Genomic DNA, 113,765 nt, shown 5'->3' on the forward strand with positions numbered 1-113,765 from the left:
CCGGTCGACGTGCGCACCGCAGTCACCGCGCAGAACGTGCAGGTTTCCAGCGGTCAGCTGGGCGGCCTGCCAGCACTGCCGGGCACTCAGCTCAACGCCACCATCATCGGCAAGACCCGCCTGCAGACTGCCGAGCAGTTCGAGAAGATCCTGCTCAAGGTCAACAAGGACGGCTCCCAGGTGCGCCTGGGCGATGTCGCCAAGGTCGGTCTGGGCGGCGAGAACTATTCGGTAAGCGCCCAGTTCAACGGCAAGCCGGCTTCGGGCCTGGCGGTCAAACTGGCCACCGGCGCCAACGCCCTGGATACCGCCAAGGCGCTGCGCAAGACCATCAGCGACCTCGAGCCGTTCTTCCCGCCAGGGATGAAAGCGGTGTTCCCGTATGACACCACGCCGGTGGTGACCGAGTCGATCAGCGGGGTTATCCACACCCTGATCGAAGCGGTGGTGCTGGTGTTCCTGGTGATGTACCTGTTCCTGCAGAACTTCCGCGCCACAGTGATCACCACCATGACGGTGCCGGTGGTATTGCTCGGCACCTTCGGCATCCTTGCCGCAGCCGGCTTCAGCATCAACACCCTGACCATGTTCGCCATGGTTCTGGCCATCGGCTTGCTGGTGGACGACGCCATCGTTGTGGTGGAGAACGTCGAGCGGGTGATGTCCGAAGAGGGACTACCGCCTAAAGAGGCGACCAAACGCTCGATGGAGCAGATCCAGGGCGCGCTGGTCGGTATTGCCCTGGTGCTGTCGGCGGTACTGCTGCCAATGGCCTTCTTCGGCGGTTCGACCGGTGTGATCTACCGGCAGTTCTCGATCACCATCGTCTCGGCCATGGGCCTGTCGGTACTGGTCGCGTTGATCTTCACCCCGGCCCTGTGCGCCACCATGCTCAAGCCGGTGAAAAAGGGCGAACACCATGTCGCCAAGCGTGGCTTCTTCGGCTGGTTCAACCGCAACTTCGACCGCAGTGTGCAGGGCTACGAGCGTAGCGTCGGCACCATTCTGCGCAACAAGGCGCCATTCCTGCTCGCTTACGCCCTGATCATCGTCGGCATGATCTACCTGTTCATGCGCATCCCGACGGCGTTCCTGCCTGAAGAAGACCAGGGCGTATTGTTTGCCCAGGTACAAACCCCGGCCGGTTCCAGTGCCGAGCGCACCCAGGCCGTCGTCGACCAGATGCGTGAGTACCTGCTCAAGGACGAGGCCGACACCGTGTCGTCGGTGTTCACCGTTACCGGCTTCAACTTCGCCGGCCGTGGGCAGAGCTCGGGTATGGCCTTCATCATGCTCAAACCATGGGGTGAGCGTACGGCCGAAAACAGCGTGTTCGGCCTCGCCGAGCGGGCGCAGCAGCACTTCTTCAGCTTCCGCGATGCGATGGTGTTTGCCTTTGCCCCGCCTGCGGTACTGGAGCTGGGCAACGCCACCGGCTTTGACGTGTTCCTGCAGGACCGTGCCGGTCTTGGCCACGAAAAACTCATGGAAGCGCGCAACCAGTTCCTGGCCAAGGCGTCGCAAAGCAAGATCCTCACCCAGGTACGCCCTAACGGCCTGAACGATGAGCCGCAGTATCAGCTGATTATCGATGACGAGCGCGCCAGCGCGTTGGGCGTGACCATCTCTGATATCAACAGCACCTTGTCGATCGCTCTGGGCGGCAGCTACGTCAACGACTTCATCGACCGCGGTCGGGTCAAGAAGGTCTATATCCAGGGCGACGCGAGTGCGCGGATGAACCCTGAGGACCTGAAGAAGTGGTACGTACGCAACAGCCAGGGTGAGATGGTACCGTTCTCCTCCTTCGCCTCCGGCGAATGGTCGTTCGGCTCGCCAAAACTGTCGCGTTACAACGGCGTGGAAGCGGTCGAAGTTCTGGGGGCACCGGCACCTGGCTACAGTACCGGTGAAGCCATGGCTGAGGTCGAGCGCATTGCCGGCGAACTGCCTACCGGCATTGGCTACTCGTGGACGGGCATGTCCTACGAGGAGAAACTCTCCGGTTCGCAGATGCCAGCCTTGTTCGCCCTGTCGCTGCTGTTCGTGTTCCTCTGCCTGGCAGCGTTGTACGAAAGCTGGTCGATCCCAATCGCGGTCGTGCTGGTAGTACCGCTGGGTATCATCGGTGCACTGGTTGCCACCAGCCTGCGCGGGTTGTCCAACGATGTGTACTTCCTGGTTGGCCTGTTGACCACCATTGGCCTGGCGGCGAAGAACGCGATCCTCATCGTCGAATTCGCCAAAGAGCTACATGAACAAGGCAAAAGCCTGTACGACGCGACCATCGAAGCGTGCCGCATGCGTCTGCGCCCGATCATCATGACCTCGCTGGCGTTCATCCTCGGCGTGGTACCGTTGACCATCGCCAGCGGCGCAGGCTCGGGTAGCCAGCACGCCATTGGTACCGGTGTGATCGGCGGCATGATCAGTGCGACCGTGCTGGCCATCTTCTGGGTACCGTTGTTCTTCGTCGCCGTGTCGTCGCTGTTCGGCAGCAAAAAGCCGGAAGCCGATGCCACCCCTGAAACTCCACGTATCGAGGCTGGGCAATGACCAAGTCTTTGCTGTCCCTGGCGGTCACCGCGCTGATTCTCAGCGGCTGCTCGCTGATTCCTGATTACGAAACCCCGGATGCTCCGGTGGCAGCGCAGTGGCCGCAAGGCCCTGCCTACTCGCCGACCGAGTCGGCAGAAGTGGCAGCAGCCGAGCAAGGCTGGCGCCAGTTCTACACCGATCCGGCGCTGCAACAGCTGATCCAGACTTCGCTGGTGAACAACCGTGACCTGCGCGTTGCTGCGTTGAATATCGACGCCTACCGCGCCCAGTACCGCATCCAGCGGGCTGACCTGTTCCCGGCAGTTTCGGCAACCGGCAGCGGCAGCCGTCAGCGCGTCCCTGCCGACATGTCGCAAACCGGCCAGGCCGGCATTACCAGCCAGTACTCGGCCACCGTCGGCGTCAGCGCCTACGAGCTGGACTTGTTTGGCCGCGTGCGCAGTCTCAGCGAGCAGGCCTTGGAGACTTACCTCTCCAGCGAGCAGGCGCGGCGCTCGACGCAAATCGCGCTGGTCGCCAGCGTGGCCAATGCCTATTACACCTGGCAGGCCGATCAGGCGCTGCTGAAGCTGACCGAAGAAACCCTCAAGACCTACGACCAGAGCTTCAACCTGACCCGTCGCAGCAATGAGGTTGGCGTGGCTTCGGCGCTCGATCTGAGCCAGGCGCGCACTGCTGTAGAAGGCGCCCGGGTCAAGCTTGCGCAGTACCAACGCCTGGTCGCCCAGGACCTCAACAGCCTGACCGTGCTGCTCGGTACCGGCATCCCGGCCAACCTGCCGACACCGCTCAAGCTCGACGCCGACCAGTTGGCCGAAGTGCCAGCGGGCCTGCCGTCCGACTTGCTGCAGCGCCGGCCGGACATCCAGGAAGCCGAGCACCTGCTCAAGGCGGCCAACGCCAATATCGGCGCCGCCCGTGCAGCGTTCTTCCCGAGCATCAGCCTGACCGCCAATGCCGGCACCCTCAGCCCGGACATGAGCGGGCTGTTCAGCGGTGGTTCGGGTACCTGGCTGTTCCAGCCGCAGATCAACCTGCCGATCTTCAACGCCGGCAGCCTGCGCGCCAGCCTGGATTACTCGAAAATCCAGAAGGACATCAACATCGCGCGTTACGAAAAGACCATCCAGACCGCCTTCCAGGAAGTCTCCGATGGCCTGGCCGCACGCAAGACGTTTGAAGAGCAGTTGCAGGCGCAGCGCGATCTGGTTGCAGCCAACCAGGATTACTACCGCCTGGCCGAACGCCGCTACCGCATCGGGATCGACAGCAACCTGACCTTCCTCGATGCCCAACGCAACCTGTTCAGCGCCCAGCAGGCGTTGATCAGCGATCGGCTGTCGCAGCTGACCAGTGAGGTCAACCTGTACAAGGCACTGGGAGGCGGCTGGTACGAGCGCACCGGCGAGGCCAACCAGCAGGCGTCGCTGCAATCGCCTAAAGGCTGATCGCCAAGGCACTGCAACAAGCCCACCCTCGCGGTGGGCTTTTTTGTGCGCGCACGCCACTGCGACGCGGCCCCCGTAGGAGCGGCCTTGTGTCGCGAAAGGCGCGCGTAGCGGGCCCGGCGATCTGTGGTGGTTGCACGATCTCTGGGGCCGCTGCGCGACCCTTTCGCGACACAAGGCCGCTCCTACGGGGACCGCGTCGCTATGGGAAAATTAACTAGCTGGAACATTCCGTTCGATAACCGCCCAATACCGCCTGCGACGAATTGCCCCGGCCCTGACATGCGCCGCAACATCTTCCCCGTACCCGGACACGATGTTTCCAAGCACCGGCTCAACCATAAAAACAAGAGATCTCCAACAGATGAGCACTTCGCACTCCGCACGCCAGCTGCTGCCCGGCCTGTTGGCCATGACCTGCGCCCTGCCCGCCTTCGCCGCCGAAAGCGGTTTTCTGGAAGACGCCAAGGCCAGCCTCAACCTGCGCAACTTCTACATCAACCGCAATTTCGTCGACCCTGCCAACCCGCAAGGCAAGGCCGAGGAGTGGACGCAGAGCTTCATCCTCGATGCGCGCTCCGGCTTCACCCAAGGCACGATCGGCTTCGGCGTCGACGTCCTCGGTCTGTATTCGGTCAAACTCGACGGCGGCAAGGGCACCGGCAACACTGCCCTGCTGCCGATCCACGACGATGGCCGCCCAGCAGATGACTTCGGCCGCCTCGGGGTTGCCTTCAAGGCGCGCCTGTCGCAAACCGAGCTGAAAGTCGGCGAGTGGATGCCGGTACTGCCGATCCTGCGTTCGGACGATGGCCGCTCACTGCCGCAAACCTTCCGCGGTGGCCAGATCACCTCCAAGGAAATCGACGGCCTGACCCTGTACGGCGGCCAGTTCCGCGGCAACAGCCCGCGTAACGACGCCAGCATGGAAGACATGTCGCTGAACGGCCGCGGGGCGTTTGTCTCCGACCGCTTCAACTTCGCTGGCGGTGAGTACACCTTCAACGACAAACGCACGATGATCGGCCTGTGGGATGCCCAGCTAAAGGACATCTACCGCCAGCAATACCTGAACCTGAGCCACAGCCAGCCCATCGGCGAATGGACCCTCGGTGCCAACCTGGGTTACTTCATCGGCAAGGAAGATGGCGCCGAACGTGCCGGCGAACTGGACAACCGCACCGCCTCGGCCATGCTCTCGGCGCGTTACAAAGGCAACACCTTCTACGTCGGCCTGCAGAAGGTCAGCGGTGATGATGGCTGGATGCGGGTCAACGGCACCAGCGGCGGCACCCTCGCCAACGACAGCTACAACTCAAGCTTTGACCAGGCCAAGGAGCGCTCCTGGCAGGTGCGTCATGACTTCAACTTCACCAGCGTCGGCGTGCCTGGCCTGACCTTGATGAACCGCTATATCAAGGGTGACAACGTGCACACCGCAACCGTCGATGACGGCAAGGAATGGGCCCGTGAGAGCGAACTGGCCTATGTAGTCCAATCGGGCACCTTCAAGGACCTGACCATGAAGTGGCGCAACTCGACCATGCGCCGCGACTACAGCACCAATACCTTTGACGAGAACCGGGTGATCGTCAGCTATCCGCTGAACCTGCTGTAAAGCCGCACGCGGCCTCTGCGTGATCACAGCATCGCGCAGAGGCCGTAGCGCTTATCTATAGAACGCAAAGATCTATACATCGGCGCCGACCATCATTGACGGAATATGTATCAAAAGCTAAAAAGATCCATCCCGCCCGCCGCAGAGCTCGACATGGATCTTCGCCAACTGCGCTACTTCATTGCCCTCAACGAATACCGCAGTTTCGTCCGTGCCGCCGAAGCCATGGGCATTACCCAACCTGCATTCAGCCGGGCCATTCAAGGCCTTGAGCAAACCCTCGGTTGCCCATTGGTTGACCGCGCCAGCAAGGCGCTGCAGCCAACCCCGCAAGGCCTGGTAGTACTGCAACATGCCCGCCGGCTGGTCCAGGGCGCTGCCCAACTGAGCATCGATGTCTCACAGATGACCAAGCTCGACGCGGGTGAGCTGCAGTTTGGCTGTGGCTCGGCACTGGCTGTGCAACTGGTGCCCGACGCCTTGCAGCAGTTCATCAAGTTGCATCCCGGTATTCGCACCGCGCTGCAGGTCGACAACGGCGAGCGCCTGGGGCAGGCCTTGCGCCGCGAGCAGATCGAGTTTTTTATCGATGATGTACGCCCATTCGAGGCCGATCCGTACTTTCATACCGAACCTCTCAAACCACGCCCGGGGCTGTTCTTCTGCCGTGCCGGCCACCCCTTGCTAAGCAAGGACAGCTTGTCTACCAACGACCTGTTCGCCTACCCGCTGGCCAGCGCCCTGCTCGCTCCCGGTGTGCGCAAGCGTCTGGCCAACCTCAGCGGGCGCAGTGACTTCAGCGCGCATTTGCAGACCGAGCATCTACCGGTGCTGCGCAGCGTAGTGCTGGGCAGCGACACGATTGGCGCGGCCAGCGAGGAGGCAGTGGCTGAAGACCTCAGTGCGGGGCGCCTGGTGCGGCTGCACTGGCGCAACCTGCCACCGGGTCTGGAGGTGCTCAGCGTGCGTTGCGGTATCGTCAGCCGCAGTGGCTACCGGCTGTCAGCAGCAGCCAGGGCGATGATCGATATGCTGATCAGTCTGGATCAACCCGAGCTGCCTGCCCAGCGGGCACCTGACGTCGGTCTGCGCGCCACTCATTCGCCGCACTGATAGCAGCGCATCACCCATACTCGGTTCCGGCGTTCGGCTTCAGGGGCTATGCTGGCAGACACTGATTGACCATCAGCAAGGCGCCGCCACGGAGCGATAACAATGAAAAGCCTCGTCGAACACCTCAGCCAGTACGCCAACTACCATCGCGACCCGCGCAACATCGCTACCCATTTCGTCGGTATCCCGCTGATCGTGCTGGCGGTGACCGTGCTGCTGTCGCGGCCCGGTTGGGAGCTGGCGGGCGTGTGGCTGTCACCGGCTTTGCTGGCAGCGGCGGCGTCGGTGTGGTTCTACCTGCGTCTGGACCTGCGCTTCGGCCTGGTGATGGGGCTGCTGCTGGGCTTGTGCCTGTGGATCGGTCAGGCACTGGCGGTGCAGAGCACCGGCGTGTGGCTGAGCGCCGGGCTGGGCACGTTCGTGCTGGGCTGGATCATCCAGTTCGTCGGGCATTACTACGAGGGGCGCAAGCCGGCGTTTGTCGATGACCTCAGCGGCTTGATCATCGGGCCATTGTTCGTGGTAGCGGAAGCGGCGTTCATGCTCGGGCTGTGCCCGCAATTGAAACAGGCCGTGGAGGCGAATGCCGGGCCAGTCGCCATCCGCCAGAAAAAGGCGGCGGCGTAACAGCCGGTGCAGCTTGCCTCAGGGTGAGGCAAGCCAGCTCAGGTCAGGCGTTTACTGACGCGACTCGACGCCCAGCTCATCCCACACCGACTCGGCCAGGTGGAAAGTGGCATTGGCCGCCGGAATCCCGCAATAGATCGCGCTCTGCATCAGCACTTCCTTGATTTCTTCACGGGTCACACCGTTGCTCGCAGCGGCACGCAGGTGCAGCTTGAGCTCGTCGGTGCGGTTCATGCCGATCAGCATGGCGATGGTGATCAGGCTGCGGGTGTGCCGTGGCAAGCCAGGACGGGTCCAGATATCACCCCAGGCGTGGCGGGTGATCATCTCCTGGAACTCGCCGTTGAAGTCGTTGAGTTTCTCCAGGCTCCGGTCCACATGGGCATCGCCGAGCACGGCGCGCCGCACCTGCATGCCAGCGTCGTAACGTTGTTTTTCGTCCATGGTGCGCTCCTCAGCGGGCCAGCAGAAAGTCGAGTACACGGGCCGTGAACGGCGCGCCAATTTCGACGTTGGAAAGGTGTGCAGCGGGGAATTCGACGTACTCCGCGCCGGCGATGGCGTTCTGCATGAAGCGGCCGTGCTCAGGCGTGGTGACCACATCGGCAGTGCCGGCAACGATCAGGGTCGGCACCTTCACCGCCGTCAGTTGCTCGCGGTAATCGGCATCGCGCACAGCGGCGCAGTTGGCGGCGTAGCCTTGCGGCGAGGTCTGCGCGAGCATCTCGGTGATGCGCTGAGCCTGCGCTGGCTGGGTCTGGGCGAAATCTGCAGTGAACCAGCGGGCGATCGACGCATCACGCAGGTCGAGCATGGCCTGACGGCCCTGCTTGAGGACCATTTCGATACGGGGATTCCACACTTCATCGCTGCCGATCTTGGCCGCAGTGTTGCACAGGGTCAGGCTGAGCAGACGCTCGCCGGCATTGATCCCCAACCACTGGCCGATCAGCCCGCCCATCGACAGGCCGACAAAGTGCGCCTGACGGATGTCCAGCGCATCCAGCAGCGCCAGTACATCGGCGCCCAGTTGCTCGATGCGGTACGGGCCGTCTGTCACCAGCGAGCCACCGTGGCCGCGAGTGTCGTAGCGCAGCACCCGGAAATGCTCGCTCCAGGCCGGGATCTGCGTGTCCCACATGCCCAGGTCGGTGCCCAGCGAATTGGACAGCACCAGCACCGGAGCGCCTTCGGGGCCATCGAGTTGGTAGTTCAGTACGCCATCAGCCAATTGCAAATGCGCCACAGCGGTCTCCTCAGGCAATGAATTGTTGGTGTTCAGCCACGGCACGCGCCACCCAGACGCGGGCCTGACCAAGGTAATGAGCGGGGTCGAGCAGGCGGTCGAGCTCTTCGCCGGACAACTCGGCGCTGATCTGCGCTTCGTCGCCGAGCACGGCGCGCAAGTGGCGCTGTTCGGCAACCGCACGCTGGCAGCACTGTTCGAGCAGATGATGCGCGCGGTCACGGCCCAGGCGCTGCGCCAACACAATGCTCACTGCCTCGGCCAGCACCAGGCCTTGAGTCAGGTCGAGGTTGCGGCGCATGCGCTCGGCATCGACCTGCATGCCGTCGGCAATCACTTGGGCCTGGCGCAAGGCGCCAGACACCAGGCAGCAGATATCCGGCAAGGTCTCCCATTCGGCGTGCCACAAGCCGAGGCTGCGCTCGTGCTCTTGCGGCATGGCGGCAAACAGCGTGCTGAGCAGGCCCGGCACGCGTGTGGCCGCGCCGATCAGCACCGCGGCGCCGACCGGATTACGCTTGTGCGGCATGGTCGACGAGCCGCCTTTGCCAGGCGCCGAGGGTTCGAACACCTCGCCGGCCTCGGTCTGCATCAGCAGGCTGATATCACGGCCAAACTTGCCCAGGCTGCCAGCCACCAGGCCTAGCACCGAGGCGAACTCGACCAGCCGATCACGCTGGGTATGCCATGGCTGCTCAGGCAGGTTCAGCTTGAGCTGCTCGGCCAGCGCTTCGGCCACCGGCAGCGCTTTGCTGCCCAATGCCGCAAGGCTGCCCGAGGCGCCGCCGAACTGCAGGCACAGCAAGCGCGGACGCAGCTCCTTGAGCCGTTGCCGATGGCGGGTCAGTGCGCCGAGCACCCCGGCCAGCTTCATGCCCAGAGTGACCGGCGTGGCGTGCTGCAGCCAGGTTCGGCCAACCAGCGGCGTGTCGGCATGCTGCAGCGCCTGGCGAGCGAGGCTGTCGGCCAGGCGGGCCAGATCGGCCTCGATCAACGTCAATGCATCGCGCAGTTGCAGGACCAGACCGGTGTCCATGGCGTCCTGGCTGGTGGCGCCAAGGTGCACATAACGCTCGGCCTCGGGTACGCCGCTCGCGACCACCTTGCCCAATGCCTTGACCAGCGGAATCGCCGAATTGCCCGCAGTGGCGATGGCATCGGCCAGCGCATGGGCATCGTAGCGTTCCGCCTTGCACGCCGCCTCGATCGCCGGCACCGCCGTGTGCGGCACCAGCCCGGCGCTGGCCTCGGCGCGCGCCAGGGCTGCTTCGAAGTCGAGCATGCCCTGCAGACGGCCACGGTCAGAGAAGATCTCGCGCATGGCCGGCGCGGTGAAGTAGGCGTCGAACAGCTGGTTGTCCGCTCGGTGGGTCATTATCGATCCTTAGTCATCGTGGTGCAGGTACGCCGCTTGCTTGGGCAGGCGCAGGCTGAACAGGAAGGCAATCGCCATCATTGCCGTGACGTACCAGTAGAAGGTGTTTTCCATGCCCAGAGTCTTCAAGCCCAGGGCAACGTACTCGGCCGAGCCGCCAAACAGCGCGTTGGCCACCGCATACGCCAGGCCGACGCCAAGGGCGCGTACCTGCGGCGGGAACATCTCGGCCTTCACCAGGCCACTGATGGAGGTGTAGAAGCTGACGATACACAACGCCAGGGTAATCAGCACGAAGGCCATGAACGGGCTGGTGACGGTTTTCAGCGCCATCAACAACGGCACGGTGAATACAGTGCCCAGGGCGCCGAACAGCAGCATCGAGTTGCGCCGGCCGATCCGGTCGGAGAGCATGCCGAACACCGGCTGCAGGATCATGAACAGGAACAGCGCCCCGGTCATGACGAAGCTTGCGCTCTTGGCGTTCATCCCGGCGGTGTTGACCAGGTACTTTTGCATGTAAGTGGTGAAGGTGTAGAAGATCAGCGAGCCACCGGCGGTGTAACCGAGCACGGTGATGAACGCCGCAGCGTGGTTGCGGAACAGGCCTTTGACGCTACCTGCATCCTTGTCCTGACGCGCCTCGGCAGTGCTGGTTTCGTGCAGCGAGCGGCGCAGCATGAGCGAGATCAACGCCGCAACGGCACCGACCACGAACGGGATGCGCCAGCCCCAGGCACGCAGCTCATCTTCGCTGAGCAACTGCTGCAGGATTACCACCACCAGCACTGCCAGCAACTGGCCGCCGATCAGGGTCACGTACTGGAACGAGGCAAAGAAGCCGCGCTGGCCGCGCAATGCCACTTCGCTCATGTAGGTAGCCGTAGTGCCGTATTCACCGCCTACCGACAGGCCCTGGATCAAGCGCGCCAGCAACAGCAGCGCCGGCGCCCAGGCGCCGATACTGGCGTAGGTAGGCAGGCAGGCAATGATCAACGAGCCGAAGCACATCATCAGCACAGAGATCATCAATGAATGCTTGCGGCCTTTGCGGTCGGCCAGCCGACCGAAGATCCAGCCACCGATTGGCCGCATCAAGAAGCCCGCAGCGAATACCCCGGCCGTGTTCAGCAGCTGCACCGTGGGGTCATCGGACGGGAAGAAGGCTGGCGCAAAATAGATTGCGCAGAAGGCGTAGACGTAGAAGTCGAACCACTCCACCAGGTTGCCTGATGATGCACCGACAATGGCAAAAATGCGCTTGCTGCGCTCTTCACCGGTGTAATGAATTGAGGTCATGGTGGGATTACTCCTGAGGGTTACCGTTGAATCTAGACATACTCAGTAACACTCATGTTCCGCCAGCCCGGCTTTGGTCGGGGTTGAAAGGCAGTCTGGCCGCGTTGCGAACCCAGACCAGCAGTGCTCAGGTTGCGTGGACCTGAGCACTGCTGGCACGCTGGCACAAAACGGCCAGGCTGCATGTTGCGCTTGCTCAGACCCGCTCGATAGCCAACGCCAGGCCTTGGCCGACGCCTACACACATGGTCGCCAGGCCTTTGCGCCCGCCGGTTTTTTCCAGCTGATGCAGCGCTGTCAGCACCAGGCGTGCGCCGCTCATGCCCAGTGGGTGGCCAAGGGCGATAGCACCACCGTTCGGGTTGACCTGTGGCGCGTCATCCGCCACACCCAGCTCACGCAGGACCGCCAGGCCCTGGCTGGCAAAGGCTTCGTTCAGCTCGATGACATCAAAATCTGCCACGGCGATGCCCAAGCGCTCGGTCAGCTTGCGTACCGCAGGCACCGGGCCGATGCCCATTACCCGCGGGGCAACGCCAGCGCTGGCCATGCCGAGCACGCGCGCGCGTGGGGTCAGGCCGTGCTTCTTGACCGCTTCGGCCGAGGCCAGAATCAGCGCCGCAGCACCGTCGTTGACGCCCGAGGCGTTGCCGGCGGTGACGGTCTTGTCCGGGCCGTTGACCGGTTTCAGCCGGGTCAGCGCTTCAAGGGTGGTGTCGGGGCGCAGGTGTTCATCCTGCTCGACCACGGTCTCGCCCTTCTTGTGGGCGATGCGCACCGGCACGATCTCTTCAGCGAAGAAACCCGCCGCCTGCGCGGCACCGGCCTTCTGCTGGCTGCGCACGGCGAAGGCGTCCTGATCGGCACGCGATACCTGATAATCGTCGGCAACGTTGTCGGCTGTCTCGGGCATCGAATCGACGCCGTACTGGCTCTTCATCAGTGGATTGATGAAGCGCCAGCCGATGGTGGTGTCTTCCAGCTTCATGTTGCGCGAGTAACCGCTCTCGGCCTTGCCCATGACGAACGGCGCACGCGACATCGACTCGACGCCGCCGGCAATCGCCAGCTCCATTTCGCCGCTGGCGATGGCGCGGAAGGCAGTGCCGATGGCGTCCATGCCCGACGCGCACAGGCGGTTCAAGGTTACCCCGGGAATGCTCGCCGGCAAGCCGGCCAGCAGCAGCGCCATGCGCGCAACGTTGCGGTTGTCTTCACCGGCCTGGTTGGCGCAGCCGAAGAACACCTCGTCGACCTGATCCCATTGCACCGACGGGTTGCGCTCGATCAGCGCCTTGAGCGGCACTGCCGCGAGGTCGTCGGCACGCACGCTGGCCAGGGCGCCGCCGAAGCGGCCGATGGGGGTGCGGATGGCGTCGCAGATGAATACTTCACGCATCACGCTTCTCCTGGCTTCTGGCCGTGGGCGGCAGCGGTGCGCTCTTCCAGATCACGCAGCGCGGTCAGTTCCAGCTCGGTCGGCGCAGCGGTAGTCTGCGCGTCGTCGGCAAAACGAATGGCCCAGCCGGTGGCGGCGATGATCTGCTCGCGGGTCACGCCTGGGTGAATCGAGGTGACCACGAATTCGTTACTGCCAGCTTCCGGCTCCATGATGCACAGGTCGGTGATGATCCCGACCGGGCCTTCACCGGGCAGGCCGAGACGCTTGCGCGAGTCGCCGCCTTCACCGTGGCCGACCGAGGTGATGAAGTCGAGCTTGTCGACGAATGCACGCGGCGACTGCTTGAGGATGATCAGCACCTGTTTGGCGGAACCGGCGATTTCCGGTGCGCCGCCGGCACCTGGCAAGCGCGTGCGCGGGGCGTGGTAGTCACCGACGACGGTGGTGTTGATGTTGCCGAAGCGGTCGACCTGAGCAGCGCCAAGGAAGCCTACGTCAATGCGCCCGCCCTGCAGCCAGTAGCGGAAGATCTCGCCAGTCGGCACCACGGTGTCGGCCGTTTCGGCCAGCTCGCCATCACCAATCGACAGCGGCAGTACGGTTGGCTTGGCGCCAATCGGGCCAGATTCGTAGATCAGCACCACGTCAGGCGACGAGGTCAGGCGCGCCAGGTTGGCGGCCTTGGACGGCAGGCCGATACCGACGAAGCATACCGCGCCATTGCGCAGCCGGCGGGCGGCGGCGACGGTCATCATTTCGGAAGTGGAGTAGCTCATTGTGCGGCCTCCGTGGTGCTGGCCAGCTTGGCCTTGAATTCGCTGAAGTCGGCGGTGCCGCGGATGTATTGGTCGATCCAGGCGGTAAATGTCGCGCGGTCACGGGCGATCGGGTCCCAGGCCTGGTAGAAGCGGTTGTCGCGCTCGTAGTAACCGTGGGCGTAGGACGGATGCGCGCCACCTGGCACCAGGCACACGGCAGACAGCGCCCAGGTCGGCAGCACGCAGGCGTTCATCGGCGCCTGCAGGTCGTCGACGATTTCTTCGACGGTGACGATGCAACGCTTGGCGGCGAGGGCTGCTTCTTTCTGTACGCCGAGGATACCCCACAGCAGGACGTTGCCCTTGCGGTCGGCCTTCTGCGCGTGAATCACGGTCACGTCAGGGCGCACCGAAGGCACCGCTGCCAGGACTTCGCCGGTGAACGGGCAGGTAACGCTCTGGATCAGCGGGTTGACCTTGGGCAGGTCAGAACCGGCATAAGCACGCAGTACAGCAAAGGGCAGGCCCGAAGCGCCGGCGACGTAGGCGTTGGCCAGGTCGGCGTGGCTGTGCTCTTCGATCTCGATCGCGTGCGGCCATTGTTTTTCCACGGCGTCACGCAGGCGGTGCAGCGAACCGACACCTGGATTACCGCCCCAGGAGAAGATCAGCTTGCTGGCGCAACCGGCGCCGATCAACTGATCGTAGATCAGGTCCGGGGTCATCCGCACCAGGGTCAGGTCACGTTTGCCCTGGCGAATGATCTCGTGGCCCGCGGCGGTCGGGATCAGGTGGGTGAAGCCTTCGAGAGCGACGGTGTCGCCGTCCTGGATGAACTGCTTCACGGCCTCGTGAAGCGAGAGGATTGCTGCCATTGGAGACTCCTGGTCAGGATGCTGCGTTGAGCTCAGATTAAGCAAGCTGGACACGTCGCACAATCCGATAATCGATTACTCGTTCGATTATCGAACATTTTGTTGCTGTGCTATCCATTGCTGTTCAATGCCGCAAAGCCGCTGTACGAGCGGCCTGCGGTCGTTGCCCAAGCTGCATCAGGTTGCGTCGGCGTGGCTTACCAAGCCTTTGATGATCACAGCGACCGTGGCCAGCGCCGCAGGCACCAGCAGCGCAGTCAGCACCTGCTCGAAGTTCCAGCCCAAGCCGAGCAAGGTCGCCCCGCTCCATGCCCCGAGAATCGCCCCGAAGCGGCCGATGCCGAGCATCCACGATACCCCGGTAGCCCGCGCCTGGGTCGGATAGAAGCGCGCGGCGAGGGACGGCATGGCCGATTGCGCGCCGTTGACACACATACCCGCGACCAGCACCAGGGTTGCCAGAATGGTGATGTTGCCCAGGCTCTGGCCAACCGCGTAGGCAAACACCCCGGCCAGCAGGTAGAACACGCCGATGACCTTGTGCGGGTTGTAACGGTCCATCGCCCAACCGACACCGACCGCACTGAGCACACCGCCAAACTGGAACAGCGCGCCGATGAACGCCGCCTGCTCCAAGCTCGCGCCACTGTCGCGCATCAGCGTCGGCAGCCAGCTGGTCAGCAGGTAGACGATGACCAGACCCATGAAGTAGGTCATCCACAACAGCATGGTGCCCACCCCATAGGTGCCGGAGAAGATCACCGCAAACACGCTGCGCGCGGCGACCACTTTCTGTTCCGGCACACTGAAGCTGGCAGCCTTGGCCACGATTGCCGGCGCAATCGGCGCCAGGGTCTTGCGGATCTTGTCGATACTGCGGTTGCGCACAACCAGAAAACGCGCCGACTCCGGCAGCCAGAACAGCAACACCACTGCCAGAATCAGCGGCAGCACGCCGCCAACAACCAGCAGGCTGTGCCAGCCATAGGCCGGGATCAGTTTCGCCGACATGAAGCCGCCCCCGGCCATGCCGAGGTTGAAACCGCAGAACATGCTGGTCACCAGCAGCGACTTGAGCCGTTCCGGGGTGTATTCAGACAGCAGCGTGGTCGCGTTGGGCATGCCAGCGCCGAGGCCGATGCCGGTCAGAAAGCGCAGGATCAGCAACTGGTCGACATTGGTCGCGTAGGCCGAAGCCAGACTGAAGCCGCCGAACACCAACACGGCAGCGACCAGCACACCCTTGCGGCCGAAGCGGTCAGCCAACGGGCCTGAGCCCAGCGCGCCGAATACCATGCCGATCAGCGCGGCGCTCATGACCGGCCCCAGGCTGGCCCGGTCGATACCCCACTCTTGTGACAGCGCCGGAGCGATAAAGCCCATGGCGGCAGTATCAAGGCCATCGAGGAAGACAATCAGGAAGCACAGGATCACTACCCGCCATTGATAGCGCGACAGCGGCTGCTGATTGATAAAGGACTGAACGTCGAGGCAGCTGCCGACGTTGGTTTGCGGTTTGTTCATTGTTGTTATCCAGAAAATCGGCGCAAGCAAAACCCTGGCGCACTGTTGCCGCGGGTTGCGAAGAGACGGTTACGGCCTGGCGTCAGCCTGGATACAACGACACTGGATGCGGGTACGCCCGCAGCTCAGAAAAGACAGTGATCATGGTGTTGCCTCGCATGTTGTTCTTGTTCGGTCGGCACAGCCGACCGTTGCGAGAAACATTAATCAGCACGCGATGGCTGCGCAATTCGTTGGCCGCAAGTATGGGCGTTTATCGAACAGTAGATTGCGCAGCTCCCGCGGTTCAGCCAAACAGTTGGGTGCACAGATCCCGACTCGAGGCGAGCAGGATCGGCAAGAACCGCTGCTCAAGCTCGCTGCGGGTGACCCGGCCGACATGCGTACTGACGTTGAGCGCCGCGAGTACCTGCCCCGAGGCATCGTAGATAGGCACGGCAATCGAACGCAGGCCCTGCTCCAGCTCCTGATCAACCACACACCAGCCCTGCGCGCGAACCTGCTGGATGCAGGCGAGCAGCGACTCCTTGTCATGCAACGTGCGGCTGGTACGGGCCTTTAGATCGGCGCGATCGAAGTATTCGTGCAGGCTGGCGTCGTCCAGCGCGGCCAGCAGAATCCGCCCCATCGAGGTGCAATAGGCGGGCAGCCGGCCACCCACCGAGAGGTCTACCGAGATCAACCGCTCGACCGTGGCCGAGCGGGCGATATAGAGGATGTCATCGCCTTCGAGGGTGGCCATGTTGGCGGCTTCGTGCAGTTGGTCGCTGATGCGGTCCAGATAAGGCTGGGCCGACATCGCCAGCGGCGTCGAAGACAAATAGGCATGGCCAAGCGTGAGCACCTTGGGCAGCAAGGAATAGGTCCGCCCATTGGTGGTGGCGTAACCCAGCTTCATCAGCGTGTGCAGGCAGCGCCGCACCGCTGCACGGGGGATCTCGGTACGGTGGCTGATCTGCGCGATGGTCAGGTGCCGCTTGCGCTCCTGGAACGCCTGAATCACCGCCAGGCCGCGCGCCAGTGAGGTCATGAAGTCCGGATCACCGGTGAAGGCCTGAATGCGTTTGGCCGGTGAGGCAACGATGGGCGGCGCCATCGCTGCAGAGCCAGTGCGCTCGGGCATCGGGGAAACGGTGGGCAAGCTTTCGTCGCTCATGGCTGACCTCGAAAAATAATGGGCGCTTCGTGCGATTATCGAACGAACGGCCGATAATCGCAATTGACCGCTGACACTTTTGCTTATACCTTTCCCCTGCCACATGTGGCTTCTTTGGAGAGACTGGTCAGGTACCCACCGTAGAAGTCCCCAGGCACGGCCTCGCTGACGCGGGGCCGTTTATTATTCCTTCTGTGCTGCCATACGAACTTAATCGTTTCTCTCCACTCCAAGTTCTTGCAGTACAAATGATGAAATCACCTGCTACTTGCTCATCGTCAAAGTCTTGCTTCACTATCAGTGAAGACCGATGATCAAACTTCAGCCGGTTGCTACAATTGAATCATTTGAATCACTGCTCGAGCATGCCAGATCGGCGATAGCCGGCTCCCCGCCTCCCTATATAGCCTTGATCCTAACATCGCATGCTCTGATGCCCTTGCTTGCTTGAACCCTGTCGCTGCGACAGCACACTCGCTCTGGTTGCGTGGCCGCATGCCCGATACTGCATGTCGAAGCCGGAGTCTTTACTCTAACTAGTCAGGTATTTACTGTGACGAAAGATGAACTGCGCGCCGAGCTCGAGCGCCAGGCCGAACGCTTCAAGGATGTGTACGGTGGTGAAGTCACCACCTACGCCGCTCAATCCGAACCCGAGCGCAAACCATGGCGCAAACGCGCGACTGTCCAGGACCAGGTATTCGCCCAGGAGCTGGAAAAGATGGAAAAGGACCTGCGCGGCGACGAGGCCTGAGCATTCAGGCCAGGTATTGACTGTGTCGAGTAGCGCCAAGGCAGCGTCCTAGTTGCCCATGAAATGGAATTACACAAATTTCATACAGACGTTTGAATGAGTGTGACGGTACGCGCTTTGCGTAAATTCGCCGGCGTTTAGGGCACTTGGCGGAATTTACGCCAAAAAATATCGCTCCTTGTGCAGCGCACTGGTAACCGTACCGGGCTTTTTTTGCTGCCATCGGTCTGCCGGGGGTGCATCGGCTGCCATGGTTTTCTGGCATAATCCGGCCCCCCTACGACCGCCAGAAAACCTTCATGATCGATTTATTCAGCGGATTGGATGCCTGGGTAGTAGTGAGCCTGGTGCTCGCGCTCACCTTTGTACTCGCATTCGAGTTCATCAATGGCTTTCATGACACCGCCAACGCGGTAGCTACTGTCATCTATACCAAAGCCATGCCCCCGCACCTCGCCGTGTTCTTCTCCGGCGTGTTCAACTTCCTCGGCGTGCTGCTTGGCGGCGTTGGCGTGGCCTATGCCATCGTCCACCTGTTGCCGGTGGAACTGCTGATCAATGTGAACACCGGTCACGGCCTGGCCATGGTCTTCTCGTTGCTGGCCGCGGCCATCGCCTGGAACCTGGGCACCTGGTACTTCGGTATCCCGGCCTCAAGTTCGCACACCCTGATCGGCTCGATCCTCGGTGTCGGCCTGGCCAACGCGCTGATCAGCGACATCCCGCTGGGTGATGGCGTCAACTGGCAGAAGGCAATCGACATCGGTATGTCGCTGGTGCTCTCGCCACTGGCCGGCTTTGCCGTGGCGGCGCTGGTTCTGCTGGGGCTGAAGTGGTGGCGCCCGCTGTCGAAGATGCACAAGACACCGGAGCAGCGCCGCAAGCTCGACGACAAGAAGCATCCACCGTTCTGGAACCGCCTGGTACTGGTGATCTCGGCCATGGGCGTGAGCTTTGTGCACGGCTCCAACGACGGCCAGAAAGGCATCGGCCTGATCATGCTGGTGCTGATCGGCATCGTCCCGGACAAGTTCGTACTCGACCTGAACAGCACCACCTACCAGATCGAACGCACCCGTGATGCAACGCTGCACCTGAGCCAGTTCTACCAGCGCAATGAAGCGATGCTGGGCGAGTTCCTGGCCTTGGGCAAAGCCCAGGCGGGCGATCTGCCGGAGAAGTTCAGCTGCAACCCGCAGCAAACCGAACCGACGATTGCCGCGCTGCAATCGTCGCTGCAAGGCGTGACCGACTACCGCGCGCTGGGCGCCGAGCAGCGCGTCGAAGTGCGCCGCTACCTGCTGTGCCTGGACGACACCGCGAAAAAGGTCGGCAAGCTGCCGGGCCTTGAGCCGCGTGAGAAGTCCGACCTGGAAAAACTGCGCAAAGACCTCACCGCCACCACTGAATATGCACCGTTCTGGGTGATCGTCGCGGTTGCCCTGGCCTTGGGCCTGGGCACCATGGTCGGCTGGAAACGCGTGGTACTGACTGTCGGCGAGAAGATCGGCAAGCAGGGCATGACCTATGCCCAAGGCATGTCGGCGCAGATCACCGCGGCCTGTGCGATCGGCATGGCCAACGTGTTCAGCCTGCCGGTATCGACCACCCATGTATTGTCTTCGGGCGTAGCCGGGACCATGGTCGCCAACAAGAGCGGCCTGCAAGGCGGCACCGTCAAGACCATCCTGCTGGCGTGGGTACTGACCTTGCCGGCAACGGTCGGTCTGGCTGCCGGGCTGTTCTGGCTGGCCACCAAGGCGATCAGCTGAAGCACATTGTGATGATCTGAAAAAGGCGCCTGCGGGCGCCTTTTTCGTTGTTGCCGACCGCAAGCGAGGATCAACGCCGCTTGTTGCCCAGCAACGAGCCCATCAGCCCACGCATCAGCTGCCTGCCTAGTTGGTTGGCCGCCTGACGCACTGCCGACTTGATCGCCTGCCCCGCCGCACCTTGCAAAAACTCCCCTGCCTTATCGGCGAAGCTGTCCTGCTCAGGCTTGGCCTGCGGCACCGGCTCGGCAGGCTCACCTTTACGCTGGGTGAGCATTTCATAGGCAGACTCACGGTCAATCGGCTGGTCGTAACGGCCCCGCAGGCTGGAGGCTGCGAGCAATGCATCGCGCTCGGCACTGCTCAACGGCCCGATCCGCGACTGTGGTGGGGCGACCAGCACGCGCTGGACCATCGCCGGCGTGCCCTTGTCCTCCAAGGTGCCGACCAGCGCCTCGCCTATGCCCAACTCGGTGAGCACGCCAAGGGTGGAAAAAGCGGGATTCGCTCGAAAGCCATCGGCAACCGCCTTCAACGACTTCTGCTCCTTGGCGGTGAATGCTCGCAGGCCATGCTGAATACGCAAGCCGAGCTGGGCCAGCACTGCATCAGGCAGGTCCGCGGGCGACTGGGTGACAAAGTACACCCCAACGCCCTTCGAGCGAATCAGCCTCACCACCTGCTCCAAGCGATCCTGCAGCGCCTTGGGTGTGCCATTGAACAGCAAGTGCGCCTCGTCGAAGAACAGCGCCAGCAGTGGTTTTTCCGCATCCCCGCGCTCGGGCAACTGCTCGAACAGCTCAGCCAGCAGCCACAGCAGGAAGGTCGCGTAGACCTTGGGCGCTTCATGCACCAAGCGGCTGGCGTCAAGTAGATGAATGCGCCCACGGCCATCAGCCGTCGGCTGCAGCAGGTCTTCAAGCTGCAAGGCCGGCTCGCCGAACAATGCCTCGGCGCCCTGCTGCTCAAGGGTCGCCAGGCGCCGTAACAACGCCTGGGTAGAGCTGCTGGTCATCAGCGCACTGTCGTCACCAAGCACCTGCGGATTGTCCTTGAGGTGATTGAGCAGGGCTTTGAGGTCTTTCAGATCGAGCAACAGCAAACCATCCCGATCTGCCACCTTGAACGCTGCGTACAAGGCAGCCTGTTGGCTGTCGCTCAGCTCCAGCAGGTTGCCCAGCAGCAGGGGGCCCATTTCACTGAGCGTGGTACGCAACGGATGGCCAGACTTGCCGGCAATATCCCACAGGGTCACCGGATACGCCTTCGGGCTGTGCCCCAGCCATGGCATCCCGGCAATGCGTTCGGCAACCTTGCCCTGCGGCGTCGCGGCGGCACCGAGGCCGCACAGGTCACCCTTTACGTCGGCAGCGAATACGGCCACGCCCGCGTCACTGAAGACTTCTGCCAGGCGCTGCAGGGTTACGGTCTTGCCTGTGCCGGTGGCACCGGCCACCAGACCGTGGCGGTTGGCCAGGCGCATGGCCTGGCTGACTGGCTGGCCGTCAGCTCCCGCCCCTACAACGATTTGCGAAGAATCTGACATGTTGTTTCATCCTCTCCTCAAGCTTTGCCGAATAACGGCCGATATGTCTTGGTGATAATTGCCTTAAAGACAGGAACATCCCAAAAGTGACTTGCGGGACTAGTTGCACTGTTTTCAGCGCTTTGTGCGAACGACCCGATATCACCTTAGCGGAACCGATCACGCCATGAACAAAAGCCTTCGTTTCAGCCACAAGATCCTTATTGCCGCATCGCTTATCGTGATACTCGCGTTCAGCTTGTTCACCCTTTACAACGATTACCTGCAGCGTAATGCGATTCGTCAGGATCTGGAAAACTATCTGACAGAGATGGGCGCATCGACCTCGACCAACGTGCGCAATCTATTCGATGGCCGGATCAAGCTGGTAGAAAACCTGGCGCAGAACATCGCCCAGGCGCCCGCCGACGCAGAGACCTTGCTCGGCCAGAATGCCCTGATCTCAAGCTTCCTCACAGTCTATGTGGGCAAGGTCGATGGCGGTTTCAGCGTGCGCCCCGACTCGCCGATGCCGGCTGGGTACGATCCGCGTGTGCGGCCCTGGTACAAGGATGGCATGGCTGCTAACGGCGCGATCCTGACCGAGCCGTATATCGACATGGCCACCCAGAAGATGGTCATCGGCATCATCAGCAAGGTTTCGACCAGCGTCGGCGTGGTTGGCGGCGACCTGGCGCTCGACGGCCTGGTCGAGATCATCAACTCGCTGAACTTCGGCGGCATGGGTTACGCCTTCCTGGTCAACGACCAAGGCAAGATTCTGGTTCATCCGGACAAAGACCTGGTCATGAAGCCGCTGTCGGATCTGTTCCCGCAGAACACACCACGGCTTTCCGCTGAACTGACCGAAGTCAGCGCTGACGGCAAGGACCGCCTGGTCACCTTCACCCCAATCAAAGGCCTGCCTGCGGCCAACTGGTACATCGGCTTGTCGGTCGACAAAGACAAAGCCTTCGCCATGCTCAGCACCTTCCGCACCTCGGCGGTGATCGCCACGGTCGTCGCGGTTGTGATCATCATTGCCCTGCTCGGCCTGCTGATTCGGGTGCTGCTGCAGCCACTGCACACCATGACCCGCGCCATGGAAGACATTGCCCAGGGCGAAGGTGACCTGACCAAGCGCCTGACCATTCACAGCCAGGATGAATTCGGCGTACTCGGCAGCGCCTTTAACCGCTTTGTCGAACGTATTCACAGCTCGATCCGCGAGGTGTCCTCGGCGACGGAACAGGTCAACGAAGTGGCATTGCGGGTGATCAGCGCCTCCAACTCGTCGATGACCAACTCCGACGAGCAGTCCAACCGCACCAACAGCGTTGCCGCTGCCATCAACGAGCTGGGCGCTGCCGCCCAGGAAATCGCCGGCAATGCTGCCCAGGCCTCGCAGCACGCGACCTCGGCGCGGCATCTTGCCGAAGAAGGTCAGCAGGTGGTCGACCGCAACATTGCCGCGATGAACCGCCTGTCGGAGTTGATCGTTGGCTCCAGCGCGCAGATCGAAACGCTGAACAGCAAGACCGTCAACATCGGCCAGATCCTCGAAGTGATCACCAGCATTTCGCAGCAGACCAACCTGCTCGCGCTCAACGCCGCCATCGAGGCTGCCCGCGCGGGCGAAGCCGGCCGCGGCTTTGCCGTCGTCGCCGATGAGGTGCGCAACCTCGCCCACCGCACCCAGGAGTCGGCCCAGCAAGTTCAAGGCATGATCGAAGAGCTGCAGGTCGGCGCCCGGGAGTCGGTCGAGACCATGGGCCAGAGCCAGCGTCACAGCCAGGACAGTGTGCAGATTGCCAACCAGGCCGGGGAGCGCCTGGAAAGCGTGACTGTGCGCATCGGCGAGATCGACGGCATGAACCAGTCGGTGGCCACGGCAACCGAGGAGCAGACGGCGGTGGTCGATTCGATCAACATGGACATCAGCGAAATCAACATGCTTAACCAGGAAGGTGTGGAAAACCTGCAGGCTACTCTGCGCGCCTGCTCGGATCTGGAGCAGCAAGCCAGCCGCTTGAAACAGTTGGTGGGCAGCTTCCGCATCTGACCTCCGGGTGCAACCCTCCCCGCCGCCATTTCGATACTGGCGGCGGGGCCTTGGCCACGGGCTTGCCGGCAATAATGCCGATGCGCGCCCGGGCCAACCTCGATCGAACAAACTATTCTTCCTGAAGGTCAACCTCTAGGCATGTCATCGCCGCTTTGTTACCGCGCATGACAGACCTGAAGTCGATCCCCGGAGGGATGCTGATCGTGCACATTGCCGACATCACCATGTTCTACGCACCCGCCAGCGGTGGCGTGCGTACCTATCTTGATGCCAAACACCGCCGTCTCGACGCCATGACTGGCGTTCACCACAGCCTGCTGATCCCTGGCGCCAGTGCCAGCCACGCCGATGGCGTCTACCGGGTGCCGTCCCCGCCACTGCCGTTCGGCAAGGGCTATCGCTTCCCGGTCCGCCTGGCGCCGTGGTGCAAGGTGTTGCGTGAGCTGCAGCCTGATCTGATCGAAGTCGGCGACCCGTATCTGACTGCCTGGGCAGCGCTGGAAGCGCGGCGCAAGCTGGATGTGCCGGTAATCGGCTTCTATCACTCCGACCTGCCGCTGCTGGTGGGCAATCGCATGGGCAACTGGTTCACGCCCAACGTCGAGGCCTACGTCAGCAAGCTCTATGGCAACTTCGACCGGGTCCTGGCGCCAAGCCAAGTGATGGCCGACAAACTGCGTCGGCTGGGCGTGCGCGACGTGCATGTGCAGCGGCTGGGCGTAGATTTGAGCACGTTCAACCCAGAGCAGCGCGACAACCGCCTGCGGGCTGAACTGGGGATCCCCGACACCACCCGCCTGCTAGTGTTTGCCGGGCGCGGCTCGCGCGAGAAGAACCTGCCGGTATTGCTCGACTGCATGCGTCACCTCGGCCCTCACTATCACCTGCTGCTGGTGGGTTCGGCCATGCCCAGCAACGTGCCTGCCAACGTCAGCGTGATCAATCACTTCTGCCCCTTGCCGGAAGTCGCGCGGCTGATGGCCAGTGCCGACCTGCTGGTGCATGCCGGTGATCAGGAAACCTTTGGCCTGGTCATTCTCGAAGCCATGGCCTGTGCCACCCCGGTTGTCGCAGTGCGCGCCGGCGCGTTCAGCGAAATAGTCACCGAGCAATGTGGCCGCCTGTGCCCGCCAAACGACGGCCAGGCCATGGCCGCCACCGTACGCGAGGTATTCGAGGACGGCGTGCGCCGGCTTGGCCAGCAGGCACGCCGGCATGCCGAGCAGCATTACTCTTGGGACAACGTGGTCAACGGCCTGCTGCAGCACTACCAAGCCGTGCTTGGCCATCAGCCACTGGTGCGTGCACATGCTTGAAGAGACTACCGGGCAGCGCAGCGTGATGCTGGTGCTGCACGACGTGGCGCCGGAGACCTGGCCCGACTACCAGCCGTTTGTCGAGGCGGTCGACCAGCTGGGCAACGTGCCGATGACCTGGCTAGTGGTGCCCGACTTTCATCAGCGCAATGCCCTAGAGCGCTCACCGACCTTCTGCCGTCTGCTAGATTGGCGCCTGCAGCAGGGCGACGAGCTGGCGCTACATGGCTATTACCACGCCGACCTCGGGCCGACGCCACGCACGCCGCGGGACTTCTTCATGCGCCGGATATATACGCATGAAGGTGAATTTTATGCGCTGGAACAAGCTCAGGCGTTGCAGCGCCTGCAAGCGGGCCTGCAGCTGTTCAATAGCCAGGGCTGGCCGGTGGCGGGCTTCGTCGCCCCGGCCTGGCTGATGAGCGAGGGCACCCGCCAGGCCCTGCGCCAGTTGCCATTGCGCTACACCAGCACGCCTCAGCACCTCTATCGGCTACCAGAATTCACCGCGATAGACGCGCCTGGCCTGGTCTGGAGCGCCCGTAGTGCCTGGCGTCGGGGCTTGTCGCGGGCACTGTGCAATTCGCAGCTGCAACGCTGGCAAAGTGCGCCAACCTTGCGCCTGGGCCTGCACCCAGTCGACATGCGCCATCGCAGCTCTCGCGATTACTGGCTGCAAACGTTGAAAACGCTCATCGAACAAGGCCGCGAGCCTCTGACCAAGTCAGCCTGGCTGGACCGCCAGGTCGCGGCATGAAGCGCTATGCCTGGCTTGGGCTGGCCCTGGTGCTGGCCCTGCTGGTGCCGGCATTGCTCGGCGGCGCCGAGCTACTGCCCAGACTGCAGAGCTTCTCCCCGAGCCTGATGGCGACCCTGCTGGGGATGATCCTGCTGTGCTGGATCATCAATGCGGCACGTCTGCGCCTGCTGCTGGGTGAGCAAGGTGCGCAATTGGGGCGTTGGCGCAGTCTTGGGGTGATCATGGCCACCGAGTTTGCCATCTGCACCACCCCAGGCGGTAGCGGTGGGCCATTGGCGCTGATGGCGCTGTTGGCGCGCGAGCGCATCGGTGCGGCCCGCAGCGGCGCGGTGTTCGCTATCGATCAATTGAACGATCTGCTGTTTTTCTTCTGCGCCATGCTCGCCGTTGCCGGCTACGCGCTCAGCCACAGCCTGGGCCGCAGCCAACAAGGCATGCTCATGGGCAGCGCAATGATGCTGTGTGCAGCCTTGGTGCTGATCGTACTGTTGCTGCGCTATCGGCGGCAGATCATGCGGCTCAATGGCCGCCTGCTGCGCAGGGTCGGCATGGGCGAAAAACGTCGGCGCCGCTGGGCGCGCAAGCTGCTGAGCTTCATCAAGGCTTTGGCGCAGACCTGGCGGCTGCCAAAACGTACGTTAGCGCTGGTGTTCAGCCTGACGTGCCTGCACTGGAGCCTGCGCTTCAGCGTGCTGTATCTGGTGATTCGCGGGCTTGGCGTGGAGCTGGCGTGGATACCCAGCTTTCTGGTGCAGATGCTGGCGCTGAGTGCTGGTCAGTTCAGCCTGTTGCCGGGCGGGGCCGGCGCTGCCGAACTGACATCGGCGAGCTTGTTGACACCACTGGTGGGCAGCTCGACGGCGGCAGCGGCGATCTTGCTCTGGCGCGCTGTTACTTATTACTTTTACCTACTGGCCGGGGGGCCGGTGTTTGTCTGCCTGCTGGGGCGACCGCTACTCCAGCGCTGGCGCCGTCAGCAAATGGATTGAGCAGCTGCCGCCAGAGTTCGGCGGCACCGACAAACTCGGTGCCATGCTCGTCGCTCATGGCGTCAGGATCGAAGCGAGCCAGGCAGCCCTCACCCAGCGTCGGCAGCGCACTGGCCGCGGCCTTGTCGAGTGGATCCGCCATTGGCCTGCCCTCCTCTCAGTCGAACACCACGGTCTTGTTGCCGTGCACCAGCACGCGGTCTTCGAGGTGATGACGCAGGCCACGGGCAAGCACCATCTTCTCCACGTCGCGACCGAAACGCACCATGTCTTCGATGCTGTCGGCATGACTAACGCGGACCACGTCCTGTTCGATGATCGGGCCGGCATCCAGCTCTTCGGTGACGTAGTGACAGGTCGCACCGATCAGCTTGACGCCACGCAGGGCGGCCTGATGGTAAGGCTTGGCACCGACGAACGAAGGCAGGAAGCTGTGATGAATGTTGATCACTTTTTCGGCATAGGCCTGGCACAGCTGTGGCGGCAGGATCTGCATGTAGCGCGCCAGCACCACGACATCGGCACCATGGCTTTCGACCAGACGCGAGACTTCGGCAAACGCCGGCTGCTTGTCTTTCGGGTCGACCGGCACATGGTAGAACGGGATGCCATGCCATTCGACCATGCTGCGCAGGTCATCATGGTTGGAAATCACGCAAGGGATATCACAGTCCAGCTCATCGGTATGCCAGCGATGCAGCAGATCCGCCAGGCAGTGCGATTCGCGGCTGGCCATCAGCACCACGCGCTTCTTTTGCGCCGAGTCGGTAACCCGCCAGATCATCGAGAACTCTTCGGCAATCGGCGTGAACGCTTCACGGAAGGCCTCGATCCCAAACGGCAATGACTCGGCGCGGATCTCATGGCGCATGAAGAACCAACCGCTCTGCTCGTCCGAGTGGTGGCTGGCTTCGTTAATCCAGCCGTTGTACAGAGCCAGGAAATTACTGACTTTCGCCACGATGCCGACACGGTCGGGGCAGGCAATCACCAGTCGATAGGTGCGCATGAATGAGACTCCAGGAACTTCGCAAAGGCGCATATTCTAGCGAGCTGGCAGAAAAAACACAGTAATCATCAGCAGCTGCCGCACGGGCCGCGCCGCGCGGCAATTGTTCAGCCATCGCTGCGGCGCCGAGCATGACAGCGGCGGACGCCGCCAGTGATATGTAAATTTTTCTTAACCTGAATACATTGTTAACACTCGCCTATTTAAGCGAGCGTGCCTTGATTATTGTTTACTTGAGACTAGCGGCTGTCTATTATTAGCCCACTGACTCCCTGTACATGCACTATTAAGGAACACTTCATGTCTCTGATCAACGAATACCGCGCCACAGAAGAAGCCATCAAAGAACTTCAAGCTCGTCTGGCCAACCTGTCGCAAGACGACAAGCTGAAGAAAGAGCTGGAATTCGAAGGCAAGCTGCGCACCCTGATGGGCGAATATTCCAAATCGCTGCGTGATGTGATCGCCCTGCTCGACCCGGAATCGAAACTGAGCAAGGCCCCACGTGGCGGCGTCAAGACCACCACTACCAAGCGTGCGCGCAAGGTCAAGCAATACAAGAACCCGCACAATGGTGAAGTTATCGAAACCAAAGGCGGCAACCACAAGACCCTGAAAGAATGGAAAGCCAAATGGGGTGGCGATGTGGTTGAAGGCTGGGCAACCCTGCTGGACTGATAAGTCCGCTTTGCTGCCTTGAATAAAACGCCGGCTATTGCCGGCGTTTTTTATTGTCTGGACACATTACAGTACAAATGACTGCTGCAGTTTCTCGGCATGCTGCTGCCAGGCAAGCAGTACCTGCCGCCCGCCTTCGTCAGCTGTTGCCCATGCGCTTTGCAGGGCCTTTTCGAAACCCTCCAGGGTAATCGGCGCGCCCGCCGCAGGGTCGCCAAGACGTTGCTGGCAGAACTGCAGCCAGCGCTGTCGCTCTGGCTCATCCAGGGTCTCGGGGAAGTTTCGCGCCCGGTAGCGGAATAACAGTTCAGGCAGCCGTGGATCATCGAACATCCATTGTGATCGGCCAAGTTGCGCCGGGTCGACCACGCGCACCTGTTCGCACAGACGGCGGTCACGGTCGCCAATAAAGCCTGCATATAACTGCTGCTCGGGGTCGTCGCTTGCGCCAAATTCTTCGGCGCTGTAAATCGCGGCGAGTTTGTCTTGCCAGACGTTTTGTTGCTGTGCCAGTTGCTCGCCGCGTGCTTGCAGCAGGGACAGATCAATCCCCAATCGTTGTTGGTCAACCGGGCGCAATACCGACAGCGGTGCCAGTACCGGGCAGCGGTTGACTTGCACCAACTTGAGCGGCACCGGTAATTGCATGTCGGACAATTCGTCACGCCGAGTGTACAAACGCTTGCGTAATGTTTCGGCGCTTTCATCCAGTAGCGGAGAGGTTTCCAACTGCAGGTCGCACACAATCAGTGCGTTGCGGTTACGTGGATGCCAGGCCAGCGGCAGTACCACGCCGAGGTAATTTCGCTCAGCGGAGAAACGCCCGGAAATATGTACCAATGGCTGCAATAGCCGAATCTGCTCCATGACTTTATGCTTGCTGCGCAACTGAAATAACCAGTCATACAACTTTGGCTGTTTATCCCGAATCAATCGCGCCAGAGCGATGGTCGCCCGCACGTCGGAAAGCGCTTCGTGAGCATGCCCATGATCGATGCCATTGGCTTTGCTGAGCAATTCCAGACGCAGGCTGGTGCGCCCGTCCTGCTGCGGCCAGACGATGCCTTCAGGGCGCAGGGCATAGGCCGTGCGCACCACATCGATCAGATCCCAGCGGCTGTTGCCGCCCTGCCACTCGCGAGCATACGGGTCAAAGAAGTTGCGATAGAGGCTGTAACGGGTCACCTCGTCGTCAAAGCGCAGGGTGTTGTAGCCGGAGCCGCAGGTGCCAGGGCGCACCAGTTGCTGATGCACACGGGTCATGAACTCGGCTTCGCACAGGCCATTGCTGGCCAGTTGCTCAGGAGTGATGCCGGTGACCAGGCAGGCCATCGGATGCGGCAAAATATCTGCCGACGGTTGGCAGAACAGATTGACCGGTTCTTCGATTTCATTGAGGTCGAAATCGGTGCGCAGCCCCGCCAGTTGCAACGGCCGGTCGCAACGCGGGTTGATACCAGTGGTTTCGTAGTCGTGCCAGAAGATGCTGGAGCTCACGGGTTCGTCCTGTAGCTAGGTCGACCGTGAGTCTAGCGGCCCGGGCGGGCAGTTCGCACCTCCAATGCAGGCAGAATGTGTCGCCAGGGTCAGGCAGAGGCGTTGGCGGCAGGACGGAAGCTGAAGAAGTCACGCAGTGAATGCACGAATTCATCGTACTCGCGCGGTGCCTGTAGCAGCATGAAGCCTGAGTCGTAATGCATGGGCGTCTGGTCTTCGCGGCACCACAGGCAGCTTGCCGACAGGTTGATAAACTGCCAGGCGCCGCCGGGCAAGGGCACGCGCAGCTGCAGTTCGTAGTCGGGCCCGACCAGCACCGGCAGCGAGCTGATCAGCATCAAACCGTCTTCGGAGGCATTGCCAAGGTAGCCGATCTGCTGATCGGTAAAGCGGTTGTAGACCTTGAGTACACAAGGCAACTGGTGACGCTGGATGTGGCGCTGGATAAACATGATGACAGGTAGTGTCCCGTTTCCGCGGCCAGGAATACGAGGTACTGGCGGTTGCTGTTACAGCTAAGATACAGCTTAGCCCAGCCGCTGTGGCGAATCTCGTGAAATCAATGACACCTTGGTATTAGCGCCAAGGCGTGGTGTGCACCGGACTGGCCACGGCAGGCTGGCGATAGTGGCCGAGCTTTTCCAGCGTCAGCAGACGCGCACGGGCGCGGTAGGCGTACTCATTTTGCGGGTAGCGCTGAACCAGGTACTCGTAGGTCTGCGCAGCATCGACGTAGAGCTTCTGCCGCTCCAGGCATTGGCCACGCAGCAGGGCCACTTCAGGATGGATGAACGGCCGCGCGCGGCTGGTCCGATCGACCTGGGACAGCTCGAGCATCACCCGCTGGCAATCGCCACGATCATAGGCGCGGTAGGCGTTGTTCAGGTGATGGTCCATCGACCAACGGGTGCAGCCAACGACGCTGGCGGCAATCGCCAGAACGATCAGGGTTCGCATGGGGATTCTCCTTTGATAGGCAGTGTATCGGCCCGACGCGGCAAATCTTCACACGCTTTTGCAAGCATAGCGCGACCGTACAAATGCCACCCCCGCAAGACGCAAGGTAGTGCAACGGAACAATGACTACAGCGCAATTGAGGAGTAGCCTCTCGCTGCGCTTCACTACAGGAGTCTATGCATGACCATCCGCCGTACCAAAATCGTTGCCACCCTTGGCCCTGCCAGCAACTCGCCAGAAGTGATCGAACAACTGATCCTTGCCGGCCTCGACGTTGCCCGCCTGAACTTCTCCCACGGCACGCCGGACGAGCACAAGGCTCGCGCCCGCCTGATCCGTGAGATCGCCGCCAAGAACGGCCGTCACGTCGCACTGCTGGGCGACCTGCAGGGTCCGAAGATCCGCATCGCCAAGTTCAGCAACAAGCGCATTGAATTGAAGATCGGTGACAAGTTCACCTTCTCCACCGTGCACCCGCTGACCGAAGGCAACCAGGATATCGTCGGCATCGACTACCCCGACCTGGTCAAGGATTGCGGCGTGAACGACGAGCTGCTGCTCGACGATGGCCGTGTGGTCATGCGCGTCGAGACCGCTACCGCCGACTCCCTGCACTGTGTGGTGCTGGTTGGCGGCCCGCTGTCTGACCACAAAGGTATCAACCGCAAAGGTGGCGGCCTGACCGCACCGGCCCTGACCGAGAAAGACAAGGCCGACATCAAGCTGGCTGCCGAGATGGACCTGGACTACCTGGCCGTGTCCTTCCCGCGTGATGCCAAGGACATGGAATACGCACGCAAACTGCGTGACGAGTCCGGCGGCAGCGCCTGGCTGGTGGCCAAGATCGAACGCGCCGAAGCGGTTGCCGACGACGAAACCCTCGACGCCCTGATCGCTGCCTCCGACGCCGTAATGGTTGCCCGTGGCGACCTCGGCGTGGAAATCGGCGATGCCGAGCTGATCGGTATCCAGAAGAAGATCATCCAGCACGCCCGCCGCAACAACAAAGCGGTGATCGTCGCGACCCAGATGATGGAGTCGATGATCCAGAACCCGATGCCGACCCGCGCCGAAGTTTCCGACGTGGCCAACGCCGTGCTGGATAACACCGATGCGGTCATGCTGTCGGCTGAAAGTGCTGCCGGTGCTTATCCGATCGAAGCCGTACAGGCCATGGCGCGGATCTGTCAGGGCGCTGAAAAGCACCCGACCAACCAGCGCTCCAGCCACCGTCTGCACACCACCTTCGAGCGTTGCGACGAGAGCATCGCCCTGGCGGCGATGTACACCGCCAACCACTTCCCCGGCGTCAAGGCGATCATCGCCCTCACCGAAAGTGGCTACACCCCGCTGATCATGTCGCGCCTGCGCTCGCATGTGCCGATCTACGCGCTGTCTCCGCACCGCGCGACCCAGGCACGTGCCTCGATGTTCCGTGGCGTCTACCCGATCGCGTTCGACCCGGCCTCGCTGCCGGCCGACAAGGTCAGCCAGGCGGCCGTCGACGAGCTGCTGCAACGCGGTTTGGTTGAGCAAGGCGACTGGGTGATCCTGACCAAAGGCGACAGCTACCACACCATCGGTGGCACCAATGGCATGAAGATCCTGCACGTCGGTGATCCGCTGGTCGGCTGAACCCCGCCAACACGCCGCTCCCTGTAGGAGCGGCCTTGTGTCGCGAGAGGCCAGCAAAGCTGGCCCGGCAATATCGGCGGCGAAGCTGAAAGTGTGGGCCCGCTCCGCGCGCCTCTCGCGACACAAGGCCGCTCCTACAAAAACACATCGGCATACAGCTGATTACGCGGCAAGCCGGCGATGAACAAGCGTCGTGCGAACCGCTCGACACTGGCCGGCGCACCGCACACCAGCGCCACCGTCTGCCGCGACGCCAGACGCAACCCAGCCAACGCCTCCTGCACTCGATCCTCAAGCACCCACTCCACGCTCACTTCAGTGTGCAGTTGGGCCAGGGCAATCACTGTGTCTTTCAGGTAATGCCCCTCCTCTGCATGAGCCACCTGTAGCAGCTTGATCTCACCGTTGTGTCCTGCGCGCAACGCCTCGCGCAATATCCCTATCAGCGGCGCCAGACCAGTGCCTGCAGCCAATAGCCAGAGCGGCTTGTGCTGCCAGTCCGGGTCGTAATGCAATGCGCCACCGCGCAACTCGCCAAGCCTCAGCTCATCACCAACCCGCAACGCACGTGCACGGTCACAAAATGCGCCCGGGCGTCGGCAGTCGATATGAAACTCGAGAAAGTCATCCTCGCCCGGCAGGCTGGCCAGTGAATACGGGCGCGCCACCTCCCCGGCCCACAGCAACAGGTGCTGCCCGGCCTGATAGCGCAACAGCCGCTGCGGGCGCAAGCGCAGGCGCAGCACATCGGCAAACCAGTCAAGCTGGCACACGTGCGCCGGCAAGCCATCATGCAGTGGGTCGAACAACGCCAGGCGCAAGTCGCCCGTGACCTGGCACTGACAGGCCAACCGCCAGCCCTGCTCGCGCTGGGCCGGGCTCAGAGCCTCTGGTTTCAGGTCATCAGGCTGGCCGTCAAGACACCGCACCATGCATGCATGGCAACTGCCGGCGCGGCAACTGTAGGGCACATTGAAGCCTGCGCCATTGAGGGCATCGAGCAAATTGCTGGTGGCAGGCACGCTGATTCGCTGCGCGCCTACGTAAACATCGGGCATGGTTCAGAGGCCTCCGGGGTTATACGGGTATTGTACAGAACACACTCAACATCACTGCCAACCCGCTTCAGACCTTGGTCCCGCGCATGCGGTGGTGTGTCGCACCGGTATGCGCGCTATACTGCCGCGCCTTTTTTGCGTCGGCCTGACCTGCCGCCGCGTTGCCAGGCGTTTCGCCACGCTGGTGGTCGAAAAGCCTTTTACCGATGTTCCCGTCTTCAAGAGGAGCGCGCTGCATGACCGTGATCAAGCAAGACGACCTGATTCAGAGCGTCGCCGATGCCCTGCAATTCATTTCGTACTACCACCCCGTTGACTTCATCCAGGCGATGCACGAAGCCTACCTGCGTGAAGAATCGCCGGCTGCCCGTGACTCGATCGCGCAGATCCTGATCAACTCGCGCATGTGTGCCACAGGCCACCGCCCGATCTGCCAGGACACCGGTATTGTCACCGTGTTCGTGCGCGTGGGTATGGACGTGCGCTGGGATGGCGCCACCATGAGCGTCGACGACATGATCAACGAGGGCGTGCGCCGCGCCTACAACCTGCCGGAGAACGTCCTGCGGGCTTCGATCCTGGCCGACCCGGCCGGGGCGCGCAAGAACACCAAGGACAACACCCCAGCCGTCATCCACTACTCGGTAGTGCCAGGCGACAAGCTGGAAGTCGACGTCGCAGCCAAGGGCGGCGGCTCCGAGAACAAGTCGAAGATGGCCATGCTCAACCCGTCCGATTCGATCGTCGACTGGGTGCTCAAGACCGTGCCGACCATGGGCGCTGGCTGGTGCCCGCCTGGCATGCTCGGCATCGGCATCGGCGGTACTGCCGAAAAAGCTGCGGTCATGGCCAAGGAAGTGTTGATGGAATCCATCGACATCCATGAGCTCAAGGCCCGTGGCCCGCAGAACCGCATCGAAGAGATCCGCCTGGAGCTGTTCGACAAGGTCAACCAGCTGGGCATCGGCGCCCAGGGCCTGGGCGGCCTGACTACCGTGCTCGACGTCAAGATCATGGACTACCCGACCCACGCCGCTTCGCTGCCGGTGTGCATGATCCCCAACTGCGCGGCTACCCGTCACGCCCACTTCGTGCTTGACGGCTCCGGTCCTGCAGAGCTTGAAGCGCCGTCGCTGGACGCCTACCCGGAAATCGTCTGGGAAGCCGGCCCGAGCGCGCGCCGCGTCAACCTCGACGAGATCACCCCGGAAGAAGTCGCCAGCTGGCAGCCAGGCGAAACCATCCTGCTCAACGGCAAGATGCTCACCGGCCGCGACGCCGCGCACAAGCGCATGGTCGAGATGCTCAACCGCGGTGAAGAGCTGCCGGTCGATCTGAAAGGCCGCTTCATCTACTACGTCGGCCCGGTCGATCCGGTCGGTGACGAAGTGGTCGGCCCGGCCGGCCCGACCACCGCCACGCGGATGGACAAGTTCACCCGGCAGATCCTCGAGCAGACCGGCCTGTTGGGCATGATCGGCAAGTCCGAGCGCGGCCCGACTGCGATCGAAGCGATCAAGGACAACAAGGCGGTGTACCTGATGGCCGTGGGTGGCGCTGCCTACCTGGTCGCTCAGGCGATTCGTAAATCGCAAGTGCTGGCCTTTGCCGAACTGGGCATGGAAGCGATCTACGAGTTCGAGGTCAAAGACATGCCGGTTACCGTTGCGGTCGACAGCAATGGTGAGTCAGTGCATATCACTGGGCCTGCGTTGTGGCAGAGCAAGATTGCCCAGAGCCTGGCGGTTGAAGTGAAGTAATCCTTCACTGCTTCAATAAAACGCCCGGCATTTGCCGGGCGTTTTGTTTTCACATGTCAGGCCTTGGCGCACCCGGGGTTGCCGAAGGTATTGCTGACGCTCCACAGAGCCTCATAGAAACACTTCACTTCAACAATGCCTTGAGCCAGAACGCCATGATCTTTTCACTCGTCTGCTGCTCATCCAGGTCACGCCAGACGCAGCCTGAACGCAATGACGGATCTCGTAAAAAGCCGCGGTTGCGCCAGAAGCCATGCAACGGTCGGTAGTCGGCGGGCCGCAACGGATGAACGCCAGGCCGCTCCACGCTGCAGAACGCGCAGAAATCGAAATCGGCCAGCTTATGGGCGTAGGACTCGCGCTCGATAAAAAACCGCACACCCAGGCCTTGCCCGCGATAAGCCGGCAACACCAACGATTGAGCGAAGTAGAAGATTTTGGCCGGATCCTGGCCGCGCGTCACAAATGGCTCCTGTAGCGCTTGCGCCGCATCGGCCAGAGGCAGACCAATGGATGCACCCACTACCTGCCCACGCGCTTGAGCGAGTACCAACAAGCTGCGCTCGGAACGGGTAAGGTCTGCCAGATAGTCAGCGTCTTCTTCTGCGGTCCCGTCATACAGAAAGGGGTACTCTCGCAACACCTCCAGGCGTAATTGCCCAAGCTCTGCGATAAAGGGTGCGATAGCGGCGCCGTGCAGCAGGCGGATTTCCATAGTGAGTGCTTCGTCCTGACGTTAGGGATAGGCACACGGACGGACCGGGCTCGAAGCAAGACCGTATCACCCCTCCCCCGTGTGCGCCTTTCCCTGCACGACAGTTACATCACCAACACCGCAGTATGTTTCAACCGAACGGTCGCACGCCCTGGCGCAGGCCAAACAACAGCAGCAACAAGTCCTGATCCGGCTGTACCGTGACCTGGGCTTTCACATTGCGCGGTGGCGGGCATTGGCTGAGCAGATCCGATTTGCTGAAAACCGTAGGCCGCGGCTGCTCCCAAGCGGCGAACGCAACCGTGGTCACTACCAGCGACGACACCAGGAACAAAGTTCGAGCGATTTCTAGTTTCATTACCCTAAACCTTTGACTGCGCTGCCAAACGCCGTCTGATAAAAGTAGAGCAATGTTTGCCATTCAGTATCGTTGAGTGACGAATGGCGCCGTAGCTGACCGAGGTCGTTGAGTGCTGCGCGCTGGCGACTGATCCGTCGGCGGCACTTTTCCAGGTCAAGCAAGGCGACTTCGGCGGTGGCCTGCTCGCCTTCGCCATTGACCTTGATGAACACATGCTTGCCATACAGGCAGCCGTGCTGCCAATGGCCCTGATGCATGCGCGCGAGGTTTTCGGCCAGATCCTTGAGCATGCGTTCGTGGAGGACTGCTGGATACGCTTGGCGAGCGCCGTTGGCGTACCAGGTCTCCATGTCGACAAAACCATCCAGCGCTTCGCTGACCAGCAATGCCCGCCATTGGTGCTCGCCATCGCGCTGTGCACCGCAGTAGACGATACGTGGCACGCGCACGCCAAGCTGCTCGAAGCTGTGCAGCGCATCCAGCTCACGCAGCACTGTCGGCCGGCCAAACGGGTGCAGCAGGCTGCGGTAGGTATGGCCGATCTGGCGCTTGGCATACAGCAGTTGGCCGCTGGCGTCGTTCAGGCGCTGCACTCCGCTTTCGCCACCGCGGCGCTGATTGGGCTCCTCGACCCACTCGCCCTGCTGCTGCCAGTAGAAATCGAATTGCGATTCACGGCCCTGAGTCACCACCATATTCTCTACCCCTTGCGTAACACGTAGACCCGCCACATGGCGTAGAGCGGCAGGAAATCCAGGCGCTCCTGGATACGAAAGCCGGCCGCAAGAAACTCCTGCTCAACTGTGTCAGCAGGTAACACGAAACGATTCTGGTAACTGTCCTTGTCGGCTCTGTTGTTGCGGCGCTTTTCCAGCTTTTTGCGCCGCCAAGCCTTGAAGTTGCCATCCACCCACAACGAAACGATCACGCTGTCGCGACTAACCCGATGAAATTCCGAGAGAATCGTGCGCCGATGGCTGGCTTCACCGATGTGGTGAAACAGCCGCATGCAGAAAATGCTGTCTGCTGCGTTGTCCGGCAGATCACTGGCGAAAGCAGAAGTCTGCAAGGGCCGTACCCGCGCCACTACGGCTGGCGGTTGCGCGGCACAGGCTGTCTCGATCATCGCCTTGGAGTTGTCTGCACCGATGATCACCCGATTGGCTTTTTCGGCCAGCAATGGCCAGAAGCGCCCTGCCCCACTCGGCAGATCCAGCACCAGACCAGGGTCGCCAGCCAGTGTCAGCGCACGCCGAGCCAACTGCTCGTCGCGCAGATGGGACAGCCGCCGGGCAAAACCGTTCTGGTGCTTGTAAAGGTAATCCTGCGCGTGTTGTTGGTCGTACTTTTCGGAAAACTCGAGTTTTATCGGGCTGCGCATCGGGCATCTCCTGAGCTGATGCGCGCAATTTAGAAAGACGCGCGTCGGGCTCAGGTGATGCAGATGTGAAAAACTTGTAAGCCTTTTCCTACATCATTACAAGCGATTACCGATATCAGGCGATGTCGTCGGGCGGCGTATCTACACCACCGGGGCTAAGATCGACCTGGAAGCGGCAGCCATGTGGCGCCGTCGCCGTCAGCGTCACCTGCCAGCCCTGGTCGTCACAAATACGCTGCACCAGCGACAGGCCCAAGCCCAGGCCTTCGCCACGACGTTCACCGCCGCGCACGAACGGCTTGAACATTTCTTCGCGCTGTTCTTCGGGGATGCCCACACCGCTATCCTCGACGCTGAAACCCTGGGCGTCGAGCGTCAAGCGGATGTAACCAGAATCGGTGTAGTGCGCTGCGTTGCGCAACAGGTTACCCATCACTGATTGCAGGAAGGTAGCGTTGTACAAGACCGGGCTGGCGTTGGCACGCCCGTCGTAGTGCAGGGTCAGGCCCTTTTGCTCGATAGTGTCGCGCCAGACACCGATCAAGTCATCGCCGACTTCGCGCAGGCTGGCCCTCGAGGCCACGGCGCCCTCGTCATGCTGCGCCCGGGCGAGCATGAGGAAAGTCTTGACCAGCTCCTGCATCTCTTCGGTGGCGCGGGCGATGCGTTCCACTTGGGCCCGCGAACGGGTGTCCAGGCTCGGGTTCTCGATCAGCAGTTCACAGGAGGTCGCCAGGACCATCAATGGCGTGCGCAATTCATGACTGACGTCACTGGTGAACAGCCGCTCGCGGTTGAGGGCATCGCGCAGACGGCCAAGGGTATCGTCGAACGCCACTGCCAGCTGCCCTACCTCATCGGCGGCATAGTCCGGCGCCAGCGGCGGGGCCAGGCCCAGCAACTGGTCACGATGGCGCACCTGCCGTGCCAGGCGGATGACCGGCGCCATCACTCGGCGCGCCAGCAGCCAGCCGAGGAATACTGCCAGTACCAGGCTGAGCACAAAACCTACCACCACCACTGCAAACAGCAGTCGCTCGCGCTCTTCGAAATCGCTCTGGTCCTGCAGCAGTACATAACGGCGGCCGTCTACAACCTCGACCATCGCATGGTAGGAAAGCTGATCGCGAAATACTTCATGAAAGCCAGGTTCGAGGTGATGCAGGTCCTTGGGTAGCTCGAAGTCATCGCGCCCGCCGCTGAAATAGAACAGCTGGTCGGGCCGTGGTCGATGGCTCCAGTCACTGACGCTGTCCATGCGCAGCAGGCGCTGCAGGTCACCGCCGAGCACGGTTGAAATCAGCCGCTCCTCGACCAGGTGTACGGTCGCCACGATGCCGAAGGCGAAGGCGCCTGCGACTAAAGCACTCATCAAGGCAAAGGCGATGATGATGCGCTGGGCGAGGCTTTGCTTAAACTCCATCGCGACCCTCGGCGAGGCGGTAGCCAACGCCATGCACGGTGTGCAGCAGGGGCTTTTCGAACGGTTTGTCGATCACTTGGCGCAACTGGTGCACATGGCTGCGCAGGCTGTCGCTGTCGGGACAGTCATCGCCCCACAGGGCTTCTTCGAGAACTTCCCGGCGCAGTACGTGGGGGCTCTTCTGCATCAGTACCGCGAGCAGCTTGAGGCCGACCGGGTTGAGTTTTAGCAGCTTGCCCTCGCGGGTGACCTCAAGGGTGTCGAGGTCGTAACTGAGGTCTGCCACCTGCAGTGTACGCCGGCCACCGCCCTGCGCGCGGCGCAGAACTGCTTCGATACGCGCCGCCAGCTCCGACAGCGCGAACGGCTTGAGCAGGTAGTCGTCGGCGCCCGAGCGAAAGCCCTGCAGACGATCATCGAGCTGATCGCGAGCCGTGAGCATTATCACCGGGGTATCGCGCCGGGCATCTTCGCGCAGGCGCTTGCACAGGGTGTAGCCATCGATGCCGGGCAGCATGATGTCGAGCACAATCAGGTCATAGTGCTCAGTTGCGGCCAGGTGCAAACCGGACAGACCGTCCTGGGCGCAATCGACCGTGTAGCCTTTCATACCCAGATAGTCAGCCAGGTTGGCGAGGATATCGCGGTTGTCTTCAACCAAAAGAATGCGCATCGGTTTCTCCTGTGCGGCGCTTTCGCAGTGCGCGGCAGGCGCAGCTTACGGACATCGCTGGCGCGGCGCCAGCCTTGCCGGCTGATCACTGCTGCTGACATATTTTTCACCAAAACTTCACAGCGCAAATATAGCCCCAGGCAGACAATCGCCGCCTTTTTCTGCGCCTGGAGTCACCATGCCCCCCGCCGTCCGCCCGCGTCCGCTGAATCTGTGGTTATACCTGGGGATCCCCTTGGGCTGCGCACTCGCACTGCTGCTGCTCGAATCGACATCACTGGATATGTCCCTGGCCGCCCTCGCCTTCGATCCGGGCGCCGGGCAGTTCATCGGTCGCCACAGCTATGTCCTGGAAAACATCCTCCATGATGGGGTCAAGCAGGTGGTCATTGGCTTGGCGCTGGTGGCGGTGCTGGCGTTTTTTGCCAGCCTGTTCTGGCAGCGGCTGTTTGCCTGGCGCAGAGAGCTGGGCTGCCTGGTACTGTCGCTGGCCCTGTCGACCAGTTTTGTCACCCCGCTCAAGGTTGCCACGGCGGTGCAATGCCCGTGGAGCCTTAGCCAGTTTGGCGGTGAGCAGACCTACAGCAAATTGCTCGAAGCCAGGCCGCAAACCGACAAACCCGGACGCTGCTGGCCCGGAGGCCATGCGGCGACCGGTTTTAGCCTGTTTGCGTTGTTTTTTGCATTGCGTGATCGCCGACCGCGGTTGGCCCGAGGCGCTTTGCTGCTGGCGTTTACCCTCGGCAGCGTGCTGTCGCTTGGGCGGATGCTGCAGGGCGCGCATTTCTTTTCACACAATGCCTGGACAGCGGTGTTCTGCTGGTTGATCGGCTTGGCGTGTTACTACCTGGTGCTCTACCGTCCAAGCCTCTCCAGGCAAACGCGCTCTGTGTAGGAGCGGCCTTGTGTCGCGAAAGGCCAGCAGAGCTGGCCCAGCAATTTCAGCGGCGAAGCTGGGAATCTGGGGCCGCTACGCGACCCTTTCGCGACACAAGGCCGCTCCTACAGTCCGGTGCCGTTCTAAGTACCCACAAAAAAGCCCCGCACTAGGCGGGGCTTTTCGGTACAGCAGGCGCTAAGGCAGGCTTACATCATGCCGCCCATGCCACCCATGCCGCCCATGTCTGGCATACCACCGCCAGCTGGCTTGTCTTCCGGAGCATCAGCAATCATCGCTTCGGTAGTGATCATCAGACCACCGATCGAAGCAGCGGCTTGCAGTGCCGAACGGGTGACTTTGGCTGGGTCGAGGATACCCATTTCGATCATGTCGCCGTATTCACCGGAAGCGGCGTTGTAGCCGTAGTTGCCCGAACCCTGCTTGACCTTGTCGGCCACGACGCTTGGCTCGTCACCGGCGTTGGCAACGATCTGACGCAGTGGCGATTCAACCGCACGGCGCAGCAGAGCGATACCGACGTTCTGGTCTTCGTTGTCGCCTTTGAGGTCGATGATAGCGCTCAGGGCACGGACCAGAGCAACACCACCGCCAGGTACCACGCCTTCTTCAACGGCTGCACGGGTAGCGTGCAGGGCGTCTTCAACGCGGGCTTTCTTCTCTTTCATTTCAACTTCGGTGCCAGCACCGACCTTGATCACGGCAACACCGCCAGCCAGCTTGGCCAGACGCTCTTGCAGTTTTTCACGATCGTAGTCGGACGAAGTCTCTTCGATTTGAGCGCGGATTTGCTTAACGCGAGCCTGGATGTCGTCTTCAACACCAGCGCCATCGATGATAGTGGTGTTTTCTTTCGACAGGATGACGCGCTTGGCGTTACCCAGGTTTTCCAGGGTAGCCGATTCCAGCGACAGGCCGATCTCTTCGGAGATGACGGTACCGCCAGTCAGGACAGCGATGTCCTGCAGCATGGCTTTGCGACGGTCGCCGAAGCCTGGTGCCTTGACCGCTGCAACCTTGACGATGCCGCGCATGTTGTTGACTACCAGGGTAGCCAGGGCTTCGCCTTCAACGTCTTCAGCAACGATCAGCAGTGGACGGCCGGCCTTGGCAACGGCTTCCAGAACTGGCAGCAGCTCACGGATGTTGGAGATCTTCTTGTCGACCAGCAGCAGCAGTGGGCCGTCGAGCTCGGCGACCATGGTGTCCGGCTTGTTGACGAAGTACGGCGACAGGTAGCCACGGTCGAACTGCATGCCTTCGACAACCGACAGTTCGTTTTCCAGGCCCGAGCCTTCTTCAACGGTGATGACGCCTTCTTTACCGACTTTTTCCATGGCTTCGGCGATGATTTCACCGATGGAGCTGTCGGAGTTGGCAGAGATGGTACCGACCTGAGCGATGGCCTTGGAATCGGAGCAAGGCTTGGACAGGTTCTTCAGTTCGGCAACGACGGCGATGGTGGCCTTGTCGATGCCGCGCTTCAGGTCCATCGGGTTCATGCCGGCAGCGACGGCTTTCAGGCCTTCGTTGACGATGGCTTGAGCCAGAACGGTCGCAGTGGTGGTGCCGTCACCGGCAGCGTCGTTGGCCTTGGAAGCAACTTCCTTGACCAGCTGAGCGCCCATGTTTTCGAAAGCGTCTTTCAGTTCGATTTCTTTGGCAACCGATACACCGTCTTTGGTGATGGTTGGCGCGCCGAAGCTCTTGGCCAGGACAACGTTACGGCCTTTCGGGCCGAGGGTGGCTTTGACAGCGTCAGCCAGAACGTTGACACCAACGAGCATTTTCTTGCGGGCGGAATCGCCGAATTTTACGTCTTTAGCAGCCATGATCGTTTAATCCTTGAAATACTTTGGAGTAACGGGAAGTCGGGAAAATCAGCCTTCGACGACAGCGAGAATCTCGTTCTCAGCCATTACCAGCAGATCTTCGCCATCGACTTTCACGGTGTTGCTGCCCGAGTACGGGCCGAAGACCACTTTGTCACCCACTTTCACGGCCAGCGCGCGAACTTCGCCGTTGTCCAGGATGCGACCGGTACCGACGGCAACGATTTCACCGCGGTTTGGTTTTTCAGCGGCCGAACCTGGCAGAACGATACCGCCAGCGGTTTTCGATTCTTCTTCGCTGCGGCGGATTACGACGCGGTCATGCAGAGGACGAAGCTTCATTGTCGATCTCTCCCAATTAGTGGTTTTCATCGGCCGGTGTCGAGACCGGCGGGTTGATGCATTCCGGCGTTGCCGGTAGGGGCCCGCATTCGGCGAACCCCTTTGTCTTGTCTGGCGTTGCCACCAGAAACCTTGCGGTGACCACATAGATGAGGCCGAGCGAAACGATTACAAGGGCTTACCTGTGAAATTTTTTTCAACAGCTACCCGCGCAAATGCAAACGGCCCCTCACGGGGCCGCTTTGCACACAAACTGCACACGGTTACTGATCGCGACGCTGGTACTCGCCTTCGATCACGTTTGGCCGGTGCCCACCTTCGGGCGGCCGTGCTGCGAATGGATCATCCTGGAATGCACGCTGCCGCATTGCCTGCGCCTCGGCCCGCTGACGCAACTTGCGCGCGGCAAAATGACGGGTGAACGGCATCAGGCAGATCAGGCCGAGCACGTCACTGATGAAGCCCGGAATCAGCAACAGCACGCCTGCCACTGCCAGCATCAGGCCCTGGAACATGTCTTCAGCGGGCAACTCGCCTCGCTGCAGACTCTCACGGGCACGCAGTGCGGTGGCGATACCGGCCACCCGCATCACCAGCAAGCCCAACGCGGAGCCGCCGATAATCAGCAGCAACGCCGGAAAGAAACCGATCGCGGCGCTGACTTTGACGAACACGAACAGCTCGAGCACCGGAAACAGCAGCAACAACAATAAAAAAACACGCATCAAGGGTTCCTCGACGGAAGACAACCTTCCACTAGGACAACAGATGGATGCGCAAGGTCGCTATTTCAACCCTGAGTTTCATCCACAGCCGGCCATTTGTCGGCGCGGGCCAGTAATACCAAGGCCTCGCGCACTTGTGTCGGCGTATTGCAAGTCTTCGGGAATGGCAGCCAATAGATAGCCTGACCAATGCGCAGATGCAGCCCTTCGCTGTCGATACCTGTCAATTCAGCGGCAGGCGTACCTGGCAGATCGCTCAGGGCGACATAGTGAGCGATGGCCGCTGCGTGGTCGCTGTTCATGTGTTCGACCATGCTGGCCTCGGCGGCGCCGGCAAACGGGTTGGCCATCGTCACCTGATCGAGCCAGTGAATCGCACCAAAACCGCCAATGTAGCGATGGCGTACCGGCCGCAGGCACCAGAAGTCGAAGTCATGGGCCTTGTGGTAATTGGCGGCGTCCGGGAAGTAGCGGTAGTAGCGAGCCGCCGCCGCTTCGATGGCTCCGCCGTCGGTCAGCTTGTGCGCCTCGGCCATCACCGTCAGCCGGCCGACTGCCTGCACATCGAGCGCCTCGCGCTCGCCCACCAGCAACGAACACTTGGGGTCTTTCTGCAGATTGTGAGTGTGCTGGGCGATGCGGCTGATCAGGATCAGCGGCTGACCCTCGGCATCCAGGCAGTACGGCACAACGGAGCCGAACGGGAAGCCGGGCATCGACTTGGAATGGGTCGAGAGGACGCCGCGGTATTCCTTGAGCAGGAGTTCGCGGGCGGGACGAAGGGCGGTGTTGGTAACGACGTTACTCACAACAGATGCTCCTGGCGGCAGGCGGGTCAGCTGACAAGATAAGCATTTATCAGCCGTGACCGCCACGCCAGAAGTGCAACAGAGCGGTTTTACCAGGCGACGCCAAAGCCCGCTGTGTAGCGGGTCTTGTCCAGGTCACTGTTGCTGGTGCCCTGGATCATTTCCTTCTCGGCCTTGAGATTGAGCGAGGCCCACTCGGTGACCTTGTAGCGCAGGCCGACTTCAGCATCCAGCGAGTAATCGGCAACCCCACCCAGCGGTTTGCCCAGTTCACCATTGGTGAACAGCTGGACGTTCTTGCCGATCAGGTAGCGGGTGTAATCCCACTTCATGGCAGCCGAGTAGAAATTGTCCTTGCCGCCATCGCGGTACTGATAGTCGGTGCGGTTGAGCAGCGAGCCGAGCGAGAACGCCCCCAACTCGTCGTCCCAGAACTGGTAGCCCGGGCCGGTACCGACGGTGCGCTGGCGGGCCAGGTCTTCAATATGATCACGCTTGTATTCGAGACGCCCCTGCCAAAACCACTTGTCGGTGATGAAGCGGTCAAGCGCGTATTCACCACTCCAGTTGTTGGTGGTGGTGACGTCGTCCTTGCTCTCGCGGTTGTATTCGCCTTGGGCATTGTGCCGCCAGCGGCCATGACGCGCCGAGGTCTTGAAACCGACATCGTAATCGTCGGTGTCGTTTTCGGCGCGCTTGAAGTCCATGGCCAGGTCGACGTTACCTTTCCAGACTAGATCCTCAACTACTGGCCGCGGCTTCATGATCTGCTCGATGCTGGCCAGCTCGACGGTTTTCGGCGCCTCGCCATTGGCCAGGGTCACCTTGCCCGGCTCGGCTGCCTGCAGCGACTTGGCCTTTTCGCCGGTGTAGGCATCCTGTTTGACCAGCAGCTCCTGATCGCTTTCGAGGGTCTGTACCTGTTTCCAGTCCAGCGCGATGGAGCCACCATAGGCCGTTTCCAGCAGCAGCTTGCCGCCATCGAAGACTTTGATCTTGCCACTGAGCTTGTCACCGTTCTTCATCCAGACGGTGTCGGCGAACGCTGGGGTACACAGGGAAGCGGCGAGAAGGCAGAGCAAGGTTCTAGAATACATAAGCTGACTACGGGCTCGGTTTGCGGAAAAAAGCCGGGCATTATCCAGATACGCGCGACCAGAGCAAGGACAGACCAAACGGATGCCAATGAGTTCAACTCTCATCTATAAGCCACTTCGCCGGCAATCTCGCCGATCGCCGGGCTACGCCTGATGTCTGGCGCTGCACGCCTTTCGGCAGAGGATGCCGAAGCCCGACGAACGGCGCTCTATACCGCCCTCGGGCAAGTGCCCGAGGGTAAGGTCGTCAGTTATGGCCAGTTGGCGGATTTGGCTGGCCTTGGCCGGGCCGCACGCTGGGTCGGGCGCACGCTGGGCCAACTGCCGCAGGGCAGCCGCCTGCCCTGGCACAGAGTGATCGGCGCGAGTGGTCGATTGAGCCTGCAGCCGGGCACACCTTCAGGCGACGAACAACGCGCTCGACTACGCGCCGAAGGCGTCAATGTAGCCAATAATCGTGTGGATATGTTGCGCCATGGCTGGCGCCCGATGGAGCACAGCGGTTAGAGTGCGCGCTTTGTTTTCGTAACCTTGAGGCAGATGTTGGCCCATGCCCCGTAAAACCTGGCGCGCTGCGCTCGCTGCCTATGCCAGCCCGTCAACTCTGGTGCTGTTGCTGCTGGGCTTCGCTGCCGGCCTGCCCTACATGCTGGTGTTCTCAACCCTTTCAGTGTGGCTGCGCGAGGCCGGTGTGGCCCGCGAGACAATTGGCTATGCCAGCCTGATCGGCCTGGCCTATGCCTTCAAGTGGGTCTGGTCGCCACTGCTCGACCAATGGCGCCTGCCGCTGCTCGGCGGGCTTGGCCGACGTCGCTCCTGGCTGCTGTTGTCGCAAGTACTGGTGGTCATCGGCTTGGTCGGCATGGGCCTGTGCGATCCGCAAAAACACCTGTCCTGGCTGATCGCCCTGGCGGTGCTGGTGGCCTTCGCCTCGGCAACGCAGGACATCGCCGTCGACGCCTACCGCCTGGAAATCGCCGATGACCAGCGCCAGGCTGCGCTTGCCGCCAGCTACATGGCCGGCTACCGGGTTGCCGCCCTGCTGGCCACGGCCGGCGCGCTGTTCTTCGCTGAATGGTTCGGCTCCACTGGCTTCAGCTATCTGCACCAGGCCTGGACCGGCACCTATGTGCTGTTCGGCGTGATCATGCTACCCGCCGTGTTCACCACGCTGATCATGCGCGAACCGCCAGTGCCGCTGCGCACGCAGCTGTCGGCTGCTCGCTATGGCTTGAGCCATCAGTTGGCGTCAGTGTTCGTGCTGATCATTCTGCTGGTGTCGGTGCCGGCCAGCTTCACCCAGCTGTACAACACCGACTGGGCCAGCGTGGTGTTTGGCGACTCGACCGTGGTGCAACTGGTGCTGGAGGACCGCGCCTTCATGCGCCTGGTCCTCTACGCACTGTTGACCTGGGCCTGCCTGTCGTCGCTCGGCCGCCGTGGCCTGGCGCCGGTGCTGACGCCGGTAAACGACTTCATCGCCCGCTATCGCTGGCAGGCGTTGCTGCTGCTCGGGCTGATCGCTACCTATCGCATGTCCGACACGGTCATGGGCGTGATGGCCAACGTGTTCTACATCGACATGGGCTTCACCAAGGACCAGATCGCCAGCGTCAGCAAGATCTTCGGCCTGATCATGACCCTGCTTGGCGCCGGCGCCGGCGGTTTGCTGATCGTGCGTTTCGGCATCATGCCGATCCTGTTCATCGGCGGCGTTGCCTCGGCCAGTACCAACATCCTGTTCCTGATGCTGGCCGACATGGGCCCGAACGTGGAGATGCTGGTGGTCACCATCTCGCTGGACAACTTCAGTTCCGGGATGGCCACTTCGGCGTTCGTTGCCTACCTGTCGAGCCTGACCAACCTGAAGTTCTCCGCCACCCAATACGCCCTGCTGAGCTCGATCATGCTGCTGTTGCCGCGGCTGATCGGGGGTTACTCAGGTGTAATCGTGGAGAAGTTTGGCTACCACGATTTCTTCCTGATTACCGCGCTGCTGGGCGTGCCTACGTTGATCCTGATCCTCCTGCAGTGGCGCCAGGAGGCACGGCGCGGCAAGCTGGAGCCGGTGCCTGGCCCTACCGCGGACCAGCCCTGACAGAGCGTTGCGCCGCTGTCGCCTGCACCGGCACAGCGGCGCTCGCTTCACTGCGCGACGGTCGCGCCAGCGCCCTTGCCACCCACCACAAACCACAGCGGCACCAGCGCCAGCGCCCCGGCTATGCCGGCGAGGACGGCGAAGTGCAGCAAGCTGGCGCCAGCGCCAATCATCGCCAGCAGCGCGCCACCCAGACCCAATACGGCAATGGTGATCATGCCGAGCATGGCTGAAACCAGGCCCTTGCTCTGCTCGCTGGCGAACAAGGTCATGCGGTACAGCACGGCATTGGCCACGCCCAGCCCCAGCGCATACAGGGTCATGCCCGCAACCACGCTGGTAACTGACGGCCACAGGCAGGTAGCCAGCATCATCAGGCCCAACCCCGCCAGATACGGCCACAGTGCGCCACGCACCAGCGCAGGCAATGGGTAGCGCTCAGCGATGCTGTTGATGATCAGGTTGCCCGCGATCAAGCCACCGAACACCGGCAGTTGCCACAAGGCATAGGCCATCTTGCTCAGCCCCTCGTCGTGAATCAGCAGCACCGGCGACAGGCCGATCCAACCGATCAGCGGCAAGCCGACCAGGCCCAGCGCAGCGCTGCCGGCGACGAAGCGACGATTGCTCAGCAACTGGACATAACCAGACAACAGCGGCAGCAGGTGAATCGGCGTGAACGGCAGGCGGCTACCGTCGCGGCGCTCGACGCCGAGGGTTTCCGGCATGAAGCGATACAGCAGCCCGAGGGTCAGCAGCGCACCCACGGCAAAAGCCACGAACAACCAGCGCCAGTCCAGCCACTGCAGCATCAACGTGCCCACCAGCGGCCCGAGCAAGGGCGAAAGCAAGGCGATATTGGCCAGCAAGGCCATCATGCGTACGGCATCGGCCTCGCTGAAAGCCTCGTTCAATGCCGGGTAGCTGACGGTGACGACAAAGCCCAGGCCGATCCCCTGCAACAGCCGCAGCAGGTTGAACAGGCCGATGTCATGCACCCAGAAGGTCGCCAGGCAGGCCACACCAAAGATCACGCAGCCAGCGAGCAGCAAGGGCCGCCGGCCATAGCGGTCGGCCAGCGGGCCGATCAGCCATTGCAGGACCACCCCACCCAGCAGGTACAGGTTCAGCGCGTGCGGGATAAATTCCGGACTGGCGTTCATCTCGGTGACCACATCCGGCATGGCCGGCATGACCGCATCGCTGGCCAGGTAGGTGAGCAGCTCGAACAAGGCCAGGGTCAGACCAAACAGCAAGGCACGGGCCGGGGTGATATACAGCAGTGGTTTCATGGCAGACATCAGTGGATACGAAAGGGGTCAGGTTATATGCCAGAAATGGCACGTTCTGGCTGTGAACAAGTGTAATTAGGGACAAAACAAAACGCGGGCTTGCCCGCGAATGCCCAGCGCCAGCAACATCGTTGCGGCGGGTACACCCGCGGAACAAGCCCGCGCAGTTACAGCGAACGCGGTTTACTGCGCGGCAGTCTCCTGCACCACGCGGATCACCCGTTGCGGGAACGGGATATCGATCCCTTCTGCCTTGAGCCGGTCGCGAGTGCGCTCGTTGAGCATGAACATCACGTCCCAGTAGTCGGCCGTTTTCGTCCACAGACGCAGGGATACCGTGATCGAGCTGTCGCCCAGGGTGGAGATCACCGCCTGCGGCGCCGGGTCCGGCAGCACGCGCGGGTCTTTGGCCAGCTCCAGCAGCACGTTGCGCGCCTTCTGCAGATCAGCTTCGTAATCAACGCCCACATCGAACACCACCTTGCGCGTCGGCTGACGGTTGGTGTTGGTGATGATGCCATTGGACAAGCTGCCGTTGGGCATGATCACGGTCTTGTTGTCACCGGTGCGCAGCACCGTGTGGAAGATCTGGATGCTGTCGACAGTACCGCTGACGCCTTGCGCCTCGATCCAGTCGCCGGTGCGGAACGGGCGGAACAGCAAGATCAGCACACCACCTGCGAAGTTGGCCAGGCTGCCCTGCAACGCCATGCCAATGGCCAGGCTGGCAGCACCGATGGCCGCGACGAACGAGGTTGTTTCGATGCCGATCGTCGAAGCGACGCTGACCAGCAGCAAGATCTTGAGGATGATATTTGCCAAGGTACTGATGAAGCCCTGCAAGGCCGGATCGGCGTTGCGCAGCCCAACCAGCTTGCCCAGGCGGGTGCTGAGCTTGTTGGTAACCCACCAGCCAACCGCCAGGGTCAGCAGCGCCAGCAGCAGGCGGCTGCTGTATTGCATGATCAATGGCAGCCAGGTTTGCGATTGGCGGACCAGTTGATCGACCTCATTGGTCAAATCCATAACTTTCTCCTGATGCCAAACGGCATGTACACAGTGAAGCAGGCCGCAGACAGGCCGCGGCGAGGAGCCCCATGGACCTCAGTGTGGCAATGGGGTTCCTGCAGCCAGGTCAATCGCGGAAGTTGTTGAACTGCAGCGGCATGTCGAATTCCTTGGCGCGCAGTGCGGCGATCGCTTCTTGCAGGTCGTCACGCTTCTTGCCGGTGACGCGTACCTGCTCACCCTGGATGGCGGCCTGGACCTTGAGCTTGGCGTCTTTGATGTGGGCGACGATCTTCTTCGCCAGCTCCTTGTCGATGCCTTCGCGGAAGGTCGCTTCCTGTTTCATTTCCTTGCCCGAGGCATAGGCGTCCTTGACCTCCAGGCACTTCACTTCGATCTTGCGCTTGACCAATGCGCTGCGCAGGATCTCGACCATCGCCTCGAGCTGGAACTCGGCCTCGGCGGTCATCAGCACGGTCTGGTCCTTTTCCTTGAATTCGAAGCTACCCTTACCTTTGAGGTCGTAGCGGCGGTCCAGCTCCTTGATGGCGTTGTCGACTGCGTTCTGCACTTCGTGCTTGTCCAGTTCCGATACCACGTCGAACGAAGGCATGGTTGTTCTCCAATATGAAAGTGCCGCGCTCAGCGTGAAGATGGAGCGCGCAGGGTTTGATGGTTAAAATGCGGGACACATTATAACGGGTTGCGAAACGTAGATGAGCAGCACCTGGCATATTCTCGGCGCCGGCAGCCTGGGCAGCCTCTGGGCCTGCCGGCTGGCCCGCGCAGGCAAGGCGGTCCGTTTGATCTTGCGCGACCCGCAGCGCCTGGCGGCGTACCAGGCCGTCGGCGGCCTGACCTTGATCGAGCAAGCGCACAGCAGCTTTTTTGCCATCCCCGCCGAAGCCGATGAAGCGCACGCGCCGATTCATCGCCTGCTGGTGGCCTGTAAAGCCTACGATGCCGCCCCTGCCCTGGCCAGGCTGGCCCCGCGCCTGGCTGTGGGCGCCGAGCTGATTCTGTTACAGAACGGCCTTGGCAGCCAGGACGAGGTGGCCGATCAGGTGCCCCATGCGCGCTGTATCTTTGCCTCCAGTACCGAAGGCGCGTTTCGTCCGGCGGACTGGCAGGTGCAGTTTGCCGGGCATGGCTTCAACTGGTTGGGCGACCCGCTCAACCCCGCCCCGGCAGAGTGGTTCAGTGACCTCGAGGAGGCCGGCATCCCCGCCCAGTGGACGGTGGACATTCTCATCCGGCTGTGGCGCAAGCTGGCCCTGAACTGCGCGATCAACCCGCTGACCGTACTGCACGACTGCCAGAACGGTGGCCTGCTCGAACACTTGAGTGATGTGGATGCGCTGTGCGCCGAGCTGGCGCAACTGCTGCACTGCTGCGGCCAGCCGCAAGCGGCCGAGGGCCTGAACGAAGAAGTACAGCGGGTGATTCTGGCGACTGCAGCCAATTATTCTTCCATGTATCAAGACGTGCGCCATGGCCGCCGCACCGAGCTGCATTACCTGCTCGGCTACGCCTGCCGCGCCGCCCACCGCCACGGCCTGGGCCTGGTGGAGCTGGAACACCTGCGCCAGCGATTGGTCGATAACCTGCAGGCACGCGGCCTGCCCAGTGACTGATCGCTGCCCTCTGACCCGAATACGGACACTGCCTTGCCCATGAAACTGCGCCAACGCCTGGATAACCTCCCGGTCGGGCAGAAACTGCTTGCGGCCCTGCTGGTACTGCTGATCACCATCCTGCTGGTGGCCAACCTGGCCTTTATCAGCGCGGCCTACTGGATCACCCAGGAAAGCATGGCGCCACAGGCGCTGCAAACCATCGGCAGGCTGGTCGCCAACCCGCAGCTGTCGGCCCGCGCAGGTGATTCCAGCGATAACGCCAACGCCCTGCTCAAGGAACTCGACAGCTACACCCCACTGCGCGCCGCAGCGGTCTACGGCAGCGACGGGCGCATGCTCGCGCAACTGCAGCACGGCGAACCGCTGGCCCTGCCCAAGCGCTATCGCAACATCGACGGTTGGCGTCTGATGGAGTTTCGCAGCACTCAACTGATTCGCCTGCCGCGTCCGGGCAACCCGCCGGCGTTTCTCCTTCTGGTAGCCAGCAGCGAGCTGCCGACCGCGTTCTACACCGGCACGCTGACCGCCAGCCTGGCGATTCTGGTGTTCAGCATCCTGCTCTGGCTGGTGATCGCCCGGCAGATCAAGCGGCTGATCACCCAGCCGATCAATCAGCTGGAAGAACTCAGCCGCCAGGTCACCCGCGAAGAGAGCTATGCCATGCGCGCGCAGCGCGGCAACGACGATGAGATCGGCAGCCTGGCCAACGCCTTCAATACCATGCTGTCGCGCATCGAGGCCCGCGAGCAGCAGCTCAAGCGCACCCGCGACGAATTCCAGACCGCCTACGACCAGGCCCAGGGCCTGGCCGAAGAAACCCGCAATACCAACCGCAAGCTGGAGCTGGAGGTTCAGGTTCGCAGCAAGATCGAGAAGAAGCTCACGGGTTTCCAGAACTACCTCAACAGCATCATCGATTCGATGCCATCGGCGCTGATAGCACTCGATGAGCAGTTGTACGTGACTCAGTGGAACCAGGAAGCCAGCGCCCTCTCCGGCACGCGCCTGGACGAGGCGCTGAACCAGCCGATCTTTATCGCCTTCGAGCCGCTCAAGCCGTTCTTGCCGCAACTCAAAGACACCGTCGAAAAGCACCGGGTGACCAAGATCGAGCGGGTCACCTGGCCCAAAGGTGACGACGCCCGCCATTACGCGCTGACCTTCTACCCACTGACCGGCGGTGGCGGCCGCGGCGTGGTGATCCGTATCGATGACATCACCCAGCGCCTGTCGCTGGAAGAGATGATGGTGCAGTCAGAGAAGATGCTCTCGGTGGGCGGCCTCGCCGCAGGCATGGCCCACGAGATCAACAACCCACTCGGGGCGATCCTGCACAACGTGCAGAACATCCGCCGGCGCTTGTCGCCCGACCTGCCGCGCAACCAGGAACAGGCCGCCGAGCTTGGCCTGGACCTGGCCGAGATCAACCGCTACCTGCACAGCCGCGAAGTGCCGCAGTTGCTCGACGGCATCCAGCAGGCGGGAGCCCGTGCGGCCAAGATCGTCACCCACATGCTCAGCTTCAGCCGTCTCAGCAATCGCCAGCTGGCCCCCTGCAGCCTGCCCGCGCTGATCGACCAGGCGGTGGAAATTGCCGGCAACGACTTCGATCTGGCAATAGGTTTCGACTTCAAGGGCCAGGCCATCGTCCGCCAGTTCGACCCGCAACTGGGGCCGGTGCCATGCACCGCCAACGAGCTCGAACAAGTACTGCTCAACCTGTTGAAGAACGCCGCCCAGGCGATCCACCTGCGCCCGCAACCGAGCGAGCCAGGCCGTATCATCCTGCGCACCCGGCTCAATCCGCCGTGGGCGGAAATTCAGGTAGAGGACAACGGCATCGGCATGCCCGAAGCGGTGCGCAAGCGTACCTTCGAGCCGTTCTTCACCACCAAGGAGATCGGCCAGGGCACAGGCCTGGGCCTATCGGTTTCGTATTTCATCATCACCAACAACCACAAGGGGCAGATGGAGGTGCAGTCCTCGCCCGGCCAGGGCACCTGCTTCACCCTGCGCCTGCCCCTCGGCTCGCCCGTGCCTGCGGCACCGGCCCCAACGGAGACATGACATGGGCTTTCGCCTGTCGAAAATCTACACCCGCACCGGCGACAAAGGCGAAACCGGCCTCGGTGACGGCCGCCGTGTGCCCAAGGACCACCCTCGGATCGAGGCGATTGGCGAGGTCGACACCCTCAACAGCCAGCTAGGCGTGCTCTTGGCAGGGCTGAGTGAGGCCGGGCTGAGCGAGTTGAGCGAGGTGCTCGCGCCTTGCCAGCACCGCTTGTTCGACCTTGGTGGCGAGCTGGCGATGCCTAGTTATCAGGCGCTGAACCAGGCTGAAGTCGAGCGCCTGGAAGCGGCCATCGATCTCTGGAACGACGAACTTGGGCCTCTGGAAAACTTCATCCTGCCCAGCGGCTCGGCCTTGATCGCGCAAGCCCACGTGTGCCGCAGCCAGGCGCGCACCGCCGAGCGCCGCTGCCAGGCGCTGAATGCGCTGGAGCCGCTGGAAGGGGTTGGCTTGGCGTATATCAATCGGGTGTCGGATTTGTTGTTTGTTGCAGCGCGTATCATTGGCCGCCGTCAGGGCGTTGCAGAAGTGCTGTGGCAGGCGGCGAAAAAGCCTGAGGCTTGATGCTGCAATCCAGTTGCTGATTTGGGGCTGCTTCGCAGCCCCTGTTTAAAGCTCAGGCCAGAACGCGCGGATACCCGCCACACCTTGGGCGCCTGCCTGCCAGGCAAGCTCACGGTCTGCCGCGCTGACGCCGCCCAGCAAGAACACCGGGAAGCTGACGCTGTCAATCAACGCCGCGGCCTGCTCCCAACCCAATGGCAGTGCATCGGGGTGGGTCTGAGTCGCCTGGACTGGCGACAGAGTGACGAAGTCGACCCCCATCTGCGCCGCCAGAGCCAACTCTTCGGCATTGTGACAAGACGCTGCCAACCAGCGGTGCTCCGGGAACGGCCGGCCCTTGGCGGCGTACTTGCGCAATTGCGCGGCAGTCAGGTGCCAGCCGGCCGAGGGGAAGTCGCCCAACCATTCCAACGGACCTTTGAGCATCAGTTGGGCTTTGCCCGCACACAGTCCAGCCGCATCTACCGCGACATCACGGTACTTGGGGTCGTACATGTCCGGCGCGCGCAGCTGAACCAGCTTGATGCCGTTGGCCACAGCCTTCTGGATACCGCGCAACATCGGCGGCACTTCGAGGCCATCAGGGGTGATCAGGTACTGATCCGGCAAGCGTGCAGCGGCGACGATGGGCTTGTTTGCCGCAGGGAACTGGTACTGGTGCAGGTCACGCGGCGCGACCCATTCCAGCGGCTGACCTTCGGCGCCATGCGGCTCGCCGCTGAATGCGTCAACCTCACGCACGTCGAGCAGGATTTGCTTGTCCGGGTAGTCATGGCTGATCTTGATCAGCGGCCGTGATCCGCTGACCTCGATACCGAGCTCCTCGCGAAGTTCACGGGCCAGCGCTGCTTCGACGCTTTCGCCGGCCTCCACCTTGCCCCCGGGAAACTCCCACAGGCCGCCCTGATGCTGGCTATCGGCGCGACGGGCGATGAGGATCCGCCCGTCGCCACCGCGGATAACCGCCGCTACTACATGAATCCGCTGCACCTTGTACCCTCCGTTGCTGCGTCAGGCGCCCCGGCCAGTGGCCAGACCAGGGCGCAGGCCAATGATCAGGTCCGGTATTCGGCGTTGATCTTGACGTACTCGTGGGACAGATCGGTGGTCCAGATGGTCTCGCTGCACTGACCGCGACCCAGTTCGATGCGGATGGTGATCTCTTCTTCAGCCATCACCTTGGAGCCTTGCTCTTCGGTGTAGCTTGGGCTGCGCCCGCCTTTGCTGGCGATGCACACGTCACCGAGGAAAACATCGATCAGGCTGACGTCCAGCTCAGGCACGCCAGCGCGGCCGACGGCAGCGAGGATACGGCCCCAGTTGGGATCGGAGGCGAACAGCGCAGTCTTGATCAGCGGCGAATGCGCCACGGCATAACCAACGTCGAGGCATTCCTGATGATTGCCACCACCGTTGACCTGCACGGTAACAAACTTGGTCGCGCCTTCGCCGTCACGCACGATCGCCTGGGCGACTTCCATGCACACTTCGAACACTGCCTGCTTCAAGGCGTCGAACAGCTCGCCCTTGGCTTCGGTCACTTCAGCGACCTTGGCCTGGCCGGTGGCAATCAGCATGCAGCAGTCGTTGGTCGAGGTATCGCCATCGATGGTGATGCGGTTGAACGACTTGTTGGCGCCGTCGAGGATCAGGTCCTTGAGCACCGCCGGAGCGACCTTGGCGTCGGTAGCGATGTAGCCAAGCATGGTCGCCATGTTCGGGCGAATCATGCCGGCGCCTTTGCTGATGCCGGTGACGGTGATGGTCTGGCCATCGAACTGGAACTGACGGCTGGCACCCTTGGGCAGGGTGTCGGTGGTCATGATGCCGGTAGCGGCTTCAGCCCAGTGATTTTCCGAAAGGTTGTCCAGTGCTGCCTGCAGCGCGGCCTCGATCTTCTCGACCGGCAGCGGCTCACCAATCACACCGGTGGAGAACGGCAGCACCGCCTGGGCGTCAACGCCGGTCAGCTCGGCCAGCTTGGCACAGGTGCGCTCAGCGGCGGCCAGGCCTGGTGCGCCGGTACCGGCGTTGGCATTGCCGGTATTGGTCAGCAGGTAACGCACGGTGCCCTGCACGCGTTGCTTGGCGAGGATCACCGGCGCCGCGCAGAACGCGTTGAGGGTGAACACGCCAGCCACGCTGGAGCCTTCGGCGCAGCGCATTACCACGACGTCCTTGCGCCCAGGGCGCTTGATGCCCGCCGAAGCGATGCCAAGTTCAAAACCGGGAACCGGGTGCAGGGTGGGCAAAGGACCAAGACCAACAGCCATTAGAGCGCTCCTAGATAAAAACAGATAGGTTCCATGAAACAAAGCCGCCCCAACTGACACCTTTACGGTGGCTGTAGGAGCGGCCTTGTGTCGCGATGAGCTGCAAAGCAGCCCAAAAATCTCAAGCCAGCAGCGGCCTTAGATCACTCGCATCACTCGCATCACTCAATGGTGCCGTGGCAATGCTTGAACTTCTTGCCCGACCCACACCAGCATGGCTCGTTACGGCCAAGCTTCTGGTCGTTGCGAACCGGCGCGGCGGCAACGGCGACTTCAACGCCCTCTTCGCTCAGCTGCTCGCTTTCCAGGCCTGGTGCCGGCGCATGTTCAAACTGCATGCGCTGGGCCAGCTCTTCGGCGTCGCGACGCAGACGGGCTTCTTCTTCGATCGGGTCTTCGCGGCGAACCTGTACGTGCGACAGCACACGGATGGCATCGCGTTTGATCGAATCGAGCAGTTCCTGGAACAGCGTGAACGACTCGCGCTTGTACTCCTGCTTCGGGTTCTTCTGCGCATAACCACGCAGGTGAATACCGTGACGCAGGTGGTCCATGGTCGACAGGTGGTCTTTCCACAGGTCGTCCAGCACGCGCAGCAGGATCTGCTTCTCGAAGGTGCGCAGAGCCTCTTCGCCGGCCTGATCTTCTTTCTCGGTGTATGCGCTGGTGATCTCGCTCAGGAGCTTCTCACGCAGGGTTTCTTCGTACAGGTGGTCGTCTTCATCCAACCATTGCTGGATCGGCAGCTTGATCGCGAAATCGCTGGCCAGCGCCGCTTCGAGACCGGCCACATCCCACTGCTCAGGCAGCGATTGCGGCGGAATATGCTGGCTGATGGTGGTATCGAGGACTTCCTTGCGGAACTCTTCGATGGTGCCGCCCAGGTCCTGCGCAGCCAGCAGGCTGTTGCGCATGTGGTAGATCACCTTGCGCTGTTCGTTGGCCACGTCATCGTATTCGAGCAGTTGCTTACGAATATCGAAGTTGCGCCCTTCGACCTTGCGCTGAGCTTTTTCGATGGCGTTGGTCACCATGCGGTGCTCGATGGCTTCGCCGGACTGCATGCCCAGGGCCTTCATGAAGTTCTTCACCCGGTCAGAGGCAAAGATGCGCATCAGGCTGTCTTCCAGCGACAGGTAGAAGCGGCTCGAACCCGGGTCACCCTGACGACCGGAACGGCCGCGCAGCTGGTTGTCGATGCGGCGCGACTCGTGGCGCTCGGAGGCGATCACGTGCAGGCCGCCGGCCTCGATCACTTGCTGATGACGCTTCTGCCAGTCGGCCTTGATGTGCGCAATCTGCTCGGCGGTCGGGTTTTCGAGTGCCGCGACTTCCGACTCCCAGTTGCCGCCAAGAAGGATGTCGGTACCACGGCCGGCCATGTTGGTGGCGATGGTCAAAGCGCCTGGCGCACCGGCCTGGGCAATGATCTCGGCTTCTTTTTCGTGGTACTTGGCGTTGAGCACCTTGTGCTCGATGCCTTCCTTGTTGAGCAAGGCCGACATATGCTCGGAGGTCTCGATGGTCGCCGTACCGACCAATACTGGACGCCCGCTGGACATGCTTTCCTTGATGTCGGCAATGATCGCCAGGTACTTCTCTTCGGCGGTCAGGTACACCAGGTCGTTGAAGTCTTTACGCGCCAACGGCTTGTTCGGCGGAATGACCATCACGTTGAGGTTGTAGATCTGAGCGAATTCGAACGCTTCGGTGTCTGCAGTACCGGTCATGCCGGACAGCTTGTTGTACAGACGGAAGTAGTTCTGGAAGGTGGTCGAAGCCAGGGTTTGGCTTTCGGCCTGGATGTTCAGGTTTTCCTTCGCTTCGATGGCCTGGTGCAGGCCCTCGGAGAGACGACGACCCGGCATGGTCCGACCGGTGTGCTCGTCGATCAGCAGCACCTGACCGTCCTGGACGATGTACTCGACGTTGCGGTGGAACAGCTTGTGCGCGCGCAGGCCGGCATAGACGTGGGTCAGCAGGCCCAGGTTGTGCGCCGAATAGAGGCTCTCGCCTTCAGCCAGCAAGCCGGCCTGGGTGAGCATCTCTTCGATGTACTGGTGGCCGGCTTCGTTGAGCTCGACCTGACGGCTCTTCTCATCGATCGAGAAGTGGCCTTCCTGGGTGACCTGGCCTTCGACTTCTTCGATGTGCTGGGTCAGCTGCGGGATCAGGCGGTTGATTTCGATATACAGCTTGGAGCTGTCTTCAGCCTGGCCGGAGATGATCAGCGGGGTCCGCGCTTCGTCGATCAGGATCGAGTCGACTTCGTCGATCACGGCGAAGTTCAGCTCACGCTGGAACTTCTCGTCGACGCTGAAGGCCATGTTGTCGCGCAGGTAATCGAAACCGAATTCGTTGTTGGTGCCGTAGGTGATGTCGGCAGCATAGGCGGCGCGCTTGTCTTCCGGCGGCTGAAAGGCCGAGACGATGCCAACCGAGAGGCCGAGGAATTCGTACAGCGGGCGCATCCAGTTGGCGTCGCGGCGGGCCAGATAGTCGTTGACCGTGACCACGTGCACGCCCTTGCCGGACAATGCGTTTAGGTACACCGCCAAGGTACCGACCAAGGTCTTGCCTTCACCGGTACGCATCTCTGCGATCATGCCTTCATGCAAGGTCATGCCGCCGATCAGCTGGACGTCGAAGTGGCGCATACCCATCACACGCTTGCCGGCCTCGCGGGCTACAGCAAAGGCTTCCGGCAGCAGTTGGTCGAGGGTTTCGCCTTTGGCCAGACGCTCTTTGAACTCGGCGGTCTTGCCGCGCAGTTGCTCATCGGAGAGGGCCAACATTTTCTCTTCGAAGGCATTGACGGTGGTCACCGTCTTGAGCAGGCGTTTGATCTCGCGCTCGTTCTTGCTTCCAAAAAGTTTCTTTAACAAAGGCGCAAACATATCGGCAGGATCTTCCACACTTAGGGATGGAGGGCGGCCCCATGAGTCGCCCGAGCAGCCCTTGGGCCGCATGCGAACGAGCATTCTACCCGGAAACGATGGTGAGGAAAGTGGTCGATTGCCACGATGCTGGCACAGCGCTAGGGTGGGGACGGTTCTTAGATGAGGGTGATTATTACAAGTTCAAGGTTTGCTGAAGATGAAAGCTGCCGAGAATCGCTATTATCCTGCACAACATGCCTTGCCCCCGGCCATTGCGTGCTGATCCAGGGCAACTGCATCATCTGTCGCCACCGGCAATCAATCAGCGCTGCGCACGCAGATGCTAAGATGGCCATTCTGTAACTTCCTGCGTACCGTCATGGCTTACAAACCCTCGCCCGCCCGGCTGCCGGCCGCGCTCCTGCGTGAAGTCCGACCGCTACGGCTGCTGCTCAATCAGGCTGAACGCCTGGTGCATCTGCAGCGTTTGCTCGAAAGTCAGCTGCAACCGGCGGCCCGTGAGCACTGCCACGTGGCCTCCTGGCGCGACGGTGTGTTGCTGCTGGTAGTCACCGATGGCCACTGGGCCACGCGCCTGCGCTATCAGCAAAAACGCCTGCAACGGCAACTGATCGAACTTGAAGTGTTCGCCAACCTGCGGCGGATCCTGTTCAAGGTGCAGCCACCAGTGATCCCGGCCAAACGCGGCGGGCACCCGACCCAGCTCTCCGGCGATGCCGCGCAGAGCCTGCGCGAAACGGCCGCAGGCATTGACGACCCCAAGCTCAAGGCAGCTCTGGAACGTCTGGCCAGCCATGCCCAGCACAAGGATCAGCGTTGAATCTGGCGCAATAAAAAGGCCACCCGAAGGTGGCCTCAATGAACTAGAGAGTGTTCGAACTTACACAGCCGCAACAGGGCGCATGTAGGAGATCGGTGCCGTACTGGCATCTTCGAAGGTGACCACTTCCCAGGCATCTTTTTCTGCAATCAGCTTGCGCAGCAGCTGGTTGTTCAGCGCGTGTCCGGACTTGTAGCCCTTGAACTCGCCGATCAGGCTGTTGCCGAGCAGATACAGATCGCCGATGGCATCGAGAATCTTGTGCTTGACGAACTCGTCTTCGGAGCGAAGGCCGTCTTCGTTGAGCACGCCAGTCTCATCGACAACGATGGCGTTATCGACGCTGCCACCCAGTGCCAGATTCTGCTCGCGCAGATACTCGATGTCGCGCATGAACCCGAAGGTCCGTGCACGGCTGACTTCTTTCACGAACGAGGTGCTGGAGAAGTCGACGCTGGCACTTTGGGTCTGGTCCTTGAGGACCGGGTGATCGAAGTCGATCTCGAAGCTCACCTTGAACCCTTCGAAAGGCAGGAAGGTTGCGCGCTTGTCGCCATCCTCCACTGACACTTCCCGCAGGATGCGGATGAACTTCTTGGCTGCGTCCTGCTCTTCCAGGCCGGCAGACTGAATCAGGAATACAAAGGGACCGGCGCTGCCATCCATGATCGGCACTTCCGAGGCGGAGAGCTCGACGTAGGCGTTATCGATGCCCAGACCCGCCATGGCGGAGAGCAAGTGCTCGACCGTATCGACCTTGACGTCACCGTTGACCAACGTCGTCGACATGGTTGTCTCGCCAACGTTGGCCGCACGAGCCGGAATCTCGACCACAGGATCGAGGTCGGCGCGGCGGAAGACGATGCCGGTATCCACAGGCGCAGGCTTGAGGGTCAGGTAGACCTTCTCACCGGAGTGCAGACCGACACCTGTGGCACGGATAATGTTCTTCAGGGTGCGTTGTTTAATCATGGCATTGGCCGCTTCAGCGCAAATTGCGAATTGGTATCAACAAAGGCTGAGGATGATAACAGACCCGTCCTTTGCTGAATACCAATCACCTTTATAGCCCTGATAAATTCCATCAATCAGCCTGACGACGGAGGAAGGCTGGGATGTCCAGGTAATCCAAGTCATCTTGCGGGTTGAGTTTAGCGGCTGCGGCGGCACCTGCATGGGCCTGGTTACGCATCACGGTTGGACGCTCCAGGTCACGGTAGTTGACCGCTGGCTGCTCCTGGCGAGCTGGAGCCGGGTTCGACGCCTCGTAGGCCGCTTGAGCGGTCTGCAAAGTATTGTCGACAACCTTGACCGGCTTCTCGATGCGCGCACCCAGGCCAGTGGCCACGACGGTTACGTGCAGCTCGTCGCGCATGTCCGGGTCGATCACGGTACCGACCTTGACCATCGCGTGGTCGGAGGCGAAGGCTTCGATGATGCTACCGACGTCGGAGTACTCGCCCAGCGACAGGTCAGGACCTGCGGTGATGTTCACCAGGATACCGCGGGCACCCTGCAGGTTGACGTCTTCGAGCAGCGGGTTGCGAATGGCCGCTTCGGTGGCCTCGCGCGCACGGTTCGGACCGCTGGCGCAGCCAGTGCCCATCATCGCCATGCCCATCTCGCCCATCACGGTGCGCACGTCGGCAAAGTCGACGTTGATCATGCCGGGACGCTTGATGATGTCGGAGATACCGCGCACGGCACCGGCCAGCACATCGTCAGCCTTGGCAAAGGCCGACAGCAGGCTGGCGTCCTTGCCGAGAATGGTCAGCAGCTTCTCGTTGGGGATGGTGATCAGCGAGTCGACGCTTTCAGCCAGCATGCGGATGCCTTCATCGGCGATCTGCATACGCTTGCGGCCTTCGAACGGGAATGGACGGGTCACCACCGCAACGGTGAGGATGCCCATTTCCTTGGCCACTTCGGCGATGATCGGCGCTGCACCGGTACCGGTACCGCCACCCATGCCAGTGGTGATGAAGACCATGTTGGTGCCCTGCAGCACCTCGGCAATGCGCTCACGGTCTTCCAGCGCGGCCTGACGACCGACTTCCGGATTGGCACCGGCACCAAGGCCCTTGGTAACACCAGTACCCAGTTGCAGAATGGTCCGTGCGCCAATGCTTTTCAGCGCCTGGGCATCAGTGTTGGCGCAGATGAACTCGACGCCTTCAATGCTGCTTTTGACCATGTGATTGACGGCGTTGCCACCACCACCACCGACGCCGATCACCTTGATGACCGGGCTTTGCGGGACGTTGTCTACGAGCTCGAACATTTTCCCTCTCCTTACAGTTCTCTAGTTGTTTCGCCTACCACTACTGCTTTGAAACTTAGAAGTTGCCCTGGACCCAACGCTTGAGACGCTCAAGCACTGGAGCCTTCGGTTCCTCGCCATAGCTGTTGCTGCTGTTGCTATTGCCGGTCAGGGTCAGGTCCTCGGACTGCTTGAGCAGACCGTAGGTGAGCAGGCCCACACCGGTGGAGTAAATCGGGTTGCGTACCACGTCGCTGAGGCCACGCACGCTGTGCGGGACGCCGAGGCGCACGGGCATGTGGAAAATCTCTTCGGCCAGTTCCACCGCGCCTTCCATCTTCGCCGTGCCGCCGGTGAGGACGATGCCGGCTGGGACCAGATCTTCGTAGCCGCTGCGACGCAGCTCAGCCTGAATCAGGGTGAACAGCTCGTCGTAGCGCGGCTCGACCACCTCGGCCAGGGCCTGACGCGACAGTTCGCGCGGCGGCCGGTCGCCAACGCTTGGCACCTTGATGGTTTCGCCGGCACCGGCCAGCTTGGCCAGGGCGCAGGCGTAGCGAATCTTGATTTCTTCGGCGTACTGAGTCGGTGTACGCAGGGCCATGGCGATGTCGTTGGTGACCTGGTCGCCGGCAATCGGGATCACTGCGGTGTGGCGGATCGCGCCTTCGGTGAAGATGGCGATATCGGTGGTGCCACCGCCGATGTCGACCAGGCACACGCCGAGTTCTTTCTCGTCATCGGTCAGCACCGAGTAGGCCGAGGCCAGTTGCTCGAGGATGATGTCGTCGATTTCCAGGCCGCAGCGGCGTACGCATTTCTCGATGTTCTGCGCCGCGTTGACCGCGCAGGTCACCACGTGCACCTTGGCTTCCAGACGCACGCCCGACATACCCAGCGGCTCGCGAACGCCTTCCTGGTTGTCGATCACGTAGTCCTGCGGCAGGGTGTGCAGCACGCGCTGGTCAGCCGGAATCGCCACCGCCTGGGCAGCGTCGAGCACGCGCTCGAGGTCGGCCGTGCTGACTTCGCGGTCGCGAATCGCGACGATGCCGTGCGAGTTGAGGCTGCGGATGTGATTGCCGGCCACACCGACAAAGGCCGAGTGAATGCGGCAGCCCGCCATCAACTGGGCTTCTTCGACGGCACGCTGGATCGACTGCACGGTCGACTCGATGTTCACCACCACGCCCTTCTTCAGGCCGCGGGAGGGATGAGTGCCGATCCCGACAATCTCCAGGGTGCCGTCTTCGCCGACTTCACCGACCAGCGCCACCACCTTGGAAGTGCCAATGTCCAGCCCGACGATCATTTTGCCGCTATGCGCGTTTGCCATGGTCCTGCCTCTCTCTAATTCTTCGCAACGGCGGGTTGGGCCGTCGTCGGTGCAATCGGTTCCCGCCAGCCAACAGCCAGGCCGTTGGCGTAGCGCAGATCAATGCGGGCGATATTGGTGATCTGCTCTTTGAGTGTCTTGTCGTATATGGCAATGAAACGGCGCATCTTTTCGACCAGATGGTCGCGCCCGAGCAGCAGTTCGATACCTGGGCCGGCACTGCCGGCACCGGTGGTCAGGAACCAGCTGCCACGTTCACGCAGCTCCAGCCGCGCAATCGAGAAGCCCATCGGGCGCAGCATCTGGCTCAACACCTGATACTGCTGCATGACTTGTTGCTGAGCGCGCTGCGGGCCGAACAGCTGCGGCAGGTGCTCGTAGTTGGCCAGCTCGCGCGGGGTGAACGCTTCGCCCTGGTTGTTGAGCAACGCCTGATCCCCCCAGCGCGCCACGGGCAGTTGTTCTTCCAGGCGAATGACCACTTCGTCCGGCCAGACCCGGCGCACTTCGGCGTGGGCTATCCACGGCATCTGTTCAAGCTCGGCACGCATCGCGCCCAGGTCGACACTGAAGAAGCTGGCCGCTACAAACGGGGCGATACGTTGCTGCACCGCCTGCTGGCTGATGTAGCTGAGGTCACCCTGCACGGCGATCTTGGTGATCGGCCGGTCAGCGTAAGGCATCAATCGCACAGCGCCTTCGTAGGCAGCAAAGCCCGCAGCCACCAGCAGCACCGGCCACAGCAAGCGCTTGAGCACGCTGAAGTTGGCCTTGGGCAGGCGCGCAGACATCGGCTCCTGGGCCACCATTCGGCTGGCACCGCGCGGCACCGGCTTGTTACGGCCGGGTGCAGGAGGCTGCTGACGAAGCATCGCGCCTTGCATGCTGATTAACCTCGCGTCTCGACGCTGGCAGCCAGGATCGCCAGCACCAACTGCTGGAAGTCCAGGCCGGCCGCGCGGGCCGCCATGGGCACCAGGCTATGATCAGTCATGCCTGGCGCGGTGTTTACTTCGAGCAGCCAGAAGCAGCCCTGCTCGTCCTGCATTACATCCAGCCGACCCCAGCCTTCGATGCCGATGGCATCACAGGCGCGCGCGGTCAGATCGATCAGTTCTTGTTCCTTGGCACTGTCCAGCCCGCACGGAATGCGGTACTGGGTGTCATTGGCGATGTATTTGGCGTCGTAGTCGTAGAACACATGCGGCGTACCGAGGGCGATCGGCGGCAGCACCTGGCCACGCAATACGGCGATGGTGAACTCCGGGCCGTGGATCCATTGCTCGACCAGGACTTGCGAGTCGTACTTGGCGGCGTCTTGCCAGGCGGCGACCAGCTCTTGCGTGCTGTTCACCTTGGCCATGCCGATACTTGAGCCTTCATGGGCCGGTTTGACGATCAATGGGAAGCCCAGTTCCGTACCGGCTGCAATACAGTCCTGTTCAGTCGCCAATACCGCATGACGCGGGGTTGGAATACCCAGGCTCTGCCACACCTGCTTGGTGCGCAACTTGTCCATGGCCAGCGCCGAGGCAAGGATGCCGCTGCCGGTGTAGGGAATGCCCAGGCACTCGAGCAGGCCCTGCATGCTGCCGTCTTCACCGCCACGGCCGTGCAGAATGATGAAGGCGCGATCGATCTTCTCGCGCTGCAGACGCTCAAGCAGATCATCACCAACATCGATGGCCACGACGTCGACACCGGCGCTTTGCAGCGCGCCGATTACCGCCTCACCGGATTTGAGCGACACTTCGCGCTCGGCGCTCTTGCCACCGTACAGCACCGCTACGCGGCCAAAGGCGGTGACGTCGAGCGTCGAGTGCAGTTGGGCGTAAGTGGCGGTCATTGTGGCTTCTCCTGTTTGGCGACGGCACCGGCAAACAGCGGGCTCTTCATCAGTTGTGGGGCGAGGCCACCAATGTCACCGGCGCCCTGGCACAGCAGGATGTCGCCGGCACGCAGCAGGGGCTTGACCAACGGCGCCAGCTCGACGCCGCGCTCGATGTAGATCGGGTCGAGCTGACCACGCTGGCGGATGCTGTGGCACAGCTGACGGCTGTCGGCGCCCGGGATCGGCTCCTCACCGGCTGGGTAGACTTCCATCAACAGCAGCACGTTGGCGTCGGCCAGGACCTGAACGAAGTCGTCATACAGGTCACGGGTGCGGCTATAGCGGTGCGGCTGATAGACCATCACCAGGCGCCGGCTCGGCCAGCCGCCGCGCACGGCCTTGATCACGGCAGCCACTTCGGTTGGGTGGTGACCGTAGTCGTCGACCAGCATCACGTCGCCGCCTTCGACCGGCAGTTCGCCATACACCTGGAAGCGTCGACCGACCCCCTGGAAGCCCGACAGCCCCTGAACGATGGCGGCATCGCTGATGCCTTCGTCAGTGGCGATGGCAATGGTCGCCAGCGCGTTGAGGACGTTGTGGTTGCCAGGCATGTTGACCGACACATCGAGCGGCTCGCAGTCGCGACGCAGCACGGTGAAATGGGTCTGCATGCCCTGCTGGCGCACATTGATGGCGCGGATGTCCGCCTCATCGCTGAAGCCGTAGGTCACGGTCGGACGCTTCACCAGCGGCAGGATCTCGCGCACCACCGGGTCATCCAGGCACATCACTGCCAGCCCGTAGAACGGCAGGTTGTGCAGAAACTCGACAAAGGTCTTCTTCAGTTTGTTGAAGTCGCCTTCGTAGGTGGCCATGTGGTCGGCATCGATATTGGTGACCACGGCAACCATCGGTTGCAGGTGCAGGAAGCTGGCATCGCTTTCATCTGCTTCGGCAATCAGGTAACGGCTGGCGCCGAGCTGGGCATTGGTGCCCGCTGCGGTCAGACGACCACCGATGACGAAGGTCGGATCCAGCCCACCGGCGGCGAACACCGAGGCCAGCAAGCTGGTGGTGGTGGTCTTGCCATGGGTACCGGCCACGGCAATGCCATGGCGATAGCGCATCAGCTCGGAGAGCATCTCCGCACGCGGTACTACCGGGATGCGACGCTCCAGCGCAGTGGCGACTTCCGGGTTGGCCGGGTTGATCGCACTGGACACCACCAGCACATCGGCATTGGCGGCGTTCTCGGCACGGTGGCCGACAAAGATCTGTGCGCCGAACGACTGCAGGCGTTGGGTGACCGGCGACTCTTTGAGGTCGGAGCCAGACACTTCATAGCCCAGGTTGAGCAGGACTTCGGCAATGCCGCACATGCCCACACCGCCGATACCGACGAAGTGGATACGGCGAATACGGCCCATCTTTGGTTGCGGCATGGCTTTCTGCGCTTCAACCATGGGCCACCTCCAGGCAGATATCGACTACGGTGCTGGTTGCAGCAGGCTTGGCCAGGCGCCGTGCGGTGCCGGCCATGGTGTTGAGTTTCTCGGGTTGCATCAGCACCTCGTTCAGGCGGTCAGCGAGTTGCGCTGCGCCAGTTGTCGCTTGTGGCAGCAGGAAGGCAGCGCCTTCCCGGGCCAGATAATGGGCATTGTGGGTCTGGTGGTCGTCGATGGCGTGCGGCAATGGCACCAGCATCGAGGGCAGGCCTGCCGCCGCGAGTTCGCTGACGGTCAGGGCACCGGCCCGGCACACGACCAGATCGGCCCAGCCGTACACATGGGCCATGTCCTTGATGAACGGCTCGACCTGCGCCTCGACGCCAGCCTCGCGATAACGCTCGGCGGTGATCGGCGCATGTTGCTTGCCAGCCTGGTGGAACACTTCCGGACGCAGCTCAGGGGCTACTTCCGACAGGGCCTTAGGCAGCAATTTGTTCAATGGTTCCGCACCCAGGCTGCCGCCCAGCACCAACAGCCGTGCCCGGCGCTCGCCGAGTGGGGCGCGCTGGGCCTCGAGGAACAGCTCCGGACGTACCGGGTTACCCGTGGTACGGCGCTTGTCGCTGGCGGCGAAGGTGTCCGGGAAGGCTTCGCAGACCCGCGCAGCCAGCGGTACCAACAGACGGTTGGCAGTGCCGGCGCGGGCGTTCTGCTCGTGAATCACCAGTGGCACGCCGCACAGCCTGGCAGCGACGCCGCCGGGGCCGGTGACATAGCCACCAAAGCCGATCACGCACACTGGCTTGAGCTGGGCGATGATCTTGCGCGCCTGCAGTACGGCCTTGATCAGGGTGAACGGCGCCTTGAGCAGCGACAGCTTGCTCTTGCCACGCAGGCCGCTGACCTGAATCAGGTGCAACGGCAGACCCGCTTGTGGCACCAGCTCGTTTTCGATGCCGCGCGGGGTACCCAGCCAGTGCACGCCATAGCCGCGCGCCTGGAATTCGCGGGCGCAGGCCAGCGCCGGGAACACGTGGCCACCGGTGCCGCCGGCCATGATCAGTACGTTTTTACCGTCAGCGGCCATGATTGCTGGTCTCCTCGGCAAAATCGCTTTCGTTGAATTCATGCTCTTCGCTGCCCAGGTGGGTGCGACTCTCCCACTCGATGCGCAGTAACAAGCCGACGCAGGCGCAACAAATCACCAGCGAGCTGCCGCCGTAACTGAGAAACGGCAGGGTCAGGCCCTTGGTCGGCAGCAGGCCGACGTTCACGCCGATGTTGATCAGGAACTGACCAATCCACAGGAATGCCAGGCCGAACGCCATATAAGCAGCGAAGTACTGCTTGGCCTTTTCGGCCCACAGGCCGATGTACAAGGCACGTACGGTGACGAACACGAACAGCGCCACGGTGCACAGGGTGCCGACCACGCCGAGCTCTTCAGCCAGTACCGAGAAGACGAAGTCGGTATGCGCTTCGGGCAGGTAGAACTGCTTCTGTACGCTGTTGCCCAGGCCAACCCCCAACCACTCACCGCGACCAAAGGCGATCAGCGCCTGGGTCAACTGGTAGCCGGAACCGAACTGATCGGACCACGGGTCGGTAAAGGTGATGAGCCGCGCCATCCGATACGGCTGGGCCTGCACCAGGACGAACACGGCCACCACCGCCAGCACCACCATCAGCGAGAAGCGGAACAACCCCACCCCGCCTAAGAACAGCATCGCGGCAGCCGCGCCCATCATCACTACAGTGGCGCCGAAGTCCGGCTCCATCAGCAGCAGCCCGGCCATCGGCAACAGCACGATGAACGGCTTGAAGAAGCCCATCCAGCTTTCACGCACTTCCTGCTGACGGCGTACCAGGTAGCCAGCCAGATAGATCACCACGAAGACCTTGGCGATCTCCGACGGCTGCACGTTGAAGAAGCTGAAACCAATCCAGCGCATCGAACCGTTCACCTCACGGCCAATACCGGGTACCAGTACCAACACCAGCAAGCCAAAGGCGCCGATCAGCATCATGAAACCCATGCGCTGCCAGGTCGCGATCGGCACCAGCATGGTCACGCCGCCGGCGGCCAGGCCGATGGCCACGTACACCAGGTGGCGGTACATGTGGTAGAGCGGGTTGCCCGACTGGGCCGCAGCCACTTCCGACGAGGCCGAGGTGATCATCACCAGGCCCAGGCCCAGCAATGCCAGGCAGCCGGCAAGGAAAGCGAAATCGAGGTCGATGCCACGGCCACTGATCAGTGGCGACGGATACGGTTTGAGGATGCCGAAGATCATGCCAGGCCCTCCACCGCTTGCGCGAACAGCTGCCCGCGTTGCTCGAAGTTCTTGAACATGTCGAGGCTGGCACAGGCTGGCGAGAGCAGCACGGCATCGCCGGGCTGCGCCAGCGCAGCGCACTGCAGCACAGCTTCATCAAGGGTGTTGACGTAAATCTGCGGCACTTGCTCGGCCAAGGCTTGACCCAGACGCTGGGCGTCACGACCCAGCAACACTACTGCACGGCAGTAGCGTGCAACGGGTTCGCGCAAGGCGGCAAAGTCAGCGCCTTTGCCGTCGCCGCCGGCGATCAGCACCAGCTTGCCGTCGATGTCGGCGCCCAGCCCTTCGATGGCGGCCAGGGCCGCCCCGACGTTGGTCGCCTTGGAGTCGTCGTACCAGCTGACAGCGTTGCGCTCGCGAACCCATTGGCAGCGGTGCGCCAGGCCGGCGAATTCGCGCAGCGCTGCAAGCATCGGCTCGAACGGCAGGCCCGCGGCATGCCCCAGGGCCAGTGCGGCCAGCGCATTGCTCTGGTTATGCGCGCCACGGATCTTCAGCTCGCGCACCGGCAGCAGGTTCTGGAATTCGAAGGCCAGGTATTTTTCGCCATCGACTTCGCGCAGGCCAAAAGCCTTGAAGTCCGGCGTATTCAAACCAAAGCTGAAGCATGGCCGGCCTTCAACCGGCAGTGGCCGGCTCAGCGCGTCCTGACGGTTGACCACAACCTGATGGGCACCGCGGAAGATCCGGTGCTTGGCCAGGTGATAGGCCGGCAGGCCGCTGTAGCGGTCCATGTGGTCTTCGCTGATATTGAGCACGGTGGCCACTTCGGCGTTGAGCTGGTCAGTGGTTTCCAGCTGGAAGCTGGACAGCTCCATCACGTACAGCTCGATGCTGTCGTCGAGCAGGTCCAGCGCCGGCGTACCGAGATTGCCGCCAACCGCCACACGCTTGCCGGCCTTGGCCGCCATCTCGCCCACCAGCGTTGTCACCGTGCTTTTCGCATTGGAGCCGCTGATCGCGATGATCGGCGCCTTGGCGTTACGGGCAAACAGCTCGATATCACCAGACAACTTTACTCCGCGCGCGGCAGCAGCCTGCAAGGCAGGCGTCGCCAGTGCCAGGCCCGGGCTGACGTACAGCTCGTTGGCGCGGCAGAGGAAGTCGACATCCAGTTCACCACAGCGTACTTCCACCTGCGGGTAGTCCCGGCGCAAGGTGTCCAGTTCCGGCGGTTGCTCGCGCGTGTCGGCGACCGCAAAAGCAATGCCCCGGCTCGCCAGGAAGCGAACCAGGGACATGCCGCTCTTGCCGAGGCCGACAACGATGCGGAATTGGTCGGAAGCGATCAATGACACGCTCATCTACCTCAGCTTCAGGGTGGCAAGGCCGACCAGCACGAGAATCACGGTGATGATCCAGAAACGGACAATCACCCGTGGCTCGGGCCAACCCTTGAGTTCAAAGTGGTGGTGAATCGGCGCCATACGAAACACCCGCTTGCCGGTCAGCTTGAAGGAGGCGACCTGGATCACCACCGACAGGGTTTCCATGACAAACACACCGCCCATGATGAACAGGACGATTTCCTGCCGAACGATGACGGCGATGGTGCCCAGGGCAGCGCCCAGCGCCAGTGCGCCGACGTCGCCCATGAACACCTGAGCCGGATAGGTGTTGAACCAGAGAAAGCCCAGGCCGGCACCGATCAACGCGCCGCAGAACACGATCAGCTCGCCAGCGCCTGGCACATAAGGGATCAACAGGTACTCGGCGAACTTCACGTTACCCGACAGGTAGCAGAAGATCCCCAGCGCGCCGCCTACCATGACCGTTGGCATGATCGCCAGGCCGTCGAGGCCGTCAGTCAGGTTTACCGCGTTGCTCGAGCCGACGATGACGAAATAGGTCAGCACCACGAAACCGATGCCCAGGGCGATGGTGACGTCTTTGGCAAACGGTACGATCAAGGTGGTTTCGACGCTGGTCGGCGCGGTCATGAAGAGGAACACCGCCGCGCCCAGGCCGAACACCGATTGCCAGAAGTACTTCCAGCGGCTTGGCAGGCCACGCGAATTTTTCTCGATGACCTTGCGGTAGTCGTCGACCCAGCCAATCGCGCCGAACAACAGGGTGACGATCATCACGACCCACACGTAGCGGTTGCTCAGGTCAGCCCAAAGCAAGGTACTGATGGTGATTGCAGACAGGATCAACGCGCCGCCCATGGTCGGTGTACCCGACTTGGACAGGTGCGATTGCGGACCATCGTTGCGCACTGCCTGGCCGATCTGACGGATCTGCAGGGTGCGAATCATCCAGGGGCCCAGCCACAGCGACAGCGACAAAGCAGTCAGAACACCCAGAATCCCGCGCAGGGACAGGTACTGGAAGACCGCAAAGCCTTTATGGAACTGCTGTAGATACTCAGCCAACAGCAAAAGCATTAATGTTTCTCCCCGCTGACACCGCACAGTGCAGCCACGACGTTTTCCATCGCAGCGCTGCGCGAGCCCTTGATCAAGATTGTGGTGTCGCTGGCGGTTTCGCTGCTAACAGCGTCGATCAGCTCAGCCTGAGTTGCGAAATGTCGGCCTTCGGCGCCAAACGCCCGGACCGCATGAGTCATGTTGCTACCTACCGCGTACAAGGCATCGACCTTGCCGCGTGCGTAGTCGCCCACCAGCTGGTGGCCTTCCTGCGCCCATTGACCCAGTTCGCCGATATCCCCGAGCACCAGAACGGTGCGCCCGGAAAAGCCGGCGAGTATATCAATGGCCGCACACATCGAGGTGGGATTTGCGTTGTAACTGTCGTCGATCACGCGCACGCCGTTGGCAGTGATCTGCGCGACCGTACGGCCCTTGACTGGCTGCACCGCGTTCAGGCCAGCGGCAATACCGGGCAAGCTCACGCCCAAAGCATGGGCGGCAGCCGCTGCAGCCAGGGCGTTGCTGACGTTGTGGGTGCCGAGCAGATTCAACTGCACCGCCACCGAACCGGCGGCACTATGCAAGGTGAACGCCGGGCAGCCACGGGCATCGCGACCGATATCGCTGGCGTAAAAATCCGCCTGCGGGTTGTTCAGGGCGAAGCTCAGCACGCGTTTGTCGCCAGCACGTTTGTGCCAGATGGCAAACGCCTTGTCGTCCAGGTTGAGCACCGCAGTGCCGCCCTCGCCCAGGCCTTCAAGGATCTCGCCCTTGGCCTCGACGATTTTTTCCGGGCCGCCAAACTCGCCAACGTGGGCGGTGCCGGCGTTGTTGAGGATGACCACCTGAGGCTGGGTCAGGCCAACGGTGTAACGAATCTCGCCAAGGCGCGACGCACCCAGTTCGATGACTGCCGCGCTGTGCTCACTGGCGATTTCCAGCAGGGTCAGCGGTGCACCCAGATCATTGTTGAGATTGCCGCGGGTCGCCAGCACCGGGCCACGGGTGCGCAGGATGCAGGCAAGCATCTCTTTCACAGTGGTCTTGCCGCTGGAGCCGGTGATGGCTGCTACTGGCTTGTCGAACCCGGCACGGTTGAGCGCGCCCAGTTGACCCAGCGCCACACGGCAATCAGCGACAACCAGTTGCGGCAGATCGACGCCTTCGACCTCACGTTCGACCAGCGCCGCGACGGCGCCCTTGGCCTGTACATCAGCCAGGTAATCATGGCCATCGAAGCGCGGGCCGGTAAGGGCAACGAACAGTTGGCCGGCGCCGACGCTGCGGCTGTCGATGCTGACGCCATCGAAGCTGACATCGCTGCCAACCAGGCGCGCCTGCAGCGCTGCGGTCAGTTGGCTCAGGCTCAAGGGCTTAAGCATGTGGGCTCCCCCAGGTTGCCAGGGCTTTCTCGGCTTCAACCAGATCGGAGAACGCATGGCGCTCACCGTGAATTTCCTGATAGTCCTCGTGGCCTTTACCGGCCAGCACGATCACGTCGTCGGCCGCAGCAGAGGCGATCAACTGCGCGATAGCGGCGCCGCGGCCAGCGACGAAGCTGACTTCTGCCGGTTTGGCAAAGCCCGGGCGAATATCGTCGAAGATGGCCGCAGGCTCTTCAGTGCGTGGATTGTCGTCAGTGACCAACACGCGGTCAGCCAGCCGCTCGGCGACTTCAGCCATCAACGGGCGCTTGCCGCGGTCACGGTCACCGCCGCAACCAAACAGGCACAGCAGTTTGCCGTGGGCGTGTGGACGCAGGGCTTCGAGTACTTTTTCAAGGGCATCCGGGGTGTGCGCGTAGTCGACCACCACGAGCGGTTTATTACCGCCGCCCAAGCGCTGCATACGGCCGACCGGCCCTTGCAGGGTTGGCACGACCTTGAGAATTTCGTCCAGCGAATAATCCAGCGACATCAGCGCGGCAATTGCGGCGAGCACGTTGCTCAGGTTGAAGCGACCGAGCAGCTGGCTGCGCAGTATGCTTTCACCCTGTGCCGTAACCAGCACCGCACGCACGCCGTCGTCGTCGAATTTGGCTTCGCGGCAGTACAGCGAAGCTTCTGGATTTTCCAGGCTGTAGCTGAGCAAGCGAGTCTCGACGTGATCGGCGATTGGCTTGCGAGCAAAGTCCTCGGCCAGCCGCCGCCCGAACTCATCATCCAGATTGACCACCTGGCTACGCAGGTTCGGCCAGGCAAACAGCTTGGCCTTGGCCGCTTCATACGCCTGCATGCTGCCGTGGTAATCGAGGTGATCACGGGACAGGTTGGTCATCACGGCGATGTCGAAGGCCAGGGCGGCAACGCGGCCTTGTTCCAAGGCATGCGACGACACTTCCATGGCCACGGCTTTGGCGCCGGCTTTTTTCAGGTCGTACAGGGTTGCCTGTACTGCAATCGGGTCAGGCGTGGTCAAGCGGCCGCTCTGCAGCGCGCCGGAGAAACCGGTGCCCAGCGTGCCGATCAGGCCGCAGCGTTGGCCGAGGGCGTCCAGCGCCTGCGCCAGCAACTGGGTCACGCTGGTCTTGCCATTGGTGCCGGTGACGCCGATCAGGTTGAGCTGACGGCTCGGTTCACCGTAGAAACGCCCGGCAATCTCCGACAGCTGCGCGATCAGGCCCTTGACCGGAATCAGTGCAACGTCGGTCAGCGGCAGCACGGTGGCGCCCTGCTCTTCATAAGCGACGGCAGCCGCGCCGCGCTGCAAGGCGTCGGCGATATGGTCACGACCATCGACCAGCGCACCTGGCACGGCCAGGAACAGATCGCCCGGGCGCACGGCCCGGCTGTCCAGGGTCAACTCGCGGATCATCGGATCGCGGCTGGCATGGGCAAACAGCTTGCTCAATGGCATCGTCATCAACCACGCCCTCCTTTGGCTACGGCGGCATTCACTTGCGCCGGTACGGCAGGCGCAACGGGTGCAGGCGGTGGCAGGTTATCTGGTGGTACGTTCATCAACCGCAGGGTCCCGGACATGACTTTGCTGAATACCGGTGCCGAGACCAGGCCACCGAAGTAGCCGCCTTTGCTCGGCTCATCGATGACCACGACGATGGCGTAACGCGGATCGCTCATCGGGCCGAAGCCTGCGAACAGCGAGCGGTAGGCGTTTTCGGTGTAGCCCTTGGAGCCGACGGTGGCCTTACGCGCCGTACCGGACTTGCCACCAACGTGATAGAACGGCACCTGCGCGCGGTAGACACCGCGCGGGGCTTCGATCACCTGCTGGAGCATGCCCTGGATGGTCTCGGCGGTTTCCTTGGGCACCACTTGGGTGAAGTCAGGGGTCTTGTCGACCTTGACGATGCTCAACGGCACCATCTTGCCGTCGTTGGCCAGTGCGGCGTAGGCGTGTACCAGCTGCAATGCGGTCACGGACAGGCCGTAGCCATAGGACAGGGTCGCCGTCTCGGCCTTGCGCCATTCGCGGTGGTTAGGCAGGTTGCCGACGCGCTCGCCAGGGAAGCCCAGGCCGGTGTACTGACCCAGACCCAGCTGCGACATCACCCGGTAGATGGCTTCGCCGCCGATGTCGAAGGCGATCTTGCTCATGCCGACGTTACTGGAGTTGATCAGGATCCCGGTCAGGTCGAGCACCGGGCCCTCGCTGCGCGAAACGTCCTTGATCGTGTAGCGACCGATCTGCAGGCTGCCCGGATACACTTCGACTTTGTCGGTCGGTTTCCAGCGGCCGCTCTGCAGTGCAGCGCTCATCGACAGCGGCTTGACCGTCGAGCCCGGCTCGAACACATCGATGATGGCCCGGTTGCGCATCGCGGCCGGGACCATGCTGCGGCGGTTGTTCGGGTTGTAGGTAGGCTGGTTGACCATGGCCAGCACTTCGCCGGTCTTGACGTCCATGATCACCAGGCTGCCGGCCTTGGCTTCCTGCTCGGCAATGGCGTTGCGCAGTTCGCGCGTAGCCAGATACTGCAGGCGCAGGTCGATCGACAACGCCAAGGTCGAACCGGCCTTGGCGTTTTTGGTGACCTGAATGTCTTTGATCAAGCGGCCACGCCGGTCCTTGATCACCTGGCGCTTGCCAGGCACACCGGCGAGCCATTCGTCATAGGCCAGCTCGACACCCTCGCGACCGTGGTCGTCAAGGTCGGTAAAACCAACCATGTGCGCGGTGACATCACCGGCCGGGTAGAAGCGGCGGAACTCTTCGAGGCCGTACACACCCGGCACTTTCAGGTCGAGCACCTGCTGGCCTTGCTCAGGGGTAAGCCCGCGCACCAGATAGATGAATTCTTTGTTGGCCTGCTGGGTGAGGCGCTCGGTCAGTTGTTGCGGATTTTGCCCAAGCACAGCCGCCAGTTGCGCCCAGCGCTCCTTGTACGCCTGCATTTCCTTGGGATTGGCCCACAGCGTGGTGACTGGCGTACTGACCGCCAATGGCTCGCCGTTACGGTCAGTGATCAGCCCGCGGTGTGCCGGAATTTGAATGTGGCGCAGGCTGCGGGCGTCGCCCTGGCCCTTGAGGAAGGCACGGTCGACGACCTGCAGGTCGATGATGCGCCAGCAGATGGCACCGACCATAAGTGCCAGCAGGCCGATCACGACGCGGAAGCGCCAAGGGTAGAGTGCGCCTTCGAGTTTCATCATGGCGCCACCATCCGCACTTCGTCGGCGGCCGGAACACGCATTTTCAGCTGTTCGCTGGCCAGGCTTTCGATGCGGCTGTGGGCAGTCCAAGTGCTCTGCTCAAGGATCAGCCGGCCCCATTCTGCCTGCGCCTTGTCACGCTCGTTCAGTTCGCCAAACAAGGTGTTGAGCAATTGCCGATTCCAGTGCGCGCTGTAGGACACCGCCACCGCTGAAACCAGCACAGCGATAAACAGCAGCAGCATCAGCGAGCTGCCGCCGGGCAATGGCTTGGCGAAGAGCTTGCTCAACGGAGCTTCTCCGCAACGCGCATGACTGCGCTGCGTGAACGGGGGTTGGCCTTGAGCTCGGCTTCGGAGGCGAACTGCGCCTTGCCGATCAAGCGCACTTTCGGCTCAAAGACGGTGTGCTGCACGGGCAGGTTGCGCGGCAGGTTGTCCGCCTCGCCCTTGACCAGCTTGCGCATGAACAGTTTGACGATGCGGTCTTCCAGCGAGTGGAAGCTGATCACCACCAGGCGGCCACCGATCTCCAGGGCATCCAGCGCAGCCTCAAGGCCCGCCTCCAGGTCACCAAGCTCGTTGTTGACGTGGATGCGCAGGCCCTGGAAGGCGCGGGTCGCGGGGTTCTTGCCCTTTTCCCAGGCCGGGTTGGCGACCTTGAGCACTTCAGCCAGGTCGGCCGTGCGGGTGAACGGCTGCTTTTCGCGGCGCTCGACCACGGCTCGGGCCATACGCCCGGAGAAGCGCTCTTCACCGTACTGCTTAAATACGCGGGCGATCTCTTCAGCCGGGGCGGTGGCGATGAACTCGGCGGCGCTGATGCCTTGCGCAGGGTTCATGCGCATGTCCAGCGGGCCGTCGTTGAGGAAGCTGAAGCCGCGCTCAGGGTCATCAAGCTGCGGTGAAGACACGCCCAGGTCCAGCAGCACGCCGCTGACCTTGCCGGCCAGGCCGCGCTCGGCGACTTCTTCGCCCAGCTCGGCAAAGCTGCGCTGCACAATGACGAAGCGGCCGTCTTCGGCCGCCAGCGCTTGCCCCGTGGCAATCGCTTGTGGGTCTTTGTCGAACCCGAGTAGCCGCCCCTGCGGCCCCAGCTTGCTGAGGATCAGGCGGCTGTGGCCACCGCGGCCGAAGGTACCATCGAGGTAGCAGCCATCGGCGCGCAGGGCCAGTGCCTCGACAGCTTCGTCGAGCAGCACGGTGATGTGGTTGAAGCCGCTATCTATGGTCACAGGATCAGGTCACGCAATTCGTCAGGCAAAGCGCCCGGTTGTTGAATAGCTGCAAGATCGTCTGCCGAAACCGCGTTCCAGGCATCCTCATCCCACAGCTGAAATTTGTTCAGCTGCCCCACCAACATCGCCTTCTTGTCCAGATTGGCGTACTCACGCAGGCGCGGCGGTACCAGAAAACGGCCACTGCCATCGAGCTCCAGGTCTACCGCATTACCGATCAGCAAGCGCTGCAGGCGGCGGTTTTCCTCACGCAACGACGGCAAGGCACGCAACTTGGCTTCTATCTGTTCCCACTCATCGAGGGGATATACACATAAGCAGCGATCGACTGCATCGATGGTCACGATCAACTGGCTCTGGCAACGCGAATCCAACTCGTCACGGTACCGACTCGGCATGGCGAGTCTGCCCTTTGCATCAAGGCTGACGGCATTGGCTCCGCGGAACACGGCTGCGATTCCCCACAATGTTATCGTTTTTGGGCCAGAAAACCCACTTCAACCCACTTTCTGCCACTTGCGCACACTATAGGAATCCGCCCGGTACACCGTCAAGGCGCGCTCATAGGGAAATCCCTTACACGGCGGAGATTTAGCTCAACAAAGAGATGAAGGAAGATAAAAAGAAGGAAAAATGGCGGGCAAAAAATGTGTGAACTCAGTCAGATAGCGACCGAAGTTAAAGTGATTTATTAAGAGTAAGATTTTTTCGGTATTACCAAGGTGCTTCTGCTGTCGATTACAGCAGGGAGGGAGAGGTGGAGAGTCGATCTATAAGCCGGGTTTTGTCGAGGACAGTCATTCCTCTACGACGGCCATCACTGGACGCCTCTAGCAACCTACCCGGTTCCGACGCGGGCCACGCCTAATGGAACCCTATTTGGTCTTGCTCCGAGTGGGGTTTACCTAGCCACGAACTGTTGCCAGTCGCGCGGTGCGCTCTTACCGCACCTTTTCACCCTTACCGGCACCGAAGTGCTTAGGCGGTTATTTTCTGTGGCACTTTCCGTAGGCTCACGCCTCCCAGGGGTTACCTGGCACTCTGCCCTATGGAGCCCGGACTTTCCTCCCCCCTCTTTTGCGGAACAAAAGAAGGCAGCGACTGTCCAATCGACTCTCCGCCGACAAGGGTAACGTCAGGCGCGCTCAAGAACAAGCTTTAGAGCAACAGGATGTCGCTAATGCTCAATCGGCTTTCTGCTTTTCCAGGGCCGCCTGATACAGCAAGTTCTTGCGCACCCCGGTAATTTCCGCAGCCAGCGCCGCTGCGCGCTTGAGTGGCAATTCAGCCAACAGCAAGTCCAGAACGCGCTGCGCCTCGGTGCTGATCGCCTGCTCGTCTTCGGGCGCACTCCAGCCCCCCACCAACACCACGCATTCGCCGCGCTGCTGATTACTGTCGGCGGCAACAAACGCGTGCAACTCGCCCAGCGGCAGGCCCTTGAGTGTTTCGAACGCCTTGGTCAGCTCACGCCCAAGCAGCGCCGGGCGATCCGCACCGAACACCGCCTGCATGTCATCGAGGCATTCCAGAATGCGGTGCGGGGCCTCATAGAAGATCAGCGTACGCGGCTCTTCCTTGACCTGTTCCAGGCGGGCACGCCGCCCAGCAGTCTTGGCAGGCAGAAAGCCTTCGAAGATAAACCGGTCGGACGGCAGGCCAGCGGCCGACAACGCAGCAATCAGCGCGCAGGCGCCGGGCACCGGAACCACTTTCACGCCGGCAGCGCGAGCCTGGCGCACCAGGTGATAACCCGGGTCGGAAATCAGCGGCGTGCCAGCGTCAGAGACCAGCGCAATATCGTCGCCCGCCAGCAAGCGAGTCAGAAAACGCCCGCCCTCGTCGCGCTCATTGTGCTCATGGCAGGCAGCCAGCGGCGTGCTGATACCGAAGTGCTGCATCAGGCGCATTGAATGGCGGGTGTCTTCGGCGGCGATCAAGGCTACATCCGCCAGCACCTTGAGCGCGCGGGCACTCATGTCATCGAGGTTGCCGATCGGCGTAGCCACCACGTACAGCGTGCCTGTGGTGGATTTCGAAGCCCCTGCTACATCTGTCACTGCGCGCACCTGTCTTTCGGATCAAAGGCGACATTGTAGCCCGAGCACCGGTAACAGGGCGCAAACATCTTCACCGGCGGCCCGCTTCAAGCCACCTATAGTGAAGGTTGCACGTCAGCGACATCGCGCCCCGGCCAGTGGTTGGGTACAATCGTCGGCCAACCAGATCGAGTAACAGGACTTTTACATGATCGCTTGTCTGCGGCTGCTCACAGCCCTCTGCCTCGCTGCCTTGCTGGCAGCTTGCGCAAGCTCGCCCTCATCCAGCCTGGGCGAACTCCCGCGCACCCCGGACGCCAGTATCGAGCAACTGCTCGAGCAGGCAGCCACCAGCAAGTCGCCCGAGGACGCAGCCCTGCTGCGCCTGAGCGCTGCCGACCTGGCCTACAAGCAAAAGGACTATCCACGCGCAGCGCGGATTCTCGAACAGGTACCACTGGACCCGCTCAAGCCTGCTCAGCAGGTGTTCGCCAGCACCTTGAGCGCTGAGCTGGCCATGAGCCGCAACCAGCCCAAAGCTGCCCTGACCGCCCTCGCCCACCCTAGCCTGCAGCGTCTGGGCGAGATGCCAGCTGAGCTGCAAGTGCGCACCTACAGCGTGCATGCCGCCGCCCTCGAAGCCGATGGCCAGACCATGGCCGCAGCGCAGCAGCGGGTGCAACTGGCGCCTCTGCTCAGCGGCCAGGCGGCCAGCGCCAACAACGACGCGGTCTGGGCGCTGGTCGCTGCCTTGCCTGCCGAGCAGCTGCAATCGACTGGCAACGACACCCTGGCCGGCTGGACCAGCCTGGCCCTGGCGGTAAAAAGCGCCGGCACGCTGGAGCAGCAACAGGCTGCGATCGACGCCTGGCGCAACCAGCATCCAGAGCACCCCGCAGCCAAGCAACTGCCGACCGCGCTGACCAAACTCAAGGAACTGGCCAGCCAGCCCCTGACCAAGATCGCCCTGCTGCTGCCTCAGGAAGGCTCGCTGGCCGGCGTCGCCCGCGCCTTGCGTGACGGCTTCATGGCCGCGCACTTCCAGGCCCAGCAGGCAGGCCAACAGGCACCTGCGATCCAGGTCTATGACAGCTCGCGGATCAGCTCGCTGGACGATTTCTACCGCCAGGCTCAGGCCGATGGCGTGCAACTGGTAGTCGGCCCGCTGGAAAAACCACTGGTGAAAAAGCTCGCCGCCTACCCGCAGTTGCCACTGCCGACCCTGGCCCTGAACTACGCCGAAGCAGGCCAGAGCGCACCGCCGCAGCTGTTCCAGTTTGGCCTTGCCGCAGAAGACGAAGCCCGTGAAGTGTCGCGCCGTGCACGCGCCGACGGCCTGGTCCGCGCTGTTGCGCTGGTGCCGAGCGGCGAATGGGGCGACCGTGTGCTGGCCGCCTTCCGCAAGGACTGGGAAAGCAACGGCGGCACCCTGCTGGCTGCCGAGCGTATCGCCCAGCCGGTCGCCCTCGCCCAGCAAATCGCCGAGCTGTTCCAGCTGCGCCAGAGTGAAGGCCGTGCCAAGAGCCTGCAAAGCACGGTCGGTGGCAACATTGCCGCACAGCCGTCACGCCGCCAGGACATCGACTTCATCTTCCTCGCTGCCACCCCGCAGCAGGCGCAACAGATCAAGCCGACGCTGAACTTCCAGTACGCAGGGGATGTGCCGGTCTACGCCACCTCCAACCTGTACAGCGCCAGCGGTGACGTCAACCAGTACAACGACATGACCGGCATCCGCTTCTGCGAAACGCCGTGGCTGCTCGACAGCAGTAACAGCCTGCGCCAACAAGTCGTGCAGCAGTGGCCACAAGCCGCTGGCAGCCTCGGCCGGCTTTATGCGATGGGCGTTGATGCGTATAGCCTGGCACCGCGTCTGGGCCAACTGAAGGCACTGCCTGACAATCGCGTACAGGGCCTGTCCGGCAGCTTGAGCATGAACCCGAGCCAGCGCATCGAGCGTCAGCTGCCATGGGCAGAGTTCGCCGGCGGCCAGGTCAAACGCCTGCCGGACACGCCGCGCTGATGCAGGCGGCATCGCCTGGTCGCGCCGGCCAGGATGCTGAGGACTACGCCCTGGAGTATCTTTTCGGGCAAGGTCTGCAGTTGCTGGCGCGCAATTGGCGATGCAAGGGAGGCGAGCTTGATCTGGTCATGCTCGACGCCGATACAGTAGTATTCGTCGAAGTCCGCTATCGGCTGCACGCAGACTTCGGCGGCGCCCTCGGCAGTATCGATGGGCGCAAGCAGCAACGCCTGGCGCTGGCCGCCAGCATGTTTCTGCACAAGGAGTTCCGCTGGGCCAATCACCCCTGCCGCTTCGATGTCATCGCTCTACAAGGCAGCGGCCATGCAGGGCAACCGCTGCAATGGCTGAAAAACGCCTTCGAATGCTGAACCCACTGCGAATTTTTTGCTCTATGTTTCGCGGGCTGGTCCCTGTTGCGCGTCGCGCGGGCCACCGCCCCTCTTAAGGTCACACCAGATGGACATGCAATCCCGAATTCGCCGGCTGTTTCAGGCCAGCATCGACACCAAGCAACAGGCAATGGACATGTTGGCGCCGCATATCGAGCAAGCCAGCCTGGTCATGGTCAATGCCATGCTCAATGAGGGCAAGATGCTCGCCTGCGGCAACGGCGGCTCAGCCGGCGATGCTCAGCATTTCTCGTCCGAGTTGCTCAACCGTTTCGAGCGTGAGCGCCCGAGCTTGCCGGCGATCGCGCTGACCACCGACAGCTCGACGATCACCTCGATTGCCAACGATTACAGCTACAACGAAGTGTTCTCCAAGCAGATCCGCGCCCTCGGCCAGCCCGGCGACGTGCTGCTGGCGATCTCTACCAGCGGTAACTCGGCGAACGTGATTCAAGCGATCCAGGCCGCACATGATCGTGAAATGATTGTCGTAGCAATGACCGGGCGCGACGGCGGTGGCATGGCCTCGCTGCTGCTACCCGAAGATGTCGAGATTCGCGTACCGTCGAACGTGACTGCGCGCATCCAGGAAGTCCACCTGCTGGCGATCCACTGCCTGTGTGATCTGATCGACAGCCAACTGTTCGGGAGTGAAGAATGATCCCCAAGCGTTTTGGCCTGATGGCCCTGACTCTGTGCCTGAGCCTCTCCGGCTGCAGTTCGGTATTGACCTCTACCCGCGACAATCCTATCGAGGACGATCGCGGCACTCGCACCATCGGCAGCAAGATTGACGATTCACTGATCGAAACCAAGGTCTCGGTCAACATCGCCAAGGCCAACCCTGACCTGGACAAAGGCTCGCACATCGTTGTCAGCAGCTATAACGGCGTTGTCCTGCTGGCCGGGCAAACCCCGCGTGCTGACCTCAAAAGCCTCGCCGAGCAGACCGCCGGCCAGGTGCAACGGGTCAAGAAGGTGCATAACGAAATCCAGGTGATGCAGCCGTCTTCGATTCTGGCGCGCAACAACGACGCCTGGCTGACCACCAAGATCAAGGCGCAGATGCTTGGCGACGCCAATGTGCCTGGCTCGCGCATCAAGGTCATCACCGAAAACGGTATCGTCTACCTGCTCGGCCTGGTTACCCAGGGCGAAGCCAACGCCGCGACCAGCGTGGTGCAAAGCGTTTCCGGCGTGCAGAAAATCGTCAAACTGTTCGAATACATCGACTAAGTCGCACCCGGCGGGAGGGCTGCGTCCTCCCGCCCTCCTTACCCGATCCAGGAAATACTCCATGACCAAGTTTCTGCTGCCCGCGCTGCTGATCGGCGCCTGCGCATCCCTGGCTGGCTGCTCCAGCCCGAGCATCATCACCCTGAATGATGGCCGTGAGCTGCAGGCATTGGACCAGCCCCACTTCGATCGCGCTTCTGGCTTTTATGAATTCGAACAGCTGGACGGCAAGCGCACGCGCATCAACAAGGATCAGGTTCGTACCATTACCGACCTGTAATTGCTGATCCAACGCTTACGAAAAAGGCGATCCTCTCGGATCGCCTTTTTTGTTACTTGACCACCTTCAGACTCGGTCGTCCGCTAGGACGCGGCGGCTGGCCACCACCTTCGGGCGGGCCGTCGTTATCCGGCTCGTCAACTTCATCCTCAAGCTCTTCATCATCCAGCAGCGAAGGCTCAAGCTCGAACACCATGCCCTGACCGTTCTCGCGGGCGTAGATGCCCAGGATCGCGCCAGTGGGCACGAACAACGAATGCGCGACGCCGCCGAAGCGGCCTTCAAAGCTCACTGCGTCGTTATCCATGTGCAGGCTTCGCACGGCACTGGGCGATACGTTCAGGACAATCTGACCATCACTGGCGAAGCCCTGGGGCACCTGGACGGCCGGAAACTCGGCATTGACCAGCATATGAGGCGTGCAATCGTTGTCGACGATCCACTCGTACAGTGCTCTAACCAGATAGGGGCGACTGGAGTTCATCAACGGCTCCTTAAAGCTTGCGCATTTCACGTTCAGCAGCAGACAGGCTCGCCTGGAATGGCTCGCGGGCGAACTGTCGCTCCATATAATCAAGCAGCGGCTTGGCTTGCCGCGGCAGTTCGATACCCATCACCGGCAAACGCCAGAGTATGGGCAGTAGACAACAATCGACCAGGCTTTGCTCATCACTCATGAAGCAGGCCATCTCGGCAAACAATGGCGCAACCCCGGTCAGGCTCTCGCGCAGTTCCTTGCGCGCCTTTGCCTGCGCAGCCTCGGTGCTGCGCTTGTCGAGCAGCACGTCGGCCAGCGAGCACCAGTCGCGCTGGATGCGGTGCACCAGCAGGCGGCTGTTGCCGCGTGCGACCGGATACACCGGCAGCAGTGGCGGGTGCGGATAGCGCTCATCGAGGTATTCCATGACCACGGTCGACTCATACAGCGCCAGATCGCGATCAACCAGGGTTGGCACACTGGCGTAAGGATTCACTTCAACCAGCTTGGGTGGCACACGCCCAGGATCGACGTCGATGATCTGCACGCTGACGCCCTTTTCGGCGAGCACCAGGCGGACCCGGTGCGAGTAATGATCAGCGGGATCGGAATAGCAGGCTAACCTGTTGGTTACGCCCATGCAGCGCCTCCTCGTGGGGATGCTTGTAAAACACAAATGCAAACGCGCCCTGAGGGGCCCAATGCAGTTGCACGGGGCGCCTCAGGGCGCGTTCAACTAACCAGAAATTACTGCGTGATCAGTGCACGTCCTTCCAGTATTCGCGCTTGAGCAAGTAGGCGAACACGAAGAAGAAAGCCAGGTACAGCAACACATAGGTACCGATGCGCTGGCTCTCCAGTTTGACCGGGTTGGCCGAATAGGCCAGGAAGGTCACCAGGTTCTTGACCTTCTCGTCGAACTGCTCGGGCGTCAGGGTACCGGATTTCGGCTCGATGGTCAGCTGATCACATGCTTCATGGGTCAATGGGCTGCCCGTCAACGGGTCATATTGCTTCTTGCCGTCAACGACGCTCTGCACCTGCTTGCAGCCAATCACCTGATTACCCTGCAGGCCAACCAGCACGTTAGGCATGCCGACGTTGGGGAAGACCTTGTTGTTGACCCCGTATGGCCGCGACTTGTCCTCATAGAAGCTACGCAGGTACGAGTAAAGCCAATCGGTACCACGCACCCGCGCAACCAGGGTCAGGTCTGGCGGCGCAGCGCCGAACCAGGTCTTGGCATCAGCCGGCTGCATGCCGATCTGCATGTGGTCGCCGATCTTGGCACCGGTGAACACCAGGTTTTCCAGCATCAGCTCATGGGGGATACCCAGGTCATCAGCGACCCGCTCATAGCGCTGGAACTTGGCGCTATGGCAGCCCATGCAATAGTTGGCAAAGGTCCGCGCACCATCCTGCATGGCGGCTTTGTCACTCAGGTCGATATCGACCTTGTCCAGCTCCAGGCCGTGTTCCGCGGCAAAGGACAAGGCAGGCATCACTGCCAGGAACAGTACTGCAATAAGCTTTTTCATCAGCCAGTCACCCTTTCCGGAACCGCTTTGGTCTTCTCCAGCCTTGTGTAGAACGGCATCAGCAGGAAGTAGGCGAAATACAGCACGGTACAGACCTGCGACAGCAGGGTCCGCCCCGGCGTAGGCGCCAACACACCCAGCACACCGAGAATCACGAAGCTGACGCAGAACACCAGCAGCCAGATCTTGCTCAGCCAGCCCTTGTAGCGCATGGAACGTACCGGGCTGCGGTCAAGCCAGGGCAACACGAACAACACGGCAATGGCGGCGCCCATGGCGATCACGCCGAACAGTTTGTCGGGCACCGCGCGCAGGATCGCGTAGAACGGTGTGAAGTACCACACCGGAGCAATGTGCTCGGGTGTCTTGAAGGCGTTGGCTTGCTCGAAGTTTGGTTTTTCGAGGAAGTAGCCGCCCATTTCCGGGAAGAAGAACACCACCGAACAGAACACGAAGAGGAACACCACCACGCCGACGATATCCTTGACGGTGTAGTACGGGTGGAACGGGATACCGTCGAGGGGGATGCCGTTTTCGTCCTTGTGCTTCTTGATGTCGACGCCGTCAGGGTTGTTCGAGCCGACTTCGTGCAGCGCCAGGATATGCAGCACCACCAGGCCGAGAATGACGATCGGCAAGGCCACCACATGCAAGGCGAAGAAGCGGTTCAGGGTGATCCCCGAGATCAGGTAGTCGCCGCGAATCCACTGGGTCAGGTCATCGCCGATCACCGGGATGGCGCCGAACAGCGAGATGATTACCTGCGCACCCCAATACGACATCTGGCCCCAAGGCAGCAGATAGCCCATGAACGCTTCAGCCATCAGCGCCAGATAGATCAGCATGCCGAACAGCCAGACCAGCTCACGCGGCTTCTGATAAGAGCCGTAGAGCAGCCCGCGGAACATGTGCAGGTAGACCACGATGAAGAACGCCGAGGCGCCGGTGGAGTGCAGGTAGCGCAGGATCCATCCGTACTCGACATCGCGCATGATGTACTCGACCGAGGCGAACGCCTCTTCGGCCGAAGGGGTGAAACTCATGGTCAGCCAGACGCCGGTAACAATCTGGTTGACCAGCACCAGCAACGCCAGCGAGCCAAAGAAGTACAGGAAGTTGAAGTTCTTCGGCGCGTAGTATTTGCTCAGATGCTCTTCCCACATCTTGGTCGCGGGGAAGCGCGCATCGATCCAGTCCATGAACTTGCTCATCATGCGTTCTCCTGATCGACGCCGATGACGATGATGTCGTCCGTCTCGTATGAGTGCGGAGGCACTGGCAGGTTGAGAGGTGCCGGCTGGGACTTGTAGACGCGGCCAGCGAGGTCGTAATGAGAGCCGTGGCAGGGGCAGAAATAGCCACCGACCCACTTGGGCCCCAGATCGACCGGCGCCACTTCAGGACGGAAGGTCGGCGAGCAGCCCAGGTGGGTGCACAGGCCAACCAGCAGGAGGATTTCCGGCTTGATCGAGCGCACCTCTGGGTCGACGTAAGTCGGCTGCACCGAGGCCTGCGATTCCGGATCAGCGAGCTCGCCGACGATTTTCTTGAGATTGCCGAGGATCTCTTCTGTGCGTCGCACGATGAATACTGGCTGCCCGCGCCACTCAGCAACCATCTGCTGGCCGGGTTCAATCTTGGCAATATTGACCTTCACCGGTGCACCGGCGGCTTTCGCCTTGGCACTGGGAAACCATGACCCCACGAACGGTACCGCAGCCCCCACAGCCCCCGCTGCACCCACCACGGACGTGGCGGCTACGAGGAAGCGGCGCCGGCCTGCGTTGACGCCGTCATTACTCATTCAGTCCTCTCCCATCAGCTGCTCTGGCCTGTTGAACCAGGCCTGTATTTTGTGAATGTCTGTGGCACTAAATTTTGGTCGCCATGGTAAGAAACAAATCCACACACTGACAAGGTGATTAGCCCCGGCCCGGTCTACAACCCACGCTTTGCTTGATCTGCGTCTATAAGGCGACTCGCCACGGACATGCTGACAGGTTAGTTCAAGGCAAAAAAAAAGCCCGGTTCCAAGGAACCGGGCTTCTTTCGACTGCCGAAGCGAAATTAACGCTTGGAGTACTGAGGACGCTTACGTGCTTTACGCAGACCCACTTTCTTACGCTCGACTTCACGAGCATCGCGGGTTACGTAGCCAGCGCGACGCAGAGCAGGGCGCAGGGCTTCGTCGTAGGCCATCAGAGCGCGGGTGATACCATGACGGATCGCACCGGCTTGACCGCTGACACCACCACCGGAAACGGTGACGTAGATGTCGAACTTGGCAACGTTCTCGGTCAGCTCGAGGGGTTGACGAACAACCATGCGAGCGGTTTCGCGACCGAAGAAAGTGTCCAGAGGACGGTTGTTGATGGAGATGTTACCGGTACCTGGACGCAGGAAAACGCGAGCGGTTGCGGTCTTGCGACGGCCAGTGCCGTAATTTTGAGTCGCCGACATAATGAACTATCCCGTTAGATCTTCAGTTCTTGAGGCTGCTGAGCAGTGTGTGGGTGAACAGCGCCCGCGTACACTTTCAGCTTGCGGTACATGTCGCGACCCAGCGGGTTCTTAGGCAGCATGCCCTTGACCGCGGTCTCGATGATACGCTCAGGGGCCTTGGCGATCAGCTTGTCGAAGCTGATTTCCTTGATGCCACCTGGGAAGCCGGAGTGGGAGTAGTACATTTTGTCAGTAGTTTTAGCACCAGTGACACGTACCTGCTCGGCGTTGATTACGACGATGTAGTCGCCGGTGTCAACGTGAGGGGTGTATTCAGCTTTGTGCTTGCCACGCAGACGAAGAGCGATTTCGGTAGCCAGACGACCCAGGGTCTGACCAGCGGCGTCGACGACGAACCAGTCGCGCGTAACTGTTTCTGGTTTAGCAGTAAAAGTTTTCATTATCTCTAAAGCCTCAGAGGCCGCCCAAGCAATAAAAAATAGACGGCGAATCTTACTGGATAGTGCGCAACTTGACAAGCAAGCACGCAGCCGAATACGGACGCTATTGGGGGCTCGGGTCGGGCACGTCCAATATCCGGCGGGTTTCTCTCGTAATGCAGTGCATCACTTCCGCAAAACGGAGAGGGGCAGGATTATCCAGATTGCAGAAAAAAATTCAACCTGCTTTTATGGTCTTTTTCGCCAGAGAGAAGCTTCCAGATGGAATACCGCAAGCTCGGCCGTACCGACCTCAACGTCAGCGCCCTGTGCCTGGGCACCATGACCTGGGGCGAGCAGAACGATCAGGACCAGGCGTTTGCCCAGATCGCCCGGGCCAAGGCCGGCGGGATCAACTTCATCGATACCGCCGAGATGTACCCGGTGCCGCCGCGCCCGGAGACCTACGCCGCCACCGAACGAATCATCGGTAACTGGTTCAAGGCCAACGGCGATCGCGACCAGTGGACACTGGCGAGCAAGGTTGCCGGCCCGGGCAACGGCATCAGCCACATCCGCGACGGCCAGCTCAAGCATAACCGCCAGCACATCGTTGCCGCGCTGGACGCAAGCCTTGAGCGCCTGCAGACCGATCACATCGACCTTTATCAGCTGCACTGGCCGGAGCGCAGCACCAACTTCTTCGGCAAGCTCGGCTACCAGCACCTGCCGCAGGACCACTTCACGCCACTGGAAGAAACCCTCGAGGTGCTCGACGAACAGGTTCGTGCCGGCAAGATCCGTCACATTGGCCTGTCCAATGAAACGCCATGGGGCACGATGAAGTTCCTGCAGCTGGCCGAGAGCCGCGGTTGGCCGCGGGCAGTATCGATCCAGAACCCCTACAACCTGCTCAACCGCAGCTTCGAGATCGGCCTGGCCGAAGTGGCGATCCGCGAGCAATGCGGGCTGCTGGCCTACTCGCCGCTGGCATTCGGCATGCTTGCCGGCAAGTATGAAAATGGCGCCAGACCTGAAGGCGCGCGGTTGACGCTGTTCAACCGCTTTGCCCGCTACTCCAACCCGCAGACCGTAGCCGCCTGCAGCCGTTACGTGCAGATAGCCCGCGAGCATGGCCTGGACCCGGCCCAGATGGCCCTGGCGTTCGTCACCCGCCAGCCGTTCGTGACCAGCAATATCATCGGTGCGACCAGCCTTGAACAACTGGAAAGCAACCTCGCCAGCGCCGATCTGAACTTGAGCGATGAGCTGCTGGCAGCCATCGAAGCGGTGCACCAGGATCAGCCAAACCCGGCGCCGTGATGCAGCCGTAACAAAGCGGCAGCGGGTCAGCCAGCTGCCGCTGGCAGCTGGATCGGGACGGGGTAGACACAATCGCCAAAAAATAAGACGATCCAGCCGGTGATTGACCACTCTACCCTATAAGAACAATGACAATGATCTTTACCCAACCCACCGCTTCATTGCGGCGCGTCAGCATTCTGGCCGTCGATAATGTGTTCGCCTCGACCCTGATGCAGGCCAAGGATTTCTTCCACCTGGCCAGCCTGCGCTACGGCAAGCAAATGGGCCTGGGCCTGCAACCGATGTTCGAAATCTGCCTGGTCAGCCCCGACGCGGCACCAGTGGACAGCTTCAGCAACGTGCAGGTGCCGGTAGACGGCGGCCTGGGCGATGCCGATGTGATCATCCTGCCGGCGTTCTGGGATGACTTCGACAACCTTCAGCAGCGTTATCCGCAGGTCTTGCCATGGCTACGCGAGCAGCATGCGCGTGGCGCGGTGCTCTGTGGCGAAGCCAGCGGCGTGTACTGGCTGGCCGAAGCGGGCTTGCTCGATGGCAAGGAGGCGACCACCTACTGGCGCTTCTTCACTGACTTCGCCGAGCGCTTCCCGGCTGTGCGGCTGAACCAGGACAAGCACCTGACCGATGCCGACAACCTGTACTGCGCGGGCGGCGCGACCTCGGCCTGCGACCTGTACATCTACCTGATCGAGCGCTTCTGCGGGGCCAATGTCGCCCGCGCGGTAGCCCGCGACATCCTCTATGAAGTGCAACGCAACTACACCCCAGGGCGTATGGGTTTTGGTGGGCAGAAGCTGCATCAGGACCTGATCATCCTGCAGATTCAGCACTGGCTTGAAGAGCATTTCGCGGACAAATTCCGCTTTGAAGACGTCGCCCGCAACCATGGCATGAGCATTCGCAATTTCATGCGCCGGTTTCAGACGGCTACCGGCGACAAGCCCCTGCACTATCTGCAACGGCTGCGCATCGAAACCGCCAAGGGCTTGCTGTCGAGTACCCGCAAGAGCATCAAGACCATCAGTTATGAGGTGGGCTACGACGATGCGAGCTTCTTTGCCCGGCTGTTCCGCCAGCATACCGAGCTGTCGCCGAACCAGTATCGGCAGCAGTTCATGCAGGAGGCTTGAGGGGCATGGGGGCCGCCTTGCGGCCCTTCGCGGGTGAACCCGCTCCCACAGCTCACATGGCGGCGCTGCGAATCCTGTGGGAGCGGGCTCACCCGCAAAGCGGCCCCAACTACACCGAATTAAGGCTTATGCGCTCGCGCCAGAAACTCGTGCGACTGCATCTCCAGCAAACGGCTCAGCGTACGCTGGAACTCGAAGCTCAGCCGCCCGCCGGTGTACAGATCCTTCAACTCAACCTCAGCTGAAATGATCAGCTTGACGTTACGGTCGTAAAACTCATCGACCATGTTGATGAAGCGCCGGGCGATATCGTCGGTAGCCACACCCATCTGCTCGACATTGCTCAGCAGCACGGCATGGAAGATCTTGCCCAGCTCGATGTAGTCGTTCTGGCTGCGCGGCCCGTCGCACAAGGCGCGGAAGTCGAACCAGGCGACATCGTCACAGGTACGCAGGGCGTGAATCTCGCGATTCTCGATCATCAGCACGTCGTTCTCGACCGCCTGCGTGCACTCCGGGGTCAGCGCCTTGAAGCTCTGGCGCAGGCTCTCGTGCGCAGCGGCATCGAGCGGGAAGTGGAACAGTTCGGCCTGTTCGAGGTGACGCAGACGATAGTCGACGCCGCTGTCGACGTTCACCACATCGGTGTACTGCTTGATCATGGCGATGGCCGGCAGGAAGCGCGCACGCTGCAAGCCATCCTTGTACAGGCCGTCAGGCACGATGTTGGAGGTCGCGACCAGTGATACGCCGTTCTTGAACAGCTCTTCCATCAAGGTGCCGAGGATCATCGCATCGGTAATGTCAGAGACGAAGAACTCATCGAAACAGATGACCCGGGCTTCGTTGGAGAAGCGCTTGGCGATCACCGTCAGCGGGTTCTTCTCGCCCTTGAGCGTGCGCATTTCTTCGTGCACGCGCTTCATGAAGCGGTGGAAGTGCGTGCGCATCTTCTGTTCGAACGGCAGCGCCTCATAGAAGGTGTCGACCAGATAGGTCTTGCCGCGCCCTACCCCACCCCAGAAGTACAAGCCCTTGACCGGGGCCTGGTCCTTCTTGCCGAACAGCTTGCCGAGCACGCCGGGCTTGTTGTTCTGCGCCGCGACCAGGTCGTCGTACAGACGCTGCAGATGACGCACCGCTGTTTCCTGCGCCGCATCATGGAAAAAATCGGGACGTTTGAGATCTGCTTGATATCGTTCTAAAGGCGTCATAATTCGCTGGCGAGGTAACAAAAGCGGGCCGTCACTGTAGCGACGGGCCCGCATAATGGCAATCAGACTTGCGGCGAAATGCCTCAGTCGGCTTGTGGCTGGAGCGCTGCGTGCAGGGCTTGCACGGCAGCGTCGCGCGCTGATGCATCGGCAAACTGCGGGCCTTCCGCGACCTGCTCACCGTTCAGCCACAGGGCAAAGCTCAGGCCGTCGACGCGTACATCGGCTTCACCACCCTGCTGCAGTTGCTTGCTCACCGCACCGGCGCTCTTGCCATCGGCGAAGCTGCGCGACAGCAGCAATTGCTCGCCATCGGCGGCCAGCAGGCGGAAGCGGAAGCTGCCGTCTTCATCACGGAAGCTGACAAAGCGGGCGCTCTTGGCGGCCTTTTTCTTCACGTCGGTGCTGGCCTGGACACTGCTGCGGAACGAGCGCAGGCCGACCGCTTCACGCAGTTGTTCAAGGAACGGCGTCGCGCTCTTGCGCGCCTTGGCCGCGCCGGCCAGAAGGATGTCTTCAAGGTCAGCAGGACGTGCGATCAGCTGATGGTAATGCTCGCGTGGCGCGGCCAGTTGGCCGTCCAGCAGCTGGAACAGGCGCTGCTTGGCCTCGCCCCAGCCCAGCCCTTGCAGCAGTGCTTCATGCAGCTCTGCCGATTGCGCCGGGGTAGCGAACGCCTGGTACAGGGTGAACAGGTGCGAGCTGTCCGGGTCTTTCGCTTCGCCGGGTGCACGGGAGTCGGTGACGATGCGCGAGATGGCGTCTTTCATGTCCTTGGCGCTGGCGAACAACGGGATGGTGTTGTCGTAGCTCTTGGACATCTTGCGCCCATCAAGGCCCGGCAGGGTCGCCACGCTTTCCTCGATCACCGCCTCGGGCATGGCGAAGAATTCCTTGCCCTGGCCGAACAGGTGGTTGAAGCGCTGGCCAATGTCACGGGCCATTTCCACGTGCTGGATCTGGTCACGGCCAACCGGCACCTTGTGCGCGTTGAACATGAGAATGTCCGCCGCCATCAGCACCGGGTAGCTGAACAGGCCCATGGTCACGCCGGCATCCGGGTCTTCGCCGTTTTCCAGGTTCTTGTCTACCGACGCCTTGTAGGCGTGGGCGCGGTTGAGCAGGCCCTTGCCGGCAACGCAGGTCAGCAGCCAGGTCAGCTCAGGGATCTCGGGGATGTCGGACTGACGGTAGAAGGTGACTTTGTCCGGGTCGAGCCCGCCCGCCAGCCAGGTGGCGGCGATCTCCAGGCGCGAACGCTGGATGCGCAGCGGGTCATCGCACTTGATCAGCGCGTGATAGTCGGCCAGGAAGTAGAACGAGTCGGCACCGGGCTGCTGGCTGGCAAGGATGGCCGGGCGAATGGCGCCGGCGTAGTTGCCCAGGTGCGGGGTGCCGGTGGTGGTGATACCGGTAAGAATGCGCGTAGTCATGGGTAATCGCTTGATCAGGCTTGGCTCAGTTCGAGAGGCGCGGCAGCACCAGATCCTTCAGATCGGTCAGCTTGCCATGGAAAAAGTGTCCGCATTCTGCCACTTTCAGCAGCTCATGGGGGCGCGACAGGCTGTCGGACCATTCGTAAACCAGCTGAGGATCGACGACTTCGTCGCTGTCTGGCTGGATGACGGTCAACGGACAAACCTGCGGCAGCGGGAAGTCGTCATTCAAACGCATCACAGCAGGTGCGATCATGAACAGCTGCTGCAGCGTTGCGCCCTGGCTTTCCAGACGCCCGGCAAGACTCGCGGCAACGAAACCGCCAAACGAGAAGCCCATCAGCACCAGCGGCAGCTCGGGGTAGCTGGTCCGCACCCAGGCGGCGACGGCCTCGGCATCAGCCACTTCACCCGCGCCCATGTCATGGCTGCCAGCGCTTTGGCCGACGCCGCGGTAATTGAAGCGCAGCGTGTTGTAGCCAGCATCGCGAGCAGTGCGTTGCAGGGTCGAGACCACCTTGTTGAGCATGGTTCCGCCCTGCACCGGATTAGGGTGGCAAATCAGCACTACGCCACGCGGCTCGGCCACTTCCAGCTGCAAGGCTTCCAGTTGGCCGCATGGGCCATCGATGAACAAGGGGGTTTCGCGGATAAGCAAAGCACTACTCCGTGACCTCGGAAGGGGTCGACTCGTCTAGCTGATGAATTCTGTTCTGAAATATTTGCGATCGTTCGCGGTATACAGCGCAGGTCTGAGCCGTTAACGTAAAGCAAAGCCGTTTATAGAGGAAGGACTCGTGGAACTCTCGCTCCTTGTTTGGTTGTTGCCGACCCTGGCCCTGGTCGTCGGCGTAGTCGTCGGCTTCGTCGTGGCCCGCCTGCTGCCCAACGCAGCGCCCAGCAGCACACAGCGTCAACTGGATGATATCCAGCAACGTTTCGACAGTTATCAAAGTGAAGTGGTCACCCACTTCAACAGCACCGCAGCCCTGGTTCAACGCCTGACCCAGAGCTACCAGGATGTGCAGGATCACCTGGCCGACGGTGCCAACCGCCTGGCCCTGGACGAGCTGACCCGTCAGCGTCTGCTGGCAGCGCTGCATTCGGAGGCTGCGCAAAGCCATCGCGATCGCCTGACGCCGCCGAAAGACACCGCCGAAGTGCCGCGTGACTACGCGCCCAAGACGCCTAACTCGCCGGGGATGCTCGACGAGAGCTACGGCCTCAAGCGCTGATCCGAGCTGTAAGCACTGGTTCTTCAAGGTTTTATTGCTGATGTTGGGGCCGCTTTGCGGCCCTTCGCGGGTAAACCCGCTCCCACAGGTTTTTGTGGGAGCGGGTTTACCCGCGAAGGGCCGCAAAGCGGCCCCTTTTCGATTCATGAACGAAGCCTGAGCCCGCTCAAACGCTGGCGCGCAATGCCTGCTCGATATCAGCCAGCAGGTCCTCGATATCCTCAAGCCCCACCGACAACCGCACCAACCCCTCGCCTATGCCATGCTGCGTACGCTCTTCAGGGGTATAGCTGGAGTGGGTCATGCTCGCTGGATGCTGGGCCAGTGACTCGGCATCACCCAGGCTGACCGCGCGGCTGAACAGCTGCAGGGCATTCATGAAGCGTCGACCGGCTTCGATACCACCCTTGAGTTCGAAGGCGATCATGCCACCCGGCAAACGCATCTGCCGCTGCGCCAGCGCGTACTGCGCGAAGCTCGCCAGGCCGGGATAATGCAGCAACTCGACCTGCTGCTGGCCCTGCAGAAACGCAGCCACCTGCGCCGCATTGGCGCAATGCCGATCCATGCGCAGGCCAAGCGTCTTGATTCCGCGCATCAGCAATGACGCATCGTGCGGCGACAGCACCGCGCCAGTCATGTCTTTCAGACCTTGCAGACGAACACGGTCAATCAACGCCTTGCGCCCCGCCACCAGCCCGGCAGTGATGTCGCCATGGCCGCTCAGGTACTTGGTCGCCGAGTGCACCACCAGATCCGCGCCAAGTTCCAGCGGCCGCTGCAGGTAAGGTGTACAGAAGGTGTTGTCGACCACCACATGAATGTCACGACCGTGCACGGCCTGCGCTACCGCGGCAATATCGACCAGTTCCAGAGTGGGGTTGGCGGGCGACTCGAAATAGATCATGCGAGTTTTGTCGTTGATCGCAGCGGCCAGCGCCTGCGCGTCGTTGAGGTCGACGTGCCGGATCTTGACGCCGAACTCGCCGATACCGTGGTGCAGGAAGGCAAAGGTGCAGCCATAGAGCGTCTGGCCGACAAGCAGCTCATCGCCAGGGCGCAGCAAAGTCCACAGGGTGGCGGTGATCGCGCCCATCCCTGAGGCAAGCGCCAGCCCTGCCTCAGCGCCTTCCAGTGAGGCGATGCGCTGCTCCAGCAAGTCCAGAGTAGGGTTGGAAATACGGCTATAGAAATGCCCCGGCTGCTCCCCGGCAAAGCACGCTGCGCCATATTCGACCGTGGGGAAGGCATAGGTAGCCGTCTGGTAAATCGGCGGCACCAGCGCCCCGCCATGGGCGAGCGGATCGTAGCCGTGGTGAATGGCTCGGGTGGAGAATCCGGATTGGCGCTTGGCAACGTCCATGGCTACAGCCTCTTGTGGTTTGTTATAAGCTTATGCCAACGAACCACCGGTATTTTTCCAAAGTCGCCCAGCAAAATCGGCGTCTGCGGGCATAAAAACAACAATTGACTCTCTGGAAGGGCAAGCCATGCCTACGACCCTTGACCGCACCGATCGAGCCCTGCTCGGCGCCTTGCAGGACAACGCCCGCCTCACGGTTTCCGAACTCGCCGATCGGGTTTCCCTGACCACTTCGCCCTGCTGGCGGCGGGTCAAGCTGCTCGAAGACAACGGCTACATCACTGGCTATCAGGCAGTGCTCTCGCCCAAGGCCTTGGGCTTCGGCGTGACCGCGTTCGTCAGCATCATGATGGATTCACATACCAAAGAGATGGCCTTGGCATTTGAGCGGCGATTGCTGGAAATTCCCGAGATCGTCGCTTGCCATAACGTGTCCGGACGCTACGATTTTTTGCTGGAGATTCTGGCGCGGGATCTGGAATCGTTTGGGGAATTTACCCGCGAGGTGCTGCAGCGGTTGCCCGGGGTGAAGGAGATCTATTCGAGTTTTTCTTACAAGGCAGTCAAGGAGCGGCGGGTGATTCCGGTGTCCGAGAAGCATATCTAGAAACGTCCCACCGCGAGGTAGCTTCAGCCCTACTTCTGGAACAGCTGCTCCTGACATACCAGTAGATGGGGTTGAGGCATGTTTGGCCATGCAACGATCAGGAGGATCGACATGGCCCAAGACAATGCATATCACTTAACCGAAGGTCTCTGGATCAGCGCCGTCGCACCCGACCGAGTACCACTGACGCCGCTACCCGGAGGCGGTGGAGGATCAGGGTTTGGCGGCTGGGGGCTGAGCGAAGGGCGCCCCCGTGGAACCGGAGGACCTAATCGCAATCTGGCGCGCGAAATCTCTGCTCGCCGAGTTTTTGACGAAGAACGGCAATTCAACGAACAACACTACGCTGCTCAGTACGCTCCCCTGCTAAGCAATCTGGCAAACAAGATTTCAGCAGAACGTGCGCAGATTTTTCATCAAGCCAACGCCCTGACAGGGAACGCATTCGCAAAGCGATCAGCAGAACAGCACCAGCTCACTACATTCATCAACGCTACTCGAAAGGAGTACCTCTCGGTACTGCCTGACGCTCTGAGCTTCTACGGTGCTGTCTGGTTCTACAAACGCTCTGACTCCCTGATGACCAGGATCTACGATCCAGGCGTATTCACCCAACGCGACGAAGCGTTCAGTAAAGAATTCGAGAGGCGGGTGGACAAATCCATCGATGGCGCTTATCAACTCCATCTGAAAGCGATCACCATTCAATCGATGAGCGACGGTTTCGCCGAACTTGCTGCGACAGTTGACCAAGCGGAACAGAGCGCCCCCGAGTTTGATTTGGCAAAAGCGATTGAGCGCAGAACATTGCAATTGCAGGAAGAAAGACGCATCTGCTTCGAATGCCTACCAAATTTCCTGCAAAATCAGTTGGTCCAGGCCACCCCCATTGAACCAACACTGAACCTGACCGCGACGCTGTCGGCTTACAAAGCCAGCGCCTTGTCAGCTATAAGCGCCCTGCAGACGAATGTCCCTGCCTTCAGCAGCACCAATCCGGAAATTGTAAGCCCACTGTCCAAGCCGCAGCTAGAAGCATTGCAGCACTTGACCGATGAGCAGCGATTGAAAAGGGCGGGGCCTCTATGGGCAGAGTATCACCGAGCCTTGGCACTGAACGAGTCAGTTCGATACCTGCAGCGATTCACTGGCGTGTCGGACAACCTGATACAGCGGGCCTTGGAAGTTGAACAACTGCAAGAGATGCATGCTGCCGCACTGAAACAGGAAGCTGCACGTCAGGAAGAAACAAGGCAAAGAAACGAGGCTCAGCGCCTAGGCATGAGTTTTATCTCAGCCATGCCGCTAGCCGCATCGGGGCCGCTGATCCTACCCATCGGCAAGGCAACCTTCGCTATCACAGCGAGCGCCTACACCACCCTCCAGGCAGCAACCACAGCGGCGGTCACTCAGCTCGCGAACGCCAGCCTAGCGCTCTCGACACCGTTGCTGGTTGGGGCCCTTTCGCTCCTCTGGCCCTCATCGCTTGGCGACAGCGAACGCCGCTATCTCATCAGTATCCCTGTCGCCGATCTGACACCGCCCGGTGGCCCCGACCTCACAGCGATGGCGACGTCAGCGGCAACTGTCGATCTACCGTATGTTCTGTCAGGTAGTGAAAACAGCGACCAGCTGAGGCTATTCGTAGAGCCAGGGGGACGACCCGTCCCTGTACGCACTGCAACCTTTGACGCTGCACGCCAGGTCTACAGCCTCGCACTAGACAATCCGCAACGCATCCTCACTTGGACTCCAGCTAGTGCACCTGGCTTGGAGCAAGGCGGTTCGGCCGGCCTGCCAGCGATACCACCAGGGACGGTTGTTTACACCGGAAGCAGTCTCAACCCAGTAATACCAGAACCGCTTACCCATCCCGAGCTCGACTTCGATCACGAGCGCCTGATCATTACTTTCCCCGCGGACTCTGGACTCCCCCCGCTGCTGGTGGTGTTCAAGAGTCGGCGAAATGAACCCGGCATAGTTACAGGCAACGGAGCACCCGTTGGCGAGCGCTGGCTAGGTGACGCTAGCAGCACCACAGGCGCGCCAATTCCAGTGCACATCGCGACTCTCATGAAGGGGAAAAACTTTGCAGACTTTAATGCCTTCAGAGCAGAATTCTGGAAAACTGTCAGTAACGATACGGCAGTCTCATCCCAGTTCACCAAGCAAAATAGAAGTCGGATGAGTAAGCATGGATTAGCACCCATGGTCCGTAAAACCGACAGATATAAGAGCCATGCTAGCTATGTACTGCACCATGTCGTACCTATCAGCGAAGGTGGTGCCGTTTACGATCTGGACAATATCAGAGTCGTGACACCACAAGCGCACCACGACATTCACTACGGAGATAAGCCATGATTCTCAAGGATCGTCTTAGTGAGTACACCGAGCAGAATTTCCTGGATTTACTTCATGAGATCAACCGGGCAAATGAGGATGAGGAGGACGAAATATTAGTTCCGTTGCTTGAGCACTTCGAAAGTATCACAGAGCACCCAGCTGGAACTGATCTAATTTACTGGGCAGCATCTGACGAATTGAGTAAACCGGAACAGATCCTCGAGATCATCCGAGAATGGCGCATTGCAAATGGAAAGGACGGCTTCAAGCCCTCCTGAAGCATCCACGCACGCCTCAGACTCGTGCGGTGCGAGCAGAGTGCAAATCCCAAGGGCGCTGCAAATGCCTGTGGCATGCGCTTGCTGGCCATGATTCGATCAGCCGCAAAAACAAAAAACCCCGCCGAAGCGGGGTTTTTCAGTTACCTCAACGGGTCTTAGATAGCACCACGCTGACGCAACACTTCCAGCACCTGCTTGACGCCGTCTTCGACGCTGCTGCTCTGGGTATCGATAACCAGATCAGCATCCAGCGGCACATCGAACGGGAAGCTTTCGCCCGGGATGTTATCGCCACCAGCGGCATACAGACCTTGTGGATCACGCTCGCGGCACGCCAGTGGCGAAGCCTGCACGTACACCGTGATCAAGCGCTCCTTGCCGATCAGCGCCTTGGCCTGTTCGCGGCCTTCGGCATCCGGTGCGACGAACGCAGCCAGGGTCAACATGCCGGCTTCGTTGAACTGACGCGCGACATGTGCGGCGCGACGCCAGTTCTCGGTGCGCCCGGCGCGGTCCTGTGGCAGGCCCTTGTTCAGGTCATGGCGCAGGTTCTGGCCATCGAGCACGTAGACCGCCCGGCCCATGTCGAACAGCTTGCGCTCCACGGCATAGGCCAGGGTGCTCTTGCCAGCGCCGGACAGGCCGCTGAACAGCACGGTGGCTGGCTGCTGACCAAAGCGCAGAGCGCGCTCTTCGGTGGTGACATGGGCCTGCTTGCCATGCTGACCAGTGCTGCCGTGCGGCAGCACCGGCGGTGCGATGATCATGCCGGCACCAACGGTGCCGTTGGTCAGGCGGTCAATGACGATGAACGCGCCCGTAGTGCGGTTGCTGTCGTAGCCGTCCAGCGCGATGGCGGAATCGAGGCTGACCTTGACCCGGCCGATCTCGTTCAACTGCAGCGAACTGGCCGCGCCCTTGTCGAGGGTGTTCACATCGACCCTGTGGGTGATGCTGGCGATCGAGCCCGGCACGTAGCTGGTGGCGCGCTTGATGTCGTACTTCTTGCCCGGCAGCATCGGCTCTTCGGCCATCCACACGAGCATGGCGTCGAACTGGTCGGTCACCGGCGGCACGTTGTCGGCATGCACCAGCAGGTCGCCACGGGAGATGTCGATCTCGTCTTCCATGGTCAGGGTCACGGCCTGGCCTGGGCCGGCGTGCTCCAGTTCACCTTCATAGGTGACGATGGATTTGACCCGGCTGCTCTTGCCCGACGGCAGTACGACGATCTCGTCGCCCTTGTGCACCACGCCGCTGGCGAGGGTGCCGGCAAAGCCGCGGAAGTTCAGGTTGGGCCGGTTGACGTACTGCACCGGGAAACGCAGGTCGGTGAAGTTGCGGTCGGCAGCGACTTCGACGGTCTCGAGGATTTCCATCAAGGTCTGGCCGCTGTACCACGGCGAACGCTCGCTGCGATTGACCACGTTGTCGCCCTTGAGCGCAGACATCGGCACGAAGTGCAGGCTGCTCGGTGTCAGGTCGATGGCCTGCGCAAACTTCAGGTAATCAGCCTTGATCGACTCGAACAGCTGCTCGTCGAAGCCTTTGAGGTCCATCTTGTTGACCGCAACGACGATGTGCTTGATACCCAGCAGCGAGGCGATGTAGCTGTGCCGACGGGTCTGGGTCTGCACGCCGTAGCGGGCATCGACGAGGATGATCGCCAGGTCGCAGGTCGACGCACCGGTGGCCATGTTGCGGGTGTACTGCTCATGGCCCGGGGTGTCGGCGATGATGAACTTGCGCTTGGCAGTAGAGAAGTAGCGGTAGGCGACATCGATGGTGATGCCCTGCTCGCGCTCGGCCTGGAGGCCATCGACCAGCAATGCCAGGTCGACTTCTTCGCCCGTGGTGCCGGACTTCTTCGAGTCGCGGGTAATGGCCTCGAGGTGGTCCTCGTAGATCATTTTCGAGTCGTGCAGCAGGCGCCCGATCAGGGTGCTCTTGCCGTCATCGACGTTGCCGCAGGTAAGGAACCGCAGCAGTTCTTTGCGCTCGTGCTGAGCCAGATAAGCGACGATGTCTTCGCTGATCAAATCGGATTGATGCGACATGGAGTAACCCTGAAAATTAGAAGTAGCCCTGGCGTTTTTTGTCTTCCATGGAGCCTGCGCCATCGTGGTCGATGACCCGGCCCTGACGCTCGGAAGTGCGCGTCAGGAGCATCTCCTGGATGATGTCGGTCAGGCTGTCGGCATCCGACTCCACCGCGCCCGTCAACGGGTAGCAGCCAAGGGTACGGAAGCGCACCTTCTTCTTGACAATGCGGGCTTTCTCTTCCTCGGAGAGGTGCTCGAGAATGCGCTCGTCGTCGATCATGATCAGGGTGCCGTTCTTCTCGATGACTTCACGCTCGGCGGCGAAGTACAGCGGCACGATCGGGATGCCTTCAAGGTAGATGTACTGCCAGATGTCCAGCTCGGTCCAGTTCGACAGCGGGAAGACGCGGATCGACTCGCCTTTGTTGACCTTGCCGTTGTAGACGTTCCACAGCTCAGGGCGCTGGTTTTTCGGGTCCCAGCGGTGCTTGCTGTCGCGGAACGAATAGACCCGCTCCTTGGCCCGGGATTTCTCCTCGTCGCGGCGCGCACCACCGAAGGCGGCATCGAAGCCGTACTTGTCCAGTGCCTGCTTGAGGCCCTGGGTCTTCATGATGTCGGTGTGCTTGGAGCTGCCATGGGTGAATGGGTTGATGCCCTGCGCCACCCCTTCCGGGTTGACGTGGGTGATCAACTCCAGGCCCATTTCCTCGACCATCTTGTCGCGGAAGCTGTACATCTCCTGGAATTTCCACTGGGTATCGACGTGCATCACCGGAAACGGCAGCTTGCCCGGGAAGAAGGCCTTGCGCGCCAGGTGCAGCATCACGGCAGAGTCTTTACCGATCGAGTAGAGCATCACCGGGTTGTCGAACTCGGCGGCCACCTCGCGGATGATGTGGATGCTTTCCGCCTCCAGCTGTTTCAAGTGCGTCAGTTTGTCGACCATGGCTACTCACGTAAAACGATCTTATGAACGGCCAGCGGGCCGTGTTCGAGCGAGCCACTTTAGCACAGCGACTGCTTCTATTTAGGCAGGCGGCTAGATCGAAACGGTCTAACCATATGACTGTCGGTTTGGGGCTTCAACAGGTGTAAGAGCACGCAATCTGGCGCTCAGATCGGATTCGGGCAGTCGATGAACAGGTGCTCGACGGCAAAGCGCCGGGCCAGATAGTCACCCAGCGCCTGCACGCCATAGCGCTCGGTAGCGTGGTGGCCGGCAGCGATGAAGCTGATGCCGTTTTCGCGGGCGCTGTGAAAGGTCTGTTCGGAGGCCTCGCCACTGATGAACAAGTCGACGCCCTGGGCAATCGCCGTGTCGATATAGCCCTGACCGCCGCCGGTGCACCAACCGATCCGCCGCACCAGTTGCTCGCCTTCGATCAGCAACGGCTCGCGACCCAGCACCTCTTGCACGCGGCGGGCGAAATCACGCGCCGAGACTGGCTCGTCGAGCGAGCCGAGCATGCCTACCACCTTGGGATTGTTTGGGTCCAGGGGGCCTTCGACGGTGATGCCCAACTGATGCGCCAGTTGCACGTTGTTGCCAACCTCGGGGTGCACATCCAGCGGCAGATGGAACGCCAGCAGGCTGATGTCATGCTTGAGCAGCGTCTTCAGGCGACGTTGTTTGATGCCGGTGATGCACGGGTCTTCGCCTTTCCAGAAATAACCATGGTGCACCAGCACCAGATCAGCCTCGGCTTCCACTGCCGCATCAAGCAATGCCTGGCTTGCGGTAACGCCGCTGACGATGCGGCTGACCTGGGGCCGACCTTCGACTTGCAGGCCATTGGGGCAGTAATCCTGGATCCGCACGCTGTTCAGATAGCGTTCGGCTTCGGTGACCAGCGTGGTGAGGGCGACGGCCATGAAAAATCTCCTCGCAGTGGCATGTAGGCAGGGCGCAAGCCCCTATAATGGCGGCCATTATGAGCTGTCGCCGGCGCTGCGGATACCGCTGGCAGGCGCCCGCCAAACGCACGCCGACGATGCGCCGCAGTGGCCGTCGCCGCGCGCCGTGTTCAGGTGTATCATCGCGCGCGCCTCCCCGGGCCGCTCTGCGACGGCCCTGCCCTACTCCAGGATTGATTCGATGCTCAAGGTTCTGCGTTACTTTGGCTGGCCACTGCTTACCGGCATACTGATCGCCATGCTGGTCATCCAGCGCTTTCCCGAGTGGGTCGGCCTGCCCAGCCAGGACGTCAACCTGCAGCAGGCGCCGCAGACCACGCGGATCATGCAGGGCCCGGTGTCGTACGCCGACGCCGTCACCCTGGCGGCGCCAGCGGTGGTCAACCTGTACACCACCAAAGTGGTCAACAAGAGTGCCCACCCACTATTCGAAGACCCGCAGTTCCGCCGCTTCTTCGGTGACAACCTGCCCAAGCAACGGCGCTGGGAATCGAGCCTGGGTTCGGCGGTGATCATGAGCCCGGAAGGCTACCTGCTGACCAACAACCACGTCACCAGCGGTGCCGACCAGATAGTGGTCGCCCTCAAGGACGGCCGCGAGACTTTGGCCCGAGTGATCGGCAGCGACCCGGAAACCGACCTGGCGGTGCTCAAGATCGACCTGAAGAACCTGCCGGCGATTACCATCGGCCGCTCCGACACTATCCACATCGGCGACGTTTCGCTGGCCATCGGCAACCCGTTCGGGGTTGGCCAGACGGTGACCATGGGCATCATCAGCGCCACCGGGCGTAACCAGCTGGGCCTGAACAACTACGAAGACTTCATCCAGACCGATGCGGCGATCAACCCCGGCAATTCCGGGGGTGCGCTGGTCGACGCCAATGGCAACCTGGTCGGTATCAACACGGCGATCTTCTCCAAGTCCGGCGGTTCGCAGGGTATCGGCTTCGCCATCCCGGTAAAACTGGCGCTTGAGGTGATGAAGTCGATCATCGAACACGGCCAGGTGATTCGCGGCTGGCTGGGGATCGAGGTGCAGCCACTCAGCCAGGAATTGGCCGAATCGTTTGGCCTCGAAGGCAAACCAGGGATCGTCGTAGCGGGGATCTTCCGCGATGGCCCGGCGCAGCGCGCAGGCTTGCAGTTGGGTGATGTGATCCTGAGCATCAACGGCGAGCCGGCGGGCGATGGGCGCAAGTCGATGAACCAAGTGGCGCGGATCAAGCCGACCGACAAGGTGGCGATCGAGGTGATGCGCAATGGCAAGCAGCTCAAGCTGATCGCCGAAGTGGGCCTGCGCCCACCGCCGGCGCCGGTAGCGCCGAGCGAAGAGAAATAAACAAAAGGGGCCGCAATCGCGGCCCCTTTTTGTATCAGTGCAGGATCTGGCTGAGGAACAACTTGGTGCGGTCGCTCTGCGGCCGGTCGAAGAAGTCATCCGGCGACGCCTGCTCTACGATCTCGCCCTTGTCCATGAAGATCACCCGGTTGGCCACGGTGCGGGCAAAGCCCATCTCGTGGGTCACGCAGAGCATGGTCATGCCGTCTTCGGCCAGGCCCACCATGGTGTCGAGCACCTCCTTGACCATCTCCGGGTCAAGCGCCGAGGTCGGCTCATCGAACAGCATGATCTTCGGCTTCATGCACAGCGCTCGGGCAATTGCCACTCGCTGCTGCTGACCACCCGACAACTGCCCAGGGAACTTGTGTGCCTGCTCCGGGATGCGCACGCGCTCCAGATAGTGCATGGCGATTTCCTCGGCCTTGCGCTTGGGCATCTTGCGCACCCACATCGGCGCCAGGGTGCAGTTCTCGAGAATGGTCAGGTGCGGGAACAGGTTGAAGTGCTGAAACACCATGCCGACTTCGCGGCGGATCGCTTCGATCTGCTTGAGGTCGTTGGTCAGCTCGACGCCGTCAACGACGATGCGCCCTTGCTGATGCTCCTCGAGCCGGTTGAGGCAACGAATGGTGGTCGACTTGCCTGAGCCGGACGGCCCGCACAAGACGATCCGCTCGCCCTGACGCACGTTCAGGTTGATGTCCTTGAGCACATGGAACTGGCCGTACCACTTGTTCACGCCCTGCATCTGGATGATGCCTTCGGGGCCGGCAGGCTGCTTGATCGCTTCACTCATTTTGAAACTCCTAACGCTTGTGGCCAGTGTCCAGCTTGCGCTCCAGGTGCATGGAGTAGCGGGACATACCGAAACAGAAAATCCAGTAAACCAGGGCGGCAAACACGTAGCCCTCGGTCGCCATACCCAACCAGGCCGGGTCTGCCGTGGCTTGGCGCACGCTGTTGAGCAGGTCGAACAGGCCGATGATGATCACCAGGCTGGTGTCCTTGAACAGGGCAATGAAGGTGTTGACGATGCCCGGGATGACCAGCTTCAAGGCCTGCGGCAGGATCACCAGGCCCATCGAGCGCCAGTAACCCAGGCCCATCGCCGACGCGGCTTCGTACTGGCCTTTGGGGATGGCCTGCAAGCCACCGCGTACCACCTCGGCGATGTACGCCGACTCGAACAGGATGACGAAGATCATCGCCCGCAGCAGCTTGTCGAAGCTCATGCCTTCTGGCATGAACAACGGCAGCATCACCGAAGACATGAACAGCACGGTGATCAGCGGAATACCGCGCCAGAACTCGATGAAGGTCACCGACACCGACTTGATCACCGGCATCCGCGAGCGCCGCCCAAGTGCCAGCAGAATCCCCAACGGCAATGCCGCGGCGATACCGACGGTAGCGATCACCAGGGTCAGCATCAGCCCGCCCCACTGCGAGGTCGGTACTTGGCTCAGGCCAAAGCTGCCGCCATGCAGCAGGAAGTACGCCACGGTCGGGTAGACCAGCAGGTAGCCAATGCCGTAGGCCACCTTGCGCGGGAAGCGACGGATGAACAGCGGCGCAGCGCCGATCACGCCCAGCCACACGGTCAGGTCGACTCGCCAGCGCAGATCGCTCGGGTAATAGCCATACATGAACTGGCCGAAGCGCTGCTGGACGAACACCCAGCAGGCGCCCTCCTTGGTGCAGTCGGCGCGGGTAGTGCCGGTCCAGTTGGCGTCGATGAACGCCCACTGCAGCAGCGGCGGCACGGCCAGCCAGACCAGGTAGATGGCAAAGAAGGTCAGCAGCGTGTTGATCCAGCTGGAGAACAGGTTGGCGCGCATCCAGGCCACCACACCAACGGTTTTCACCGGTGGTGGCATATCAGGTTTGAAAACATGGGCGTTCATGCGCGACTCCTACCGCTCGATCAGCGCAATGCGCTTGTTGTACCAGTTCATCAGCAACGAGATGCTGATGCTGATCGTCAGATAAACCGCCATGGTGATCGCCATGACCTCGACCGACTGGCCGGTCTGGTTGAGTACGGTGCCGGCAAACAGCGAGACCAGTTCCGGGTAGCCGATAACGGCTGCCAGTGAGGAGTTCTTGGTCAGGTTGAGGTACTGGCTGGTCAACGGTGGAATGATCACCCGCAGCGCCTGGGGAATGATCACCTTGCGCAACGTCGGGCCTTCGCGCAGCCCCAGCGAACGGGCGGCTTCGGTCTGGCCGTGGCTGACCGAGCGGATGCCGGCACGCACGATTTCGGCAATAAACGCAGCGGTATAGATCGATAGCGCCAGGGTCAGTGCCATGAACTCGGGGATCAGCACCCAGCCACCGGCAAAGTTGAAGCCTTTGAGCTGCGGCACTTCCCACTGCAGCGGGTTGCCGAACAGCAGCACGCACATGGCCGGAATGCCGACCATCAGCGCCAGGCCGACCCAGAACTTGTGGAACGGTTGCCCGGTTAGCTCGAAGCGCTTGTTGGCCTGGCGCACCATCAGCACCACCGCGACAATGGCAACCACCAGCGAAACCACAAACGGCCAGAAGCCATCGGCCATCGACGCGCCCGGCATGTTCACGCCGCGGCTACTGATAAAGAACAGGTCATCGATATTGATGCTGCCGCGCGGCCCAGGCAACGCGGTGAACACCGCGAAGTACCAGAACAGGATCTGCAGCAGTGGCGGAATGTTGCGGAAGGTCTCGACGTAGACCGTAGCCAGCTTGTAGACCACCCAGTTGGAGGACAGGCGGCCGACCCCCACGGTAAAGCCGATCAAGGTCGCCAGGACGATACCGATGACACTCGCCAGCAAGGTGTTGAGCAGGCCGACCAGCAGCACCCGCGAGTAGGTGTCCGCTTCGGTGTAGTCGATCAGGTGCTGGGCAATGCCGAAGCCAGCACTGCGCTCGAGAAAGTCGAAGCCCGAGGTGATGCCCCGGTGCTGCATGTTGGTTTGGGTGTTGTGGATCAGGTACCAGCCCAGACCGACCACGCAGACCACCGTGAGGATCTGGAACAGCCACGCGCGCACACGTGGATCACTAAGGGAAAAGCCCTTGGGTGCGCCGATTTGATTTTGCATGAAGTGCCCCGGAAAAAAGGGATCAGAACAGCCTGCGGCGGCAGGATGCCGCCGCAGGTGCAGCCATCAGCGCACCGGAGGTGCGTACTGGATGCCGCCGTTGTTCCACAGGGCATTCAGGCCACGATCGATCTGCAGCGGGGTGCTCTTGCCAAGGTTCTTCTCGAACACTTCGCCGTAGTTACCCACTTGCTTGACGATCTGTACCACCCAGTCCTTGGGCAACTTGAGGTCTTTGCCGTATTCGCCGTCAGCGCCGAGCAGGCGGGCGTTGTCCGGGTTCTTGCCGGATTTGGCTTCAGCCTCGACGTTTTTCGAGGTAAGGCCGGCTTCTTCGGCATTGAGCATGGCGAACAGGGTCCACTTGACGATGCTGAACCACTCTTCATCACCTTTACGCACGACAGGGCCCAGTGGCTCCTTGGAGATGGTCTCCGGGAGTACCACGTAGTCGGTCGGTGCTGCCAGCTTGGAGCGTTGTGCGTAGAGCTGCGACTTGTCCGAGGTGAGCACGTCGCAACGGCCCGATTCCAGCGACTTGGCGCTCTCGTCGGAGGTGTCGAAGGTGATCGGGGTGTACTTCAGGCCATTGGCGCGGAAGTAGTCGGAGACGTTCAGTTCGGTGGTGGTGCCTGCCTGGATGCAGACGGTCGCGCCGTCGAGCTCCTTGGCGCTGGAAACACCGAGCTTCTTGTTGACCAGGAAGCCGATGCCGTCGTAGTAGGTCACGCCAGCGAAGACCAGGCCCATGCCAGCATCACGCGAGCTGGTCCAGGTGGTGTTGCGCGAGAGTACATCGACTTCGCCGGACTGCAGCGCAGTGAAGCGCTCCTTGGCGTTGAGCTGGCTGAACTTGACCTTGGTGGCATCGCCGAACACTGCAGCGGCTACCGCACGGCACACATCGGCGTCGATGCCGACAATGTTGCCCTTGGCGTCAGGTACCGAGAAACCCGGCAGGCCATCGCTCACGCCACACTGGACGAAGCCCTTTTTCTTTACCGCATCCAGCGTAGCGCCGGCCTGGGCAAAACTGGTTGCACCCAGCGCGGCGGCAGCGGTCAGGACTGCCAGCGTGGTTTTCAACATCTTCATCTACAACCTCCAAATCGCTCTTGTTGTGTCGAGCCGGAATTGCACCGCACCCTTATGAGGCGCATCCGACCCCTGTTGGCTTGTTTTTGGGTCACGTGGTGCAATGAGCTGTTCTGTGACAGCCTTTGATCCAAACGAGGGGTGTTACCGTCGCCGGTTAATCCCTTCGCATCGGTAGATCCATAGCAAGGCGCGTACCACAGTTGCCGGCTTAAGCGTTTAAGCGGTCGTCAAGTAGGAAAAGTTGTACAGTTGCGACATCTTGTTAAGGCATTCGCTACCCCTGCCTTTTTTTAATGCACCTAATACGTACACGCGCACAAATTCGGAGCAGTTATGACCAACCCGTTGATTATCGAACCGCAAACCACCGCTGACGCCTGTGTGATCTGGTTGCACGGCCTGGGTGCCGACCGTTACGACTTCCTACCGGTGGCCGAATTTCTTCAAGAACGTTTGCTCAGCACGCGCTTCGTCATGCCCCAGGCGCCGACCCGCCCAGTCACCATCAATGGCGGCTACGCCATGCCCAGCTGGTACGACATCAAGGCCATGACCCCGGCGCGCGCCATCGATGAAGCGCAGTTGGACGAGTCGGCCGAGCAGATCATCCAGCTGATCAAGGCCGAGCAGGCCAAAGGCATCAGCCTGGCGCGGATCATCCTCGCCGGGTTTTCCCAGGGCGGCGCGGTAGTGCTGCACACTGCCTATATAAAGTGGCAGGAAGCGCTCGGCGGGGTCATTGCCCTGTCGACCTACGCGCCGACCTTCAGCGCCGAGCACCAACTCAGTGCCTGCCAGGAGCGCACTCCTGCACTGTGCCTGCACGGCATCCATGACCCGGTGGTGATCCCGTCGATGGGCCGCACCGCCTTCGAGTACCTGAGCCAATGGAACGTCGCCGCGCGCTGGCAGGAGTACCCGATGGAGCATGAAGTGGCCGTGGCCGAGCTTGCCGATATCCACGACTGGCTCAGCGAACGGCTGCGTTGAACCCGGCCGGCAGGCAGCTGCCGGTGCATTCTCCTACGCCGCGCCCGAATCTTGCATTACACTGGCCGGCGTATATTCCTTAATCAAATAACGAGATGACCGTGCTGAAGGCACTGAAAAAGATATTCGGCAAGGGAGACGCCGCAGCGCAAACGGCTGCTCCCCAAGCCACTGAGACAGCACCCGCACCTGCGGTTCTACCGCCTGCTACCGAGGTTAAGCCTCACCCCGAGCCTGCCGTTGCTGCTGCGCCGGTTGTATCGCCGCGCAGCGAAAAGCCTGCGCAAGCCAAGCCTCGCCGCGAACGCAAGCCCAAGCCACAGGCCAGCCTGTGGAAGCCGGAAGATTTCGTCGTCGAAGCTCAGGAAGGCAAGACCCGCTTCCACGACTTCAAGCTCAGCAACGAGCTGATGCATGCCATTCAAGACCTCGGCTTCCCGTACTGCACGCCGATACAGGCCCAGGTTCTGGGTTATACCCTGCGCGGTCAGGACGCCATCGGCCGGGCCCAGACCGGTACCGGCAAGACGGCCGCGTTTCTGATTTCGATCATTTCCCAGCTGCAGCAGACGCCGCCGCCGAAAGAGCGCTACATGGGCGAGCCGCGTGCGCTGATCATCGCGCCGACCCGTGAGCTGGTGGTGCAGATCGCCAAGGACGCCGCCGACCTGACCAAGTACAGCGGCCTCAACGTCATGACCTTTGTTGGCGGCATGGACTTCGACAAGCAGCTCAAAGCGCTTGAAGCCCGTCACTGCGACATTCTGGTGGCCACCCCGGGCCGCCTGCTGGACTTCCACCAGCGCGGCGAAGTGCACCTGGACATGGTCGAAGTGATGGTGCTCGATGAAGCTGACCGTATGCTCGACATGGGCTTCATCCCTCAGGTCCGGCAGATCATCCGCCAGACCCCGCCGAAGAGCGAACGGCAGACGCTGCTGTTCTCGGCGACCTTCACCGACGACGTGATGAACCTGGCCAAGCAGTGGACCACCAACCCGGCGATCGTCGAGATCGAGCCGGAAAACGTCGCCAGTGAAACTGTCGAGCAGCACGTCTACGCCGTTGCCGGCAGCGACAAGTACAAGCTGCTGTACAACCTGATCACCCAGCAGAAGTGGGAACGGGTGATGGTCTTTGCCAACCGCAAGGACGAAGTACGGCGTATCGAAGAGCGCCTGGTGCGCGATGGCATCAACGCCGCTCAGCTGTCCGGCGATGTACCGCAGCACAAGCGTATTCGTACTCTGGAGAATTTCCGCGAAGGGCGCGTCACCGTGCTGGTCGCTACCGACGTTGCCGGGCGCGGGATTCACATCGATGGCATCAGCCACGTGATCAACTTCACCCTGCCGGAAGATCCGGACGATTACGTGCACCGCATCGGCCGTACCGGCCGCGCTGGCGCCGCTGGCATCTCGATCAGTTTTGCGGGTGAAGACGACTCGTATCAGTTGCCGGGCATCGAAGCCCTGCTGGGTCGCAAGATCAAGTGCGAAATGCCGCCTGACGAGCTGCTCCAGGCGGTGCCGCGCAAGGCGCACTGATAGTCCGATAGCAGGCTCTGCCGAACTACCAGCGTTCGGCAGCCTGCTGATCGCTGTGCCTGCCCTCGACCCAGCGTGGTCCGTCTTCGGTGGTTTCTTTCTTCCAGAACGGCGCGCGGGTTTTCAGGTAATCCATGATGAAGTTGCAGCCATCGAAGGCGGCCTGACGGTGCGCGCTGGCGACGCCGACAAAAACGATCGGCTCGCCGGGCTGAAGCGTCCCTATACGGTGCAGCACCTCGACCTTGAGCAACGGCCAACGCTGCTCGGCTTCGACGATGATCTTGGTCAGGGCCTTTTCGGTCATGCCGGGGGCGTGCTCGAGAAACATCCCCGCCACTTCGCGGCCATCGTTGAAGTCGCGCACATAGCCGACAAAACTCACCACCGCACCGACGCCGGCATTGGCTGCGTGCATGGCATTGACCTCGGCGCCGGGATCGAACGCCTGTTGCTGCACTCGTACGGCCATGTTCAGCCTCCGGTCACCGGTGGGAAAAACGCCACTTCGTCGCCATCTGCCAGTGGTTCAGTCAAACGGCAAAGGTCCTGGTTGCGCGCGCACATCAGATTCTGCTCGGCGAGCACGGCATACTCCGGGCCTTTGCCAAGTAGCGCCTGGCGCACTGCTTCAACATTTTCGAAGTCGCCCTCCAGACGCTCGCCGTCGCGCCCAAGCAGCTCACGGTAACGGGCGAAGTACACCACCTCGACGCTCATTGCGCAGCCGCCTTGAAGTCGCCGCTCTTGCCGCCGACCTTCTCCAGCAGGCGCACCTGTTCGATGACCATGCCTTTGTCGACGGCCTTGCACATGTCGTAGATGGTCAGCGCGGCGACGCTGGCAGCCGTCAGTGCTTCCATCTCCACTCCGGTCTGCCCGGCGAGCTTGCAGCGGGCAACGATACGCACGCCATCAACGCCATCGGCTGTGAGCTCGACCTTGACGCTGGTGAGCATCAGCGGGTGGCACAGCGGGATCAGGTCACTGGTCTTTTTCGCCGCCTGGATACCGGCAATACGCGCCACGGCGAACACATCACCCTTGGGGTGATCACCGTCGACGATCATTTGCAGGGTCTGCGGCAACATGCGTACCCGCGCCTCGGCCACTGCCTCGCGCTGGGTCACGGCTTTTTCAGTGACGTCGACCATATTGGCGCGCCCCTGGGAATCGAGATGAGTCAGCACTGCTCTGCTCCTGTGAAGGGAGCAGAGAGTGTAAACCTGCAAGTCAGCTTTTCGCAGCGAAAATAACCGGGCGGCGAACCGCCCGGCCAGATGGTCTACATATGCGACTCGGCGTACTCGGCAAGCACCGAGCGCGGAACACCCTGCAGGGTGATGTGCACGCCGTGGGGGAAGTCCTTGAAGCGCTCGGTCAGGTAGGTCAGGCCCGAGCTGGTTGCGGACAGGTAAGGGGTATCGATCTGCGCCAGGTTGCCCAGGCAGACCACCTTGGAGCCAGCACCGGCACGGGTGATGATGGTTTTCATCTGGTGCGGGGTGAGGTTCTGGCATTCATCGATCAGGATCAGGCTCTGCTGGAAACTGCGACCGCGGATGTAGTTCAGCGATTTGAACTGCAGCGGTACCCGTTCAAGGATGTACTCGACACTGCCGTGGGTACTCTCGTCGTCCATGTGCAGGGCTTCGAGGTTGTCGGTGATAGCGCCCAGCCAAGGCTCCATCTTCTCAGCCTCGGTACCGGGCAGGAAGCCGATCTCCTGGTCCAGCCCCTGCACGCTGCGGGTGGCGATGATGCGCCGGTAGCGTTTGCTGACCATGGTTTGTTCGATGGCTGCCGCCAACGCCAGGATGGTCTTGCCCGAACCCGCTGCGCCGGTCAGGTTGACCAGATGGATATCCGGATCGAGCAAGGCGAACAGCGCCAGGCTCTGGTGGATGTCACGCGGTTTCAGGCCCCAGGCTTCCTGGTGCAACAGCGGCTCCTGGTGCAGGTCGAGCAACAGCAGTTCGCCCTCGCGGATGCCTTTGACCCAGCCGACGAAGCCTTGCTCGTCGATGATGAACTCGTTGACGTGCACCGACGGCAACGGGTCGGTCAGTTGTACCCGGTGCCAGGTACGGCCGCGCTCCTGACGCGTGTCGACCTTGTTGACGCGGTCCCAGAAGGAACCGCTGACCGAGTGATAGCCCTTGGACAACAGCGATACGTCGTCAACCAGTTGGTCGGTGCTGTAGTCCTCGGCGGCAATGCCGCAGGCGCGCGCCTTGAGGCGCATGTTGATGTCTTTGGTGACCAGCACCACGTCCAGATCCGCACGTTTGGCGCGCAGTTCCAGCAACTGGTTGATGATGATGTTGTCAGCGAGGTTTTCCGGCAGCAGGCGATTGGGCTCGCTGCGCGGGCCCATCAGGATCGACAGGAAGCCTTTTGGTCCGCTCTTGCCACGCTGGATCGGCACGCCCTGTTCGACGTCATTGGGTGACGCGTCGGCAAGGGTCTGGTCGATCAGGCGAATGGCCTGGCGGCAGTCGGCGGCGATGGTCTTTGTGCCCGTCTTGAGCTTGTCGAGTTCCTCCAGCACCGTCATCGGGATAGCGACGTGGTGCTCCTCGAAGTTGAGCAGGGCGTTGGGATCGTGGATCAGGACGTTGGTATCGAGCACATACAGGATTGGCTTGCTGGAGGAAGGGTTGCGTCCATGGTCATCCATACTCGGGCACCTTATGTCAGAACCGCGCGACGCATTCTGGCTGCGTCGCAGAGTGACGCCGTTCTCCCCGTATCCGCGTTGTTACGGGCGGGGGGCTCACCTGGCAAAGGAGGG

General features: G+C 61.6%; 107 protein-coding genes, 1 other RNA gene and 1 pseudogene (1 of these 109 running past the window's edge). 36 read left to right on the top strand and 73 right to left on the bottom strand.

Annotated features, from left to right (window positions below; translation table 11 throughout):
• The 5 genes from ttgB to CXQ80_RS19020 all read left to right on the top strand — a co-directional run.
• Positions 1-2,556 carry the 3' portion of a multidrug efflux RND transporter permease subunit TtgB gene (gene ttgB / locus CXQ80_RS19000; protein WP_101321931.1) on the top strand. 597 nt of this gene lie to the left of the window's left edge, so the window shows 2,556 of its 3,153 coding nt (coding positions 598-3,153); the start codon falls outside the window, past its left edge; its stop codon occupies positions 2,554-2,556.
• Positions 2,553-4,007 carry an AdeC/AdeK/OprM family multidrug efflux complex outer membrane factor gene (locus CXQ80_RS19005; protein WP_101321932.1) on the top strand — a complete coding sequence of 485 codons (1,455 nt, stop codon included), beginning with the start codon at positions 2,553-2,555 and terminating at the stop codon, positions 4,005-4,007. The genes ttgB and CXQ80_RS19005 overlap by 4 nt, the downstream gene beginning before the upstream one ends.
• 364 nt (positions 4,008-4,371) lie before the next feature.
• On the top strand, positions 4,372-5,625 hold the full coding sequence (locus tag CXQ80_RS19010; protein WP_101321933.1) for an OprD family porin: 1,254 nt from the start codon (positions 4,372-4,374) through the stop codon (positions 5,623-5,625).
• A 153-nt stretch (positions 5,626-5,778) separates the two neighbouring features.
• The gene (locus CXQ80_RS19015; protein ID WP_101321934.1) at positions 5,779-6,738 is read left to right on the top strand and encodes a LysR family transcriptional regulator; all 960 of its coding nucleotides are present in this window, start codon (positions 5,779-5,781) and stop codon (positions 6,736-6,738) included.
• A 102-nt stretch (positions 6,739-6,840) separates the two neighbouring features.
• Positions 6,841-7,365, top strand: a complete 525-nt coding sequence (locus CXQ80_RS19020) for a DUF962 domain-containing protein (protein WP_101321935.1) — start codon at positions 6,841-6,843, stop codon at positions 7,363-7,365.
• 51 nt (positions 7,366-7,416) lie between these two features.
• Here CXQ80_RS19020 and pcaC read toward each other — a convergent pair whose 3' ends face one another.
• From pcaC to pcaR, 9 genes are all read right to left on the bottom strand, one after another.
• Positions 7,417-7,809 carry a 4-carboxymuconolactone decarboxylase gene (gene pcaC, locus CXQ80_RS19025; RefSeq protein WP_101321936.1) on the bottom strand — a complete coding sequence of 131 codons (393 nt, stop codon included), beginning with the start codon at positions 7,807-7,809 and terminating at the stop codon, positions 7,417-7,419.
• Between the two features lie 10 nt (positions 7,810-7,819).
• On the bottom strand, positions 7,820-8,611 hold the full coding sequence (gene pcaD / locus CXQ80_RS19030) for a 3-oxoadipate enol-lactonase (RefSeq protein WP_101321937.1): 792 nt from the start codon (positions 8,609-8,611) through the stop codon (positions 7,820-7,822).
• Positions 8,612-8,621: 10 nt separating this feature from the next.
• A complete protein-coding gene (locus CXQ80_RS19035) occupies positions 8,622-9,986 on the bottom strand; it encodes a 3-carboxy-cis,cis-muconate cycloisomerase (protein WP_101321938.1) in 1,365 nt (454 codons plus the stop codon).
• Positions 9,987-9,995: 9 nt separating this feature from the next.
• On the bottom strand, positions 9,996-11,285 hold the full coding sequence (locus CXQ80_RS19040) for an MFS family transporter (RefSeq protein ID WP_101321939.1): 1,290 nt from the start codon (positions 11,283-11,285) through the stop codon (positions 9,996-9,998).
• 196 nt (positions 11,286-11,481) lie between these two features.
• On the bottom strand, positions 11,482-12,687 hold the full coding sequence (pcaF, locus tag CXQ80_RS19045) for a 3-oxoadipyl-CoA thiolase (RefSeq protein ID WP_178080791.1): 1,206 nt from the start codon (positions 12,685-12,687) through the stop codon (positions 11,482-11,484).
• Positions 12,684-13,463 (bottom strand): CoA-transferase subunit beta, encoded by a 780-nt coding sequence (locus CXQ80_RS19050; protein ID WP_101321941.1) that lies wholly within the window; start codon positions 13,461-13,463, stop codon positions 12,684-12,686. The genes pcaF and CXQ80_RS19050 overlap by 4 nt, the downstream gene beginning before the upstream one ends.
• Positions 13,460-14,320 (bottom strand): CoA transferase subunit A, encoded by an 861-nt coding sequence (locus tag CXQ80_RS19055; RefSeq protein WP_101321942.1) that lies wholly within the window; start codon positions 14,318-14,320, stop codon positions 13,460-13,462. The genes CXQ80_RS19050 and CXQ80_RS19055 overlap by 4 nt, the downstream gene beginning before the upstream one ends.
• Positions 14,321-14,497: 177 nt before the next feature.
• The gene (locus CXQ80_RS19060) at positions 14,498-15,844 is read right to left on the bottom strand and encodes an MFS transporter (protein WP_101321943.1); all 1,347 of its coding nucleotides are present in this window, start codon (positions 15,842-15,844) and stop codon (positions 14,498-14,500) included.
• A gap of 286 nt (positions 15,845-16,130) precedes the next feature.
• Positions 16,131-17,000 (bottom strand): pca regulon transcriptional regulator PcaR, encoded by an 870-nt coding sequence (gene pcaR / locus CXQ80_RS19065; protein ID WP_101321944.1) that lies wholly within the window; start codon positions 16,998-17,000, stop codon positions 16,131-16,133.
• Between the two features lie 553 nt (positions 17,001-17,553).
• Between pcaR and CXQ80_RS19070 the strand changes: the two genes are divergently transcribed.
• Both CXQ80_RS19070 and CXQ80_RS19075 read left to right on the top strand, forming a co-directional pair.
• Complete coding sequence (locus CXQ80_RS19070; RefSeq protein WP_101321945.1) at positions 17,554-17,754, top strand: hypothetical protein; 201 nt, start codon at positions 17,554-17,556, stop codon at positions 17,752-17,754.
• A gap of 299 nt (positions 17,755-18,053) precedes the next feature.
• Positions 18,054-19,526 (top strand): inorganic phosphate transporter, encoded by a 1,473-nt coding sequence (locus CXQ80_RS19075; RefSeq protein WP_101321946.1) that lies wholly within the window; start codon positions 18,054-18,056, stop codon positions 19,524-19,526.
• Positions 19,527-19,596: 70 nt separating this feature from the next.
• On the opposite strand, the gene CXQ80_RS19080 is transcribed toward CXQ80_RS19075, so the two are convergent.
• Positions 19,597-21,072 (bottom strand): helicase HerA-like domain-containing protein, encoded by a 1,476-nt coding sequence (locus tag CXQ80_RS19080; protein ID WP_101321947.1) that lies wholly within the window; start codon positions 21,070-21,072, stop codon positions 19,597-19,599.
• Between the two features lie 166 nt (positions 21,073-21,238).
• Here CXQ80_RS19080 and CXQ80_RS25385 point away from each other — a divergent pair.
• The 5 genes and pseudogenes from CXQ80_RS25385 to CXQ80_RS19100 form a co-directional block, all read left to right on the top strand.
• Positions 21,239-22,255: pseudogene (locus CXQ80_RS25385) on the top strand (cache domain-containing protein); the annotation flags it as partial.
• A gap of 93 nt (positions 22,256-22,348) precedes the next feature.
• Positions 22,349-23,113, top strand: a complete 765-nt coding sequence (locus tag CXQ80_RS25390) for a methyl-accepting chemotaxis protein (RefSeq protein WP_371411621.1) — start codon at positions 22,349-22,351, stop codon at positions 23,111-23,113.
• 197 nt (positions 23,114-23,310) lie between these two features.
• A complete protein-coding gene (locus CXQ80_RS19090; RefSeq protein WP_101321949.1) occupies positions 23,311-24,432 on the top strand; it encodes a glycosyltransferase family 1 protein in 1,122 nt (373 codons plus the stop codon).
• Positions 24,425-25,189: a DUF2334 domain-containing protein gene (locus tag CXQ80_RS19095; RefSeq protein ID WP_101321950.1), complete on the top strand. Its 765-nt coding sequence runs from the start codon at positions 24,425-24,427 to the stop codon at positions 25,187-25,189. The genes CXQ80_RS19090 and CXQ80_RS19095 overlap by 8 nt, the downstream gene beginning before the upstream one ends.
• A complete protein-coding gene (locus CXQ80_RS19100) occupies positions 25,186-26,181 on the top strand; it encodes a lysylphosphatidylglycerol synthase transmembrane domain-containing protein (protein WP_101321951.1) in 996 nt (331 codons plus the stop codon). The genes CXQ80_RS19095 and CXQ80_RS19100 overlap by 4 nt, the downstream gene beginning before the upstream one ends.
• Here CXQ80_RS19100 and CXQ80_RS25060 read toward each other — a convergent pair.
• Together CXQ80_RS25060 and purU are read right to left on the bottom strand one after the other, a co-directional pair.
• Positions 26,084-26,323, bottom strand: a complete 240-nt coding sequence (locus CXQ80_RS25060) for a hypothetical protein (RefSeq protein ID WP_101321952.1) — start codon at positions 26,321-26,323, stop codon at positions 26,084-26,086. The genes CXQ80_RS19100 and CXQ80_RS25060 overlap by 98 nt on opposite strands.
• Positions 26,324-26,338: 15 nt before the next feature.
• Positions 26,339-27,190, bottom strand: a complete 852-nt coding sequence (gene purU / locus CXQ80_RS19110) for a formyltetrahydrofolate deformylase (RefSeq protein WP_101321953.1) — start codon at positions 27,188-27,190, stop codon at positions 26,339-26,341.
• 300 nt (positions 27,191-27,490) lie between these two features.
• On the opposite strand from purU, the gene mvaT reads away from it, so the two are divergent.
• Positions 27,491-27,868 (top strand): histone-like nucleoid-structuring protein MvaT, encoded by a 378-nt coding sequence (gene mvaT, locus CXQ80_RS19115; protein WP_101321954.1) that lies wholly within the window; start codon positions 27,491-27,493, stop codon positions 27,866-27,868.
• Positions 27,869-27,934: 66 nt separating this feature from the next.
• On the opposite strand, the gene sbcB is transcribed toward mvaT, so the two are convergent.
• The 3 genes from sbcB to CXQ80_RS19130 all read right to left on the bottom strand — a co-directional run bounded on the left by sbcB (position 27,935) and on the right by CXQ80_RS19130 (position 30,322).
• Positions 27,935-29,365, bottom strand: coding sequence for an exodeoxyribonuclease I (gene sbcB, locus CXQ80_RS19120; RefSeq protein ID WP_101321955.1), 1,431 nt, complete (start codon positions 29,363-29,365; stop codon positions 27,935-27,937).
• Between the two features lie 89 nt (positions 29,366-29,454).
• Positions 29,455-29,817 carry a PilZ domain-containing protein gene (locus CXQ80_RS19125; protein ID WP_101321956.1) on the bottom strand — a complete coding sequence of 121 codons (363 nt, stop codon included), beginning with the start codon at positions 29,815-29,817 and terminating at the stop codon, positions 29,455-29,457.
• Positions 29,818-29,941: 124 nt separating this feature from the next.
• Positions 29,942-30,322 (bottom strand): hypothetical protein, encoded by a 381-nt coding sequence (locus CXQ80_RS19130; protein ID WP_101321957.1) that lies wholly within the window; start codon positions 30,320-30,322, stop codon positions 29,942-29,944.
• Between the two features lie 181 nt (positions 30,323-30,503).
• Here CXQ80_RS19130 and pyk point away from each other — a divergent pair, with 181 nt between their 5' ends.
• Positions 30,504-31,958, top strand: a complete 1,455-nt coding sequence (gene pyk / locus CXQ80_RS19135; RefSeq protein WP_101321958.1) for a pyruvate kinase — start codon at positions 30,504-30,506, stop codon at positions 31,956-31,958.
• A gap of 134 nt (positions 31,959-32,092) precedes the next feature.
• Here pyk and CXQ80_RS19140 read toward each other — a convergent pair whose 3' ends face one another.
• Entirely contained in the window at positions 32,093-33,016 is a 924-nt protein-coding gene (locus tag CXQ80_RS19140; protein WP_101321959.1) for an iron-sulfur-binding ferredoxin reductase, read from the bottom strand.
• Between the two features lie 236 nt (positions 33,017-33,252).
• Here CXQ80_RS19140 and CXQ80_RS19145 point away from each other — a divergent pair, with 236 nt between their 5' ends.
• Positions 33,253-34,776: a fumarate hydratase gene (locus CXQ80_RS19145; protein WP_101321960.1), complete on the top strand. Its 1,524-nt coding sequence runs from the start codon at positions 33,253-33,255 to the stop codon at positions 34,774-34,776.
• Between the two features lie 124 nt (positions 34,777-34,900).
• Here CXQ80_RS19145 and CXQ80_RS19150 read toward each other — a convergent pair whose 3' ends face one another.
• From CXQ80_RS19150 to colR, 6 genes are all read right to left on the bottom strand, one after another.
• Positions 34,901-35,491 (bottom strand): GNAT family acetyltransferase, encoded by a 591-nt coding sequence (locus CXQ80_RS19150; protein ID WP_101321961.1) that lies wholly within the window; start codon positions 35,489-35,491, stop codon positions 34,901-34,903.
• A gap of 130 nt (positions 35,492-35,621) precedes the next feature.
• On the bottom strand, positions 35,622-35,849 hold the full coding sequence (locus tag CXQ80_RS19155; RefSeq protein ID WP_101321962.1) for a hypothetical protein: 228 nt from the start codon (positions 35,847-35,849) through the stop codon (positions 35,622-35,624).
• Positions 35,849-36,547, bottom strand: a complete 699-nt coding sequence (locus CXQ80_RS19160) for a lipopolysaccharide kinase InaA family protein (RefSeq protein ID WP_101321963.1) — start codon at positions 36,545-36,547, stop codon at positions 35,849-35,851. The genes CXQ80_RS19155 and CXQ80_RS19160 overlap by 1 nt, the downstream gene beginning before the upstream one ends.
• A gap of 5 nt (positions 36,548-36,552) precedes the next feature.
• On the bottom strand, positions 36,553-37,233 hold the full coding sequence (locus CXQ80_RS19165; protein WP_101321964.1) for a class I SAM-dependent methyltransferase: 681 nt from the start codon (positions 37,231-37,233) through the stop codon (positions 36,553-36,555).
• Between the two features lie 115 nt (positions 37,234-37,348).
• Positions 37,349-38,656 (bottom strand): HAMP domain-containing sensor histidine kinase, encoded by a 1,308-nt coding sequence (locus tag CXQ80_RS19170; RefSeq protein ID WP_101321965.1) that lies wholly within the window; start codon positions 38,654-38,656, stop codon positions 37,349-37,351.
• Positions 38,646-39,329 (bottom strand): two-component system response regulator ColR, encoded by a 684-nt coding sequence (colR, locus tag CXQ80_RS19175; RefSeq protein ID WP_101321966.1) that lies wholly within the window; start codon positions 39,327-39,329, stop codon positions 38,646-38,648. The genes CXQ80_RS19170 and colR overlap by 11 nt, the downstream gene beginning before the upstream one ends.
• Before the next feature lie 178 nt (positions 39,330-39,507).
• Here colR and CXQ80_RS19180 point away from each other — a divergent pair, with 178 nt between their 5' ends.
• Positions 39,508-40,224, top strand: coding sequence for a phosphatase PAP2 family protein (locus CXQ80_RS19180; RefSeq protein ID WP_101321967.1), 717 nt, complete (start codon positions 39,508-39,510; stop codon positions 40,222-40,224).
• Positions 40,225-40,415: 191 nt separating this feature from the next.
• Here the strand turns inward: CXQ80_RS19180 and groL are convergent, their stop codons facing one another.
• From groL to CXQ80_RS19205, 5 genes are all read right to left on the bottom strand, one after another.
• A complete protein-coding gene (gene groL / locus CXQ80_RS19185) occupies positions 40,416-42,059 on the bottom strand; it encodes a chaperonin GroEL (protein WP_101321968.1) in 1,644 nt (547 codons plus the stop codon).
• Positions 42,060-42,107: 48 nt separating this feature from the next.
• The gene (locus CXQ80_RS19190; RefSeq protein ID WP_053280666.1) at positions 42,108-42,401 is read right to left on the bottom strand and encodes a co-chaperone GroES; all 294 of its coding nucleotides are present in this window, start codon (positions 42,399-42,401) and stop codon (positions 42,108-42,110) included.
• Between the two features lie 263 nt (positions 42,402-42,664).
• Entirely contained in the window at positions 42,665-43,126 is a 462-nt protein-coding gene (locus CXQ80_RS19195) for an FxsA family protein (RefSeq protein ID WP_101321969.1), read from the bottom strand.
• Positions 43,127-43,191: 65 nt separating this feature from the next.
• Entirely contained in the window at positions 43,192-43,935 is a 744-nt protein-coding gene (locus tag CXQ80_RS19200; RefSeq protein ID WP_101321970.1) for a HugZ family protein, read from the bottom strand.
• Between the two features lie 89 nt (positions 43,936-44,024).
• Positions 44,025-45,032 (bottom strand): DUF481 domain-containing protein, encoded by a 1,008-nt coding sequence (locus CXQ80_RS19205; RefSeq protein ID WP_101321971.1) that lies wholly within the window; start codon positions 45,030-45,032, stop codon positions 44,025-44,027.
• 153 nt (positions 45,033-45,185) lie between these two features.
• Here CXQ80_RS19205 and CXQ80_RS19210 point away from each other — a divergent pair, with 153 nt between their 5' ends.
• Both CXQ80_RS19210 and CXQ80_RS19215 read left to right on the top strand, forming a co-directional pair.
• A complete protein-coding gene (locus CXQ80_RS19210; protein ID WP_101321972.1) occupies positions 45,186-45,539 on the top strand; it encodes an MGMT family protein in 354 nt (117 codons plus the stop codon).
• 43 nt (positions 45,540-45,582) lie between these two features.
• A complete protein-coding gene (locus CXQ80_RS19215; RefSeq protein ID WP_101321973.1) occupies positions 45,583-47,130 on the top strand; it encodes an AmpG family muropeptide MFS transporter in 1,548 nt (515 codons plus the stop codon).
• A 47-nt stretch (positions 47,131-47,177) separates the two neighbouring features.
• Here the strand turns inward: CXQ80_RS19215 and CXQ80_RS19220 are convergent, their stop codons facing one another.
• The 3 genes from CXQ80_RS19220 to CXQ80_RS19230 all read right to left on the bottom strand — a co-directional run bounded on the left by CXQ80_RS19220 (position 47,178) and on the right by CXQ80_RS19230 (position 50,043).
• Positions 47,178-48,422 carry an MFS transporter gene (locus CXQ80_RS19220; protein WP_101321974.1) on the bottom strand — a complete coding sequence of 415 codons (1,245 nt, stop codon included), beginning with the start codon at positions 48,420-48,422 and terminating at the stop codon, positions 47,178-47,180.
• 183 nt (positions 48,423-48,605) lie between these two features.
• The gene (locus CXQ80_RS19225; protein WP_101321975.1) at positions 48,606-49,448 is read right to left on the bottom strand and encodes a mechanosensitive ion channel family protein; all 843 of its coding nucleotides are present in this window, start codon (positions 49,446-49,448) and stop codon (positions 48,606-48,608) included.
• A 109-nt stretch (positions 49,449-49,557) separates the two neighbouring features.
• Positions 49,558-50,043, bottom strand: a complete 486-nt coding sequence (locus CXQ80_RS19230) for a YajQ family cyclic di-GMP-binding protein (protein WP_101321976.1) — start codon at positions 50,041-50,043, stop codon at positions 49,558-49,560.
• A 103-nt stretch (positions 50,044-50,146) separates the two neighbouring features.
• Between CXQ80_RS19230 and CXQ80_RS19235 the strand changes: the two genes are divergently transcribed.
• From CXQ80_RS19235 to CXQ80_RS19245, 3 genes are read left to right on the top strand one after another with little or no spacing between them, the layout of a single operon-like run.
• Entirely contained in the window at positions 50,147-51,064 is a 918-nt protein-coding gene (locus tag CXQ80_RS19235) for a putative 2-dehydropantoate 2-reductase (RefSeq protein ID WP_101321977.1), read from the top strand.
• Positions 51,065-51,103: 39 nt separating this feature from the next.
• Entirely contained in the window at positions 51,104-53,134 is a 2,031-nt protein-coding gene (locus CXQ80_RS19240; RefSeq protein WP_101321978.1) for an ATP-binding protein, read from the top strand.
• Between the two features lies 1 nt (position 53,135).
• Positions 53,136-53,702, top strand: coding sequence for a cob(I)yrinic acid a,c-diamide adenosyltransferase (locus CXQ80_RS19245; protein ID WP_101321979.1), 567 nt, complete (start codon positions 53,136-53,138; stop codon positions 53,700-53,702).
• Positions 53,703-53,747: 45 nt separating this feature from the next.
• Here CXQ80_RS19245 and CXQ80_RS19250 read toward each other — a convergent pair whose 3' ends face one another.
• From CXQ80_RS19250 to secA, 3 genes are all read right to left on the bottom strand, one after another.
• Positions 53,748-54,692, bottom strand: a complete 945-nt coding sequence (locus tag CXQ80_RS19250; protein ID WP_101321980.1) for a Nudix family hydrolase — start codon at positions 54,690-54,692, stop codon at positions 53,748-53,750.
• Between the two features lie 65 nt (positions 54,693-54,757).
• A complete protein-coding gene (gene argJ, locus CXQ80_RS19255; RefSeq protein WP_101321981.1) occupies positions 54,758-55,975 on the bottom strand; it encodes a bifunctional glutamate N-acetyltransferase/amino-acid acetyltransferase ArgJ in 1,218 nt (405 codons plus the stop codon).
• 161 nt (positions 55,976-56,136) lie between these two features.
• Positions 56,137-58,872: a preprotein translocase subunit SecA gene (secA, locus tag CXQ80_RS19260; RefSeq protein WP_101321982.1), complete on the bottom strand. Its 2,736-nt coding sequence runs from the start codon at positions 58,870-58,872 to the stop codon at positions 56,137-56,139.
• 361 nt (positions 58,873-59,233) lie between these two features.
• On the opposite strand from secA, the gene CXQ80_RS19265 reads away from it, so the two are divergent.
• On the top strand, positions 59,234-59,695 hold the full coding sequence (locus tag CXQ80_RS19265) for a DUF721 domain-containing protein (RefSeq protein ID WP_101321983.1): 462 nt from the start codon (positions 59,234-59,236) through the stop codon (positions 59,693-59,695).
• Positions 59,696-59,755: 60 nt separating this feature from the next.
• Here CXQ80_RS19265 and lpxC read toward each other — a convergent pair whose 3' ends face one another.
• The 18 genes from lpxC to rsmI form a co-directional block, all read right to left on the bottom strand.
• Entirely contained in the window at positions 59,756-60,667 is a 912-nt protein-coding gene (lpxC, locus tag CXQ80_RS19270) for a UDP-3-O-acyl-N-acetylglucosamine deacetylase (RefSeq protein ID WP_101321984.1), read from the bottom strand.
• A 112-nt stretch (positions 60,668-60,779) separates the two neighbouring features.
• Complete coding sequence (ftsZ, locus tag CXQ80_RS19275) at positions 60,780-61,976, bottom strand: cell division protein FtsZ (protein ID WP_101321985.1); 1,197 nt, start codon at positions 61,974-61,976, stop codon at positions 60,780-60,782.
• Positions 61,977-62,031: 55 nt separating this feature from the next.
• Positions 62,032-63,291, bottom strand: a complete 1,260-nt coding sequence (ftsA, locus tag CXQ80_RS19280) for a cell division protein FtsA (protein WP_101321986.1) — start codon at positions 63,289-63,291, stop codon at positions 62,032-62,034.
• Positions 63,292-63,305: 14 nt separating this feature from the next.
• The gene (locus tag CXQ80_RS19285; protein ID WP_101321987.1) at positions 63,306-64,175 is read right to left on the bottom strand and encodes a cell division protein FtsQ/DivIB; all 870 of its coding nucleotides are present in this window, start codon (positions 64,173-64,175) and stop codon (positions 63,306-63,308) included.
• A gap of 5 nt (positions 64,176-64,180) precedes the next feature.
• Complete coding sequence (locus CXQ80_RS19290) at positions 64,181-65,137, bottom strand: D-alanine--D-alanine ligase (RefSeq protein WP_101321988.1); 957 nt, start codon at positions 65,135-65,137, stop codon at positions 64,181-64,183.
• The gene (gene murC, locus CXQ80_RS19295) at positions 65,134-66,588 is read right to left on the bottom strand and encodes a UDP-N-acetylmuramate--L-alanine ligase (RefSeq protein ID WP_101321989.1); all 1,455 of its coding nucleotides are present in this window, start codon (positions 66,586-66,588) and stop codon (positions 65,134-65,136) included. The genes CXQ80_RS19290 and murC overlap by 4 nt, the downstream gene beginning before the upstream one ends.
• Entirely contained in the window at positions 66,581-67,660 is a 1,080-nt protein-coding gene (gene murG, locus CXQ80_RS19300) for an undecaprenyldiphospho-muramoylpentapeptide beta-N-acetylglucosaminyltransferase (RefSeq protein WP_101321990.1), read from the bottom strand. The genes murC and murG overlap by 8 nt, the downstream gene beginning before the upstream one ends.
• Positions 67,650-68,867: a putative lipid II flippase FtsW gene (gene ftsW, locus CXQ80_RS19305; RefSeq protein WP_101321991.1), complete on the bottom strand. Its 1,218-nt coding sequence runs from the start codon at positions 68,865-68,867 to the stop codon at positions 67,650-67,652. Before ftsW ends, murG begins: the two co-directional genes overlap by 11 nt.
• On the bottom strand, positions 68,864-70,210 hold the full coding sequence (gene murD, locus CXQ80_RS19310) for a UDP-N-acetylmuramoyl-L-alanine--D-glutamate ligase (RefSeq protein ID WP_101323099.1): 1,347 nt from the start codon (positions 70,208-70,210) through the stop codon (positions 68,864-68,866). Before murD ends, ftsW begins: the two co-directional genes overlap by 4 nt.
• A gap of 6 nt (positions 70,211-70,216) precedes the next feature.
• Positions 70,217-71,299 (bottom strand): phospho-N-acetylmuramoyl-pentapeptide-transferase, encoded by a 1,083-nt coding sequence (gene mraY, locus CXQ80_RS19315; RefSeq protein WP_101321992.1) that lies wholly within the window; start codon positions 71,297-71,299, stop codon positions 70,217-70,219.
• The gene (gene murF, locus CXQ80_RS19320) at positions 71,299-72,666 is read right to left on the bottom strand and encodes a UDP-N-acetylmuramoyl-tripeptide--D-alanyl-D-alanine ligase (protein ID WP_101321993.1); all 1,368 of its coding nucleotides are present in this window, start codon (positions 72,664-72,666) and stop codon (positions 71,299-71,301) included. The genes mraY and murF overlap by 1 nt, the downstream gene beginning before the upstream one ends.
• On the bottom strand, positions 72,659-74,146 hold the full coding sequence (locus CXQ80_RS19325) for a UDP-N-acetylmuramoyl-L-alanyl-D-glutamate--2,6-diaminopimelate ligase (protein ID WP_101321994.1): 1,488 nt from the start codon (positions 74,144-74,146) through the stop codon (positions 72,659-72,661). Before CXQ80_RS19325 ends, murF begins: the two co-directional genes overlap by 8 nt.
• Positions 74,146-75,894, bottom strand: a complete 1,749-nt coding sequence (locus CXQ80_RS19330; RefSeq protein WP_178080843.1) for a penicillin-binding protein 2 — start codon at positions 75,892-75,894, stop codon at positions 74,146-74,148. Before CXQ80_RS19330 ends, CXQ80_RS19325 begins: the two co-directional genes overlap by 1 nt.
• Positions 75,894-76,187 (bottom strand): cell division protein FtsL, encoded by a 294-nt coding sequence (ftsL, locus tag CXQ80_RS19335; RefSeq protein WP_101321996.1) that lies wholly within the window; start codon positions 76,185-76,187, stop codon positions 75,894-75,896. Before ftsL ends, CXQ80_RS19330 begins: the two co-directional genes overlap by 1 nt.
• Entirely contained in the window at positions 76,184-77,131 is a 948-nt protein-coding gene (gene rsmH / locus CXQ80_RS19340; protein ID WP_101321997.1) for a 16S rRNA (cytosine(1402)-N(4))-methyltransferase RsmH, read from the bottom strand. The genes ftsL and rsmH overlap by 4 nt, the downstream gene beginning before the upstream one ends.
• A complete protein-coding gene (mraZ, locus tag CXQ80_RS19345; protein WP_101321998.1) occupies positions 77,128-77,583 on the bottom strand; it encodes a division/cell wall cluster transcriptional repressor MraZ in 456 nt (151 codons plus the stop codon). The genes rsmH and mraZ overlap by 4 nt, the downstream gene beginning before the upstream one ends.
• A 308-nt stretch (positions 77,584-77,891) precedes the next feature.
• Positions 77,892-78,251: RNase P RNA component class A (gene rnpB / locus CXQ80_RS19350), an RNA gene on the bottom strand.
• 67 nt (positions 78,252-78,318) lie between these two features.
• Positions 78,319-79,194: a 16S rRNA (cytidine(1402)-2'-O)-methyltransferase gene (rsmI, locus tag CXQ80_RS19355; protein WP_101321999.1), complete on the bottom strand. Its 876-nt coding sequence runs from the start codon at positions 79,192-79,194 to the stop codon at positions 78,319-78,321.
• 187 nt (positions 79,195-79,381) lie between these two features.
• Between rsmI and CXQ80_RS19360 the strand changes: the two genes are divergently transcribed.
• The 5 genes from CXQ80_RS19360 (at position 79,382) to CXQ80_RS19380 (ending at position 83,104) form a co-directional block, all read left to right on the top strand.
• The gene (locus tag CXQ80_RS19360) at positions 79,382-81,196 is read left to right on the top strand and encodes a penicillin-binding protein activator (protein ID WP_101322000.1); all 1,815 of its coding nucleotides are present in this window, start codon (positions 79,382-79,384) and stop codon (positions 81,194-81,196) included.
• On the top strand, positions 81,196-81,567 hold the full coding sequence (locus CXQ80_RS19365; protein ID WP_101322001.1) for a YraN family protein: 372 nt from the start codon (positions 81,196-81,198) through the stop codon (positions 81,565-81,567). Before CXQ80_RS19360 ends, CXQ80_RS19365 begins: the two co-directional genes overlap by 1 nt.
• 88 nt (positions 81,568-81,655) lie before the next feature.
• Positions 81,656-82,249, top strand: coding sequence for a phosphoheptose isomerase (locus CXQ80_RS19370; RefSeq protein WP_101322002.1), 594 nt, complete (start codon positions 81,656-81,658; stop codon positions 82,247-82,249).
• Positions 82,246-82,824 (top strand): BON domain-containing protein, encoded by a 579-nt coding sequence (locus CXQ80_RS19375; RefSeq protein ID WP_101322003.1) that lies wholly within the window; start codon positions 82,246-82,248, stop codon positions 82,822-82,824. Before CXQ80_RS19370 ends, CXQ80_RS19375 begins: the two co-directional genes overlap by 4 nt.
• 61 nt (positions 82,825-82,885) lie before the next feature.
• Positions 82,886-83,104, top strand: coding sequence for a YgdI/YgdR family lipoprotein (locus CXQ80_RS19380; RefSeq protein ID WP_101322004.1), 219 nt, complete (start codon positions 82,886-82,888; stop codon positions 83,102-83,104).
• Positions 83,105-83,156: 52 nt separating this feature from the next.
• Here the strand turns inward: CXQ80_RS19380 and CXQ80_RS19385 are convergent, their stop codons facing one another.
• The 7 genes from CXQ80_RS19385 to rplM form a co-directional block, all read right to left on the bottom strand.
• On the bottom strand, positions 83,157-83,588 hold the full coding sequence (locus CXQ80_RS19385; protein ID WP_101322005.1) for a ClpXP protease specificity-enhancing factor: 432 nt from the start codon (positions 83,586-83,588) through the stop codon (positions 83,157-83,159).
• A gap of 10 nt (positions 83,589-83,598) precedes the next feature.
• The gene (locus CXQ80_RS19390) at positions 83,599-84,222 is read right to left on the bottom strand and encodes a glutathione S-transferase N-terminal domain-containing protein (RefSeq protein ID WP_101322006.1); all 624 of its coding nucleotides are present in this window, start codon (positions 84,220-84,222) and stop codon (positions 83,599-83,601) included.
• Positions 84,223-84,340: 118 nt separating this feature from the next.
• The gene (locus tag CXQ80_RS19395; RefSeq protein ID WP_101322007.1) at positions 84,341-85,120 is read right to left on the bottom strand and encodes a cytochrome c1; all 780 of its coding nucleotides are present in this window, start codon (positions 85,118-85,120) and stop codon (positions 84,341-84,343) included.
• Positions 85,120-86,331, bottom strand: a complete 1,212-nt coding sequence (locus CXQ80_RS19400) for a cytochrome bc complex cytochrome b subunit (protein ID WP_101322008.1) — start codon at positions 86,329-86,331, stop codon at positions 85,120-85,122. Before CXQ80_RS19400 ends, CXQ80_RS19395 begins: the two co-directional genes overlap by 1 nt.
• A complete protein-coding gene (petA, locus tag CXQ80_RS19405; RefSeq protein ID WP_101322009.1) occupies positions 86,331-86,924 on the bottom strand; it encodes a ubiquinol-cytochrome c reductase iron-sulfur subunit in 594 nt (197 codons plus the stop codon). The genes CXQ80_RS19400 and petA overlap by 1 nt, the downstream gene beginning before the upstream one ends.
• 263 nt (positions 86,925-87,187) lie before the next feature.
• Positions 87,188-87,580, bottom strand: coding sequence for a 30S ribosomal protein S9 (rpsI, locus tag CXQ80_RS19410; RefSeq protein ID WP_101322010.1), 393 nt, complete (start codon positions 87,578-87,580; stop codon positions 87,188-87,190).
• Between the two features lie 14 nt (positions 87,581-87,594).
• Complete coding sequence (gene rplM, locus CXQ80_RS19415; protein WP_101322011.1) at positions 87,595-88,023, bottom strand: 50S ribosomal protein L13; 429 nt, start codon at positions 88,021-88,023, stop codon at positions 87,595-87,597.
• Positions 88,024-88,284: 261 nt separating this feature from the next.
• Here rplM and CXQ80_RS19420 point away from each other — a divergent pair, with 261 nt between their 5' ends.
• Together CXQ80_RS19420 and CXQ80_RS19425 are read left to right on the top strand one after the other, a co-directional pair.
• Entirely contained in the window at positions 88,285-89,325 is a 1,041-nt protein-coding gene (locus CXQ80_RS19420) for an NADP(H)-dependent aldo-keto reductase (protein ID WP_101322012.1), read from the top strand.
• A 236-nt stretch (positions 89,326-89,561) separates the two neighbouring features.
• Positions 89,562-90,458, top strand: coding sequence for a GlxA family transcriptional regulator (locus CXQ80_RS19425; RefSeq protein ID WP_178080845.1), 897 nt, complete (start codon positions 89,562-89,564; stop codon positions 90,456-90,458).
• Positions 90,459-90,577: 119 nt separating this feature from the next.
• Here CXQ80_RS19425 and zapE read toward each other — a convergent pair whose 3' ends face one another.
• From zapE to CXQ80_RS19440, 3 genes are all read right to left on the bottom strand, one after another.
• The gene (gene zapE / locus CXQ80_RS19430) at positions 90,578-91,672 is read right to left on the bottom strand and encodes a cell division protein ZapE (protein ID WP_101322014.1); all 1,095 of its coding nucleotides are present in this window, start codon (positions 91,670-91,672) and stop codon (positions 90,578-90,580) included.
• Between the two features lie 83 nt (positions 91,673-91,755).
• Positions 91,756-93,105, bottom strand: a complete 1,350-nt coding sequence (locus tag CXQ80_RS19435; RefSeq protein ID WP_101322015.1) for a tryptophan--tRNA ligase — start codon at positions 93,103-93,105, stop codon at positions 91,756-91,758.
• Between the two features lie 25 nt (positions 93,106-93,130).
• The gene (locus tag CXQ80_RS19440; protein WP_101322016.1) at positions 93,131-93,766 is read right to left on the bottom strand and encodes an alpha/beta hydrolase; all 636 of its coding nucleotides are present in this window, start codon (positions 93,764-93,766) and stop codon (positions 93,131-93,133) included.
• Between the two features lie 139 nt (positions 93,767-93,905).
• Between CXQ80_RS19440 and CXQ80_RS19445 the strand changes: the two genes are divergently transcribed.
• The gene (locus tag CXQ80_RS19445) at positions 93,906-94,343 is read left to right on the top strand and encodes a YhcB family protein (RefSeq protein ID WP_101322017.1); all 438 of its coding nucleotides are present in this window, start codon (positions 93,906-93,908) and stop codon (positions 94,341-94,343) included.
• A 166-nt stretch (positions 94,344-94,509) separates the two neighbouring features.
• Here CXQ80_RS19445 and CXQ80_RS19450 read toward each other — a convergent pair whose 3' ends face one another.
• The gene (locus CXQ80_RS19450; RefSeq protein WP_101322018.1) at positions 94,510-95,706 is read right to left on the bottom strand and encodes a methionine gamma-lyase; all 1,197 of its coding nucleotides are present in this window, start codon (positions 95,704-95,706) and stop codon (positions 94,510-94,512) included.
• A 127-nt stretch (positions 95,707-95,833) separates the two neighbouring features.
• On the opposite strand from CXQ80_RS19450, the gene CXQ80_RS19455 reads away from it, so the two are divergent.
• The 3 genes from CXQ80_RS19455 to CXQ80_RS19465 all read left to right on the top strand — a co-directional run bounded on the left by CXQ80_RS19455 (position 95,834) and on the right by CXQ80_RS19465 (position 98,937).
• On the top strand, positions 95,834-96,313 hold the full coding sequence (locus CXQ80_RS19455) for an Lrp/AsnC family transcriptional regulator (protein WP_101322019.1): 480 nt from the start codon (positions 95,834-95,836) through the stop codon (positions 96,311-96,313).
• 111 nt (positions 96,314-96,424) lie between these two features.
• Complete coding sequence (locus CXQ80_RS19460; protein WP_101322020.1) at positions 96,425-98,677, top strand: S-type pyocin domain-containing protein; 2,253 nt, start codon at positions 96,425-96,427, stop codon at positions 98,675-98,677.
• Positions 98,674-98,937: a bacteriocin immunity protein gene (locus CXQ80_RS19465; RefSeq protein WP_101322021.1), complete on the top strand. Its 264-nt coding sequence runs from the start codon at positions 98,674-98,676 to the stop codon at positions 98,935-98,937. The genes CXQ80_RS19460 and CXQ80_RS19465 overlap by 4 nt, the downstream gene beginning before the upstream one ends.
• Positions 98,938-99,095: 158 nt before the next feature.
• On the opposite strand, the gene cysN is transcribed toward CXQ80_RS19465, so the two are convergent.
• The 3 genes from cysN to CXQ80_RS19480 form a co-directional block, all read right to left on the bottom strand.
• Entirely contained in the window at positions 99,096-100,997 is a 1,902-nt protein-coding gene (cysN, locus tag CXQ80_RS19470; protein ID WP_101322022.1) for a sulfate adenylyltransferase subunit CysN, read from the bottom strand.
• Positions 100,998-101,013: 16 nt separating this feature from the next.
• Positions 101,014-101,931, bottom strand: coding sequence for a sulfate adenylyltransferase subunit CysD (gene cysD, locus CXQ80_RS19475; protein WP_101322023.1), 918 nt, complete (start codon positions 101,929-101,931; stop codon positions 101,014-101,016).
• Between the two features lie 167 nt (positions 101,932-102,098).
• Positions 102,099-102,857, bottom strand: coding sequence for a Nif3-like dinuclear metal center hexameric protein (locus tag CXQ80_RS19480; protein WP_101322024.1), 759 nt, complete (start codon positions 102,855-102,857; stop codon positions 102,099-102,101).
• Positions 102,858-103,080: 223 nt separating this feature from the next.
• Between CXQ80_RS19480 and algW the strand changes: the two genes are divergently transcribed.
• On the top strand, positions 103,081-104,241 hold the full coding sequence (gene algW / locus CXQ80_RS19485; RefSeq protein WP_101322025.1) for a Do family serine endopeptidase AlgW: 1,161 nt from the start codon (positions 103,081-103,083) through the stop codon (positions 104,239-104,241).
• Positions 104,242-104,275: 34 nt separating this feature from the next.
• On the opposite strand, the gene CXQ80_RS19490 is transcribed toward algW, so the two are convergent.
• From CXQ80_RS19490 to CXQ80_RS19505, 4 genes are all read right to left on the bottom strand, one after another.
• Positions 104,276-105,040, bottom strand: a complete 765-nt coding sequence (locus CXQ80_RS19490) for an amino acid ABC transporter ATP-binding protein (RefSeq protein WP_101322026.1) — start codon at positions 105,038-105,040, stop codon at positions 104,276-104,278.
• 10 nt (positions 105,041-105,050) lie between these two features.
• Positions 105,051-106,148 carry an amino acid ABC transporter permease gene (locus CXQ80_RS19495; RefSeq protein WP_101322027.1) on the bottom strand — a complete coding sequence of 366 codons (1,098 nt, stop codon included), beginning with the start codon at positions 106,146-106,148 and terminating at the stop codon, positions 105,051-105,053.
• Between the two features lie 9 nt (positions 106,149-106,157).
• Positions 106,158-107,336 carry an amino acid ABC transporter permease gene (locus CXQ80_RS19500; RefSeq protein ID WP_101322028.1) on the bottom strand — a complete coding sequence of 393 codons (1,179 nt, stop codon included), beginning with the start codon at positions 107,334-107,336 and terminating at the stop codon, positions 106,158-106,160.
• 66 nt (positions 107,337-107,402) lie between these two features.
• The gene (locus CXQ80_RS19505) at positions 107,403-108,431 is read right to left on the bottom strand and encodes an amino acid ABC transporter substrate-binding protein (RefSeq protein WP_101322029.1); all 1,029 of its coding nucleotides are present in this window, start codon (positions 108,429-108,431) and stop codon (positions 107,403-107,405) included.
• A gap of 336 nt (positions 108,432-108,767) precedes the next feature.
• Here CXQ80_RS19505 and CXQ80_RS19510 point away from each other — a divergent pair, with 336 nt between their 5' ends.
• Positions 108,768-109,424, top strand: coding sequence for an alpha/beta hydrolase (locus tag CXQ80_RS19510; protein WP_101322030.1), 657 nt, complete (start codon positions 108,768-108,770; stop codon positions 109,422-109,424).
• 101 nt (positions 109,425-109,525) lie between these two features.
• Positions 109,526-110,971: an ATP-dependent RNA helicase RhlB gene (gene rhlB / locus CXQ80_RS19515; protein ID WP_101323100.1), complete on the top strand. Its 1,446-nt coding sequence runs from the start codon at positions 109,526-109,528 to the stop codon at positions 110,969-110,971.
• A gap of 25 nt (positions 110,972-110,996) precedes the next feature.
• Here rhlB and moaE read toward each other — a convergent pair whose 3' ends face one another.
• The 4 genes from moaE to CXQ80_RS19535 form a co-directional block, all read right to left on the bottom strand.
• Positions 110,997-111,443 (bottom strand): molybdopterin synthase catalytic subunit MoaE, encoded by a 447-nt coding sequence (gene moaE, locus CXQ80_RS19520; protein ID WP_101322031.1) that lies wholly within the window; start codon positions 111,441-111,443, stop codon positions 110,997-110,999.
• A 2-nt stretch (positions 111,444-111,445) separates the two neighbouring features.
• Positions 111,446-111,691, bottom strand: a complete 246-nt coding sequence (locus tag CXQ80_RS19525) for a MoaD/ThiS family protein (RefSeq protein ID WP_101322032.1) — start codon at positions 111,689-111,691, stop codon at positions 111,446-111,448.
• Entirely contained in the window at positions 111,688-112,161 is a 474-nt protein-coding gene (gene moaC / locus CXQ80_RS19530) for a cyclic pyranopterin monophosphate synthase MoaC (protein WP_101322033.1), read from the bottom strand. The genes CXQ80_RS19525 and moaC overlap by 4 nt, the downstream gene beginning before the upstream one ends.
• Before the next feature lie 95 nt (positions 112,162-112,256).
• Positions 112,257-113,651, bottom strand: a complete 1,395-nt coding sequence (locus tag CXQ80_RS19535) for a PhoH family protein (RefSeq protein WP_101322034.1) — start codon at positions 113,649-113,651, stop codon at positions 112,257-112,259.
• Between the last annotated feature and the right edge of the window lie 114 nt (positions 113,652-113,765).

Source organism: Pseudomonas sp. 02C 26 (assembly GCF_002843585.1).
GTDB classification, from domain to species: Bacteria; Pseudomonadota; Gammaproteobacteria; order Pseudomonadales; family Pseudomonadaceae; genus Aquipseudomonas; species Aquipseudomonas shirazensis.

Coding starts and splice junctions, on each gene's coding strand:
- CXQ80_RS19005 (WP_101321932.1), top strand. CDS start 2,553: ATGACCAAGTCTTTGCTGTCCCTGGCGGTCACCGCGCTGATTCTCAGC.
- CXQ80_RS19010 (WP_101321933.1), top strand. CDS start 4,372: ATGAGCACTTCGCACTCCGCACGCCAGCTGCTGCCCGGCCTGTTGGCC.
- CXQ80_RS19015 (WP_101321934.1), top strand. CDS start 5,779: ATGGATCTTCGCCAACTGCGCTACTTCATTGCCCTCAACGAATACCGC.
- CXQ80_RS19020 (WP_101321935.1), top strand. CDS start 6,841: ATGAAAAGCCTCGTCGAACACCTCAGCCAGTACGCCAACTACCATCGC.
- pcaC (WP_101321936.1), bottom strand. CDS start 7,809: ATGGACGAAAAACAACGTTACGACGCTGGCATGCAGGTGCGGCGCGCC.
- CXQ80_RS19035 (WP_101321938.1), bottom strand. CDS start 9,986: ATGACCCACCGAGCGGACAACCAGCTGTTCGACGCCTACTTCACCGCG.
- CXQ80_RS19040 (WP_101321939.1), bottom strand. CDS start 11,285: ATGACCTCAATTCATTACACCGGTGAAGAGCGCAGCAAGCGCATTTTT.
- CXQ80_RS19050 (WP_101321941.1), bottom strand. CDS start 13,463: ATGAGCTACTCCACTTCCGAAATGATGACCGTCGCCGCCGCCCGCCGG.
- CXQ80_RS19055 (WP_101321942.1), bottom strand. CDS start 14,320: ATGGCAGCAATCCTCTCGCTTCACGAGGCCGTGAAGCAGTTCATCCAG.
- CXQ80_RS19060 (WP_101321943.1), bottom strand. CDS start 15,844: ATGAACAAACCGCAAACCAACGTCGGCAGCTGCCTCGACGTTCAGTCC.
- pcaR (WP_101321944.1), bottom strand. CDS start 17,000: ATGAGCGACGAAAGCTTGCCCACCGTTTCCCCGATGCCCGAGCGCACT.
- CXQ80_RS19075 (WP_101321946.1), top strand. CDS start 18,054: ATGATCGATTTATTCAGCGGATTGGATGCCTGGGTAGTAGTGAGCCTG.
- CXQ80_RS19080 (WP_101321947.1), bottom strand. CDS start 21,072: ATGTCAGATTCTTCGCAAATCGTTGTAGGGGCGGGAGCTGACGGCCAG.
- CXQ80_RS25390 (WP_371411621.1), top strand. CDS start 22,349: ATGACCAACTCCGACGAGCAGTCCAACCGCACCAACAGCGTTGCCGCT.
- CXQ80_RS19090 (WP_101321949.1), top strand. CDS start 23,311: ATGCTGATCGTGCACATTGCCGACATCACCATGTTCTACGCACCCGCC.
- CXQ80_RS19095 (WP_101321950.1), top strand. CDS start 24,425: ATGCTTGAAGAGACTACCGGGCAGCGCAGCGTGATGCTGGTGCTGCAC.
- CXQ80_RS19100 (WP_101321951.1), top strand. CDS start 25,186: ATGAAGCGCTATGCCTGGCTTGGGCTGGCCCTGGTGCTGGCCCTGCTG.
- CXQ80_RS25060 (WP_101321952.1), bottom strand. CDS start 26,323: ATGGCGGATCCACTCGACAAGGCCGCGGCCAGTGCGCTGCCGACGCTG.
- purU (WP_101321953.1), bottom strand. CDS start 27,190: ATGCGCACCTATCGACTGGTGATTGCCTGCCCCGACCGTGTCGGCATC.
- mvaT (WP_101321954.1), top strand. CDS start 27,491: ATGTCTCTGATCAACGAATACCGCGCCACAGAAGAAGCCATCAAAGAA.
- CXQ80_RS19125 (WP_101321956.1), bottom strand. CDS start 29,817: ATGTTTATCCAGCGCCACATCCAGCGTCACCAGTTGCCTTGTGTACTC.
- CXQ80_RS19130 (WP_101321957.1), bottom strand. CDS start 30,322: ATGCGAACCCTGATCGTTCTGGCGATTGCCGCCAGCGTCGTTGGCTGC.
- pyk (WP_101321958.1), top strand. CDS start 30,504: ATGACCATCCGCCGTACCAAAATCGTTGCCACCCTTGGCCCTGCCAGC.
- CXQ80_RS19140 (WP_101321959.1), bottom strand. CDS start 33,016: ATGCCCGATGTTTACGTAGGCGCGCAGCGAATCAGCGTGCCTGCCACC.
- CXQ80_RS19145 (WP_101321960.1), top strand. CDS start 33,253: ATGACCGTGATCAAGCAAGACGACCTGATTCAGAGCGTCGCCGATGCC.
- CXQ80_RS19150 (WP_101321961.1), bottom strand. CDS start 35,491: ATGGAAATCCGCCTGCTGCACGGCGCCGCTATCGCACCCTTTATCGCA.
- CXQ80_RS19155 (WP_101321962.1), bottom strand. CDS start 35,849: ATGAAACTAGAAATCGCTCGAACTTTGTTCCTGGTGTCGTCGCTGGTA.
- CXQ80_RS19160 (WP_101321963.1), bottom strand. CDS start 36,547: ATGGTGGTGACTCAGGGCCGTGAATCGCAATTCGATTTCTACTGGCAG.
- CXQ80_RS19165 (WP_101321964.1), bottom strand. CDS start 37,233: ATGCGCAGCCCGATAAAACTCGAGTTTTCCGAAAAGTACGACCAACAA.
- CXQ80_RS19170 (WP_101321965.1), bottom strand. CDS start 38,656: ATGGAGTTTAAGCAAAGCCTCGCCCAGCGCATCATCATCGCCTTTGCC.
- colR (WP_101321966.1), bottom strand. CDS start 39,329: ATGCGCATTCTTTTGGTTGAAGACAACCGCGATATCCTCGCCAACCTG.
- CXQ80_RS19180 (WP_101321967.1), top strand. CDS start 39,508: ATGCCCCCCGCCGTCCGCCCGCGTCCGCTGAATCTGTGGTTATACCTG.
- groL (WP_101321968.1), bottom strand. CDS start 42,059: ATGGCTGCTAAAGACGTAAAATTCGGCGATTCCGCCCGCAAGAAAATG.
- CXQ80_RS19190 (WP_053280666.1), bottom strand. CDS start 42,401: ATGAAGCTTCGTCCTCTGCATGACCGCGTCGTAATCCGCCGCAGCGAA.
- CXQ80_RS19195 (WP_101321969.1), bottom strand. CDS start 43,126: ATGCGTGTTTTTTTATTGTTGTTGCTGCTGTTTCCGGTGCTCGAGCTG.
- CXQ80_RS19205 (WP_101321971.1), bottom strand. CDS start 45,032: ATGTATTCTAGAACCTTGCTCTGCCTTCTCGCCGCTTCCCTGTGTACC.
- CXQ80_RS19210 (WP_101321972.1), top strand. CDS start 45,186: ATGTCTGGCGCTGCACGCCTTTCGGCAGAGGATGCCGAAGCCCGACGA.
- CXQ80_RS19215 (WP_101321973.1), top strand. CDS start 45,583: ATGCCCCGTAAAACCTGGCGCGCTGCGCTCGCTGCCTATGCCAGCCCG.
- CXQ80_RS19220 (WP_101321974.1), bottom strand. CDS start 48,422: ATGAAACCACTGCTGTATATCACCCCGGCCCGTGCCTTGCTGTTTGGT.
- CXQ80_RS19225 (WP_101321975.1), bottom strand. CDS start 49,448: ATGGATTTGACCAATGAGGTCGATCAACTGGTCCGCCAATCGCAAACC.
- CXQ80_RS19230 (WP_101321976.1), bottom strand. CDS start 50,043: ATGCCTTCGTTCGACGTGGTATCGGAACTGGACAAGCACGAAGTGCAG.
- CXQ80_RS19235 (WP_101321977.1), top strand. CDS start 50,147: ATGAGCAGCACCTGGCATATTCTCGGCGCCGGCAGCCTGGGCAGCCTC.
- CXQ80_RS19240 (WP_101321978.1), top strand. CDS start 51,104: ATGAAACTGCGCCAACGCCTGGATAACCTCCCGGTCGGGCAGAAACTG.
- CXQ80_RS19245 (WP_101321979.1), top strand. CDS start 53,136: ATGGGCTTTCGCCTGTCGAAAATCTACACCCGCACCGGCGACAAAGGC.
- argJ (WP_101321981.1), bottom strand. CDS start 55,975: ATGGCTGTTGGTCTTGGTCCTTTGCCCACCCTGCACCCGGTTCCCGGT.
- secA (WP_101321982.1), bottom strand. CDS start 58,872: ATGTTTGCGCCTTTGTTAAAGAAACTTTTTGGAAGCAAGAACGAGCGC.
- CXQ80_RS19265 (WP_101321983.1), top strand. CDS start 59,234: ATGGCTTACAAACCCTCGCCCGCCCGGCTGCCGGCCGCGCTCCTGCGT.
- lpxC (WP_101321984.1), bottom strand. CDS start 60,667: ATGATTAAACAACGCACCCTGAAGAACATTATCCGTGCCACAGGTGTC.
- ftsZ (WP_101321985.1), bottom strand. CDS start 61,976: ATGTTCGAGCTCGTAGACAACGTCCCGCAAAGCCCGGTCATCAAGGTG.
- ftsA (WP_101321986.1), bottom strand. CDS start 63,291: ATGGCAAACGCGCATAGCGGCAAAATGATCGTCGGGCTGGACATTGGC.
- CXQ80_RS19285 (WP_101321987.1), bottom strand. CDS start 64,175: ATGCAAGGCGCGATGCTTCGTCAGCAGCCTCCTGCACCCGGCCGTAAC.
- CXQ80_RS19290 (WP_101321988.1), bottom strand. CDS start 65,137: ATGACCGCCACTTACGCCCAACTGCACTCGACGCTCGACGTCACCGCC.
- murC (WP_101321989.1), bottom strand. CDS start 66,588: ATGGTTGAAGCGCAGAAAGCCATGCCGCAACCAAAGATGGGCCGTATT.
- murG (WP_101321990.1), bottom strand. CDS start 67,660: ATGGCCGCTGACGGTAAAAACGTACTGATCATGGCCGGCGGCACCGGT.
- ftsW (WP_101321991.1), bottom strand. CDS start 68,867: ATGATCTTCGGCATCCTCAAACCGTATCCGTCGCCACTGATCAGTGGC.
- mraY (WP_101321992.1), bottom strand. CDS start 71,299: ATGCTTTTGCTGTTGGCTGAGTATCTACAGCAGTTCCATAAAGGCTTT.
- murF (WP_101321993.1), bottom strand. CDS start 72,666: ATGCTTAAGCCCTTGAGCCTGAGCCAACTGACCGCAGCGCTGCAGGCG.
- CXQ80_RS19325 (WP_101321994.1), bottom strand. CDS start 74,146: ATGACGATGCCATTGAGCAAGCTGTTTGCCCATGCCAGCCGCGATCCG.
- CXQ80_RS19330 (WP_178080843.1), bottom strand. CDS start 75,894: ATGAAACTCGAAGGCGCACTCTACCCTTGGCGCTTCCGCGTCGTGATC.
- CXQ80_RS19360 (WP_101322000.1), top strand. CDS start 79,382: ATGATCGCTTGTCTGCGGCTGCTCACAGCCCTCTGCCTCGCTGCCTTG.
- CXQ80_RS19365 (WP_101322001.1), top strand. CDS start 81,196: ATGCAGGCGGCATCGCCTGGTCGCGCCGGCCAGGATGCTGAGGACTAC.
- CXQ80_RS19370 (WP_101322002.1), top strand. CDS start 81,656: ATGGACATGCAATCCCGAATTCGCCGGCTGTTTCAGGCCAGCATCGAC.
- CXQ80_RS19375 (WP_101322003.1), top strand. CDS start 82,246: ATGATCCCCAAGCGTTTTGGCCTGATGGCCCTGACTCTGTGCCTGAGC.
- CXQ80_RS19380 (WP_101322004.1), top strand. CDS start 82,886: ATGACCAAGTTTCTGCTGCCCGCGCTGCTGATCGGCGCCTGCGCATCC.
- CXQ80_RS19385 (WP_101322005.1), bottom strand. CDS start 83,588: ATGAACTCCAGTCGCCCCTATCTGGTTAGAGCACTGTACGAGTGGATC.
- CXQ80_RS19390 (WP_101322006.1), bottom strand. CDS start 84,222: ATGGGCGTAACCAACAGGTTAGCCTGCTATTCCGATCCCGCTGATCAT.
- CXQ80_RS19395 (WP_101322007.1), bottom strand. CDS start 85,120: ATGAAAAAGCTTATTGCAGTACTGTTCCTGGCAGTGATGCCTGCCTTG.
- CXQ80_RS19400 (WP_101322008.1), bottom strand. CDS start 86,331: ATGAGCAAGTTCATGGACTGGATCGATGCGCGCTTCCCCGCGACCAAG.
- petA (WP_101322009.1), bottom strand. CDS start 86,924: ATGAGTAATGACGGCGTCAACGCAGGCCGGCGCCGCTTCCTCGTAGCC.
- rpsI (WP_101322010.1), bottom strand. CDS start 87,580: ATGTCGGCGACTCAAAATTACGGCACTGGCCGTCGCAAGACCGCAACC.
- rplM (WP_101322011.1), bottom strand. CDS start 88,023: ATGAAAACTTTTACTGCTAAACCAGAAACAGTTACGCGCGACTGGTTC.
- CXQ80_RS19420 (WP_101322012.1), top strand. CDS start 88,285: ATGGAATACCGCAAGCTCGGCCGTACCGACCTCAACGTCAGCGCCCTG.
- zapE (WP_101322014.1), bottom strand. CDS start 91,672: ATGACGCCTTTAGAACGATATCAAGCAGATCTCAAACGTCCCGATTTT.
- CXQ80_RS19435 (WP_101322015.1), bottom strand. CDS start 93,105: ATGACTACGCGCATTCTTACCGGTATCACCACCACCGGCACCCCGCAC.
- CXQ80_RS19450 (WP_101322018.1), bottom strand. CDS start 95,706: ATGGACGTTGCCAAGCGCCAATCCGGATTCTCCACCCGAGCCATTCAC.
- CXQ80_RS19455 (WP_101322019.1), top strand. CDS start 95,834: ATGCCTACGACCCTTGACCGCACCGATCGAGCCCTGCTCGGCGCCTTG.
- CXQ80_RS19460 (WP_101322020.1), top strand. CDS start 96,425: ATGGCCCAAGACAATGCATATCACTTAACCGAAGGTCTCTGGATCAGC.
- CXQ80_RS19465 (WP_101322021.1), top strand. CDS start 98,674: ATGATTCTCAAGGATCGTCTTAGTGAGTACACCGAGCAGAATTTCCTG.
- cysN (WP_101322022.1), bottom strand. CDS start 100,997: ATGTCGCATCAATCCGATTTGATCAGCGAAGACATCGTCGCTTATCTG.
- cysD (WP_101322023.1), bottom strand. CDS start 101,931: ATGGTCGACAAACTGACGCACTTGAAACAGCTGGAGGCGGAAAGCATC.
- CXQ80_RS19480 (WP_101322024.1), bottom strand. CDS start 102,857: ATGGCCGTCGCCCTCACCACGCTGGTCACCGAAGCCGAACGCTATCTG.
- algW (WP_101322025.1), top strand. CDS start 103,081: ATGCTCAAGGTTCTGCGTTACTTTGGCTGGCCACTGCTTACCGGCATA.
- CXQ80_RS19490 (WP_101322026.1), bottom strand. CDS start 105,040: ATGAGTGAAGCGATCAAGCAGCCTGCCGGCCCCGAAGGCATCATCCAG.
- CXQ80_RS19495 (WP_101322027.1), bottom strand. CDS start 106,148: ATGAACGCCCATGTTTTCAAACCTGATATGCCACCACCGGTGAAAACC.
- CXQ80_RS19500 (WP_101322028.1), bottom strand. CDS start 107,336: ATGCAAAATCAAATCGGCGCACCCAAGGGCTTTTCCCTTAGTGATCCA.
- CXQ80_RS19505 (WP_101322029.1), bottom strand. CDS start 108,431: ATGAAGATGTTGAAAACCACGCTGGCAGTCCTGACCGCTGCCGCCGCG.
- CXQ80_RS19510 (WP_101322030.1), top strand. CDS start 108,768: ATGACCAACCCGTTGATTATCGAACCGCAAACCACCGCTGACGCCTGT.
- moaE (WP_101322031.1), bottom strand. CDS start 111,443: ATGGCCGTACGAGTGCAGCAACAGGCGTTCGATCCCGGCGCCGAGGTC.
- CXQ80_RS19525 (WP_101322032.1), bottom strand. CDS start 111,691: ATGAGCGTCGAGGTGGTGTACTTCGCCCGTTACCGTGAGCTGCTTGGG.
- CXQ80_RS19535 (WP_101322034.1), bottom strand. CDS start 113,651: ATGGATGACCATGGACGCAACCCTTCCTCCAGCAAGCCAATCCTGTAT.